Annotated in this window: 87 protein-coding genes, 1 tRNA gene and 2 pseudogenes (2 of these 90 only partly in view); 50 read left to right on the forward strand and 40 right to left on the reverse strand. The window is 59.9% G+C overall.

Annotated elements, in window-relative coordinates; translation table 11 throughout:
• A pseudogene (locus tag AC07VV_RS04180) lies at positions 1-36 on the forward strand (PQQ-dependent sugar dehydrogenase); it begins 1,110 nt to the left of the window's first position.
• A 5-nt stretch (positions 37-41) separates the two neighbouring features.
• Here AC07VV_RS04180 and rimI read toward each other — a convergent pair.
• Complete coding sequence (rimI, locus tag AC07VV_RS04185; protein WP_495035403.1) at positions 42-1,145, reverse strand: ribosomal protein S18-alanine N-acetyltransferase; 1,104 nt, start codon at positions 1,143-1,145, stop codon at positions 42-44.
• 92 nt (positions 1,146-1,237) lie between these two features.
• Here rimI and AC07VV_RS04190 point away from each other — a divergent pair, with 92 nt between their 5' ends.
• Together AC07VV_RS04190 and AC07VV_RS04195 are read left to right on the forward strand one after the other, a co-directional pair.
• Positions 1,238-2,812 (forward strand): RimK family ATP-grasp domain-containing protein, encoded by a 1,575-nt coding sequence (locus tag AC07VV_RS04190; RefSeq protein ID WP_096820340.1) that lies wholly within the window; start codon positions 1,238-1,240, stop codon positions 2,810-2,812.
• Positions 2,813-2,819: 7 nt separating this feature from the next.
• Positions 2,820-3,743 (forward strand): magnesium transporter CorA family protein, encoded by a 924-nt coding sequence (locus AC07VV_RS04195; RefSeq protein ID WP_495035404.1) that lies wholly within the window; start codon positions 2,820-2,822, stop codon positions 3,741-3,743.
• Here the strand turns inward: AC07VV_RS04195 and AC07VV_RS04200 are convergent.
• Entirely contained in the window at positions 3,724-4,062 is a 339-nt protein-coding gene (locus AC07VV_RS04200) for a DUF2834 domain-containing protein (RefSeq protein ID WP_495035405.1), read from the reverse strand. The genes AC07VV_RS04195 and AC07VV_RS04200 overlap by 20 nt on opposite strands.
• A gap of 251 nt (positions 4,063-4,313) precedes the next feature.
• Here AC07VV_RS04200 and ilvA point away from each other — a divergent pair.
• Positions 4,314-5,303: pseudogene (ilvA, locus tag AC07VV_RS04205) on the forward strand (threonine ammonia-lyase, biosynthetic); the annotation flags it as partial.
• A 30-nt stretch (positions 5,304-5,333) separates the two neighbouring features.
• On the opposite strand, the gene AC07VV_RS04210 reads toward ilvA, so the two are convergent.
• Both AC07VV_RS04210 and eco read right to left on the reverse strand, forming a co-directional pair.
• Positions 5,334-5,639 (reverse strand): NIPSNAP family protein, encoded by a 306-nt coding sequence (locus tag AC07VV_RS04210; protein WP_495035406.1) that lies wholly within the window; start codon positions 5,637-5,639, stop codon positions 5,334-5,336.
• Positions 5,640-5,659: 20 nt separating this feature from the next.
• Entirely contained in the window at positions 5,660-6,145 is a 486-nt protein-coding gene (gene eco / locus AC07VV_RS04215; protein WP_493064797.1) for a serine protease inhibitor ecotin, read from the reverse strand.
• 370 nt (positions 6,146-6,515) lie between these two features.
• Here eco and AC07VV_RS04220 point away from each other — a divergent pair, with 370 nt between their 5' ends.
• Positions 6,516-6,785: a DUF1652 domain-containing protein gene (locus tag AC07VV_RS04220; RefSeq protein WP_273538158.1), complete on the forward strand. Its 270-nt coding sequence runs from the start codon at positions 6,516-6,518 to the stop codon at positions 6,783-6,785.
• On the opposite strand, the gene AC07VV_RS04225 is transcribed toward AC07VV_RS04220, so the two are convergent.
• The 4 genes from AC07VV_RS04225 to AC07VV_RS04240 form a co-directional block, all read right to left on the reverse strand.
• Positions 6,782-7,180, reverse strand: a complete 399-nt coding sequence (locus tag AC07VV_RS04225; RefSeq protein WP_495035407.1) for a hypothetical protein — start codon at positions 7,178-7,180, stop codon at positions 6,782-6,784. The genes AC07VV_RS04220 and AC07VV_RS04225 overlap by 4 nt on opposite strands.
• Positions 7,181-7,270: 90 nt before the next feature.
• Positions 7,271-7,540 (reverse strand): DUF2790 domain-containing protein, encoded by a 270-nt coding sequence (locus AC07VV_RS04230; RefSeq protein WP_102619816.1) that lies wholly within the window; start codon positions 7,538-7,540, stop codon positions 7,271-7,273.
• Positions 7,541-7,811: 271 nt separating this feature from the next.
• Positions 7,812-8,366, reverse strand: a complete 555-nt coding sequence (locus tag AC07VV_RS04235) for a hypothetical protein (RefSeq protein WP_495035408.1) — start codon at positions 8,364-8,366, stop codon at positions 7,812-7,814.
• The gene (locus tag AC07VV_RS04240; protein ID WP_495035409.1) at positions 8,366-10,351 is read right to left on the reverse strand and encodes a type VI secretion system Vgr family protein; all 1,986 of its coding nucleotides are present in this window, start codon (positions 10,349-10,351) and stop codon (positions 8,366-8,368) included. The genes AC07VV_RS04235 and AC07VV_RS04240 overlap by 1 nt, the downstream gene beginning before the upstream one ends.
• A gap of 362 nt (positions 10,352-10,713) precedes the next feature.
• Between AC07VV_RS04240 and AC07VV_RS04245 the strand changes: the two genes are divergently transcribed.
• Positions 10,714-12,015, forward strand: coding sequence for an OprD family porin (locus AC07VV_RS04245; RefSeq protein WP_495035410.1), 1,302 nt, complete (start codon positions 10,714-10,716; stop codon positions 12,013-12,015).
• Between the two features lie 69 nt (positions 12,016-12,084).
• On the opposite strand, the gene AC07VV_RS04250 is transcribed toward AC07VV_RS04245, so the two are convergent.
• The 12 genes from AC07VV_RS04250 to AC07VV_RS04305 form a co-directional block, all read right to left on the reverse strand.
• Positions 12,085-12,705 (reverse strand): transglycosylase SLT domain-containing protein, encoded by a 621-nt coding sequence (locus tag AC07VV_RS04250; protein WP_495035411.1) that lies wholly within the window; start codon positions 12,703-12,705, stop codon positions 12,085-12,087.
• 44 nt (positions 12,706-12,749) lie between these two features.
• Positions 12,750-13,688, reverse strand: coding sequence for a carbohydrate kinase family protein (locus AC07VV_RS04255; protein ID WP_495035412.1), 939 nt, complete (start codon positions 13,686-13,688; stop codon positions 12,750-12,752).
• Positions 13,689-13,701: 13 nt separating this feature from the next.
• Positions 13,702-15,198 carry a xylulokinase gene (gene xylB, locus AC07VV_RS04260; RefSeq protein WP_495035413.1) on the reverse strand — a complete coding sequence of 499 codons (1,497 nt, stop codon included), beginning with the start codon at positions 15,196-15,198 and terminating at the stop codon, positions 13,702-13,704.
• 146 nt (positions 15,199-15,344) lie between these two features.
• A complete protein-coding gene (locus AC07VV_RS04265; protein WP_495035414.1) occupies positions 15,345-16,817 on the reverse strand; it encodes a mannitol dehydrogenase family protein in 1,473 nt (490 codons plus the stop codon).
• A 16-nt stretch (positions 16,818-16,833) separates the two neighbouring features.
• Positions 16,834-17,937 carry an ABC transporter ATP-binding protein gene (locus tag AC07VV_RS04270; protein WP_495035415.1) on the reverse strand — a complete coding sequence of 368 codons (1,104 nt, stop codon included), beginning with the start codon at positions 17,935-17,937 and terminating at the stop codon, positions 16,834-16,836.
• A gap of 33 nt (positions 17,938-17,970) precedes the next feature.
• Positions 17,971-18,801, reverse strand: coding sequence for a carbohydrate ABC transporter permease (locus AC07VV_RS04275; RefSeq protein WP_096820359.1), 831 nt, complete (start codon positions 18,799-18,801; stop codon positions 17,971-17,973).
• Between the two features lie 8 nt (positions 18,802-18,809).
• Entirely contained in the window at positions 18,810-19,736 is a 927-nt protein-coding gene (locus AC07VV_RS04280; protein WP_495035416.1) for a carbohydrate ABC transporter permease, read from the reverse strand.
• 80 nt (positions 19,737-19,816) lie between these two features.
• Positions 19,817-21,127 (reverse strand): ABC transporter substrate-binding protein, encoded by a 1,311-nt coding sequence (locus AC07VV_RS04285; protein ID WP_102619823.1) that lies wholly within the window; start codon positions 21,125-21,127, stop codon positions 19,817-19,819.
• A gap of 219 nt (positions 21,128-21,346) precedes the next feature.
• Positions 21,347-22,252 (reverse strand): helix-turn-helix domain-containing protein, encoded by a 906-nt coding sequence (locus AC07VV_RS04290; protein WP_495035417.1) that lies wholly within the window; start codon positions 22,250-22,252, stop codon positions 21,347-21,349.
• Between the two features lie 75 nt (positions 22,253-22,327).
• Positions 22,328-23,173: a phosphatidylinositol-specific phospholipase C domain-containing protein gene (locus AC07VV_RS04295; RefSeq protein WP_495035418.1), complete on the reverse strand. Its 846-nt coding sequence runs from the start codon at positions 23,171-23,173 to the stop codon at positions 22,328-22,330.
• Positions 23,174-23,323: 150 nt separating this feature from the next.
• A complete protein-coding gene (locus AC07VV_RS04300; protein ID WP_495035419.1) occupies positions 23,324-24,613 on the reverse strand; it encodes a glycosyltransferase in 1,290 nt (429 codons plus the stop codon).
• A 165-nt stretch (positions 24,614-24,778) separates the two neighbouring features.
• Positions 24,779-25,144: a response regulator gene (locus AC07VV_RS04305; protein ID WP_495035420.1), complete on the reverse strand. Its 366-nt coding sequence runs from the start codon at positions 25,142-25,144 to the stop codon at positions 24,779-24,781.
• Positions 25,145-25,407: 263 nt separating this feature from the next.
• On the opposite strand from AC07VV_RS04305, the gene AC07VV_RS04310 reads away from it, so the two are divergent.
• From AC07VV_RS04310 to AC07VV_RS04330, 5 genes are read left to right on the forward strand one after another with little or no spacing between them, the layout of a single operon-like run.
• Positions 25,408-28,899, forward strand: a complete 3,492-nt coding sequence (locus AC07VV_RS04310) for a response regulator (protein ID WP_495035421.1) — start codon at positions 25,408-25,410, stop codon at positions 28,897-28,899.
• On the forward strand, positions 28,899-29,732 hold the full coding sequence (locus tag AC07VV_RS04315; protein WP_096820368.1) for a CheR family methyltransferase: 834 nt from the start codon (positions 28,899-28,901) through the stop codon (positions 29,730-29,732). Before AC07VV_RS04310 ends, AC07VV_RS04315 begins: the two co-directional genes overlap by 1 nt.
• Positions 29,729-30,322: a chemotaxis protein CheB gene (locus AC07VV_RS04320; RefSeq protein WP_495035422.1), complete on the forward strand. Its 594-nt coding sequence runs from the start codon at positions 29,729-29,731 to the stop codon at positions 30,320-30,322. The genes AC07VV_RS04315 and AC07VV_RS04320 overlap by 4 nt, the downstream gene beginning before the upstream one ends.
• Complete coding sequence (locus tag AC07VV_RS04325) at positions 30,316-31,530, forward strand: hybrid sensor histidine kinase/response regulator (RefSeq protein WP_495035423.1); 1,215 nt, start codon at positions 30,316-30,318, stop codon at positions 31,528-31,530. The genes AC07VV_RS04320 and AC07VV_RS04325 overlap by 7 nt, the downstream gene beginning before the upstream one ends.
• A 44-nt stretch (positions 31,531-31,574) precedes the next feature.
• Entirely contained in the window at positions 31,575-31,952 is a 378-nt protein-coding gene (locus tag AC07VV_RS04330; RefSeq protein WP_007954537.1) for a response regulator, read from the forward strand.
• Between the two features lie 13 nt (positions 31,953-31,965).
• Here the strand turns inward: AC07VV_RS04330 and AC07VV_RS04335 are convergent, their stop codons facing one another.
• From AC07VV_RS04335 to AC07VV_RS04345, 3 genes are all read right to left on the reverse strand, one after another.
• Positions 31,966-33,636, reverse strand: coding sequence for an ATP-binding protein (locus AC07VV_RS04335; RefSeq protein WP_495035424.1), 1,671 nt, complete (start codon positions 33,634-33,636; stop codon positions 31,966-31,968).
• Positions 33,633-35,135, reverse strand: coding sequence for an ATPase domain-containing protein (locus AC07VV_RS04340; protein WP_495035425.1), 1,503 nt, complete (start codon positions 35,133-35,135; stop codon positions 33,633-33,635). The genes AC07VV_RS04335 and AC07VV_RS04340 overlap by 4 nt, the downstream gene beginning before the upstream one ends.
• Positions 35,136-35,274: 139 nt before the next feature.
• The gene (locus AC07VV_RS04345) at positions 35,275-36,330 is read right to left on the reverse strand and encodes a HEAT repeat domain-containing protein (RefSeq protein WP_495035426.1); all 1,056 of its coding nucleotides are present in this window, start codon (positions 36,328-36,330) and stop codon (positions 35,275-35,277) included.
• A gap of 192 nt (positions 36,331-36,522) precedes the next feature.
• On the opposite strand from AC07VV_RS04345, the gene AC07VV_RS04350 reads away from it, so the two are divergent.
• Genes AC07VV_RS04350 through AC07VV_RS04360 form a run of 3 tightly spaced genes read left to right on the forward strand, consistent with a single transcriptional unit; the run spans position 36,523 to position 39,833 of the window.
• Positions 36,523-38,658, forward strand: coding sequence for an FUSC family protein (locus AC07VV_RS04350; protein WP_495035427.1), 2,136 nt, complete (start codon positions 36,523-36,525; stop codon positions 38,656-38,658).
• Positions 38,648-38,848 (forward strand): DUF1656 domain-containing protein, encoded by a 201-nt coding sequence (locus AC07VV_RS04355; protein ID WP_085709788.1) that lies wholly within the window; start codon positions 38,648-38,650, stop codon positions 38,846-38,848. Before AC07VV_RS04350 ends, AC07VV_RS04355 begins: the two co-directional genes overlap by 11 nt.
• A gap of 4 nt (positions 38,849-38,852) precedes the next feature.
• Positions 38,853-39,833: an HlyD family secretion protein gene (locus AC07VV_RS04360; protein WP_495035428.1), complete on the forward strand. Its 981-nt coding sequence runs from the start codon at positions 38,853-38,855 to the stop codon at positions 39,831-39,833.
• Positions 39,834-39,892: 59 nt separating this feature from the next.
• Here the strand turns inward: AC07VV_RS04360 and AC07VV_RS04365 are convergent, their stop codons facing one another.
• The 6 genes from AC07VV_RS04365 to AC07VV_RS04390 form a co-directional block, all read right to left on the reverse strand.
• Positions 39,893-41,314, reverse strand: a complete 1,422-nt coding sequence (locus AC07VV_RS04365) for an efflux transporter outer membrane subunit (RefSeq protein ID WP_096820377.1) — start codon at positions 41,312-41,314, stop codon at positions 39,893-39,895.
• The gene (locus tag AC07VV_RS04370; protein ID WP_192560865.1) at positions 41,311-44,502 is read right to left on the reverse strand and encodes an efflux RND transporter permease subunit; all 3,192 of its coding nucleotides are present in this window, start codon (positions 44,500-44,502) and stop codon (positions 41,311-41,313) included. Before AC07VV_RS04370 ends, AC07VV_RS04365 begins: the two co-directional genes overlap by 4 nt.
• 15 nt (positions 44,503-44,517) lie before the next feature.
• Complete coding sequence (gene mexE, locus AC07VV_RS04375) at positions 44,518-45,771, reverse strand: multidrug efflux RND transporter periplasmic adaptor subunit MexE (protein ID WP_096820379.1); 1,254 nt, start codon at positions 45,769-45,771, stop codon at positions 44,518-44,520.
• A gap of 276 nt (positions 45,772-46,047) precedes the next feature.
• Positions 46,048-46,500, reverse strand: a complete 453-nt coding sequence (locus AC07VV_RS04380; RefSeq protein WP_495035429.1) for a DUF805 domain-containing protein — start codon at positions 46,498-46,500, stop codon at positions 46,048-46,050.
• Between the two features lie 15 nt (positions 46,501-46,515).
• The gene (locus AC07VV_RS04385) at positions 46,516-46,863 is read right to left on the reverse strand and encodes a DUF4190 domain-containing protein (RefSeq protein ID WP_096820381.1); all 348 of its coding nucleotides are present in this window, start codon (positions 46,861-46,863) and stop codon (positions 46,516-46,518) included.
• 101 nt (positions 46,864-46,964) lie between these two features.
• Positions 46,965-47,624 (reverse strand): hypothetical protein, encoded by a 660-nt coding sequence (locus AC07VV_RS04390; protein ID WP_495035430.1) that lies wholly within the window; start codon positions 47,622-47,624, stop codon positions 46,965-46,967.
• Positions 47,625-47,958: 334 nt separating this feature from the next.
• Between AC07VV_RS04390 and AC07VV_RS04395 the strand changes: the two genes are divergently transcribed.
• From AC07VV_RS04395 to AC07VV_RS04405, 3 genes are all read left to right on the forward strand, one after another.
• On the forward strand, positions 47,959-49,143 hold the full coding sequence (locus tag AC07VV_RS04395; RefSeq protein ID WP_495035431.1) for a sugar transporter: 1,185 nt from the start codon (positions 47,959-47,961) through the stop codon (positions 49,141-49,143).
• Positions 49,144-49,749: 606 nt separating this feature from the next.
• Complete coding sequence (locus AC07VV_RS04400) at positions 49,750-49,926, forward strand: DUF3606 domain-containing protein (RefSeq protein WP_495035432.1); 177 nt, start codon at positions 49,750-49,752, stop codon at positions 49,924-49,926.
• A gap of 212 nt (positions 49,927-50,138) precedes the next feature.
• Entirely contained in the window at positions 50,139-51,131 is a 993-nt protein-coding gene (locus AC07VV_RS04405) for a DUF2971 domain-containing protein (protein WP_495035433.1), read from the forward strand.
• Between the two features lie 505 nt (positions 51,132-51,636).
• Here the strand turns inward: AC07VV_RS04405 and AC07VV_RS04410 are convergent.
• Complete coding sequence (locus AC07VV_RS04410; RefSeq protein WP_495035434.1) at positions 51,637-53,235, reverse strand: hypothetical protein; 1,599 nt, start codon at positions 53,233-53,235, stop codon at positions 51,637-51,639.
• Positions 53,236-53,705: 470 nt separating this feature from the next.
• Positions 53,706-54,620 (reverse strand): LysR family transcriptional regulator, encoded by a 915-nt coding sequence (locus AC07VV_RS04415; RefSeq protein WP_119426357.1) that lies wholly within the window; start codon positions 54,618-54,620, stop codon positions 53,706-53,708.
• A 270-nt stretch (positions 54,621-54,890) separates the two neighbouring features.
• Between AC07VV_RS04415 and AC07VV_RS04420 the strand changes: the two genes are divergently transcribed.
• The 4 genes from AC07VV_RS04420 to pgm all read left to right on the forward strand — a co-directional run bounded on the left by AC07VV_RS04420 (position 54,891) and on the right by pgm (position 61,120).
• Positions 54,891-55,913, forward strand: coding sequence for a zinc-dependent alcohol dehydrogenase family protein (locus tag AC07VV_RS04420; protein WP_085731020.1), 1,023 nt, complete (start codon positions 54,891-54,893; stop codon positions 55,911-55,913).
• A gap of 546 nt (positions 55,914-56,459) precedes the next feature.
• The gene (locus AC07VV_RS04425; RefSeq protein WP_495035435.1) at positions 56,460-57,914 is read left to right on the forward strand and encodes a hypothetical protein; all 1,455 of its coding nucleotides are present in this window, start codon (positions 56,460-56,462) and stop codon (positions 57,912-57,914) included.
• 49 nt (positions 57,915-57,963) lie between these two features.
• Positions 57,964-59,364 carry an aminotransferase-like domain-containing protein gene (locus AC07VV_RS04430; protein ID WP_495035436.1) on the forward strand — a complete coding sequence of 467 codons (1,401 nt, stop codon included), beginning with the start codon at positions 57,964-57,966 and terminating at the stop codon, positions 59,362-59,364.
• A gap of 109 nt (positions 59,365-59,473) precedes the next feature.
• Positions 59,474-61,120: a phosphoglucomutase (alpha-D-glucose-1,6-bisphosphate-dependent) gene (gene pgm, locus AC07VV_RS04435; RefSeq protein WP_495035437.1), complete on the forward strand. Its 1,647-nt coding sequence runs from the start codon at positions 59,474-59,476 to the stop codon at positions 61,118-61,120.
• A gap of 63 nt (positions 61,121-61,183) precedes the next feature.
• Here the strand turns inward: pgm and AC07VV_RS04440 are convergent, their stop codons facing one another.
• On the reverse strand, positions 61,184-61,879 hold the full coding sequence (locus AC07VV_RS04440) for a pirin family protein (RefSeq protein ID WP_085731268.1): 696 nt from the start codon (positions 61,877-61,879) through the stop codon (positions 61,184-61,186).
• A 279-nt stretch (positions 61,880-62,158) separates the two neighbouring features.
• Here AC07VV_RS04440 and AC07VV_RS04445 point away from each other — a divergent pair, with 279 nt between their 5' ends.
• Positions 62,159-64,633 (forward strand): UvrD-helicase domain-containing protein, encoded by a 2,475-nt coding sequence (locus AC07VV_RS04445; protein ID WP_495035438.1) that lies wholly within the window; start codon positions 62,159-62,161, stop codon positions 64,631-64,633.
• A 57-nt stretch (positions 64,634-64,690) separates the two neighbouring features.
• Here AC07VV_RS04445 and AC07VV_RS04450 read toward each other — a convergent pair whose 3' ends face one another.
• Positions 64,691-64,963, reverse strand: a complete 273-nt coding sequence (locus AC07VV_RS04450) for a DUF1652 domain-containing protein (protein WP_096820481.1) — start codon at positions 64,961-64,963, stop codon at positions 64,691-64,693.
• A 263-nt stretch (positions 64,964-65,226) separates the two neighbouring features.
• Here AC07VV_RS04450 and AC07VV_RS04455 point away from each other — a divergent pair, with 263 nt between their 5' ends.
• From AC07VV_RS04455 to AC07VV_RS04520, 14 genes are all read left to right on the forward strand, one after another.
• Complete coding sequence (locus tag AC07VV_RS04455; RefSeq protein ID WP_493090708.1) at positions 65,227-66,042, forward strand: helix-turn-helix domain-containing protein; 816 nt, start codon at positions 65,227-65,229, stop codon at positions 66,040-66,042.
• A gap of 51 nt (positions 66,043-66,093) precedes the next feature.
• The gene (locus AC07VV_RS04460; protein WP_495035439.1) at positions 66,094-67,500 is read left to right on the forward strand and encodes an NAD(P)/FAD-dependent oxidoreductase; all 1,407 of its coding nucleotides are present in this window, start codon (positions 66,094-66,096) and stop codon (positions 67,498-67,500) included.
• A gap of 42 nt (positions 67,501-67,542) precedes the next feature.
• Entirely contained in the window at positions 67,543-67,887 is a 345-nt protein-coding gene (locus tag AC07VV_RS04465; RefSeq protein ID WP_102619845.1) for a cupin domain-containing protein, read from the forward strand.
• A gap of 56 nt (positions 67,888-67,943) precedes the next feature.
• The gene (locus AC07VV_RS04470) at positions 67,944-69,029 is read left to right on the forward strand and encodes a polyamine ABC transporter substrate-binding protein (RefSeq protein ID WP_096820396.1); all 1,086 of its coding nucleotides are present in this window, start codon (positions 67,944-67,946) and stop codon (positions 69,027-69,029) included.
• Positions 69,030-69,432: 403 nt separating this feature from the next.
• Positions 69,433-70,890, forward strand: a complete 1,458-nt coding sequence (locus AC07VV_RS04475) for a serralysin family metalloprotease (RefSeq protein ID WP_495035440.1) — start codon at positions 69,433-69,435, stop codon at positions 70,888-70,890.
• Between the two features lie 93 nt (positions 70,891-70,983).
• Entirely contained in the window at positions 70,984-71,412 is a 429-nt protein-coding gene (locus AC07VV_RS04480; RefSeq protein ID WP_158243853.1) for an AprI/Inh family metalloprotease inhibitor, read from the forward strand.
• A gap of 204 nt (positions 71,413-71,616) precedes the next feature.
• The gene (locus tag AC07VV_RS04485; RefSeq protein ID WP_495035441.1) at positions 71,617-73,401 is read left to right on the forward strand and encodes a type I secretion system permease/ATPase; all 1,785 of its coding nucleotides are present in this window, start codon (positions 71,617-71,619) and stop codon (positions 73,399-73,401) included.
• A complete protein-coding gene (locus AC07VV_RS04490) occupies positions 73,398-74,747 on the forward strand; it encodes an HlyD family type I secretion periplasmic adaptor subunit (RefSeq protein WP_096820399.1) in 1,350 nt (449 codons plus the stop codon). Before AC07VV_RS04485 ends, AC07VV_RS04490 begins: the two co-directional genes overlap by 4 nt.
• 2 nt (positions 74,748-74,749) lie before the next feature.
• Complete coding sequence (locus tag AC07VV_RS04495; protein WP_495035442.1) at positions 74,750-76,114, forward strand: TolC family outer membrane protein; 1,365 nt, start codon at positions 74,750-74,752, stop codon at positions 76,112-76,114.
• A gap of 42 nt (positions 76,115-76,156) precedes the next feature.
• The gene (gene eprS, locus AC07VV_RS04500; protein ID WP_495035443.1) at positions 76,157-79,108 is read left to right on the forward strand and encodes an autotransporter serine peptidase EprS; all 2,952 of its coding nucleotides are present in this window, start codon (positions 76,157-76,159) and stop codon (positions 79,106-79,108) included.
• 121 nt (positions 79,109-79,229) lie between these two features.
• Positions 79,230-82,316: an autotransporter domain-containing protein gene (locus AC07VV_RS04505; protein ID WP_495035444.1), complete on the forward strand. Its 3,087-nt coding sequence runs from the start codon at positions 79,230-79,232 to the stop codon at positions 82,314-82,316.
• Between the two features lie 57 nt (positions 82,317-82,373).
• A complete protein-coding gene (locus AC07VV_RS04510) occupies positions 82,374-84,062 on the forward strand; it encodes a polyurethane esterase (RefSeq protein WP_495035445.1) in 1,689 nt (562 codons plus the stop codon).
• A gap of 151 nt (positions 84,063-84,213) precedes the next feature.
• Positions 84,214-86,067: a polyurethane esterase gene (locus AC07VV_RS04515; RefSeq protein WP_495035446.1), complete on the forward strand. Its 1,854-nt coding sequence runs from the start codon at positions 84,214-84,216 to the stop codon at positions 86,065-86,067.
• Positions 86,068-86,230: 163 nt separating this feature from the next.
• Positions 86,231-86,605 carry a hypothetical protein gene (locus tag AC07VV_RS04520; protein ID WP_096820405.1) on the forward strand — a complete coding sequence of 125 codons (375 nt, stop codon included), beginning with the start codon at positions 86,231-86,233 and terminating at the stop codon, positions 86,603-86,605.
• Between the two features lie 58 nt (positions 86,606-86,663).
• On the opposite strand, the gene AC07VV_RS04525 is transcribed toward AC07VV_RS04520, so the two are convergent.
• Entirely contained in the window at positions 86,664-86,888 is a 225-nt protein-coding gene (locus AC07VV_RS04525) for a YgdI/YgdR family lipoprotein (protein WP_495035447.1), read from the reverse strand.
• A 197-nt stretch (positions 86,889-87,085) separates the two neighbouring features.
• Here AC07VV_RS04525 and AC07VV_RS04530 point away from each other — a divergent pair, with 197 nt between their 5' ends.
• Genes AC07VV_RS04530 through AC07VV_RS04540 form a run of 3 tightly spaced genes read left to right on the forward strand, consistent with a single transcriptional unit; the run spans position 87,086 to position 92,983 of the window.
• Positions 87,086-88,738 (forward strand): VRR-NUC domain-containing protein, encoded by a 1,653-nt coding sequence (locus AC07VV_RS04530; protein ID WP_495035448.1) that lies wholly within the window; start codon positions 87,086-87,088, stop codon positions 88,736-88,738.
• Positions 88,735-91,053 (forward strand): ATP-dependent DNA helicase, encoded by a 2,319-nt coding sequence (locus AC07VV_RS04535; protein WP_495035449.1) that lies wholly within the window; start codon positions 88,735-88,737, stop codon positions 91,051-91,053. Before AC07VV_RS04530 ends, AC07VV_RS04535 begins: the two co-directional genes overlap by 4 nt.
• A 10-nt stretch (positions 91,054-91,063) precedes the next feature.
• Positions 91,064-92,983, forward strand: coding sequence for a hybrid sensor histidine kinase/response regulator (locus AC07VV_RS04540; RefSeq protein WP_495035450.1), 1,920 nt, complete (start codon positions 91,064-91,066; stop codon positions 92,981-92,983).
• A gap of 47 nt (positions 92,984-93,030) precedes the next feature.
• Here AC07VV_RS04540 and AC07VV_RS04545 read toward each other — a convergent pair whose 3' ends face one another.
• Positions 93,031-94,185: a MalY/PatB family protein gene (locus tag AC07VV_RS04545; RefSeq protein WP_495035451.1), complete on the reverse strand. Its 1,155-nt coding sequence runs from the start codon at positions 94,183-94,185 to the stop codon at positions 93,031-93,033.
• Positions 94,186-94,403: 218 nt separating this feature from the next.
• Here AC07VV_RS04545 and fdnG point away from each other — a divergent pair, with 218 nt between their 5' ends.
• The 7 genes from fdnG to AC07VV_RS04580 all read left to right on the forward strand — a co-directional run bounded on the left by fdnG (position 94,404) and on the right by AC07VV_RS04580 (position 103,458).
• Complete coding sequence (gene fdnG, locus AC07VV_RS04550; protein WP_495035452.1) at positions 94,404-97,469, forward strand: formate dehydrogenase-N subunit alpha; 3,066 nt, start codon at positions 94,404-94,406, stop codon at positions 97,467-97,469.
• Positions 97,470-98,405 (forward strand): formate dehydrogenase subunit beta, encoded by a 936-nt coding sequence (fdxH, locus tag AC07VV_RS04555; protein WP_096820413.1) that lies wholly within the window; start codon positions 97,470-97,472, stop codon positions 98,403-98,405.
• A complete protein-coding gene (locus AC07VV_RS04560) occupies positions 98,402-99,055 on the forward strand; it encodes a formate dehydrogenase subunit gamma (RefSeq protein ID WP_096820414.1) in 654 nt (217 codons plus the stop codon). Before fdxH ends, AC07VV_RS04560 begins: the two co-directional genes overlap by 4 nt.
• A gap of 3 nt (positions 99,056-99,058) precedes the next feature.
• Positions 99,059-99,985, forward strand: coding sequence for a formate dehydrogenase accessory protein FdhE (gene fdhE / locus AC07VV_RS04565; protein ID WP_495035453.1), 927 nt, complete (start codon positions 99,059-99,061; stop codon positions 99,983-99,985).
• A 48-nt stretch (positions 99,986-100,033) separates the two neighbouring features.
• On the forward strand, positions 100,034-101,440 hold the full coding sequence (gene selA / locus AC07VV_RS04570; RefSeq protein ID WP_495035454.1) for an L-seryl-tRNA(Sec) selenium transferase: 1,407 nt from the start codon (positions 100,034-100,036) through the stop codon (positions 101,438-101,440).
• Positions 101,437-103,356 (forward strand): selenocysteine-specific translation elongation factor, encoded by a 1,920-nt coding sequence (gene selB / locus AC07VV_RS04575; RefSeq protein ID WP_495035932.1) that lies wholly within the window; start codon positions 101,437-101,439, stop codon positions 103,354-103,356. Before selA ends, selB begins: the two co-directional genes overlap by 4 nt.
• Before the next feature lie 6 nt (positions 103,357-103,362).
• Positions 103,363-103,458, forward strand: a tRNA-Sec gene (locus tag AC07VV_RS04580).
• 11 nt (positions 103,459-103,469) lie between these two features.
• Here the strand turns inward: AC07VV_RS04580 and AC07VV_RS04585 are convergent.
• The gene (locus AC07VV_RS04585) at positions 103,470-104,765 is read right to left on the reverse strand and encodes an OprD family porin (RefSeq protein WP_495035455.1); all 1,296 of its coding nucleotides are present in this window, start codon (positions 104,763-104,765) and stop codon (positions 103,470-103,472) included.
• A gap of 163 nt (positions 104,766-104,928) precedes the next feature.
• Between AC07VV_RS04585 and AC07VV_RS04590 the strand changes: the two genes are divergently transcribed.
• Positions 104,929-106,539 carry a mechanosensitive ion channel family protein gene (locus AC07VV_RS04590; protein ID WP_102619863.1) on the forward strand — a complete coding sequence of 537 codons (1,611 nt, stop codon included), beginning with the start codon at positions 104,929-104,931 and terminating at the stop codon, positions 106,537-106,539.
• A 5-nt stretch (positions 106,540-106,544) separates the two neighbouring features.
• On the opposite strand, the gene AC07VV_RS04595 is transcribed toward AC07VV_RS04590, so the two are convergent.
• The gene (locus AC07VV_RS04595; RefSeq protein WP_495035456.1) at positions 106,545-107,879 is read right to left on the reverse strand and encodes an ATP-binding protein; all 1,335 of its coding nucleotides are present in this window, start codon (positions 107,877-107,879) and stop codon (positions 106,545-106,547) included.
• Entirely contained in the window at positions 107,876-108,601 is a 726-nt protein-coding gene (locus tag AC07VV_RS04600; protein WP_495035457.1) for a response regulator, read from the reverse strand. Before AC07VV_RS04600 ends, AC07VV_RS04595 begins: the two co-directional genes overlap by 4 nt.
• Before the next feature lie 146 nt (positions 108,602-108,747).
• On the opposite strand from AC07VV_RS04600, the gene AC07VV_RS04605 reads away from it, so the two are divergent.
• Entirely contained in the window at positions 108,748-109,074 is a 327-nt protein-coding gene (locus AC07VV_RS04605) for a hypothetical protein (protein WP_495035458.1), read from the forward strand.
• Complete coding sequence (locus AC07VV_RS04610; protein ID WP_495035459.1) at positions 109,074-109,754, forward strand: DUF3313 domain-containing protein; 681 nt, start codon at positions 109,074-109,076, stop codon at positions 109,752-109,754. The genes AC07VV_RS04605 and AC07VV_RS04610 overlap by 1 nt, the downstream gene beginning before the upstream one ends.
• An 11-nt stretch (positions 109,755-109,765) precedes the next feature.
• Here AC07VV_RS04610 and AC07VV_RS04615 read toward each other — a convergent pair whose 3' ends face one another.
• On the reverse strand, positions 109,766-111,064 hold the full coding sequence (locus AC07VV_RS04615; protein WP_495035460.1) for a carbohydrate porin: 1,299 nt from the start codon (positions 111,062-111,064) through the stop codon (positions 109,766-109,768).
• 84 nt (positions 111,065-111,148) lie between these two features.
• Entirely contained in the window at positions 111,149-113,554 is a 2,406-nt protein-coding gene (locus tag AC07VV_RS04620; RefSeq protein ID WP_495035461.1) for a glucose/quinate/shikimate family membrane-bound PQQ-dependent dehydrogenase, read from the reverse strand.
• 399 nt (positions 113,555-113,953) lie between these two features.
• On the opposite strand from AC07VV_RS04620, the gene AC07VV_RS04625 reads away from it, so the two are divergent.
• Positions 113,954-115,343, forward strand: the beginning of a protein-coding gene (locus tag AC07VV_RS04625; RefSeq protein ID WP_495035462.1) for a RecQ family ATP-dependent DNA helicase. It continues 3,773 nt past the right edge of the window; only the first 1,390 of its 5,163 coding nucleotides appear in the window; it begins with the start codon at positions 113,954-113,956; its stop codon lies off the right edge, out of view.

Here is a 115,343-nt window from a genome sequence, read left to right on the forward strand (position 1 = left end):
TCCGACGGCTCGCTGTACAAGGTCGGACTCAAATGAACGCTTCATGCGGGTGAGCGGGCGTAGAGCACTATGGCCGCCCGCAGCTTGCCTCGCCCGAACCGACACATTTTTTCGAACTCCCCATGGCTGACCGGCACATGCTGGCAGTCCATGGGCTGGCGATGCTGGCTGTGGTCGACATCGGGGTCGTGCAGGTAGACGAAATCTTCGTCGCAATCGGTGACGATCACCCAGTGCGGTGATTTGGAGCGGGTCAGACGATAGCTGCTGATCAACACCAAAGGTTGCCCGCCGGCGCTGAGCAGTCGGGGTAAATCCAGCGTCGTGCCGATGATTTGATCAACGTCGGTGTCGTTCAGTTGTGCCATGAACTCGTCATGTACCAGGCGCATGACGTCTTTTTTATGCGTGTCGCGCACGCCGTCGAGAAACAGCGGCCCGGTCATGCTCAGTTGCAAGCGCACGCGAAACCCTCGGCGCCATGCAGCCAATGCCAGCCCTTGGGGGCTGCAACCGCCATGGCCGGCGGTCATGAACACGGTGGTCGCTTCACGCCAGAGCTGCAATTCCTCGCGGCGCTCCAGCAAGCGATCAGCTTGCAATGCGCCCATGGCCATCAGCAAACAGGCCGGACCACAGGTGAAATCGGTGGTTTGCCGGTAATAGGGCACCTTTAGGCTGCGTGAGTCGTGGTGTTGAAGGATACGTTTTTCCAGGCGCAGGGCATCAGCGTGGTCTTCGTAGTAGTCGTGGATCAGCGCAAAACGTCGATAGCCACTGCGCTCGTACAGCGCGATGGCAGCAGGGTTGTCGGTGCGCACCTCCAGCCGCAGGTAAGCGCAGTCGTGCTCAAGGGCACAGGCCTCGATGCGTTGCAGCAATTGCTTGCCCAGGCCACCGCCCCGGGCTTCGGGGGAAATGGCGATGGAATACAACCGCGCAAGCGACGTGCCGCGATGGAACAGCACCAGCGCATAACCCAGCAACTGACCTTCGCGTTCGGCCACCAGCAACTGGCCGTGGGCTCGGGTAATCATCCACTGAAAGCTGCGGCGGGTGAGCCGATCCGTGGTGAAACAGTGCATTTCCAGTGCCAGCAGCGCCGGTAAATCATCAACTGTCGCCAAGCGAAAAACAGTGTTCATATGACCGCCGTAAAAGTTGCGTAACGAAACGGGACTTTCGAAAAAGTTCGTGCTTAATAGAAAAGGTCTTGTTCTCCAACGGATCAATTTCTATGTCAGCGGTACAGGGTCATTGGCGCGAAGTATCCAAGCAAAGTTTGCCGGCGGCAACTTTTTTAAAACCGCAAATCAGAACTTCCAGTCAAGTGTTGATCATCGTCGAACGCAAGGAGGACTGGGCCTCCTACTTTCCCAGCGAAGACATCCTGACGGCGCAGGAGTACCTCGAACAACCCCCCGACAGCGAGCCGGGAAAACGGGTGCAGGTGATCAACCTGTGCCGCAGCTACAAGTATCTGGGCCACGGTTACTACTGCTCGTTGCTGGCCGAGGCCCGGGGCCACAAGGTGATTCCGTCGGTGCGCACCATCAGCGAACTGACCCGTAAATCTCTCTATGGCCTGGCGCTGGATGACCTGGATAAAACCCTGGAAAAAGCCCTCAGCCATCACCTCTACAGTGATACTGAAGGTTTTACACTGACACTTTACTTCGGCAGAACACACATCGAGCCTTTGCAGGATCTGGCCCGTCAATTGTTTGAAGTATTCCCGTGTCCGATTCTGTTAGTTGAATTCCGCAGAACTAACGGTTGGCACATCGAAGGCATCAAGTCCGGCGCCCTGCACAAGTTGCGCGATGATCAGGAAGATCAGTTCGCCAATGCGCTGGACGGTTTCAGCCGCAAAATCTGGCGCGTCCCGCGTTCGCCGCAAGTGGCACGTTATGACCTGGCGATCCTGCACGATCCGCAGGAAGCCTTGCCGCCGTCCAACGCCCGTGCGCTGGAAAACTTCGTGCGGGTCGGCAAAGGCATGGGCATCGATGTCGAACTGATCGAACGCAAGGACTACGCAAGGCTGGCCGAATACGACGGCTTGCTGATCCGCGAGACCACCAGCGTCGACAACCACACCTACCGCTTCGCCAAGAAGGCAGAAAGCGAAGGGCTGGTGGTGATGGACGACCCGACGTCGATCCTGCGCTGCACCAACAAGGTCTATCTCACTGACCTGCTCAACAGCCACCAACTGGGTATGCCGGCCACGGAAATTCTGTACAAGGAGCGACCCGAAGATTTCGAGCGGGTCGGCGAACGCCTCGGTTTTCCTTTGGTACTGAAGATCCCTGACGGCTGTTTCTCCCGTGGCGTGATCAAGGTCGAGAGCCAGCAGGCATTGCTCGAAGCCACCGCCGAACTGTTCGAGCATTCGGTGCTGTTGCTGGCCCAGGAGTTTTTCTACACCGAGTACGACTGGCGCATTGGCGTGCTCAACCGCAAACCGATCTTTGCCTGCCAGTACTTCATGTCCAAGGGCCATTGGCAGATCTACAACCACAAGGCCAAGGGCCAGGACGTCAACGGCGAATGCCGCACGCTGGCGATCCACGAAGCGCCGCGCGCGGTGGTGGAGCTGGCGGTGAAGACCGCCAACCTGATCGGCGACGGACTGTATGGCGTGGACCTGAAACAGGCCGGCGACAAGGTGGTGGTGATCGAGGTCAACGACAACCCGAACCTCGACGCCGGCATCGAAGACGCGTACTTGCAGGACGACTTGTATTCGCTGGTACTGGAGGAGTTCGTGCGCCGTCTCGAGCTCAAACGCCGCGGTCAGGCCTGGTGACCGGTCGATGATCAACAGCTTTGCACTGAGCCACGGCGCCTTGCAGCGGGTCGAGCGGCTGGACGCCGAGGTGATGCTGTTCAGCAACCCCGACGCTGGCGAGCGCGACGTGCTTCACAGTCACTTCAAACTGGACGAACACGCGCTGGCCTCGGCGCTGGACCCGGACGAGGTGTCGCGGATCGAGTTTCATCCGGATCATCTGTTCCTGATCTGGAAACGCCCCGAGAACTATTCCGGCGGCGGCAGCCTGGCGTTCGAGGTGTCGTCCTGCGGTTTGCTGTTTTCGCCGGGCCAACTGTTGGTGATCGCCACCGATGAGACGCCGTTGCACGGTCTCGGCACACGCCGGCCACTCAATACGCCGCTGGATGTGTTGCTGGACCTGCTGTTCAACAACATCCATCACTACCTCGGGCACCTGAAGGTAATCAAACTGGTCGCCCGGGAGTTGCAGCAGAAATTCAACGCTTCGATGCAAAACCAGCATCTGGTGCAGATGTTCAACCTCAGCGAAAGCCTGATCTATTACATCAACGCGCTGCACAGCAACGGCGCGGTGCTCACGCGGTTGCGCAACCACGCGGAAAAACAGCATTTCGGCAGCGAAGCCATCGGTCTGATCGACGACCTGATCATCGAAAACAACCAGTGCTACAAGCAGGCGGAAATCTACTCGACGGTGTTCTCCGGGCTGATCGACGCCCGGGGCAACCTGATGAACAACAGCATAAACAACCTGCTGCGCAAGCTGACGCTGATCAACGTGGTGTTCCTGCCGCTCAACCTGATTGCGAGCATTGGCGGCATGTCGGAGTTAAGCATGATGACCGCCGGGACACCGTGGTGGGTGTCGTACCCGATATTCCTGGCGGCGATGCTGTTGGGGGCGGGCGGGATGCTGTTCGGGCTCAGGCGTCTGGCGAAATGACGGCGGCCGGGCGTTTGCGATTCTGCAGGCCCCGGACCACCAGGTACAACAACGGCCCGACCGAAACAAACACCGCCGTCAGCAACAGGTACGGCACCACCGACCAGCCCGGTTGCCCACGCTTGCGCGCATCCTTGAACATCCAGATGCCGGCGAGAGTCGCCAGCAGATAAAGATCGATCACCACCTGCGCAGTGTCTGGCCGCGACATCAGGCTGATGCCGAAGTCGATCAGCGATTGCTCGGTTTGCAGCATCACGCCAACGGTGTAGCCGCTGAAGGCAATCAACGCGGCGAGGGGCAGGGCGATGGACATCATGTATTCCTTCCTTGGGCAGATGAGCGAAAGGCCAGCCTACAGACCCACCGCAAAAATCGCCATTGACTTGCCAGCAACGCCCGGGCTAATTTCGAGCCCATGACTTCCACCGTACTGCGCTGCCAGCCAAGCATTATTACCGCCATTCCTCATTTGGCGGGCTAGCTCACGACTGCAGCACCCAACCCGCCCTAGAGGCGGGTTTTCATTTTCTGTCTCCTGGGTTCTGAATCAACAGTCAGGAGACGACCATGCGCCACAGCCCCGCCCAGCAAGCCCTGCTTGAGCAGTATGTGAAAAAGATCCTCGCCGCGCCGGTGTATGAACTGGCGGTGCGCACGCCGCTGCAATCGGCACCAGCGCTGTCCGAAGCGTTGGGTAACCGGATCCTGCTCAAGCGCGAAGACCTGCAACCGACGTTCTCCTTCAAGATCCGTGGTGCTTACAACAAACTGGTGCAACTGAGCGACGAGCAAAAGGCGCGCGGGGTGATCACGGCGTCGGCGGGTAATCACGCTCAAGGCGTAGCGCTGGCCGCACGTGAACTGGGCATTGCTGCGACCATTGTCATGCCGGCAACTACCCCGGAATTGAAAGTGCTGGGCGTCAGCAGTCGCGGCGCCGAGGCATTGCTGCATGGCGAAAGCTTTCCGTTTGCCCTGGCCCACGCGCTGCAACTGGCTGAGCAGACCGGGCGAACGTTCGTCTCGCCGTTCGACGACCCCGATGTGATCGCCGGCCAAGGCACCGTCGCAATGGAAATCCTGCGCGAGCATCAGGGCGCGCTGGATGCAATCTTTGTCCCGGTGGGCGGTGGCGGGTTGATCGCCGGCATCGCGGCATACGTCAAATACTTGCGGCCGGAGGTGCGGATCATAGGCGTAGAGTCGAAGCACTCGGCCTGCCTGAAGGCTGCTTTGCAGGCAGATGAACGGGTGGTGCTGCCGAGCGTGGGCACCTTCGCCGATGGCGTAGCGGTGGCGCAGATCGGCGCCTACGGGTTCGAGGTTTGCCGCTTCTGCGTAGATGAAGTCATCACCGTCAGCAACGACGAACTCTGCGCAGCGATCAAGAATATCTACGACGATACCCGCTCGATCACCGAGCCTTCAGGGGCATTGGCGGTCGCGGGCATCAAACAGTACGTGGCGCAAACCGGCGCACGGAATCAGACGCTGATCGCCATCGATTCCGGCGCCAATATCAACTTCGACAGCTTGCGTCACGTCGCCGAGCGAGCGGCGGCGTGTGGTGTTTCAGCGTGAAAGGACTCAGGGCAACAACGGGCGCAGGAAACTGCGCTCGTAGCTGACGATGAACTTCTTTTCGACCAGATCGGCCACCAGTGCCGTGCTTTCCGGGTCGGTCAGTGCGATGTGGCGATAGCTTTCGTAATCTGCCAGCGACGGAAAACTGAACAGGCAATAGGCGATGTTGCTCGCGCCTTCCGAGGGCAGGAAGTAGCCGTGATGCGTTCCGCCCAGCCGTTCGACGATGCCAAGCCAGGTCTTGGCGTAGGCTTCGAATGCTTCCAGCTGGTACGGGTCAATCACGTATCTGACGTGGCAAGTAATCAATGCCGCTGCTCCTTGGCCAGTTACTCGGGAATGGCGACGCCGACCTTGTCCGAAGCCGACCAGATGCGATAGCGCACTTCGACATCCGTCGGTGCGTAAACCACGATTGGCAGCTTGCTGTTGTAGCGCACCGTGAAGCCGTCACCGATCACCGGTACGAAGGCGCGTTTTTTCTGGGTGCCGGGCGGGCAGGCCATCAGCGTGCTCATCGGGCCGCTGACTTTTTCCAGGCGATAGAACGGATAGCCCCAGCCTTCGAGGTTTTTCTCTTCAAGGGTGCCGCCCAGGCGCTGGCGGTTGCAGTCCACCTCAAGGGTCTTGCCGGCGAGGATTTCGACTTTGAAGTTGTCTTCCTGAGCCTGCTGCGGCAAATGGATGACCTGACGAGTGAAGCCCGCTTCGGCTTTGGGGTAGGGCGCCGTGTCTTCGAGTTTGGCGGCGTGGGTGAGGGTAGACAGGCTGGCGAGCATCAGGCCGGCGGTCGCGTAAACAGTGAAATTTCCCATTGAAGCCTCCTGGCGGGTGTACGTTGGTAGACGGGCATTCTCACTGCCATGGGCAATGAATGCAAACCGCCAGCCGCTTGCAAATTGCAGTGCCCGCACGATCGAATCTTGCATTTTGCAACTGGCTACTTGCCTGCGTTTCTGCCAAGTCATTGATTTGGAAGGAGGTAAAAGCGACCCGATGAAAGGCACGGTTTATGCGTTGATTTGGTGCGGCGCACCGAGTTTGTGCGCCTACACTCCAATGGGCATTTCGCAGTACAGCCGCTTGCCACACCCAGGGATTCAGCGGGGATACACCCGTGGGGAGGCGTGGTAACGGTCATGTGAATACTTGATTGGCAGTCTCACAGTAAGGAGAGGGTTCGCCATGTTTCTGTCTGCCTTGGAACTACGCAATATCATTGAAAGCAGCTTTCTGCCGAAACGCTGCCAGTGCACGTTGTCCCCGGATCTGTCGATGACCGTCAAGGTGTATGGCGATCACCAGACCGATCAGGTTGATTTGCTGGTGAGTGGCATCGATGCCAGTCACTTGAACAGCTGTCGCGAAATCAACGGCCTGATCGCCGGGTTGCGCTCGGATCTGGCGCAACACACGGCAACCCATCATTCATTGCCGCGATCCAGAGTCGTTTAACCGACCGTTTCACCCAGTTCGATCGTCACGCGCCGGGCCTGGACAAAACCGAGGCCCAGCGCGAACTCGACCAGCACCGCGAGCAGAATCCCGGGGCCGGCGTGGCCGTTGAGCCATTCTGAGAATCCCACTACTGCCAAACCAAAACAGCCGACGATAAAGCCGTTGCTCAGCGCATTGCGCGCGATCGACACCGGCGCGTTGCGCACCAGATAAAACATCACCCCCAACGCTGCAAACAGCACCGCCATGCGTCGCGCTACAAAACCTGCTGCTTCTGAATATTCAATGCTCCAGATCGAAAGCAACACCTGCGGCACCAGCCCCCAGGCCAGCGCCAGCAGAAAACACAGACAAAAGGTGAGGGTCGACAACGTGCGAAACGACAACTGCATGGCGAATCCTTGCGGCAGTGAGAGGTGATCCGAGGATAACCTTCGAGACCCTTGCTCGCCTACCGCAAAGCCGCAATTCAGAGCTTTCTGTCAGTTCTGGAAGTCGCAGGCGTCAGACATTTTCCGGTAGGTGATTTCTTCGGGTTTGCCGGTGGTGTCGATGTACTTCATATCGGCATCAATCACCTTGCAAGTCTTTGCGGGCTGCTCGGTCATCGAGACCACTTTGGCCACATTCAAGGGCATGCCATAGGTGTAAGGCACGGCTTTGGTTGTTGCGGTGGTGTCATTGGCCTGGGCCAACCCGGCAAACGCGGTGCAGGCGAGGGCGGTGGTAAGCAGGAACGGACGAATGTTCATGGAGGGACTCCCGTGCGACGGAAAGAAAGCCCGGCGTGAAACACGCCAGGCCTGCCGCACTGGGCGTCAGCATCGGGCTGAGAGCGTGCGGTTCAGTAGAGTCTTTGACCGCGGCGTTAAGCGAGGGTTAACCCGGCTGAATGCCGGCTGTCTGGCGGGGGATTGTTTCGTGGGGGAGTCTCGGCGGATTCCTACAAGGGTGGATGCTTTGTCTGCTTTCGGCGGTTCAAGGGGGAGCAATGGTCCCCTGTTGAACAAAGAATCTCAGCGTCTACGGATAAGGTTTCAGCTCGATTAGCGCTTCACCTTCAACGGTTGCGGGAGCCGGCAACTCATCCGTTTCCAGATAGGCGTCCGCCGGACCATAAATCAGGTACTTGCGGGCGCTTTCATGTCCGACGTTCTCGAATATCACTTGAGGACCTTTCGAGTCGCTCAATATCCAACGAGGGCGGTTCCTTTCGGCAAATTCCACACGGTGTACCCGCCTGTCAGTTGTATCCCGAAAGAACAGGATGCCTTGTTGGTAGTTGGAGCTGAACTCGCCAGTGATCAGAAAGACATTCACGCCTTTGCCGGTGGGCACGCATTGCCAATCAACACGACTGCCGAAAGACGTATCGGCATCTGCATACAAGAATCTGGTTTCTTGCTCCTGACGGATCTTGTAAACGTGAGCGTCGGAGAGGGGGTGGCCCCGCAGCAAGGATAGTCTGCTGTCGGAGCCGGCCAGATCACACTCTGCCACCGTCGTGAACGGCGGCTGAGCGGCAAAGGTGTGAAAGCTTGATGCGATGAGTCCAGCCGCGAAGATTGCGTTGCGCATTAAGCAGACTTCACAACCTGCTTCGGCGACACGACGGTGCCAGGCTTGTCGTTGGCGGCCGGGGCCGGAATGACCGGCGGCAGAATCGCGATTCCGGTACCCGCGCCCGGCGCTCCGCCGGTGTTGGCTTTCACCTCGGCACCGCTGATGGTCACGCCACCGGCATCGACCTTGACGAAGCTGCCGCCAGCCTTGGCCGTCAGCTCCATCCCGCCCTCGATCACAACTTTGTCGCCAGCGTGGTAGTGAATCTCCGTGCCTGCTTCCACGAACTGCCCGGTGCCGACCTTCACATGCTGGGTCACGCCCACCGTCAGGTGATCGTTGGCGCGCATTTCGCTCTTGCGATCCAGATGAGTGATGCGGTGTTCCTCGACCTTGAATTCGCTCAGGGTATTGGCTTCGACGGTGTCGTGCCGTTCGTTGCCAACCCGAATCTTCTGGTCGTGCTCGATGTTTTCGTCCCAGTCGCGCTGGGCGTGGATGTAGATCTGCTCCACGCCTTTCTTGTCTTCGATGCGGAACTCGTTGTAGCCCTTGCCGCCCGGTGAGCTCAGGGTCTTGAAGGTGCTGCGGGTCTTGTTCGCCGGCAGGTCGTAAGGGACGACGTTTTCCTTGTGGTACAGGCAACCGGTCACCAGCGGCTGGTCGGGGTCACCTTCAAGGAAGGTCACCAGCACTTCCATGCCGATGCGCGGGATGGCGATGCCGCCGTAGGCCGCGCCGGCCCAGCCGCTGGCGACGCGCAGCCAGCAGGTGGTCTTGTCGTCGGCCTGGCCGTCGCGGTCCCAGTGGAATTGCACCTTCACCCGGCCGTACTGATCGCAGTGGATTTCTTCGCCGCCCGGGCCGGTGACGATAGCGGTCTGGCTGCCGAGGACCTTCGGTTTCGGGTGTTCGAGGGCAGGGCGGTAGTGTGCGTCCCACGGGGTGGCGACGAAGCTGTTGCGGTAGCCCTGGTGGAAATCGCTCTTGTTGTCGGTGACGTCGCTGGTGACGTTTTCGCCCAGCACTTGCGGTTGCTTGCCTTCGTGGAAGATTTCCAGCAGCAGCCACATGTCGTTCCACTCGGCGCGCGGGTGTTCGGCCAGGGACATGAAATGGCCGGTCGTCAGTGTCGGCTCGTCACCCTTGCCTTCGGCGAGTTTGTAGTCGCTGCGATGGCGCTCCAGCGCTCGGGTCGAGAGGAACTTGCCGCGCTCACGGGTGGTGAAACGGCCGGGATAGTCGTAGTCCTCAAGGTCCGGCATGAACGCGGATTTGGCCGCGCCTTCAGGCAGGATCTTCGGTTTCTCGAAATCGTAATCGCGACGGCTGACACGGCTGGTGCGGGTTTCCAGGCGCAGGTTGAAACGTTTGATCACCGGTTTGTCGGCGGTCATGCCGGAGTCTTGCTGATAGTTGACCGGTTTCAGCTTGCGGAAAACGGTCTGGTCATCGCCGAACACCAGTTTGTGGCCGCTGCTGCTGTGCTGGAAGTGGAAGTGGATGCCTTCCTCTTCGCACAGGCGCTGGATGAAATGCAGGTCGGACTCGTCGTACTGCACGCAATAGTCACGTTCCGGGTACTCGGCGCTGAGCTGGAAGCTGTAGGCGTCGGCCAGAATGCCGCGATCTTCCAGGACCTGAGCGATGATCTTCGGCACCGTCAGTTGCTGGAAAATCTGCTGGTCATGGTTGTGCCGCAGGTAGGCCAGTTGCGGCACCAGACTGATGCTGTAACGGGTCAGGGTCTTGCCGGAGTCACCTTGCTCGATGCGATACACCAGGCCATGAATCTTGCCCTCGCCGGTGGCACCGAACGTCAGGCAGCCGGGCTTGTGCAGGAGTTCTTCGAGCTTGAGGTCGGGACGGGCGCTGACCAGTTCGAGGTCGAAACGGAACGGTTCGTTGAGGGCTTCGCGACCGGTGAAGCTGAGGACTTGCAGATCGGCGGAAGCGCCCTCGAGCGTGAGGGTAATGTGGGTAGCGTTGGCGTCCAGCATGCCTTGATTTCCGTCCTTTGGATTAGCGTGGGCGGATGGTGCAGGATTAAACGGCCTCGTTCAAGGCGCAAATGCCGTAGAAGCACCGACCCGAAGGCATAGGGAAAACCCTTAGACCGGTTGTTTCGCCTTGTGAGACCGGTACTTGCGGGCGACTGATCCAGCGCAATCGCCAACGACGGCCTTCAAGAACAATCAGTCAGTTTCAGACTAAAGTCGCCTGTAGCACGTCAAAGCCATCTGCCAACATGGGCGCTCACCCCCGCGTGTTCACTTCCTTCCGGTTCTTCACTGTTCCGGGACGGGAGCTATTTCTGGTTTGTTTGCGCCCCCGCGCAATCGTTGTTCTGTTGGAGTTTTCAATGCGTCCCCCATTTCCCCTCATCACCCCGCGCCAGTCGCTTGGCTTCGGAGCCTTTGTGCTGTGCGCCGGTTTTACCGCGCAGGTTCAGGCCAGCGGTTTTTTCGAAGACACCACGGCGAAGATCGAATCGCGCACGGTGTACTTCAACCGTGATTTCCGTGATGGGCACACCTCCAATGATCAGGGCGCGTCCAAGCGCGAAGAGTCGGCGCAGGGCTTCATTCTCAATCTGCAATCGGGTTACACCGAAGGCACCGTGGGTTTCGGCATTGATGCGCTGGGCATGGCGGGCTTCCAGCTCGATTCCAGCCCTGATCGCAGCAACAGCGGACTGCTGCCATCCAGTGGCGACAACCCGCGCGGATCGAAAGGTCAGTACGCGAAGATGGGCCTGACCGCCAAGGTGAAAGTCTCGGACACGGTGCTGAAATACGGCACGCTGCTGCCGGATCTGCCGCTGCTCAAGTACAACGACGGCCGTCTGCTGCCGACCATGTTCAACGGCGCGATGCTGACTTCAAAGGAAGTGAAGGACCTGACTTTCATGGCCGCGCGCCTGGACAAGTACACCGCCCGGGATTCGACCGACTCCCAGGACATTCGCGTGCACTGCAAGAACAAGCGCTACGCCTGCAACGTCACCGCCGATCATTTCGACATGTACGGCTTCGACTACAAGATCAACGATCGCCTGACCGCGCAGTATCACTACGCTGAGCTGGAAGACATCTATCGTCAGCACTTCGTCGGTCTGCTGGGCAATCAGCCGCTGGGTGACGGCGTGTTGAAAGCCGATCTGCGACTACTGAAAAGCGCCGACAGCGGCGATGCGAAAGCCGGTTCCATCGACAACCGTGCCTTGAGCGGCATGCTGTCCTACGGCATCAGCGGTCACACCTTCAGCGCCGGCTGGCAGCGCATGAACGGCGACAATTCGATGCCGTATCTGGATGGCAGCAACCCGTACCTGGTGAACTACGTGCAGGTCAACGACTTCGCCGCCGCACAGGAACGTTCCTGGCAGCTGCGTTATGACTATGACTTCAAGGCGATCGGCATCAACGGCTTGAGCTTCCTGACCCGTTACGTGAACGGCGATCACATCAAGGTGCCGGGCAGCGATCAGGAAGGCAAAGAGTGGGAACGCGACAGCGAGCTGAAGTATGTGATCCAGAGCGGCACGTTCAAGGACGTCAGCCTGCGTTTGCGTAATGCGACGTATCGCACCAACTACGAGAAGTTCGCCCGTGACGTGGATGAGACCCGGTTGATCGTGAGTTACAACTTCTCGGTGTTGTAAATCCGTTCAGTTCAATGGCCGAAAAAAACCATCGCGAGTTCGCTCGCGATGGTTTTTTTTGACCTGCGATCAGAGCCAGTGCCAGAACCGGCTCCAGAACCCGCGATTCAGATCATCCTTGCACGCCGCATATTGCTGGCCGTACATGTCCGAACGGTTCTGCACCTTGCGCGCCACCGGCGGCAGCCACGCCTTGCTGGCATAAGTCTTCTGGCGAAACCCGCCCCAGCCTTCGTGGTAGTTGAGGTACTGGTTGTAGGCGTCGTACTTGTACACGCCGTTGACCGAGGCGGTCTTGTCCATGTACCAGCCGACAAAGTCGATGGCGTCGTCGAAGTCTTCGCGGTCGGCGCCGTGTCGGCCGGTGCTTTTCTGGTAGTCGGACCAGACTTCATCCTTGGCCTGCGCATAACCTGATGCCGTCGTGACGCGGCCCCACGGGATCACCCACAACAGGTATTTGCGCGGGGTCTTGGCGTCGTAGCGGTAGCCGGACTCCTGATACATGATCGCGAACGGCACCTGGATCGGTACGCCCCAGCGCTTTTGCGTGACTTGCGCGGCGTCGTACCAATCACTTTTCTCGCGGAAAATATCGCAGAGGTTTTCCGGTGAACGCGGCGGCGATGTTCCGCAGCCGCTCAACAGTGTCGCCAGTACCAACAGTCCAGCCGTGCGCCCCGAATTCAAAAGCCGTCATCCCGTCGTGCAAAAAAGGGCGCCAGTCTACGCGGTCAGGTCAACTGATGGCGATAAGGCAAATCCGGACCTGTCTTGCTGCACGTCAGGGCGGCCGCCTGTACGGCAAACCTGAGCATGGCGTCGATCTGATCGCGTTGCAGATGCTGCACACCCTCCACCGAATCCAGCTCATGCTCGGTCAGCCAGGTGATCAACGCAGCCTGGAAGGTATCGCCCGCGCCGACGGTATCGGCGATCTGCACCGAACTCGCCGGCACCGACCATGAACCGTGAGCACGGCTGAACACGGTCGCGCCTTCACCGCCACGGGTCAGGAACACCACCTGACAGCGATGCTGCAGCCAGCCTTCGATGACGTGCTGCGGATCCTGCTCGGGGTACAGCAGGCTCAAGTCTTCGTCGCTGACCTTGATCAGATCCGCCAGTTGCACCAGCGTGGCGATCCGCTCGCGCCACAGCTCGATGTTCGGCTCGGGATTGAGGCGCACGTTCGGGTCGAGGCTGATCAGGCGTTTGGCGCTTTCACGCTGTATCAGCGCGAGCAATGTGTCGGCCACCGGTTGCACCACCAGCGAAAACGAACCGAAGTGCAGACCACGCACTTCCGGGCCCAGCGTTGGCAGATGCGCCAAGCTTAACTGGCGGTCAGCGCAACCTTCGCCACGGAAGCTGTAGTGTGGCGAGCCATTGGCGCCCACCGCGACCATCGCCAGCGTGGTCGGCGCCGCGAAGTCCACCAGATAATCCGGGCGGACGCCTTCGTCCTGCAGCACCTGCTGCAAGCGTCGGCCGAGGTAGTCGGTGGACAACCCGGCGAACAGCGCCGAGTCCACGCCCAGTCGGCGCAAACCCACGGCCACGTTGAACGGCGAGCCACCGGCAATCGCCTTGAAATTGACTTTCGATGCCTGCCCGCCGGCATCGTCTTCGCTGAAGAAATCGAACAGCGCTTCGCCACACACCAGGTACATAGTTGTTTGCTCTTTATAAGGTTGCGACATGCAGTCGATAGCGTTCATAGGCCTGCTGGAAGGCCGCGACATTCGCGGCAACCGGCAGGGTTTCACTGTTCAGGTCGAGCTTCACGCAGCGTTCGCACAGGTCGGCCAGAGTGTCTTCGTGGCCGTTCGACCACGACTTGCACCACGCCGCCTGAATCGCCGCGCCCAGGGCGGCAGCTTCGCTTTGCTCGGTGCAGATCACCGGGGTGTTCATGATGTCGGCGACAATCTGCCGCCACACCGCACTTTTCGAACCGCCGCCGATCAGGCAAATGCTGCGGCTTTGTAAACCATTCTGGCGCAGCAGATCCAGTCCGAATCGCAAGCCGAAGGTAGTGCCTTCGACAGCTGCGCGGCAAAGATTGGCTTGCGTCAGGTTATCGATCGTCAGGCCGTGCAGGCTGCCAGTGGCGTGGGGCAGGGGAGGCACGCGCTCGCCGTTGAGGAATGGCAGCATGCTCACGCCTTCAGCGCCGATCGGCGCCTGGGCCACCAAGGCGTTGAAAGCGTCGAGGTCGAGGTCGAACAACTCGCGGATCGCGCCCGTGGCGTTGGTCAGGTTCATGGTGCAGATCAACGGCAGCCAGCCGCCGCTGGAAGAGCAGAAGGTCGCGACCGAAGCATCCGGGCTGACCTTGGGCGCTTCAGCGTAGGCGTACACCGTACCGGAGGAGCCGAGACTCATGGTGATCGCACCCGGCTGAATATTGCCGGTGCCGATGGCGCCCATCATGTTGTCGCCGCCACCGCTGGACACCCGCGCATTGGGGTTGATGCCCAAATGTTCGGCGATCGCCGGCAGGATCGTGCCCACCACTTGATGAGCATCGATCAGTTCCGGCAGCGCCGCTTGCAGGCGGCCGCTGGCGTCGATGTCGCGCAGCAACTGCAAATCCCATTGGCGGGTGCGCACGTTGAAATAACCGGTGCCGGATGCGTCGCCGTATTCGCTGCAACTACGGCCGGTGAGCCAGAAATTCAGGTAGTCGTGGGGCAGCAGAATTTTCGCGATCCGAGAGAAAACGGCGGGATGTTGTTCCTTGGTCCACAGCAGCTTGGACACGGTGTAACCCGGAGCGATGACCACGCCGAGGCGTTCCAGCGAGCCTTTTTCGCCGCCCAGGTAAGTCAACAGCCGATCGTTTTCTGCCGTGGTTTCGGTGTCGCACCAGAGCTTGGCCGGGCGCAGGACCTGGCCTTGGTCATCGAGCAGCACCAGACCGTGTTGCTGGCCGGAAACACCGATGCCGAGGATCGCCTGACCGTCGACATTTGCCGCTAATAAGGCGCGGCGGGTGGCGAGGGGGAAGGCTTCCAGCCATTGGTGCGTGTCTTGCTCGCGACGGCCGTTGGCACCGCTGATCATCGTGTGGGCGGCGGCACCCTGGCCCAACACCTGACCGCTGGTGGCGTCGAGGATGATGGCTTTGGTGCCTTGGGTGCCGCAGTCGATGCCGAGGAAGAGTTGTTGGGTTGTCATGTGCGCTCCACAAAGATCGACAGATCGTTCCCACGCTCTGCGTGGGAATGCCTCAATGGACGCTCTGCGTCCGCTGTTGAGTGGGACGCGGAGCGTCCCGGGCTGCATTCCCACGCGGACGGTTCGACGCCTCGACGTGGGAACGATCAGGTCAACAGGTGTTCCAGCGTCCGTGTCACGCCTTCTTCGCGCAAACTGTTCAGGCACCACTCAAACGCCGTCACGAACTCCTTCGAACGCGGTATCGCCACCCCGAAAATCTCCTCAACCCCCAGCAACCGCTCAGTGATCAAGGCATCCTCCGCCACCAACGCCTGACAAAACGCCGCCCGAGGATCCGGAATCGAATAAGTGTCGCCATTCTCATCCACGCCTTTCAGATACAACGCCCAAGCTGCAACGACCAACGCCGCCCGCTTGGTCTCGCGCCCATCGGCAATCAACCGATTGATCGTCGGAATGGTGAACTTGGGAAACTTCGACGAACCATCGGAGCAAACCCGCTCCAGTTGATCGGCAATCGCCTGATTGGAAAACCGCGCCACCAGCGTGTTCTTGTACTCGGTCAGGTCGATCCCCGGCACCGGCGCCAGTTGCGGGGTCACGTCCAGGTCCATGTAGGCGCGCATGTAGCGCACGAACAGTGGGTCGTTCATTGTGTCGTGGACGAAGCGGTAACCCTTTAGAAAGCCCAGATAAGTCAGGGCCAGATGGCTGCCGTTGAGCAGTTTGATCTTCATCTCTTCGTAGGGCGAAACATCGTCGGTGAACTGCACGCCGACCTTTTCCCAGGCCGGGCGGCCGTTGACGAACTTGTCTTCCAGCACCCATTGCACAAACGGTTCGCACACCACTGGCCAGGCGTCGTCGACGGCGTGTTTGTCCGCCAGTTGCAGGCGATGCGCGGTGCTGGTCATCGGGGTGATGCGGTCGACCATGGCGTTGGGAAAGCTGACGTTGGCGTCGATCCAGTCGCGCAGGTCCGGATCAAGCAGCGCGGTGAAGGCCAGCAGTGCCTTGCGGGTGACGGCGCCGTTGTGTGGCAGGTTATCGCAGGACATCACGGTAAACGCCGGAATGCCCGCCGCACGTCGCCTGGCCAGCGCCGCGCAGAGGAAACCGAACACGGTTTGCGGCTGTTGCGGGTAAGTCAGGTCGTGCTGAATCTGTGGCAGGTGTGTCATGAACTCGCCGTTGCTGTCATCGATGCAATAGCCACCCTCGGTGATGGTCAGCGAGACGATGCGGATCTGCGGGTCGGTCAGTTTGTCGATCAGCACCTGGGCACTGTCGCTGGCCAGCAGCATGTCGCGGATCGAACCGATGACGCGGACTTCGGTGTCGTCGCTGTCGCCCAGTTCGAACAGGGTGAACAGGTAGTCCTGTTCCTTGAGGTCGTCACGGGCGCGGCGGTCTTCGGCGCGCAGTCCTACGCCGCAAATGGCCCAGTCCAGCGCTTCGCCGGTGTTCATCAGCGCATCGGTGTAATACGCCTGATGTGCGCGATGGAAGCCGCCGACGCCAATGTGGGCGATGCCCTGGCGTGCGTCACTGAGGCTGTAGGCCGGCAGCTGCACTTCGGCGGCGAGGCGATTGAGGTTCTGTTGATTCAGTTTCATCGGGTCAGTCTCGAAATCAGGCGGCGGCGCGCAACGGGCGGGTCAACGCCACGCCGTCGGCATCGAACAGATGGCAGTGGGACGCGTCCAGGTGCAGGTTCAGTTGTTCGCCGTAACGGCTCGCCAGATCACCGCGAACGCGCATGGTCAGGGCTTCGCCGGCGTTGGTCTTGACGTGGCAGAAGGTGTCGCTGCCCAGGCGTTCGCTGACGTCGGCGGTGACTTGCAAGGTGCAGTCGCCCGGTTGTGCCAGTTCCAGATGTTCCGGGCGAATGCCCAGAGTCACAGCGCTGCCGACGCTCAGGTTTGCCGCGTTGAACGGCAGGGTGATGCGCGTGCCGGCGTCCAGCGAGACTTCGCAGCTCTGGCTGTCGACCCGGGCGATCTTGCCCTTGAGGAAACCCATTTTCGGCGTACCGAGGAACCCGGCGACGAACAGGTTGGCGGGGTTGTGATACAGGTCCAGCGGCGAGCCGACCTGTTCGATCTTGCCGCCATTGAGTACCACGACTTTGTCGGCCATGGTCATGGCTTCGACCTGATCGTGGGTCACGTAGATCATCGTCGCCTTGAGGTCCTTGTGCAGACGCAGCAGTTCCAGGCGCATCTGCACCCGCAGCGCGGCGTCGAGGTTGGACAGCGGTTCGTCGAACAGGAAGATTTTCGGGTTGCGCACGATCGCCCGGCCGATGGCCACGCGCTGACGCTGGCCGCCGGACAGTTGCTTCGGCTTGCGTTCCAGCATCGGCCCCAGTTCGAGGATGCGCGCCGCTTCGCCGACTTTTTTCTCGACCTCAGCCTTCGGCACACCGGCCAGATCGAGGGCGAACGACATGTTCTTCTTCACGGTCATGTGCGGATACAGCGCGTAGGTCTGGAATACCATCGCCAGATCACGCTTGGCCGGGCTGACTTCGGTGATGTCGCGCCCGTCCAGTTCGATGGTGCCGCCGCTTACTTCTTCCAGGCCCGCGATCAGTCGCAGCAGGGTGGATTTGCCGCAGCCCGACGGGCCGACGAATACCACGAATTCCTTGTCGTTCACTTCAAGGTCGATGCCCTTGATGATGGAAAAACCTTCGAAGCCTTTTTGCAGATTCTTGATTTTCAGGTTGGCCATGATGGCGCTCCTTTTATATTTGTTCTTTAAGGGCTATTTCACGGCGCCGAACGACAGGCCGCGCACCAGTTGTTTCTGGCTGATCCAGCCGAAGATCAGGATCGGCGCGCAGGCAAGCGTCGAGACGGCCGACAACTTGGCCCAGAACAATCCTTCGGGGCTTGAGTAGGAGGCGATCAGCGCGGTCAGTGGCGCGGCTTTGGACGAGGTCAGGTTCAGCGACCAGAACGCTTCGTTCCAGCACAGGATCAGCGACAGCAGCACCGTCGAGGCCAGCCCGCCCTTGGCGATTGGCAGCAGCACCCGGAGCATTTCCTGCATCAGCGTGGCGCCGTCGAGGCGGGCGGCTTCGAGGATGTCCTTGGGGATGTCCTTGAAGTAGGTGTAAATCATCCAGACCACGATCGGCAGGTTGATCAGCGTGTAGATCACGATCAGCGCAATACGCGTATCGAGCAGGCCGAAACTCTTGGCCAGCAGGTAGATCGGCATCAGCACACCTACCGGCGGCAGCATCTTGGTGGAGAGCATCCACAACAGCGTGCCCTTGGTGCGTTGGGTTTCGTAGAACGCCATCGAATAGGCCGCCGGCACCGCGATCAGCAGGCAAAGAGCCGTGGCGCTGAAGGAAATCACCACCGAGTTCCAGGCAAAGCTGAAGTAATCACTGCGCTCGTTGATGTGCAGGTAGTTCTCCAGCGTCGGCGTGAAGATGAACTGCGGCGGCGTGGCGAAGGCGTCGATTTCGGTCTTGAAACTGGTCAGCACCATCCAGAAGATCGGGAAGAAAATGATGATCGCGATGGCCCAGGCCAGCGTGCCGAGCAGCAGGCTTTGCAGCCGGCGGGATTGTTGAAGAGTCATGGCAGGCCTCAGGCTTTGTCAGTCAGGTTTTTGCCGATCATCCGCACCAGAATGATCGCGGCGATGTTGGCGATGACCACGGCGATCAGGCCGCCGGCCGAAGCCATGCCGACGTCGAACTGCACCAGCGCCTGGTTGTAGATCAGGTAGGCGAGGTTGGTCGACGCGTAGCCGGGGCCGCCATTGGTGGTGGTGAAGATTTCGGCGAACACCGACAGCAGGAAGATGGTTTCAATCATTACCACCACGGCAATCGGCCGCGCCAGATGCGGCAGGGTCAGGTGCCAGAAGATCTCGACGGGGCCGGCGCCGTCGAGGCGGGCGGCTTCTTTCTGTTCCTGGTCGAGGGACTGCATGGCGGTCATCAGGATCAGGATCGCGAAGGGCAGCCATTGCCACGACACAATGATGATGATCGACAGCAACGGGTAGTGCGCCAGCCAGTCCACCGGTTGCGCGCCGAACAGCTTCCAGAGGTAGGCGAGGATCCCGGAGACCGGGTGGAAGATCAGGTTCTTCCAGATCAGCGCACCGACCGTGGGCATGATGAAGAACGGTGAAATCAGCATCACCCGCACGATGCCGCGGCCGAAGAACTCGCTGGCTTCCAGTAGCGCACTGATCAATACGCCGAACACCACGCTGATCAGCAGCACACTGCCCACCAGCAGCAAGGTGTTGGTGGCGCCGGGCAGGAACCCGGAGTCGGTCAGAAAGTAGGTGAAGTTATCCAGCCCGACGAATTCATTGATGCCCGGGTCGAGCAGGTTGTAGCGGATCATCGAGAAATAGACGGTCATGCCCAGCGGCACGATCATCCACAGCAGCAACAGGGCCACCGAAGGGCTGACCAGAAACCAGCCGGGATTGGCCACGCGGTTTTTGCGCTGGGGTTGCGACAGGTCGATGTGGGCTTTGGCAGTTGAAGTATTCATGGCGATCACATACTCGAGATACAGCGAGTTCTTTGAGGGGAGGGAGCAAGCTCCCTTCCTTCATTTGAAGAGGGCAGTGGTTACTTGGGGTAACCCGCGCGCTTCATCTCGCGTTCGGTGGTTTGCTGTGCAGCGGTCAGCGCCTGGTCGACCGTGGTCTGGCCGATCAGTGCCGCCGAGAACAGCTTGCCGACCTGGGTGCCCACGCCCTGGAATTCAGGAATGGTCACCAGCTGGATGCCGATATAAGGCACCGGTTTGAGGGTTGGTTTGCTCGGGTCGGCCGCTTTCAGCGATTCCAGCGTGACCTTGGCAAACGGTGCGGCGCTCATGTACGCGTCGCTGTAGGTCGAGGCACGAGTGCCCGGTGGTACGTTGGCGATACCGTCGGTCTTGGCGACCAGTTCGCCGTACTCTTTTGAGGTGGCCCAGGCGCTGAACTCCTTGGCGGCGTCCTTGGCTTTGGAGCTGGTCGGAATCGCCAGCGCCCACGAGTACAACCACGCGGAGCCTTTATCGGTGACCTGATGCGGCGCAAAGGTGAAGCCGACATGATCGGCGACTTTGCTCTGGGTCTTGTCGGTGACGAACGAGCCGGCGACGCTGGCATCGACCCAGATAGCGCACTTGCCGCTGTTGAACAGGGCGAGGTTTTCGTTGAAACCGTTGCTGGAGGCGCCTGGTGGGCCGGACTTTTTCATGGTGTCGACGTAGAAGTTCAGCGCGTTTTTCCACTCCGGGCCGCTGAATTCGGGTTTCCACTGCTCATCGAACCAGCGCGCGCCGTAGGCATTGGCCACGGTGGTGATCAGCGCCATGTTCTCGCCCCAGCCGGCCTTGCCGCGCAGGCAGATGCCGTACTGCTCCTTGTCCTTGTTGGTTAGTTTTTCGGCGAAACCGGCGATCTGCTCCCAGGTCGGACGCTCCGGCATGGTCAGGCCGGCGTCCTTGAACAGGTCGGTGCGGTAATAGGTGATGGAGCTTTCGGCGTAGAACGGCAGGGCGTACAGCGAACCCTTGACCGACAGGCCTTCACGCACCGACGGGAACACATCGTCGAGGGCGTAGCTGGCCGGCAGATCCTTCATCGGTTCCAGCCAACCTTTTGCACCCCAGAGTGCGGCTTCGTACATGCCGATGGTCAACACGTCGAACTGGCCACCCTGGGTGGCAATGTCGGTGGTCAGGCGCTGACGCAGGACGTTTTCTTCCAGCACGACCCAGTTCAACTTGATGTCCGGGTGCTCGGTCTCGAAGGTTTTCGAGAGCTTTTGCATGCGGATCATGTCGCTGTTGTTGACGGTGGCGATGGTCAGGGTCTGGGCGCCAAGACTGACGCTGCTGAGGGTCATGCAGGTGAGGGCAAGCAGAGCTTTTGCAGTGGGTTGCATCGTGCACTCCTTTTCTGCACCCGGAGGGGGACAGAAGGACAGTTATTGTTTTTGTGTCTTCCGGCTGCAGGAAGAATGTGCACTGATTACAGCCTTCAATCGCAGGGCTGACAAATCATCCCTAGCACTTGTATCGATACTTTTTTGCACTCGTGATTGGAGCGATTACCGTAGGTAAGGGGTTTTCAGCAGGGTAGCGTTGATGAAACCGTACAGGTTTCAGCCGTGGTTTTGCTCGGTCAGGCGCTGCACCACCAGCCGCCGATAATGCGAGGGCGTCATGCCTTTGAGCTGCTGAAAGCGCCGATTGAAATTGGAGATATTGTTGAAGCCCGACTCGAAACACACCTCGGTCACCGGTTTGTCACCGTCCGCCAGCAATTCGCAGGATTTGCTGATACGCAGGCGATTGACGAACTCGATGAAATTGCGCCCCGTGGCCTGCTTGAACACGCGACTGAAATAGGTCGGTTTCATGCCCAGATGCTCGGCGACTTCCTCCAGCGGCAGTTCACGGGCGTAGTGGGCGAAGATGTAATCCACCGCACGGTTGGTGCGGTCGATGTTGTGTTCGTCGGCCAGTTGCGGCGTGGTTGCGCCGGACAGCAGTTGGTAATCGTCGGAGGCCGCCAGCAATTCCATCAGGATGAAAAAGTGCCCGAGGCGGGTGATGCCGCTTGAATCGGCGATGCGCTGCATCAGGGTCATGGCCTGGCGAATCGTCTGCGGTGAGCGGAATTCGATGCCGTACTGCGCACGCTCCAGCAGCGGCGCCAGGATCTTGAGTTCGGCGAACACCTGATGGCCGCTTTCAAACAGTTCATCGGTGAAGTTGACCAGCATGTCACGCTTCTCGACCACTTCGTCTTCGGCCACCTGGCTGATCCAGTTGTGCGGCAGGTTGGGGCCGGTCAGGAACAGCGTCTGCGGGTAGAAGTTGCCGATGTAGTCGCCGATGAATACCTTGCCCGAACTGGCGACGATCAGGTGCAGTTCGTATTCCTTGTGAAAATGCCAGCGCACCAGCGGGCAGGGGAAACCGTGCTGGCGATAGATGATGGACAACCCGTTGTGGTCATCCATCAATTCATAAGAGGGGTCGGTGACGCGGGCGGTTCGGGTCATGGTCGGGCGCTTTTTTTGTTATCGCCTGGCGATCATGCCTCTTTGCGCGCGGGATGCGCCAGTTTCCATTGCGGCTCAAAGCGTGCGTTGTCGGGCCTTCATCAAGCTGGCAATCCGGCAGAACTCCACCAGATCCGACTCTTCCATGAAGTCGACATTGATAATGTTGCACTTCAAAGCCCAGTCACTTTTATCCAGGTCGAACCATTCGTTCAGTTCGTCGTGTATGTCGACGGGACCGCCAAGGGCCGTGTAACTGGTGGCGGATAAGGACCAGGGCTTCCATGTACCAGGCGGGTTATGCAGGACGCTGCCAATAAATTGCCTCAACTCATCCGGGCTGGTAATGCCGTTTCCGGACCATCGATGGCTGATGAGGTCGTGGAACAGTTTCTGATCCAGTTGCCAATGTGACCTGGCTGCAGCGAACACACGTTGTTGCGTGCTGGCACGCTTGAGCTCACGAAGGCTCAAAGGCAAGTTCTGGCGGGGAACAAGTCGGTGGCCCAAAAAGTGGGTCATCACTTTATTGAAGTGATCGTAGTCGAAGTCGTTTCCGTCAATGCTGTGAAAGTCCAGGATTATGAATTCATCCGGATTGCTGTTCAGGAACTTATTGACGTCGGTGATCAGATTTTCCAGGGTTCGAGAATTTCGATGGCCATTATGGTGAATGACAAATTTTTTCGAGCCTTCTCCCTTTTGATCGTAGGTCAGGCGAATATCAAGCGCCCTGGAACCATGATTCAACTGGGCATGAAAGGAATCATGCTGGCATGCGAGCCAGTGGCGCGGCGGGCCGAAAAGCGGATAGGAAGCGCGCCAGTCACTGCCGGCGTTATGAGTGCCTGGAAGTGTCAGTTCAGATATCGACAGTGAGTCAATGGCGGGTGTCGAGCCCATCCAGTTGTTAGTGCTCATAAGTGCATCCTGCATAAGTTTTAAAAGATGCCGCTCTGTCAGGTGTTCAGAGCGGCACTTGCAGAATGTTTATAGTGTTTTATGTTCTGGCTGACTATGCGGAGATCAATTCAAGTTATTGGCTTTTGTTTTTGAAAGTGTCCAGTCGAATTACTTGTTCTGGTTCTTTGCTTCAATCCACTGCGCCATGTATTGCGTGCTCTTGTGCGAGTGATGTCGCAACATGCTGCCGGTGAAGTTGTTGCGTCTTAGTTGGACAATGTTTTCGCGACAATCCAGCAGTTTGTTGATCAGCGCCGGCCCATGTATGGCCTGCTGATAAACCTCCTGGAGTAGCGCGTGCCCCTGGGACTGCGCGGTGTGCCAACGGACCTCGTCGCGATAAAGCTCAACAGCGGCATTGGCCAGATCCTGCGCCTTACGGCAGACAGCGCCCGGCCAGGGTTGGTCAGTGTGCATGCCTTCAGCACCAATCGGCGTGGTGACACTCGGCGTGCCGCAGAGCATGGCATCGATCAGTTTGCCCTTGATGCCGGCGCCGAAACGCAAGGGTGCCAGGCAGATGCGCGCATCGGACATGACCTGCAACGCATCCTCGGCCCAGTTCATGATGTGAAAGCCCTGCGCGGCGTTGTGCAAGGCTGCAGCCTTGGGCGGCGTGTAGGCACCGTAGATATGCAATTGTGCTTTCGGGAGTTGTTCGCGGATCAGCGGCCAGACAGTGGATTTCATCCACAAAACCGCGTCCCAGTTCGGCGCGTGGCGGAAGTTGCCGATACTGAGGAAGTGCGCGCGCTCTTCAAAGGGTTTCGCTGGTGTGCTCGGGGAGGCGACCATCAACGGGCACCAGTGCAACAACTCGGGTGGCAGCTTGAACTGCTTTACCAGCAACTCGATTTCCACCTGCGAAATCATCAGGCTCAGATCGCAGCGGTAGAGCGCGGCGATCTCGCGTTTGGCCAGGTCAGTGTCAGCCATCAACTCGAACTCTTCGGCCAGCGCCGGGGCAAACAGCTGATCGAAATCGTTGGCGTCATCGCTGAGCTTGAGGCGATCCTTCAAGCGCTGGTGCCGGGCATGTCGCAGGCTTTGCAGATCCGAAGTTTCCAGAACACGCAAGGCGTCGGGGCAGTGCTTCTCGACGCGCCAGCCGAACTGTTCTTCGATCATGAACTGGTCGAACAGCACGATATCCGGGGCGAGTTCGCTGATGAAGGTGTCGAAACTGCTGTTGTTCAGTTCGATCGGGACTTCGCGGATGCCCAATGCGGTCAGGTCGGCGCGATGTTCACCGGTGCCGGCGGGGCTGGCAAAGGTGATTTGCCAGCCTTGTTGCAGGAAGGTCTCGAGAATCTGCATCACGTGCCCGCTTGCCGCGGAGGAACGGGGTTCCGGCCAGACGTAACCAATGACGAGGACTTTGGTTGCGGGCTGACTCATGAGAAACGATTCCTGGGACGAAGAGACGAAAAAAAGGCGCGGGAATTAGACCACAACCCGGGTGTCGCGGGATCCGTTTTTCTTGGGTGTACATCGGGCAAGACCGAGCGCAAAGACTACTGGCAGGGCGAGTGACAGTTTTTCCAGCAATTGAAGTCGGGTGGCTCAGGAGTGACCGAGAACCCCTTTTACCTTGTCACGCAGCTGATCAATGGAAAACGGCTTGCCGATGACATGCATGTCTGCCGGTACTTCAATGGTCTCGGCATAACCGCTGGCAAACAGAATGGGTAGAGCAGGACGCAAGTTGCGTGCCTCGGTGGCCAATTGGCGGCCGTCCATGATCGGCAGGCCGACGTCGGTCATCATCAGGTCGATGTGCTGATTCACATCCTTGATGATGTCCAGGGCCTGTTCGCTGCCATCCGCTTCCAGAACCTTGAACTCCAACTCCTCCAGCACGTCGACGATCAACATGCGCACGATGGCATCGTCTTCTACTACAAGGATGGTGGACGCAGTGCTGGACATAGTGGCGGCTCTCAAGAATGGGGAGGGTGGCGCCGGTCGATCAAAATTGCCGGGCTCTTGCATGAGTAAGTGGCGCATAGCCACAAGTTCCCGAATGGGTACAAAAAAGAATAGGCGTATACGGGTGGGCAAGGATAACTGCTGGCCCGCGATTCGGCGCAGGCAAATGTGGGAAAACAGTGCTAACACTGTGAGAAAAATGGATCCATGCCGCCGTTTTGGGGCAAACTCCCTGGTTTTCAACAGTTCGACAAGGCTGCCACATGTCCTCTCCGTCTTCGGTTGATGAGCAACGGTTTCGTAAACTATTGAGTCGCAACGTCAGCCTGCCTTTGGGTGTGGGCGCGATCAGCGCCGTGTTCTTCGTTTGCCTGATCACCTACCTGTTGTCGGTGATCCAGTGGGTGGAACACACCGACCGGGTAATCAATAACGCCAATGAGGCAGTAAAACTCACTGTCGACCTGGAAACCGGCATGCGCGGTTTCCTGCTCAGTGGCGACGAGCACTTCCTCGATCCGTACGAAACGGCGAAGCCGCGTATCACCGTAGCGCTCAATACCTTGCTCGAACTGACCGCCGACAACCCGGTACAGACCGACCGCCTGCGTCGCCTGCAAGCCTTGCAAACCGAGTGGGCGACCTACGCGCAATCGATGATCGACCTGCAGCGCGCCAGCGGTGACTACAAGGCTGCAGTGAAGGCCGGGCGCGGCAAGCGCCTGACCGACGAGATCCGCAAGCAGTTCGAAGACGTGATCGATACCGAGCAGACATTGCGCACCACGCGTAACGAAGACGTGCGTCGGACCACGATCTGGAGCATCAGCCTGTACCTGCTGTTCATCGCCGGCATCAGCGGTTTGCTGGCCTACGTCGGCCGGCGCGATCTGGTCAGTCTTTCGGACAGCTACAGCGCAAACCTTGCCGCACAACAGGCCAGTGCCGATCGTCTGGAGCAGCAAGCGTGGTTGCGCAACGGTCAGACGCAATTGGCCGAGCAGGTACTGGGACAACTGACGCTCAACCTGCTGGGCCGCAACATTCTGCAATTCTGTGCCCAATATCTGGGTACCGCCGTGGCCGCGCTGTATGTGCGCGAAGAACATGGCGGCCTCAAACGTGTTGCAAGCTATGGCTTCTCCCGCGAGCAGGAAGAACAGGAACAATCGATCTACAGCGGTGAAGGCATTGTCGGCCAGGTCTCGCAGCAGGCGCGGCTGATTCGTCTCGATTCGGTACCGGCCGACTACTTCAAGGTCAGCTCCGGTCTGGGCGAAGGCCTGCCGCACAGTGTGCTGGTGGTGCCGACCAGCGACGACGACCGGGTCAATGGCGTAATCGAGCTCGGCTTCCTGCGCCCGCTCACCGACCGCGATGTGGCGCTTCTGGAGCTGATTGCCGGCAACATCGGCACGTCCATCGAAGCGGCGCGTTACCGCCAGCGTCTACAGGAAGTGCTGGCCGAAACCCAGCAGCTCAACGAAGAGTTGCAGGTGCAGCAGGAAGAGCTGAAAACCGCCAACGAAGAGCTGGAAGAACAGTCGCGGATTCTCAAGGAGTCCCAGGCGCATCTGGAAACCCAGCAAGTCGAGCTGGAGCAGACCAACGAGCAACTGGCCGAACAGGCCCAGACCCTGGCCGAGCAACGCGACGCCATGGACCAGAAGAACACCGAGCTCAATCAGGCCCAGGTGCAACTCGAAGAGCGCGCCGAAGAGTTGCAGCGTTCGAGCAAGTACAAATCCGAATTCCTCGCCAACATGTCCCACGAACTGCGCACGCCGCTGAACAGTTCGCTGATCCTGGCCAAGCTGCTGGCGGAAAACCCGCAGGACAACCTCAGCGTCGAGCAGGTGAAGTTTGCCGAGTCGATCTATTCCGCCGGCAACGATCTGCTCAACCTGATCAACGACATTCTCGACATTTCCAAGGTTGAAGCCGGCAAACTCGAAGTGGTCCCGGAAAACACCAGCGTAGCGCGCCTGGCCGAAGGCTTGCGCGGTGTATTCGAACCACTGGCGGCGGACAAGAAGCTGGCGTTCAGCGTCGAGTTGCAGCCAGACGCTCCGATCACGCTGTTCACCGACCGCCAGCGTCTGGAGCAGGTCATCAAGAACCTGCTGTCCAACGCCGTGAAATTCACCGAACACGGCACGGTCAGCCTGACCATCGCCGGGCAACCGGACGATCGCATTGCCTTTATCGTGCGCGACTCGGGGATCGGGATCGCGCAGGACCAGCAGGAAAGCATTTTTGAAGCCTTCCGCCAGGCCGACGGCACCACCAACCGCAAATACGGCGGCACCGGGTTGGGCCTGTCGATCTCCCGGGATCTGGCGACGTTGCTGGGTGGCTCGATCAGCGTCAGCAGCGCACCGGGGCAGGGCAGTGCCTTTACGCTGGTGTTACCGCAGCAATACCGCGAGCCGGGTGATACGCCGGTTGCACCGCTGACCTTCAGTCCGCCGGCCTCCGCATCGGTCATTACACCTGCCGTCGCGGTTTCGCCGCTGGCGTCCGTCGACATCCCGCGTTTCAACGACGACCGCAACAAGGCACCGTTCGATACCCGCTGCATTCTGGTGGTGGAAGACGAGCCGAACTTTGCCCACATCCTCTACGACCTGGCCCACGAACTGGGTTATCAGTGCCTGGTAGCCCACGGTGCGGATGAAGGTTATGACCTGGCTAAAGAGTTCGTGCCGGACGCGATCCTGCTGGACATGCGTCTGCCGGATCACTCGGGCCTGACCGTTCTGCAACGCCTGAAAGAGCACGCCGAAACCCGACACATCCCGGTGCACGTGATTTCCGTGGAAGACCGCGTCGAAGCGGCCATGCACATGGGCGCTATCGGTTACGCGGTCAAACCGACCACCCGCGAAGAACTCAAGGACGTGTTCGCGCGCCTTGAAGCCAAGCTGACCCAGAAGGTCAAACGCGTGCTGCTGGTCGAGGACGACGATCTGCAACGCGAAAGCATCGCCCGCCTGATCGGTGACGACGACATCGAAATCACCGCCGTCGGCCTCGCGCAAGACGCGCTGGAGCTGCTGCGCACGACGATCTTCGATTGCATGGTCATCGACCTGAAGCTGCCGGACATGCTCGGCAACGATCTGCTCAAGCGCATGTCCACCGAGGATATCTGCTCGTTCCCGCCGGTCATCGTCTACACCGGACGCAACCTGACCCGCGATGAAGAGGCCGATCTGCGCAAGTATTCGCGTTCGATCATCATCAAGGGCGCGCGCTCGCCGGAGCGCCTGCTGGACGAGGTCACACTCTTTCTGCACAAAGTCGAATCGCAGTTGTCCCATGAACGGCAGAAGATGCTCAAGACCGCGCGCAGCCGCGACAAGGTCTTCGAGGGTCGCAAAGTGCTGCTGGTGGACGACGATGTACGTAACATCTTCGCCCTGACCAGCGCGCTGGAAACCAAGGGTGCAGTCGTGGTGATCGGCCGTAACGGTCGCGAAGCGATTGAAAAACTGAATGAAGTCGAGGACATCGACCTGGTGCTGATGGACGTGATGATGCCGGAAATGGATGGTTTTGAAGCCACCATGGAAATCCGCAAGGATCCACGCTGGCGCAAGCTGCCGATCATCGCGGTGACGGCCAAGGCCATGAAGGACGATCAGGAGCGCTGCCTGCAGGCGGGCGCCAATGATTACCTGGCCAAGCCCATCGACCTGGATCGCCTGTTCTCGCTGATTCGCGTGTGGTTGCCGAAGATGGAACGCATTTAGTGGAACGCAGTTACTCAGCCGAACGAAACAGCGAAATCGAATTGCGCTTGCTGATCGAGGCGATCTACCTCAAGTACAGCTATGACTTTCGTGACTACTCCGGCGCGTCGATCAAGCGCCGGGTGCAACATGCGTTGAGCCAGTTCGAATGCGCGACGATTTCGGCGTTGCAGGAGAAGGTCCTGCACGACCCGACGGCGTTCATGCAATTGCTGCAATTGCTGACGATTCCGGTCAGCGAGATGTTCCGCGATCCGTCGCACTTCCTGGCGATCCGTCAGGAGGTGGTGCCGCTGCTCAAGACGTATCCGTCGATCAAGATCTGGATCGCCGGGTGCAGCACCGGTGAGGAGGTCTATTCGATGGCGATCCTGCTGCGCGAAGAAGGTCTGCTCGACCGCACGATCATCTACGCCACCGACATCAACCCACGCTCGCTGGACAAGGCCAAGCAGGGGATCTTTTCGATGGAAAACGTGCGCGCCTACACCGCCAACTATCAGCAGGCCGGCGGTCAGCGCTCGTTCGCCGACTACTACACTGCTGCGTATGGCTACGCGATTTTCGACAAGAGCCTGTGCGAGAACGTGACCTTCGCCGATCACAGCCTGGCGACGGACAGCGTATTCTCTGAAACTCAATTAATTTCATGTCGTAACGTGTTGATATATTTCAATAAAAAACTTCAGGATCGAGCATTCGGATTGTTCCATGAGTCGTTGTGCCACCGAGGCTTCCTGGTGTTGGGCAGCAAGGAAACGCTGGATTTTTCCGGCTATTCCAACCAGTTCGAGCCCTTGGTGAAACAAGAACGGATCTACCGCAAATCATGAACAGTGCAGCGGATTTGCCTCGGGTAGAGGCGATTGTGGTCGGGGCTTCCGCCGGTGGCGTCGAGGCCTTGCTGACCCTGCTCGGTTCGCTGCGGTCAGGATTCGGGCTGCCGATCATCATCGTCCTGCATCTGCCGGAAGAACGGCGCAGCCAGCTCGCTGATGTGTTTGCCCGGCGCGTGGCGTTACCGGTCGCCGAAGCCATCGATAAACAGGACATTCATCCCGGCACCGTGTATTTCGCCACACCGGGCTATCACCTGTCGGTGGAACAGGACCGCAGCCTGTCGTTGAGCCTGGAAGACCGCTTGCATCATTCGCGGCCTTCGATCGATTTTCTGTTCGAGTCCGCCGCCGACGTCTATGGCCCCGCACTGGCCGCCGTGCTGCTGACCGGGGCCAACCACGATGGCGCGCGGGGCCTGGCGCAGGTCAAACGCCATGGCGGGCTGACCATCGTTCAGGATCCGGACGAGGCTCTGGTGGCAACCATGCCCGAGGCCGCCCTGAAGATTCATCAACCGGATCACATACTTCCCATACGCGGCATCGGCCGTCTGCTTGTCGAGCTGGAACGAATCGCATGCTGAGTAATATTCAGGCAAAACTGCTGATCGTCGACGATCTGCCCGAGAACCTGCTGGCTCTCGAAGCGCTGATCAAACGCGAAGACCGCACCGTCTACAAAGCGCTGTCGGCGGACGAAGCGCTGTCGCTGCTGCTGCAACACGAATTCGCCATGGCCATCCTCGACGTGCAGATGCCCGGCATGAATGGCTTCGAGCTGGCCGAGCTGATGCGCGGCACCGAGAAGACCAAGAACATCCCGATCATCTTTGTCAGCGCTGCCGGCCGTGAACTGAATTACGCGTTCAAGGGCTATGAAAGCGGTGCGGTGGACTTCCTGCACAAACCGCTGGATATCCATGCGGTGAAGAGCAAGGTCAACGTCTTTGTCGACTTGTACCGCCAGAGCAAGGCGATGAAACAACAGGTCGAAGCCCTTGAGCAGAGCCGTCGCGAGCAGGAAGCGCTGTTGCAGCAACTGCAAAGCACCCAAGGCGAACTGGAGCAGGCCGTGCGCATGCGTGACGATTTCATGTCGATCGTCGCCCACGAAGTGCGCACGCCGCTCAACGGCCTTATCCTCGAAACCCAGTTGCGCAAGATGCACCTGGCCCGGGACAACGCCGCCGCGTTCACCCTCGACAAGATGCACGCGATGGTCGACCGCGATGAGCGCCAGATCAAAAGCCTGATCCGCCTGATCGAAGACATGCTCGACGTGTCGCGGATCCGCACCGGCAAGCTGTCGATCCGACCGAGCCGGTTCGACCTGGCGCAACTGGTCGGCAACCTGCTGCAAAACTTCGCCCAGCAGATCGAAGCGGCCGAGACCGAAGTCAGCTTCACCGCTGGCGAACCGGTGGAAGGGCATTGGGACGAGTTCCGCATTGAGCAAGTGGTGTCGAACCTGCTGACCAACGCCTTGCGTTACGGCGGCAAGAGCCCGGTGCAGGTGCGGGTGTATCGCGAGGGCAATGAGGCGCGGGTCGAAGTCGCGGACCAGGGCATCGGTATCAGCGAGGAGAACCAGAAACGTATTTTTCAACAGTTCGAACGGGTTTCCGCCAAGACGGTGGTGGCCGGCCTCGGACTGGGTCTGTTTATTTCCGAGCAGATCGTCGCCGCCCATGGCGGTTCCATCGTCGTCGAGAGCAGGATCAACGAAGGCGCCCTGTTTCGCGTTTGTCTGCCGCTCCAGGAAAACGGCGAAACAAACGCAACCTCTGAGTGACCACACGGTCGTATCAGCAGCTATTGACCGAACAAAGGCTTCCCATGAGCGTAGATGCACAAGATGTAGTACTCGTCGTCGAGGACGAACCGGTGATCCTGATGGTGTTGACAGACTATCTGTCGGGCCAGGGCTATCGCGTATTGCAGGCCGAAAACGGCGAGCAGGCGTTCGAGATTCTGGCGAGCAAGCCGCATCTGGACATGTTGATTACCGATTTCCGCTTGCCGGGCGGGATTTCAGGCGTGCAGATCGCCGAACCCGCCGTCAAGTTGCGCCCTGATCTGAAGGTGATCTTCATCAGCGGCTATCCGCAGGAAATCCGCGAGACCGGCAGCCCGATCACGCGTAGAGCGCCGATTCTGGAGAAACCGTTCGACCTGGACGTGCTGCAGGAGAAAATTCAGGAATTGCTGGCCTGAGGCGTTAACCGCCTCAGCTCTTGATCATCTCCCGCACCTTCGCCGTCAACAGATCGAAGGTGAACGGCTTGGTGATCATCTGCATGCCCGGGTCGAGAAACCCGCCGCGCACCGCCGCGTGTTCGGCGTAACCAGTGATGAACAACACTTTCAGATCTGGCCGGTATTGTCGGCCGATTTCCGCCAGTTGCCGGCCATTCATGCCCGGCAGGCCGACATCGCTGATCAGCAGATCAATGCGCTGCGCTGAATCCAGGATCGGCACCGCGCCGTCGGCATCACTGGCTTCGACAAACCCATAACCCAACTCACTCAATACCGCGCTGACCAGCACGCGCACGGCCGGATCGTCTTCGACGATCAACACGGTTTCGCCTTCCACGGCATCCGGTGCCTGCTCCGTATCCACGGGGGCGTGGGGCAGGGACTCGCCCTGGAAGCGTGGCAGATAGAGTTTTACCGTGGTGCCTTGATCGATTTCGCTGTCGATCGAGACATGTCCACCGGATTGCTTGCTGAAGCCATAAATCATCGACAGACCCAGACCTGTGCCCTGGCCGATGGGTTTGGTGGTGAAGAATGGATCGAACGCGCGATTGATCACGCTCTGCGGCATGCCGCAGCCATTGTCGGTCACGCTCAACACGACGTAATCGCCCGGCGACAGATTGCTGTAAGTCGCGGTGAAGTCGCGATCCAGCACCTGATTACCGGTTTCGACTACAAGATTGCCGCCGTCTGGCATCGCATCGCGTGCGTTGATCACCAGGTTGAGCAGGGCACTTTCCAGTTGATTGGGATCGGCCTCGGCCACCCACAATTGTTCATGCAGGCGCATGTCCAGCTGGATGCTTTCGTTGAGGCTGCGTTGCAGCAGTTCGCCCATCGATTGCACCAGATCGTTCATCTGCACCGCTTTGGAGTCCAGCGACTGCCGGCGGGAAAACGCCAGCAGACGGTGAGTGAGGCCGGCCGCGCGGTTGGCTGACGTCACGCCCAGATCGATCAGGCTGTCGAGATCATCCGTTCGGCCGCGGGCAAGACGCCGGCGCAGCAATTCGAGACTGCCGATGATCCCGGTCAGCATATTGTTGAAGTCGTGAGCGATACCGCCGGTGAGCTGGCCGACCGCTTCCATCTTCTGCGACTGGCGCAGCGCTTCTTCGTTGTGCCGCAGTTGCGCCGTGCGTTCCTCGACTTGTTGCTCAAGGGTTTCGAGGGTTGATTGCAGGCGTCGCTCGCTTTCGCTCAGATCGATCAGACGGTCGCGGGCCTCGTACTGTCGTCGTCGCCCGCGCAGGGCAGTCGTGACCAGACTGATCAAGGTCGCCGGATGGAAAGGGCGTTCAAGGAATGTCACGTTGCCCAGCAACTCACTGAGTCGCGAGGAGGGGCCTTGTTCGGACCCACCGTGATGGGTGAGCAGGACGATCGGCAGGTCCGACCATGCCGGTTGTTGCTCCAGGTACAGCAGCAGGCCTTCGAGTTCCGGGCCATTCAGGGCTTCGGCAGCGATCAGCAGCAAACCGGCGCCGGGTTCCAGTTCGGCGCACAGATTCCCCAGGCCTGAGGTAATGAGGCCGCCGTAACCGGCCTCGTTGAGGATCATCAGCGCGATCTGGCTGTCGCGACCCAGGGGCGCGAGGATCAGCGCCCGTTCGGACAGCGGGACGGTGACGGTCACAAGTTGTCTTCCTTGAGCAGCGGATTGCTCGCACCGAGGTAGGTCGGCACGCCGCGCAGTACACCCTGGAAAGCTTCCAGCGGCTCGCCGATGGTCATGCCCTGGGCGGAAATCCGGTATTCACGGATGGTCGATTCGTGGCTGCCGGTACGTTTCTTGATGATCGAAATCGCCCGACGCACCTTGCCGAGGGCTTCGAAGTAGCGCAACAGGATGACGGTGTCGGCCAGATACGTGATGTCCACCGGCGCCTGCATGTCGCCGACCAGACCGTGCTGGGCGACGGTCATGAAGGTCGCGGCGCCCTTGCGGTTCAGGTACAGCAGAAGCTCGTGCATGTGCAGGACCAGCGCGTTTTCTTCCGGCATCGCCGCCTGATAGCCGTTGATGCTGTCGATCACCACGGTCTTGATATTGGCTTCATCGACGCAGCGGCGCACCCGGTGGGAAAACTCGCCTGGAGACAGTTCGGCAGCGTCTACCTGCTCGATCAGCAGATTACCGGTGGCTTGCAGGGCCTTGAGGTCGATGCCGATGTTTTTCATGCGTTCGAACAGCAGACCGAGTTCTTCATCAAAAATGAACAGCGCTGCCTTCTCGCCACGCGTGACCGCAGCGGCAGCGAAGATCATCGAAATCAGCGATTTGCCGGTACCGGCCGGGCCGAGAATCAACGTGCTGGAGCCGGTTTCGATCCCGCCGCCCAGCAGCGCGTCCATTTCGTAGATGCCACTGGTCAATTGCAGACGCGGGTAATCGCCCCGATGTTCGGCCGCCACCAGACGCGGAAAGACATGCACGCCATCACCCATGATGGTGAAGTCGTGAAAACCGCCGCGATATTTCTGGCCGCGGTACTTGATCACCCGCACACGTCGGCGTTCGGCGCCGTAATTGGGGGTCAACTCTTCGAGCCGGATGACACCGTGGGCCACGCTGTGCACGGTTTTGTCGAGGGACTCTGTCGTCAGATCGTCCAGCAACAATACCGTCGCGTCATACCGCACGAAGTAGTGCTTGATCGCCAGGATCTGGCGGCGATAACGCAGGGAGCTTTGCGCCAGCAGGCGGATCTCCGACAGGCTGTCGAGCACCACGCGGGTCGGTTTGAAGCGCTCGACCACTTCGAAAATCTGTTTGGTGGCTTCGCCCAGCTCAAGATCAGAGGAATACAGCAGGCTCTGCTGATGCTCGGCGTTGAGCAGGCTTTCCGGCGGTGTCAGCTCGAAAATCTCGATGTTTTCGTTCAGGTCCCAGCCGTGGGAGAGCGCACCCTGACGCAGTTCGCGCTCGGTTTCGGACAGCGTGATGTACAGCGAGCGCTCACCGGCACGGGCGCCGGCCAGAAGAAAATGCAACGCCACCGTGGTTTTACCGGTACCGGGCTCGCCCTCCAGCAGGAACACATGACCGCGAGACAAACCACCGGCCAGAATGTCGTCCAGCCCTTCGATGCCTGTGGCGGCTTTTGCGCTGATCAACTCGTTCGATGTAGACAAAAAATGCCCTCTCATGACTAGGGGAAACGAGACAGCGGGCGGGTTACGCCTTTGCGGGCTGCCTGTTTACTTGACCCTTTGCCGAGAGGGCGGTTCCGAATTTCTTGCGAACGGTGTCGAGGATGCTGTCAGAAGTCGCTCAGAGACCTTGCTGCAGAGACGGATCGTCCGGATTCATCTGTTCGAGTTGGGCCAGCAGAACCTGCACGTTCTGTAACTGACCACTTTCTTTCCAGTAATTGATCAGCAGCACGCGGGCCTTACGGTCGGCGGGGTGACGCTGGACGATTTCCTGCAACTGTTTCTGCGCCGCTTCGAGTTCCTCAGCGTCGTGCAGCGTGGTGGCGAGGTCGTAGCGATAGTCCTTGTTGTCGGGCTCCAGCTCCACGGCTTTGGACAGGCCGAGCAGGGCGAATTCGTGTTGATCGTGATGCAGCAGCCACAAGCCCAACGCATGTTGCAGATAGGCAGAGTCGGGTTGGGCCTTCAATTGTCGCGCCAGCAATTGCCGGGCGGCGTCACTCTGGCCCTGACGGTCAAGCACTTCGATCTGCATCACCAGCGCCGGCAGGTTGGCGGGATCCAGGCGCAGGGTTTGCTCAAGGGCATCCTGTGCCTGCTTGAGCTCGGCATTGTGCAGATACAGACGTGCCAGTTGCGCGTAGTTGGCGGCGCTTTCCGCCTGGCTCTTGAGTGCCTGCTCCCAGACGTCGATGCCTTGCTGCAACGGCGCGAAATACAGGCCCAACTGATCGGGGGACAAGCCGAGCAGGGCGTTGATCGCAGCAAATCGAACGTCCTGATCCTCATCGTCGAGCAACGGGCCGAGCAACAGACTACGCTGGCCGCCCGGCACCAGGCCGGTCACGCTCCTGATCGCCGCCATTCGCACTTCCGGGGATTCGTTCTGCAAATCGGCATCTGCCAGTTTCAACGCTTGCGGGCTCGGGTAGTTCGGCAGTTCGGCATGTAGCCAGACGCGCCGCTTGACCGACAGGTCCGGACGCCCCAGCTGTTGGTACAAAACCCGCGCCGCGCCCGGTTGACCGGCTCGGGCGGCAGCCAGCGCCTCACTGAAACCATGCTTGATGGCCTCCGGCACCACCGGAGCGGTGCTGCGCAGGGACAGCCATCCAACCAGGAGGACAAGCACGAGGCCAAGACTGATGAACAAGTAGCGGCGGGACTGAGGCATGCAGGTATCCGAAGCTTTCATATTGACGCAGAGGGGGCAAGCTTCGGTCAGCTGAAGCCGTGAGTCAAACACTGTGCCCAATATGACTGACCACCATTGATGAATAGCCCTACAACATCTGTCGGCCCCGGAAGCCGGCCAGCTCTCGATGCAGTGACTACGCTTGGTGAAGTTCCTTTGGCGAGTGCGCTCATGCAAGCCCTGTTCAATTATTTCAAGGCCGTGATCCACCCCGGTCAGGCAGTGCTGCTGTTTGGCCTGCGCACCATTGCGGCCGGGCTACTGACGTTGTACCTGGCGTTCCTGTTCGATCTGGATCAACCCAAGTGGTCGATCATGGCCGTGGTCATCATCAGTCAGCCACTGGCGGGGATGGCGTTGGCCCGCAGTTTCGGTCAGGTCATTGGCACTACCCTTGGCGCTGCTGTGGCGGTGCTGATCATGGCGATTTTTCCTCAGGCGCCTTTACCGTTCATCACAACCCTGGCGCTGTGGCTGGCCCTGTGCACGGCTGGCGGCACGTTGCTGCGCTACACCAGTTCCCAGGCGTTCGTGCTCAGTGGCTACACCGCCGTGGTGGTGGCGCTGCTGGCAATCCCGGATCAGGACGGCACCTTTCTGCTGGCGGTCACCCGGGTCACTGAAACCTTGCTGGCGGTGGCCTGCGTCTGTGTTGTCAGCCTGCTCACGGCCCGCCCCGAGGCGGTTTCGCGCAACTACTTCGCCAAAGTTGATCAGGTCATCAAACTGGTTGCGACCCATGCCGCCGCAGTGATTCGTACCGAAGAAAGCGAGGCCGAATTCCAGCGCCGGCAAATGCAGCTGCTCGGAGAAATCAGTGCGCTGGAAGGCTTGCGTCGCCATCTGTATTTCGATGCCCCGCGCCTGCGCAGTGCCAACAACCTGGTGTTGATGCTGGGCAATCAACTGATGCTGCTGACGTCGCGCCTGACAGCCCTGCGTCATCAGCGCCAGTTGCTGACCGCGCGCTGGGACGGCGATCTGCCGCTCGAAGTCCAGCGCTTGCGTGCCGATGAGCTGGCGTTTCTTGATCAATTGGCACAGTACGGGCGCTCACTGCCGGAAGACATGAGGCACCAACTGGTTGTCCTGCAGCAACAATTCGAAGCGCTGGCCTACAGGGCTGAACAGTTGACCGAAGACATGAGCGCGACCTTGCGTTCGCTGGCATGGGCGCTGCGTTGGGAGCAGGCGCGGCTGCTGCAACAACTGGAGCAGATCCTCGAACTGAGCGAAGCGATACAGGAAGGGCGGGAGGCCAGTTGCATGTTTCGCGGCCAGTCCAGTCCGCTGCACCTGGATTTCACCCTGGCAGCCATGAACGCCATCAGGGCCTTCAGTGCATTGTTGGTGGCCGGGCTGATCTGGATCGAAACGGCGTGGGACGGTGCGCGTGGCGGGATGATTCTGGTGGGGATCCTGTGTTCGCTGATGGCAACGTTTCCGCGCCCCTTGATTGCCGCACAAAGTTACGCCCGGGGGCTGGGCCTGGCACTGGTGGTTTCGGCGCTGTATCAGTTCATGCTGGTGCCGGCGGTCAACGACTTCGAATGGCTGGCGCTGTTGCTGGCGCCTCTGCTCTATGTGATTGCGGTCGGACTGGCCAGCCCGGCCACGGCGGGCATCGGCATGGGGCTGGGATTGTCGAGTTTCCTGATGCTCGGTCCGCAGAACGTCGGCACCGGGCAGAACACCGCCATCCAATGGTTCGAGTTTGCCGGTGCCTACGTCAGTGCGGCGATGCTGGCCCTGATCGTCTATGCCTGGATCTTTCCGTTCCGCCCGGTGTTGCGAATCCGCCGGTTCTACAACGAAGCGCGGGAGCAGGTGTATCAACTGACGAAAGTGCCCGCTACAGACGAACGGCAATTCACGTTCGAAAGCCGCATGGTCGATCGCCTGACAACCATGCTGGGGCTGTTGCCGGCAGCCAATGATCCGGATATGCAACGACGATATGAAATCAGTCTTGCCTGTGTGGCACTCGGCGTCGCCATCCACCAGCTCAGGCAACAGGTGCAGGGTAACGCCTTGCTCACGGACGCTTTCGGCCAGCAACTGATGGCCGCCTTGCGCCAGACCGGCCGCTTTGTCGCTGGCCGTCCGGATGTGCACCTGCCAGCCTTGCTGACGACGCTGCATGCTCTCGGTGACCAACTGGATGACTTGCATGCCGCCACGCACGAGCATCTGTGGTCAGTGTTTCGCATGCGTGTGGCGCTGTTGATCGTCGTCTCTTTCCTTGAGCGTCACGGCGAGTACCTGCAACACAACGTCCCTGAAGGAGTACCGGCCCTTGCCCATTGACTTCGAGATCGGTGGCGTCTACCTGCCGCCCATTGCTCAGGCCCTGATTCTGGCCATACCGGTCTTTCTATTGCTGGACTGGGTATTGCGCCGCCTCGGCGTGCTGCGTCTGGTCTGGCATGAAGCGCTGTTCGAAGGCGCGTTGTACGCCTGTGTTTGCGCCACATTGATTTTGTTGATGGGAGCCTGAAGCCTTGAAGACGTTGCTCACTCGATTGACGACATTGGCAGTGGTGCTGCTGGCAATCGTGCTCGGCTGGTTCGCCTGGGAGCATTACACCCGAGCCCCATGGACACGGGATGCGCGGGTGAGGGCGGATGTCGTGACCCTGTCGGCGGATGTCTCGGGGCGTATCGTGAGTCTGGCGGTGCAGGACAACCAGCATGTCGACAAGGGCCAATTGCTGCTGGAGATCGATCCGGCTCGCTACAGCCTGGCGGTTGAACATGCCAGGCGTTCGGTCGAAGTGGCCAGGGCCACCCTCGGCCAATCCCGGGCCGCCATCGTTGCCAGCGAGGCGTTGCTCAAGCAACGCGAGAGCGAAGAACGGCGCAGGCGCACGCTCAAACAGGGCTTTGCGATTTCGGGGGAAGAGTGGGAGAAGTCCAGCACCGAAGTGGCCGTGGCCCAGGCCGATCTGCTGCGCAACCAGGCTAATCTGGGCCTGGCCGAGGCCAACGTGCAATTGGCGATTGCAGCGCTGACCCAGGCCGAGCTGGACTTGCAGCGCACCCGTGTCGAATCGCCGGTCAGCGGCTATGTCACCAACCTGTTGACTCGTCAGGGGGATTACGCGGTGGCCGGCGGTGCGTTGCTGGCACTGGTCGACAGCGATTCGTTCTATGTCAGTGGCTATTTCGAGGAAACCAAACTGCCAAGGATCGAGGAGGGTGACCGCGTGCGGATTGAATTGATGAGCGGAGAAAAGTTTGGCGGCACGGTGCAAAGCATCGCCTTCGCCATTGCCGACCGGGAAAACGCGCCCGGCAGTCGATTGCTGGCCAACATCAACCCCAGTTACACCTGGGTGAAGCTTGCGCAGCGAGTACCGGTGCGAATCGGGATCGACCCGGATTACGCGGGTAAGGGGCGTTTGAGGGCAGGCACCACGGCGACCGTCACGGTGTTGGAAAACCATGAAAGACAGGCACAAAAAAGCCCCGCGACCGAATGATACGCGGGGCAAAGAATTTGGTTGGTTGCGGCCAACCAAAGGAGCTCTTTAAAAAACTGTTACTTGCTGGCGACCGTTTCTGGCTGCCAGCCGCCTCCGAGGGCCTTGTAGATCGCGACGATGCCGCGATACAGATCGACTTCGGCCTGTGCCTGACTGTCTTCGGCGTTCAAACGTTCACGCTGGGCGTCGAGCAGCACGAGGAAATCCGTAGTGCCTTCGCGGTAGCGGATTTCAGCCAGATCGGCAGCCTTGCGGCTTGATTCGCTTTGGCGGATCAGCGAGATCAACCGTTGCTGACGTTTGCCGTAATCGCTGAAGGCATTTTCCGATTCCTCCAGAGCCAGCAGCACTTGTTGCTCGTAGGTCGCCAGCGCGCCTTCGGCATCGGCGTCGGCGCCACGCAAACGGGCCCGTACGCTGCCAAGGTCGAACGCCGCCCAGGTGATGCTCGGGCCCAGTGCCCAGGCGTTGGCCGCCGAGGAACCGATCTGCGAACCGCGCCCGGCCGTCCAGCCGAGGAAACCGCTGAGGCTGACCCGTGGGAACAGGTCGGCCTTGGCCACACCGATACGCGCCGTGGCGGAAGCCAGTTTGCGTTCGGCACTGAGGATATCCGGACGACGTTGCAGCAGTTCGCCCGGGTTACCGATCGGCAATGCCTTGGCGATGGCTGGCAGGTCTTTCGGGCTCAGGTCGACGGTCAGCTTGTCCGGACGCTCGCCCAACAGGGTAGCGATGCGGTTTTTCTGGCGAACCTGTTCGGCCTGCAATTGCGGCACGCTGGCTTCGACCGATGCCAGACGCGCATCGGCACGTTCGACATCGAGCTGGTCGCCAACGCCGGCGTCACGCAGGCTGATGGTGATCTTGCGCGACTCCTGCTGGTTTTCCAGGTTGGCCACGGCGATCTTTTCCCGCAGTTGTGCACCGCGCAGTTGACCGTAAGCGTCCACCAGTTCGGCAATCATGGTGACTTGCAGTTGGTACAGATCCGCTTCGGCAGCCTGCTGGTCAGCGTCGCTGGCTTCCAGGTTGCGCTGGATGCGACCAAAAAGGTCGATTTCCCAGGCCATGTCCAGACCCAGGTCATAGCGTTCGCTGTTGACCCGTTTGGTGGTCTGGCCGGGAATCTGTCCCTTGGCCAGATCGCTGCTGGCGCGGCTGGTGATGGTCGGCATGGCGTCATTGCTGACGTCGTCGCGGATCGCCCGTGCAGCTTTCCAGCGAGCGAACGCCACGCGCAGTTGACGGTTGCCTTGCAGCGATTGAGTCACCAACTGATTGAGGGTCGGATCGTCGAACTGCTGCCACCAGATGCCTTCGAACTTCGAACGGTCAAAGTTCTTCTGGCCGGCGGCGCCGTCGGTGGCGGCCGTAATGTTGGCCGCCTCCGTGGCTGGGGTCTTGTAGTCGGGACCAACTGCACAGGCGCTCAGGGCCAGTACCAGCAGGCTCGGCAGGAAGACTTTCAGACTCATTGGTGCGCCTCCAGTGGCTTTTGAAGATTGTGCGCCTTGGCCGCTTTGCGGGCTTCGCCGCGTTCCACGAAGTTGCGGATCAGCACATAGAACACTGGCGTCAGCAGCAGACCGAAGAAGGTCACGCCGAGCATCCCGGAGAACACCGCCACACCCATGGCATGACGCATTTCGGCACCGGCACCGCTGGAGAACACCAGTGGCACTACACCCATGATGAACGCGAACGAAGTCATCAGGATCGGCCGCAGACGCAGACGGCAGGCTTCCAGTACAGCGGCCAGCGGGTCGAGACCTTCTTGCTGTTTGTCCTTGGCGAACTCGACGATCAGAATCGCGTTCTTACAGGCAAGCCCCACCAGTACGATCAGGCCGATCTGGGTGAAGATGTTGTTGTCGCCGCCGGAGATGATCACACCGGTAATGGCCGACAGCAGGGTCATCGGTACGATCAGGATCACCGCCAGTGGCAGGCTCCAGCTTTCGTATTGAGCGGCGAGCACCAGGAACGCCAGCAGTACGCAGAGCGGGAACACGAACAGCGCGGTGTTGCCGGACAGAATCTGCTGGTAGGTCAGGTCGGTCCACTCGTAGGTCATGCCGTTCGGAAGTTCATCCTTGAGCAGTTTCTCGATGGCTTTTTCGGCCTGGCCGGAGCTGTAGCCCGGGGCTGCTGCACCGTTGATTTCAGCGGTGATGAAGCCGTTGTAGTGCATCACGCGATCCGGACCCGAGGTGTCGCTGACCTTGATGAAGGTCGCCAGCGGGATCATTTCGCCCTTGTTGTTGCGTACTTTCAGCTGGCCGATCTGGTCGGATTCGAGGCGGAACTGCTGCTCGGCCTGAACGTTGACCTGATAGGTGCGCCCGAAGCGGTTGAAGTCGTTGGCATACAGCGAACCCAGGTAGATCTGCAGGGTGTCGAAGATGTCGCTGACGGCCACGCCGTGGGTCTTGGCTTTTTCGCGGTCGATGGCAGCATCGACCTGTGGCACGTTCACGGTGTAGCTGGTGAACAGCCCGGCCAGTTCAGGCACGCTGTGGCTCTTGGTGATGATGTTCATGGTTTCCTTGTACAGCTCGTCGTAGCCCAGGTTGCCCCGGTCTTCGATTTGCAGGCGGAAACCACCGATGGTGCCCAGACCTTGTACCGGCGGCGGCGGGAAGATCGCCATGTAGGCTTCCTGGATCCCGGCGTACTTGCCGTTCAGGGCACCGGCAATCGCACCGGCGGACATGCTCGGGTCTTTACGCTCGTCGAACGGTTTCAGGGTCACGAACACGATGCCGGCGTTCGGGCTGTTGGTGAAGCCGTTGATCGACAGGCCCGGGAACGCTACGGCACTTTCCACGCCAGGCTGTTTCAGGGCCAGGTCGGACATGCGCTTGATCACGTCTTCGGTGCGGTCCAGGCTCGCGGCGTCCGGCAGTTGCGCGAAGGCCACCAGGTATTGCTTGTCCTGGCCGGGTACGAAGCCGGTCGGGGTGCTGGAGAAACCGAAGAAGGTCAGCACCATCAGGCCTGCGTACAGGAAGAGGGCGATGCCGCTGCCACGGATAACCCGGCGCACGGTGCCGACGTAGCCATGGCTGGCGCGGTCGAAGAAGCGGTTGAACGGACGGAACAGCCAGCCACCGAAGATCTTGTCCAGCACTTTGGAGAAGCGGTCTTTCGGTGCGTCGTGACCTTTGAGCAACACAGCGGCCAGCGCTGGCGACAGGGTCAGCGAGTTGAAGGCCGAGATCACTGTCGAGATCGCGATGGTCAAGGCGAACTGCTTGTAGAACTGACCGGTGAGGCCCGAGATGAATGCAGCGGGTACGAACACCGCACACAGCACCAGCGCCGTGGCAATGATCGGACCGGTCACTTCACCCATGGCCTTTTTGGTCGCATCGAAGGGGTTGAGTCCCAGTTCAATGTTCCGCTCGACGTTCTCCACCACCACGATGGCGTCGTCCACCACGATACCGATAGCCAGTACCAGGCCGAACAGTGACAGCGCGTTGAGCGAGAAGCCGAACAGGTGCATCACCGCAAACGTACCGATCAACGATACCGGCACCGCCACCAGTGGAATGATCGAGGCGCGCCAGGTCTGCAGGAACAGGATCACCACCAGAACCACGAGGATCAGCGCTTCGAAGAGGGTGTGAACCACCGCCTCGATGGAGCCGCGCACGAAGATTGTCGGGTCATAGACGATGCTGTAGTCCATGCCTTGCGGGAAGCTTTTCTTCAGTTCTTCCATCTTGCCGCGAACTTCGTTCGAGATTTCGATGGCGTTGGAGCCCGGGCGCTGGAAGATCGGGATCGCTACGGCAGGCTGGTTGTTCAGCAACGAACGCAAGGCGTATTGGCTGGAACCCAACTCAACGCGGGCGATGTCTTTCAGACGCGTGATTTCACCGTTGTCGCCTGCGCGAATGATGATGTTCTCGAACTCTTCCTCGGAGACCAGACGGCCCTGAGTGTTGACCGACAACTGGAAGCTCTGGGCATTCGGGGCAGGGGGGGCGCCCAGTTGGCCGGCGGCTACCTGACGGTTCTGCTCACGAATCGCGGTGACCACATCAGTCGCGGTCAGATTGCGCGAAGCAGTCTTGTTCGGATCGAGCCATACACGCAGCGAGTAGTCGCCCATACCGAACAGCTGCACATCACCGACACCACCGAGGCGAGCGAGCTCATCCTTGATGTTGAGGATCGCGTAGTTGGACAGGTACAGCATGTCGTAGCGTTTGTCCGGCGAGGTCAAGTGCACAACCATGGTCAGGTCGGGCGAAGCCTTGTCGACGGTGATACCGATGCGCGTCACTTCTTCCGGAAGCTTCGGCTCGGTCCGGGTCACGCGGTTCTGCACCTGCACCTGGGCGTTGTCCAGGTCAGTGCCCAGAGCGAAGGTGATGGTCAGAGTGATCTTGCCGTCAGCGGTCGACTGCGAGGACATGTACAACATGTTCTCGACGCCGGTGATGGCCTGCTCCAGCGGAGCCGCCACGGTTTCACCGATGACTTTAGGGTTGGCACCCGGGAAGTTGGCACGCACCACCACGGTTGGCGGCACGACTTCCGGGTATTCGCTGATCGGTAGTTGGAACAGCGAGATCGCACCGGCGATCAGGATCAGCAGCGAAAGCACCGCTGCGAAGATCGGCCGTGAAATGAAGAATTGGGAAAAATTCATCGGAGTTGTCGTCCCTTAACCGCGTGGGGTCGCAGCAGCCAGTTTCACAACCGATCCCGACGCGCCTTTGGCAGGTGCGACTTTGGGCAGGTTGCTGGCTTCCAGCGCTTGTCGTTGTTGAGCCAGGGCAGCAATGGTCTGCTCGCTGGCCATCGGGATCACTTCAGGCGTGACCGGAGAGCCAGGACGAACCCGTTGCAGACCCTTGACGATGATCGTGTCGTCCTTGTTCAGGCCGCTGCGCACGATGCGCAGGCCTTCGATCTTCGGACCGAGTTCAACGGCGCGGTAGGCAGTCTTGTTGTCGCCATCCATCACCAGCACGAACTTCTTGCCGAGGTCGGTACCGACCGCTTCGTCGTTGATCAACATGGCGTTGTAGGTACCGCTGCCGACCAGTTTCAAACGTGCATACAGACCCGGGGTGTAGGTACCGTCGCTGTTGTCGAACACGGCGCGACCACGGATGGTGCCGGTCTTCGGGTTGACCTGGTTATCGACGAAGTTCATCTGACCCTGGTGCGGGTTGCCGTCTTCATTGGACAGACCCATGTACACCGGAGTGGTGGCACCGCGCTGACCCTGACGGGCGAGCTGGGTGTATTTGAGGAACACACGCTCATCGGCGTCGAAGTAGGCGTAGACCTTGTCGGTGGACACCACGCTGGTCAGCGGAGTGGTGTCGGCAGTCACCAGGTTGCCGGCGGTGATCTCGGCACGGCTGACGCGACCGCTGATTGGGGAGGTTACGCGGGTGAAGCTCAGGTTCAGCTTGGCCAGATCCAGCTGCGCTTGCAGGGCGCCGACAGCGGCACGTGCTTCTTGTGCAGCGCTGGTGCGCGAGTCAGCCAGTTCGGCGGAGATGGCGTTGCTGGCACGCAGGCGTTCGCCACGGCCGGCTTCGTTTTCACTGCGGGTGGCGTTGGCGCGGGATTGGGCGACCAGCGCTTCGAGGCGGCGAACCTCAGCCTGGAACGGGCGCGGATCGATCTGGAACAGCAGGTCGCCTTTCTTGACCAGTGCACCTTCAGTGAAGGCGACTTCGTCGATCTGGCCGGAGACCCGCGGACGGATTTCAACGGTTTCCGGCGCCTCGAGGCGCCCGGTGAATTCGTCCCACTCGTTGACCGGTTGTTCCAGCACCTTGGCCACACTGACCTTGGCAGCAGGCATGGCGGCGGCGGTCTCTGGAGCTTTGCCGCAGGCGCTCATCACCATCACGGCCAACAGAGCCAACGGGAAGCGCAAATGTTTGAGTGATTGTTCCATGGATGCATCCGCCAATGTATTGAAGATGGGCGGATGATGCTCGGCGGGTTGATAGCAAACGAATCGAATGACACGAAGGTAACTATCATTCGGAATGATATAAGACCGAGCGAAGCCCTCTAGCATGCACCTTTCGTTAGGGGGCTATCAAATGAAATGATGACAAATCTGTATTGCGTGGCAAGTAAAAAAGCAGCAACACCTTTTCAAAGGTGAATTGCAGAAACAAAGAGACGGCCACGTGGGCCGTCTCGATCAGCTATGTGGCGACGTGCTTCAGTTGACGCCCTTGCGGTTTGGACCAAAACGATTCGGGCCCGGCTGGCTGTCTTGTGCCAGGAACACGATGTTGACGATTGGCAGCAACAACCACCAGCCGCTGCGGTCGGTGTCGTGCATGCGGCGTACGCCTACTGCGAGCGCCGGCAGGAACACTGCCAGACTATAAAGGTTGTACAGGATGCCTTTGGTGTTCAGCATGGCATCGAGAACGCCGATGACAATGGAAACCCCAAGGTTGATCAGAATGAACATCCAGTATTCACGGCGAGTGGCGCGGCCCTGAAACACTACGTAGTTCTTTAATGCTTCGAGGTATGGGTTACCCGTCGTGATGGCGGGGCCACTTGCATAGACTTGTTGTGTTACTTGAGGCGCCCCGCACTGCGGGCAAGCCACGGCCAGACTGCTAATTTCCTTGGCGCAACCGCGGCAGAAAACCATGCTCATATTTTTTCCCTAAAATTATTCAATCGATAAACAGGACAACACAAACGCGGCAATACCTGACAAAACAATGCCGGCAATCGCGAGGTTTCTTCCTGAGTGTTTTTGGTTGATACAGACGATGCCGCAAATGAGGCCCGCGAGGCTGAGAGTTCCCACGCCGACAATCGCGTCCCTGTCCCATTCGGAGTCATCAAACAGGGTGAGTGCGCTGATAATTCCGAGGATCAACGAAACGATGGCCAGCCAAGGCATTTCGGCTTGCGTTTGCGGCACTGAGGCCTGTTGGGCGGCCCCGCATTGGGGGCAGGTGAGCGCCGTTTCGTGTAGCTCCTTGGCGCATGCACGACAATAGACCATTGCCATCGTTTTCCTTAACTGAGTGCGAGTGCCCGACCTTCCATCGGTCGGGGCGGCGGTAAGTTAAACTTTATTACCGGATTTGTCATTAAGCACTTTGCCATTACTCATGAGCCAGCGTTTCTGGGTTCATCGTCCACACTGACCTTCAAACGCAACGTCAGACCTTGAAGCTGTCTGTTTTTCAACATGCCCAGTTCCGGCCCCTTGCGTTCGTTGCCATTGGCGTCCAAACCCCGGCACTGGAGACTGGACTTGAGGGAACGATCAGACGATGGATCTTGCCAATGGCAACGCACGGCGAGTATTTGCTCATCGATTCGTGTCGCCGGTTTTTCATTCTCCCCAAGGAATGTTTCAACCTTGAGGTCGACCGAGGACGTGTCGATCGTTTTTTCGTCTGTCGCAGAGTGACCGCCGATATTGAAATCAATGCCACTGAGCACCAAGAAACAATCTCCGACCTTGCGACTCACCGCTATCTCGAACTCGGAAGTGAAAGGCGTGGCGTGGGCATCTGCATAGAACTCTTTTCTATCAGGCTGCGGATCGCCCGCGTAATCGTCGGGCAATATGCATATCCCTCCGAACAGCTCGCTGTAATGCGCGGTGGTGTAGACATTGAATCGTGCAGGCATTTCAGTCTTGAGCGTGAAGGTGTTCGAGAGCATCGCGCAGCCGCTGCCCAGCAGCATGGAACTGGCGACAAGCAGGGTACGAACGGAGCGAAAAGTGCGGTTGGTAAAGTAGTTTTGTTGCGGGGGCATCAGTACTTCCTTGTAACGTCTTGGGGGGCATTTCTGGCTTTCAATGGTTTGCCGGAAGATTCACATGGCTGAATGTCAGGTCAATTGCAACACTGCTCGCGAGTAAGAAATGCGGGAGCTTGATATCCGTATGGCACTTGATTGCGCTACGCAGGCCAATGAAGCGCGCTGCGGTTCAGGGCAGCGGGGTGTACTCGAAAGTGTGCGCCGAGAGTTTTCCACCCGACGGACAAGTCGCCGTTTCTTTATAGTAAAGTTGCCATCGAACCACCTGTCGTCTGAGGCTTTTCGGCAATTGGTGTACGCAAAAACGACAGATGGGCACGACTTATAAATGAACAATTCCACGACTACAACCAGCGGCAATTGGTATGCGGTCATTGCGCTGGCACTGGCTGCGTTTGTCTTCAACACCACCGAGTTCGTCCCTGTCGGCCTGTTAAGCTCGATCGGCAGCAGCTTCGACATGACGTCGGCTCAGGTCGGTTTGATGTTGACCATCTATGCGTGGGTGGTGTCGCTGACGTCACTGCCGATCATGCTGCTGACGCGCAACGTCGAGCGGCGCAAGCTGTTGATCGTGCTGTTTGCGATGTTCATCGTCAGTCATATCCTGTCGAGTCTGGCGACCAGCTTCGCTGTCCTGCTGGTGAGCCGGATCGGCGTGGCGTTGTCGCATGCGCTGTTCTGGTCGATCACGGCTTCTCTGGCCGTGCGTCTGGCGCCGCCGGGCAAGCAGGTCCAGGCCTTGGGCTTGCTGGCAACCGGCACTTCCCTGGCGATGGTGCTGGGCATTCCCCTCGGCCGGATATTGGGCGAAGCGATGGGCTGGCGAACCACCTTTATCGCGATCGCGGTGCTGGCGGCTACGTTGGTGTTCTGGCTGGCCAGGGTCTTGCCGTTGCTGCCCAGCCAGAACTCGGGGTCGCTCAAAAGTTTGCCTTTATTGTTGAAGCGACCTGCACTCGTAGCGATCTATATCCTGACCGCAATGGTCGTGACGGCTCATTTCACCGCTTACAGCTACGTGGAACCTTTCGTTCAGGTCGTGGCGGGCATGAGTGGCGAGACGGTCACGCTCATCCTGCTGTTATTCGGCGGTGCGGGGATTTTCGGGTCTCTGCTGTTCAGCTGGCTACACCGGTACAGCCCGCAGCGCTTTCTGATCGTCGCCGTGTCGTTGCTCGCGTTGTGCCTGGCGTTGTTGTTGCCCTTGAGCGGCAAGGTTTCGTACCTGTGTACGCTGAGCCTGTTCTGGGGAATGGCGATCATGGGGTTTGGTCTGGCGTTGCAGTCCAAGGTCCTGGTGCTGGCGCCTGATGCGACCGATGTGGCGATGGCGCTGTTTTCGGGGATCTACAACATCGGCATTGGTGGCGGGGCGCTGATGGGGAGCTGGGTGGGCAGCCAGTTCGGCTTCGCTTATATCGGGGTCGTTGGCGGGATGTTGGCGGCGTTGGCGTTGTTGCTTTATTGCCTGTCGGTCTATCGACTGGCTCGGCCCGGGGCTTCTGTTTGAGTTTTTTTTCCGCTTTGCTACCGATCGCAAAGCGGTTTTGGAAAGACTCCTCAGAGGCTATCCGGATCCCCAAAAAACATTTTGACTTTGCTCTAGAGCGGCATTTTTAGCCTGAAAAAATCTTGAAATGCCGCAGTTTTGCCCCCAATCACATGCAGTACACGAGTGATCACGAATGGCGATTCCTGACGAAATCCGGTATGGCTCAGGGTGGCTTTGAGCATACCTCCATCTAAGATTGTACTGTTTCCCTAAGAGGCCATGGCTATCAGTGATCTCAGTCAGGACGTAGCCGAAGCGGCAAGCTGCGAGTGACACCAGTCGGGCTATAGACGCCATAGCGTCCTCTCGGTCGTTCTGTTTCTGATTAAATGAAGATGCTTGCGAGCTCAGAAGTTCAATACCTAATTTCTCGCACTGTACCTGCACAGCACACGTCACTTCCTGGATTACCTGGCATCCACCTATCCTGCGCCCTCAGGCTTCATCGCAGGATATCGAGCAAAGAATGAACCTAAAGTCGCTCAGGCCAGCCTTGAAAATCTATCGCCGAGACCCGATCATAAGTAAATGGCAATTCGCCATCAATGATCAAGGATAGTCATCATGCCGGATAACAAGCACATCACCCACCCTGCGGACTCCAAGCGGATCGACGTCAATGATCCTAACGAGGTCAGAAACTGGTGTGCTTCGTTCAAATGCACAGAAACGCAGCTCAAGAACGCTGTTGCGGCGGTCGGCACCTGGTCGCACCACGTACGTGACTATTTGAACAAGTAAAAGAACGGGTGGGCCCGAGCAAGGCTCGCCATCTTTTCGTCGCACAACGAGTGCATATCAGGCCAACGGTTGCCCCACAGCGGAAAACCTTTTCCTCGCTTTCCTTTGCATGGACATCACTGCATCAACGCCCATGCGCTTGAAGACCGATTAGGTCGCTGAAAAGTCACCGTAGCGTAAATTCAGAATTTTTCTATAGATGGTGCCCCTCCGTGGTTTCAGAAAATAAACCTACCCGCCCAACAACACTCTATCGATATCGCCCACTGGGTTCAGACCTAGTCAAAAGAGAGCTGGACGCTATCTTCAGCAGCTATTTGTATGCTCCCCGCTTTGATCAAATGAATGATCCAATGGAGGCGATGATCGAGTACCCAACAGAAGATCGATTCGCCTTCTTGATGCCAAAAGATATTTTAGAGTTTTCTAAGAAAGCTCTCAGCGGCGCCGCGGCGACCGCAAAAAAGTCAGGCTTGATATCCATGTCAACCACCCATTTGGACTACCCTCTGTGGGCGTACTATGCCAGCAATTTTGAAGGCATTTGCCTGGAGTTTGACACACAGGAATTAGCCCTCGGCGACCTGCAACGAACCCCACTGCTGCCTGTCGTGTATGACTCAATCGCCCCTCCTCAGTTGACATTCGAACTTCTTGCCATTTCTGAAACAATGGAATTAATCACCAATCGATTAATGCAAAAGCGACAAGAGTGGCAGCATGAAAAAGAGTGGCGGTATCTTGCTGGAAAAGAGGGCCGAAAGCTTTATACCGATCCTGCACTAAAACGAATTTATCTAGGGCCACGCATAACACAAAAAACGAAGGCTCGAATTCTTCACAAGATGAAGAGTCGTCCAGTGGAAATTTACGAAGGCTCTGTGCAGGGCTTCGAGGTTGAGTTCAAGTGCCTCCAGGAAAGCGCTCCCTGGAGTGAGTGCGAAAGAACCGGAGCAGGTATTTTTGACCCACAATTAATCTGCTCATCCGAAGATGAACTGCGTGCTGTTCTTGGCGATAAATTCGATTCTCTTGAGCAAAAGTGCCGAGAACTCAGTGATCATCCAAACCTAGAGCGCATAGATAAAATTCGCGTGACCAATGAACAAACCATCGTATGCGTAACCGGAACATATCGCTTAAGAGGCGGGCATGATGTCTCTGCCAACCACTGGTTTGATGCTGATATGAATCGACTTCCCTAATCGGAGATAAGTACGGAACCTGCGCCTCAAGGGAACTCATTTACTGAGGCGCGGTGAGTCAGGTATCGAAACTTATTGATGAGCGACACAGAATTGCTTTGGGTTTACCTCAACAGCTTCGGTTTGTGCCGAAGGAGCTGGTGGCTTATATGAAATATCATGAAGAGACGGTCTTTCAGGACAATAAATGCTGGCGTAGTTGATAGTTCTGATTGGGGGCGATCTGTGTTGGTGCTTGCCACCTGCGGCGGACAGGCTGTAGTGAACCGAGCCAGGCGTTCCACCTGGCTCGGCCCTGCGGGCTTCCATCCCTCACGCTTTCGGCCGTGCCGGCTTGCGCGCGATGCTTGCTGACGGTTTCGTCGGAGTCACGGGCCGAGTCCTTTCCATGGAGGGTGCGGCTGAAGAATCAGATGTCGGTGAACAGCACCAAGCTGTCCGCGATCATCATGTCTTGGTCGCTGAGCTTCCATGCCGGAAAGGGCGGGCTGATTACGGTTGACCCTTATGATCGGTTCTCACCCGCGGAAAACCGAACTATCAGGACTCTAGCCAACGCGTCGGTTTCACCAATTATCAACTTCGACTTCAGTGGCAGGGTGCATTCGGGTAACAACGTCTGAGGATCTCGTACGAAATGTGGGGTGTAACCTACCAATCCTGCGTAAAGCGCGGCGTTGTTACCCAAGCTTTCGTAGAAACGCTCAAATAGCTCCTCCTCTTTTCGTTCTGAAAGCAGGCGATACTGCGTTTTGCTGAACGCACACAGCTGAATGTAAAAAGGGATGAACAACGATCCCGCCCTGTGTTTAGCCTGTTCGAGCGCGACGCTGAAATGCATAAGCGCCCGTGTGCCGTTACCGGCATACATGGCATCCCGGGCGAGTTTCCATTCGTTAATCCAGTTCGGTACTTTCCCTAGCGCGATGTGCCAGGCGCCTTCCGCAAACAGTCTATGTTCGTTCCTATATGCGAGATCCAGGCAGTTTGGAATCTCTGCAGCGCTGTTCAGTGAGCCCGGTAAACTCCTGATACCGTCAAGCTGTGCCTGGTAACGCATGGACGTCTGCTGGGCAAACGCTTCATCGTCGATGGGGTACTCATTGAACAACAAATCGAGCAAGTCGCTGCTAGGTATTGCATGACGTAGGTCAACCGGCCCTGTTTTCGACCGGCTCTTTGCCACACGTTCAAACGGCCCGCAATCTGCCACATGGATATTGAGGTTGTGCGCGATCATGGCCGCAAAGGCGTGCACTGCGAATGATTTCTCATCGATCGCCTCCGGCAGGTGGTAGGTCAGCGGTTGAAGGGTTGGATAAAATATTTCCCACTTCACACGGTTAGGCTTACGTAGTCGATCTATCACCTGTTTCGATTGAGTGTTCACCAGCTGGGAGGTGAAATCACAATTACAAGCTTGCTCACCGAGCGGCGCGTCTTTCTGAAACTCGTGATATTGATGAAGTTTGTGTAGCGAAATACCGGTAATGCTGGAAGCCGTGTCGGCGAAGCCCCTTAACGGCCACTGTTCGTCCTGATTCTCTTCTGGCCAAGCATCGCCTTGTGACGTTGCGCCGGCGAGCGCCATAGTCAATTCACTCAGATTTTGGCTGAGAAACCACTGGTAGCTGGATGTTTGGCTGTGTGTGTTGCAAGCATATTCCCTGACAAACTCTCGGTAGTGGGCAACCGCCGACATATAAAAGTCGATCGCGAATTCGGATACACTCCAGTGCGCGTAACGCTCAGTGATTAAAGTCTGGATGTATTGGCTCAACTCTAGGTATTCATCGAACGATTCAAAGTCTGATTTGGACAGGTAATTCACATAGGCCTGGATAGTTCTGCTCTTCTTGACCTTCTGCGCATCCTTTGGGGCTACCTGTACAGTGACGACTACAAGATCATCGAGAGAACCAAAGGTGCCGTTGTCTTTTTCAACTGCTTTAAAGGCCTGCCGTAACGCGGCGCGACGTTCTTTCTCGGTAGCGGATACGTGGAAGGTGAGGTCTTCGTTGTCGCTGTTCCACAGGCCTAAGCAGTCGCATACGGCTTTGTGCAGGAAGCCTAACGTTGGCAGTTGATCAATGGTGGGTAGCATGGTCATTTCCTTGGAGAGAGCTCGTCGCCATCCTAGGAAAATGAGAGCTTCTCACTAAGTATCAAAACAGCGATACGTGCCAGAAGATGAAGTCTTGACTCACTAATCAGCTCAGCTTCTTGGCGTCCGTTGTCACGGGACAGGCCCATGGTTACTCCTACTATTTCTTTCCAACAACCACTGTGGTTGGCGTTCCTGGACGGGATTGTCAGGATTTCAGAGGCGCCAGAAGAACGCTTCAATTCTACAAACTAAGATGATCGGATAGCGCTCGAAGGCGGTTTGGAAGCAGCCGCGTATGACTTTTCAAGAAGGGGGATGTTGGACCTCAGGCTGGGGGCATCCTTTTCAAACCATCCAAAGCATGCCCTCAGATATGCCCCCAATGTAGTAATCCACTGGAGGTGGATGGATCTCCATGGTCTATGAAAAGGCAGAAATGATCAGATAAACAGCCCGCCAGACGGCCCCTATAGACTCTCAGGGTCGCCAAAAAACATCTGAATCCGCGACCGCAACCAACGCTCCCCCGGATCGTTATCCTGCGACCCACGCCAGGCCATGTGCAGTTCAAACGTACGTGTCGGCAACGGCGGATCTTCCGCGCGCACACCGCCCGCAGACGTCAGCGCATCAGCCGTGTAGTCCGGTACCGTCGCGACAATGTCGGTCCCGGCCAGCAACGTGCTCAAACCGTTGAACTGCGGCACGGCCAGCACCACGTGGCGTTTGCGGCCGAGCTTTTCCAGTTCTTCATCGATAAAGCCACTGAGGTCGCCGGCGAACGACACCAGCGCATGCGGACGGGCGCAGTAGTCGTCCAGGCTCAGCGGCCCCGGCACGGTATCGGCGCGCAACAGTTTTGGCTGGCTGCGGCGCAAGACTTTGCGCTTGGCGTTGGCCGGCAGGTCGGTGGTGTAGCTGACGCCGATCGAGATTTCACCGGAGGCGAGCAGGCCCGGCATCAGGATGTAGTTGACGCGACGGACCACCAACACGATCCCGGGCGCCTCGGCACGCAGGCGCTTGAGCAGCATGGGCAGCAACGCGAATTCGACGTCGTCCGACAAGCCGATCCGGAAAACCGAGGTGCTGGTGGCCGGGTCGAATTCGGCCGCGCGGCTGACCGCTGTCGAAATCGAGTCCAGGGCAGGCGAGAGCAGGGCGAAGATTTCCACCGCACGAGCAGACGGTTCCATGCTGCGCCCGGTGCGTACAAATAGCGGATCGTCGAACAGTCCGCGCAGGCGCGAAAGCGCCGCGCTGATCGCTGGCTGGCCGAGAAACAGCTTCTCCGCAGCGCGGGTCACGCTGCGTTCGTGCATCAGCGTTTCGAATACGATCAACAGGTTCAGGTCGACACGACGCAGGTCATTACGATTCATCTGGAGTCCTGGCAGAGTCATCAAGCTTGACGAGAGCGACCATATGAGAACAATGGCCGGCATGAATCTTACGGGGAAAGGCTGGTAGTCTGCACCGGGTAATTCAGCTTTACTGAGAAGGCGGCAGCAGTTTTTTCATGGATTTGCTCAATGCTGGCCATACTGCGGAATCAATGACAGGCATGTCGACTATTAATAGCCACTGATAGTCTTGGCTGGAAAGCCCAGATAGAGTTCAGGGCATTAGAGGTTACTTTGACGAGGTTTGCGATGTCCCGCACGATCCGTTTTCACAAGTTTGGTCCGGCCGAGGTGCTCAAATGCGAAGAGCATGCGGCCGCTCAGCCAGGTCCTGGCGAAGTGCAGGTGCGTGTCGAGGCGATCGGCATCAGCTGGTACGACACGCTCTGGCGTCAGAACCTGGCGTCGTCACAGGCTCGCCTGCCTTCAGGCCTGGGTCATGAAATGGCCGGTGTGGTCACGGCCATTGGCGACGGCGTCGAAGACCTGATCGTCGGTGACAAGGTGGCCAGCTTCCCGGCCGAGAGCCCCAATGACTATCCGGTCTATGGCGAACTGATCGTTCTGCCGCGTACGGCGTTGACCCGCTATCCGGACGTGCTGAACCCGATCGAAGCCAGTGTGCATTATACGCCGCTGTTGATCGCCTATTTCGGTTACGTCGATCTGGCACGCGTCAAACCCGGGCAGTTTGCCCTGGTCACTGACGCCAGTCATTGCGCCGGTCCGTCCTTTGTCCAGTTGGGCAAGGCGCTGGGTGTACGAGTGATTGCCGCCACGAAAACCGCGGAAGAGCGCGAATACCTGCTTTCCCTCGGTGCCGAGAAAGTGATCGTCACCGAAGAAGAAGACCTGTTGATGCGGATCAACAAGATCACCGACAACCGTGGCGTCAATGTCGTGTTCGACGGTCTCGGCGGCCCACAGATGTCGCTGCTTGGAGATGTGCTGGCACCTCGCGGCAGCCTGGTTTTGTATGGCCTGCAGGGTGGCAACCAGACGCCATTCCCGGCCTGCGCAGCGTTCCAGAAGAACATCCAGTTCTTCGTGCACTGCATCGGCAACTTCACCGGGAAGCCGGAACTGGGCATCGTCCAGGATCACGTCGCCTTGCAACGTGCCCTGCGTGACATCAACCAGTTGACGGCCGACCGCGTGCTGCTTCCGCTCAAGACCCGGGTCTTCCCGTTCAACGAGTTTGTCGAAGCACACCGCTACATGGACGAATGCCCTTGCCGTGAGCGGGTCGCCCTGCAAGTCGAACCTGCCTGACCGTTGTGATCAGAGTCCGTGGCCCCACGGACTCTTGTGCGTTTTATCCTTCAGACCATGAGAAACCCTGGGCGCAACGCCTGGGGACGTTCAGCAACTGAACTGGTTTTTACTCTTGATCTGTATCTTCTAATCGCCCTCCAGACCCTGATAATTGAATGACTACTTTCATCTCAAGGAATGAGCTATGGCTGTGCATTCTCTTTTTCCTGCGCAATACAAAATGATTGTCGAGGGTCGATATCTTGATTCTTGTTTAATTGCTGTAGGGCGGTCGCGTAATCCCTTCTTTTTTTCTTGTGCTCATCATGCGCAGGCCATTGTAAGAAATTTCCCAGGAAAACTTCCTTCTCGAGAAAACCCTGTAACGGCGGGGGCTTGCGGCGTGCGAGTCATAAATATGAATTATTGCGAGCCCAACTGTTTCAAATAACTACAAAACCTTAAGTGTTAGCATTTCAGCGTCTATTAATTAATGAAGAATGATTGCGCGTCCGGCGTTCGTGGTTGCGCAATATAAAACCTTTGATATCGGGTGAAGTACTGATGAGCACGATCCATGACCAGGCAATGAACTATGTCTACCAGCAAGTATTGCAACGATTGCTGAGTTTCTTTTCCCGAGCAGAACGCACGGCATTGCAGCTGTTGATTCAGCGATTGGCGGTGGCTGCCGGGGGCATGGATCGAATCGGCGAATTCAAGGTGCTGGTGACGCAATCGGGTACTCGTGATTGCTGTTACAGCCTGGCCCTGATGCGCGCGGCGCAACTGAGCATCGCCGGACGGGCTCCGGGCACTTTTCAGTTGCGGGTGGCAACCCTGCGCGGTTGCGCCACACCGGCTTCGGCACTGCACAACATGCACCGCAGTTTCAGCGCACTGTTTCTGTATGACGACCCAAGGGTCGAACTGCTGATGATCGACAATCGGGAGGTCTTGCCTTTCAACCATCAGGCGCCGCTCACCGACGATGGTCGGGAGGCGAATCGCATCAATCTGCTGATGGTTGGCCACCGCCGGTGCTGGGGAGAGAGCCTGGAGCTTTGGGACGACGCGTACCTGGCCACCGCCGAGTTCTACGGGCAGGTCGCACGCTGGAACAACGGCGTCGATGCCTTGGTCAGCAGCGACTCCGCAAGCAGCCAGGAGCATTTTCTCCAGGGGCTGGATCGCGCCGCCCAGAAGGCTGGCATCGGCGCACTGCCGAAGCGCGGTGCCGGATTCGAAGAGCTGTTCAATCTGCTCGACGGCATGGGGGGCGACTGCTATCGCGAGCTCCACGCAGAGTCCGATCTGCTGCCGTGGCGTCCTCTCGGTCAGTTCGAAGCCTGTCGGCGCACCCATTACATCGGCATCGATGACATGGTGGTGGGCAAGATGGAGGAGCGGTGGCCCTTGCTCAGCGACTTTCTCGGGTTTCAGACAGATGATTTGTTGTTCGAGCCAGGCACCGGCGAGTCGCCAGATCCCTTGGTCGCGGCCTACCTGAGCGGCCTGCAAGCCAACTACATCGGCGGTCACGATTATGAAGTCGGGGTCTCGGAATACCTGCAGCGTTGCCTGGCAGTGATGCGTCGCAAAAACCTGCCGGAGCAGATTTGCGAACGGTTTGTGGCGACGTTCGGCAACCTGTCCGATCTCAGCGAGCATCGATCATTGGCGTCCTCATCCTTGCAAAAGAGTTTCGGGCTCAATGAAGCGCAACTGGTCTGTCTCTTGTTTGCGCCTTTCATCGAGGGCGGAGCCGGGCTCGAACGTTTTCTGCGCACCTGCCATCCGGGCATGCTGGTGGCCATGCCGGATCTGCATCGTGCGATGCAGGGATTGCACGCGCCGGAGCAGGTTCTGCAATGGATGACCGATGTCAGTGGCTTGCCCGTGCGGCTGATCAGTCGGCTGTATGCCATGGACGCCATTCAAATGGCTGATCAGGCAACGCACGCCCCTGATCCGGCCGACCGTGAGGTTGCCGCAGGCGACCGTACGGCGGAAGGTTGAGTGTGAGCGTAGCGCCCGGTCACCAGAGAATGCCCGCGGACGCCCGATCATGAATGCCTCGCGTGAAAACGATTTCGCCTATCAGGCGGTCTATCGCTATCTCACCCAACTGATCGAAGGGCCAGGCGGCGAGGGGGCGGTTCGACTGCCCTCGTTAAGGCAACTGGCCGAACGGCTGAACGTGTCGATATCGACCATTCAGTACGCCTATGCACTGCTTGAAAGAGAAGGCCGGGTCTACTCCGTGGCCAAGTCCGGGTATTTCGCACAGCCGGCATCCACCGTCATGCCGCCCGGGCGAGGCAATGACCTGCTGGAAACCGTCTACGTCAACGCCAGATGTCTCGGCATGCGCGTATTGAGTGCCGACGATCCGGCTTCGATTCAACCCCTGGACAGTCCGTTGCTGATGCTTGAACGTGAGCTCATGCGCCAATATCCCCGGCAGTCGCAGGCACCGGCCCAGCCTTGTGGCGAGCTGGAGTTGCGCACGCTGCTGGCCGCTCGCTATACCTCATCACCCACTCATTGCTGGCATGCCGAGGATGTCTATATCGGCGCCGATGTAAGAGGGGTGCTGGAAATCCTGATCGCGGTCCTTGAGCTGCGTAACACGACCGTGGTGGTCGAGTCTCCCTGCGACTGGGTGATATTGCGCTTGCTTCAGTCTGCCGACGTGCGGGTCATCGAACTGCCGGTACAGCCCCGCGGAGAGTTCGATCCACAGCATCTGGCCTCGTTACTGGAAACCGAACCGGTACGACTGATCCTGATGTCGTCGCAATTGAACATGCCCCATGGCAGCCTGGCGCCCGCCGATAATCGCGAAGCCATCGCGCGCCTGCTCAGGCTCCACGGTACCTGGGTGCTGGAGAACGACAGTTACAGCGAGTTGGGCGATGACTGCGCAAGCCGACCTCTGCGGGACTTGCTGGACCCTGATCGCCTATTGGTGTTTTCCACGTTCGAAAAGGTCATCGGTGTCGAAGCGCCCTATGGCTATGTGCTCGCTCGCCAATGGCGCAACGACCTGCAACGGCACTTTCTGCTGCGTTCGTTTCGCTTGTCGCCGATTCGCCAGAAAGCCATTGCCCGACTGTATGCCAGCGGTCGTGTCGATCAACATCTACCGGTGCTCAAACGTCTGCTCAAGGAGCGTCGTACACAGTTGATCGAGCTGCTGCGCGAAGGACTGGGCGATGCCCTGCACATCGCCGAGCCGCAGGGCGGTGCGACGGTCTGGGTGCGTTCATCGCGTCGGGTGGCGATGGGCACGGTGTTTCAACGGCTGCTCAAACAACATGTGCTGATCGCGCCGGGAGAGCTGTTCAGTACCCAAGGCATGCATGGGCAACACATGCGTCTGAGCGCGATAGGCAGCAGCGGGCAGGACCTGGCAGGCGTCGTCGGTTTGCTTGGCGATGCCTTGCGACTGGCCCCCGATGACTGAGCTGTTAAAAAACATCGGGGATGCACTGGATAGATCCCATCGCACTACGGTCAAACTGCCAGTAAACTCCGCTGTAATTTCCTGAACCACTCTATTTCAGAGGTTTTGCATGACACTCAGTCCTTTTGCGGGCAAACCGGCACCGGCAGAGTTGTTGGTCGACATCCCGCGACTGGTAACGGCGTATTACACCGGTCAACCCGACGCCTCGATTTCCACCCAGCGTGTGGCGTTTGGTACTTCCGGGCATCGTGGCAGCTCCTTCGACTTGAGTTTCAACGAGTGGCACGTTCTGGCCATCAGCCAGGCGATCTGCCTGTACCGCGAAGCCCAGGGCATCACCGGTCCGCTGTTTGTCGGCATCGATACCCACGCGCTGTCGACGCCGGCCGGGGCCAGCGCCCTGGAAGTGCTGGCAGCCAACGGCGTGACCGTGATGATCGCCGAAGGCGATGAGTACACCCCGACGCCGGCAGTGTCCCACGCCATTCTCTGCTACAACCGCGGCCGCACCACCGGCCTCGCTGACGGCATCGTCATCACGCCGTCGCACAACCCGCCACAAAGCGGTGGCTACAAATACAACCCAACCAACGGTGGCCCGGCCGACACCCACATCACCAAGTGGATCGAAGCCAAGGCCAACGAACTGCTGGCCAACAAACTGGCAGGCGTTAAACGCATCGGTTACGAGCAGGCGTTGAAAGCCGCCACTACGCATCGTCACGATTACGTGAACACCTACGTTGCCGACCTGATCAACGTCATCGATTTCGATGCCATCCGCGGTGCCAAACTGCGTCTGGGTGTCGATCCGCTGGGTGGAGCAGGGGTGCGTTACTGGTCGGCCATTGCCGAGCACTATCGTCTGGACCTCGACGTAGTGAACAAGGAAGTCGATTCGACGTTCCGTTTCATGACCGTCGACTGGGATGGCCAGATCCGCATGGACCCATCGTCCAGCCACGCCATGCAGGGCCTGATCGGCCTCAAGGAGCGCTTCGACGTGGCGTTCGCCTGCGATCCGGATCACGACCGTCACGGCATCGTTACCCCGTCCGGCGGCCTGCTGGCACCGAACAACTATCTGGCCGTGTCGATCGACTACCTGTTCCAGAACCGTCCGCAGTGGCGCCCCGACGCGGCCGTGGGTAAAACCGTGGTCAGCAGTGGCCTGATCGATCGCGTGGCCAAACGTCTGGGTCGTCGCCTCTACGAAGTACCGGTCGGCTTCAAGTGGTTTGCCGACGGTCTGTTCGATGGCTCGCTGGGTTTCGGCGGTGAAGAAAGTGCCGGTGCGTCGTTCCTGCGCAAGGACGGCGGCGTCTGGTGCACCGACAAGGACGGTATGATCCCGGCCCTGTTGGCCGCTGAAATGACTGCCCGTACCGGCCGCGACCCAAGCCAGGCCTACCGTGCACTGACCGATGAACTGGGCGAGCCGTTCTCGGTGCGTGTCGACGCCAAGGCCAACCCTGAGCAGAAAGCCCTGCTGAGCAAGCTGTCGCCGGAGCAAGTCACCTCGACCGAACTGGCGGGCGAGAAGATCCAGAGCATTCTCAGCAAGGCACCGGGTAACGATCAGGCCATCGGCGGCCTGAAAGTGATGACCGAGAACGGCTGGTTCGCCGCGCGTCCTTCGGGCACTGAAGACATCTACAAGATCTACGCCGAAAGCTTCATCGGTGACGACCACCTCAAGCAACTGGTGGCCGAAGCGCAAACCCTGGTGGACGGTGCAATTTCCACGAAGTAATCCGCGCTGAATAAAAAAGGGCGACCTCAGAGGTCGCCCTTTTTTTGCCCGCCATTCAGCCGATCAGGCCAGATCCACCAACACGATTTCACTGTCTTCAATGGCTGTGACGGTCAGCACCGGCTCATGACTCACCGCGACACCGTCTCGAGCTTGCGCACGCAAGCCGTTGACTTCAATCACACCGGTGGCCGGTACAAGGTAGGCGCGACGTCCGGCATCGAGTCGATACTCGGCGGTTTCCCCGGCCTTGATCGTGGCTGCCACCAACCGTGCATCGGCGCGAATGCGCAGACTTTCATCGTCACCGACCTTGCCGCTGGCGAGGGTTACAAAGCCTTCGCGTTCGCCTTTGGGAAACGGTTTGGCACCCCACGAAGGCGGTGCACCGGTTTCGGTCGGCATGATCCAGATCTGAAAGATCTTGGTAGCGGTCGCTTCCAGGTTGTATTCGCTGTGGGCGATCCCGGTGCCGGCGCTCATCACCTGAACGTCGCCGGCTTCAGTGCGGCCCTTGTTGCCCAGGTTGTCCTGGTGGGTGATCGCACCTTCACGCACGTAAGTGATGATTTCCATGTCCCGGTGCGGGTGAGTGGGGAAACCGGTTCCCGGGGCGATGATGTCGTCGTTCCACACCCGCAGATTGCCCCAGCTCATGCGCTGTGGATCGTAGTACTCGGCGAACGAAAAATGGTGATGGGCATCCAACCAGCCGTGATGGGCGCCGCCCAGCGAGCTGAAGGGTCTGAGTTCAAGCATGATCTTCTCCTCAAAAGGTTCGTCATGGGGCGTTTCGGCCGCAGCCACGAAGCGAGACCGGTGATTGATGGCGAGCATCATCTATCAGTCAATAATCGAGAAAAAGCGTAAAAAGTGCTGCATTCCCATCGAATTGATTGATGTTATAAAACTCGAAACGCTCTCACGCAGCCTTCAGTTCATCGCCTAACTCAATGACCTGTAAGCATTTCGCTAGAACTCAAGGGCAAATGCAGACACCATAGCCCCCAACAGCCTCACCTCCTGGAGTCCGTCAGCGTGGCGCAACACACCCCCGATCTTCCTCCCGAACTTCGTCCCCTGGCCGAGATGCCGTGGTTCAAACGACTGGCGGCGCGTTTCCTAGGGCACGGCCTGACGCAACTGCGCGCCCAGCATCGGGCTTCGTGGCTGCACGGCCAGGCCGATGGCTTTCGCAGCGGCCACACCGCCGGAGTCGATTACGGTTACAAGGAAGGCAAGGCTGACGGCCTGGAAGAGGGCCGTCAGGTGTTGTTGATCCGCGACAGCCGCAGCACCGAGCATCGCGCGCCGAGCATCGACAACCACCTGTTCGATGACTGGCGCCTGCCACTGACGGCCGAGCTGAAGAAGCGCATGAAGGCTGACGTCGCCCGCTTGCTGCCGGCCCACGCCCAGCCAAGCGTTGCGCAATGGAAGATGATTTTCAGTGATACGCCGTCAACGTCGGTGATCGCGGGAGCGGGTGCCGGCAAATCGACCACGCTGGTGCTGCGCATTCTGCTGCTGACGCATTATCTGGGCTTTGAGCTGGATTCGATGACCGTCGTGACCTTCACCCGGGAGTCGCGCAAGGATTTCATCAACAAACTGATCGAGCTGTTTGCCCTCTGGGGGCAGACGCTGAGCCACAAAACCGCCCGGGAGCTGGTGCGCACCTTTCACTCGCGCATTCTGCCGATGGTTCGCAGCCTGCCGGGGTTCGAGCGTTTGCAGGCTTTTGAAAACCTCAGCCACCGACCGCAGGGTGGGGACGATGACGTCGACAGCAACCCGTTTGATCTGCGGATCAACGACGCCCAGCGACAGCAGCTCAACGCCTGTTATCACCGTCTCTACACCGAGGACGACCGTTTCCGGCAATTGATCCAGCCACTGTCCCGGCATGCCTTGCAGCTCAAGGAGCTGGAGCGCGATCACCCGGACGTGCAAAAACGCATGGCGGTGACCGAACTGGCCGCCAAGCGCGACGAAGAGCTGTGCGACGTTATCGAAGACTTGTGGTTCCGCGCCGGTGCCTGGCCGATCAAAGGTGTCGAGCCGAACCGCCAGACCTTCGAAATCAACGGTGCGAATTTCCACTGTCATGGCTACATTCCCAGCCTCGATGCCTGGGTCATTTTGGGTTTCGATCCGCGCGAAAATCCGCAAGTCTGCCGTCCCAACGCCAAGCTGACAGTCCGTGCAGAGTGGGCAGTCAAGCGCACCCTGTTTCAAGCTTTCTGCCGTAAGCCATTGATTTGGATAGATAGTTACGAATCGTCAAAGCGCATCCTGGCCACATTGGCAGGTGATGCCAGTGCCGGCCCGGGCTTCGACTACAAGGTCAAAGGCGAGCTCGCATCCGCGCCGTTGCTGGACTGTTTTGTCGCCGCCGCCGGCTTTATCGAAAACCTGGGTCTGGATGTACCGGACGCCGTGGGCCGCATGAGTTTCGCCAAGGATGATCCGGACCGGTTTTTCTTCGAGGCGCTAAGCCTGTTCTGGCGCGCACTGGAAGATCACTTGCTCGATCAGAAGCCGCCGGTCATGACCTACAACCGGATGTTCGCGCTGTTCAGCGAGCACTCGCCGGAAAACCTCAAACTGCTCAGCGATGAACTATTGCGTCCCATGTCGCACCTGATGATCGATGAATTCCAGGATGTATCGCCACAGATCGTGTCGTGGATTCGCGCCAGCCTTGCGGAGATCCGCAGCCGTGGCCCGGCCATGCACGTCGGGCGCGGGGCGCAGCGTTCTTCCTTGCTGTGCGTGGGCGATGACTGGCAGTCGATCTACGGCTGGCGCGGCAGTTCGCCGAGTTACTTCATGGAGTTCAACAAGGAGTTTTCATCGCCAAGCACCACGCGGGTGATGCTCAGCGACAACTATCGCAGCCACCAACACATCATTGATGCGGCAGAGCACATTGTCCGTGCGGCGCCGGCGATTCCCGGCAAGAAAGCCAAGGCCAGCGGCGAGGAGAAGCCGCTGCAACCGGTCAACGTACTGGAACGCGACGATCAGGCACTCGGCCAGCGCCTGGCGGAACACTACAGAAACGGCGATTCAATTCTGATGCTTTATCGAAAAAGCAGCGATAAATTATTGATAGAGCAACATATTCAGTCAGTAGTTAATGTTGATTCGAGCTTGCCGTACGAGTCTCGACGCTTGAAACAGCTGACCTATCACAGCGCCAAAGGCTTGCAGGCCGATGCGGTGTTCTTGCTCGGCGACTGCCAACACCTGACCAGTTCGCCGTATAAAAATCAGGTCTACCGCATGGCCGGACTGGGCAAGGCTGGCGACAACGAGCCTTACGATACCGCGCAGAAGGACGAAATCCTGCGCCTGGCTTATGTCGGCATCACCCGGGCGGTGAGTCATTGTTACTGGTACGTCGAGCCGCAGGACGCGCAGGCCGTGAACATGCCACGTGCGTCCGATCGGGTCGCCAAGGGCAAGCCGTTCTTCGTCGATCACCGGCCGGAAAAGAAAACCGCCTGAAGCGAACGCCCACAAAAAAGCCCGCAAACAGCGGGCTTTTTAATTCAGATCAATAACTTAGGCGTAACTCCTGAGAGATTCCGGAGGAACAAACGCTTCCAGCTCATCCTCCACGGCTTCGATTATTCGTTCGACATCCGCCGCATTCATGACCGTGGCACAGGGAATGCCGGCAATGGCGATCAGGGTTTCGCCGCTGGCCCGATCGAACAGGCGGGCGATCATGCTGCCCGGCGCGTCCATCGTGGCCTCGAAACCCATGGGATGAAAATGCCAGCGCATCAGCTGGCAGGCATTGGGGAACGTAACCTTGCTTGACCCTTTATTCATGTGTTGCCCGCCTTCTTCATCGAGCGCTTCCGTTTGCTCATGGTAGGTGGGAAGAGCCTTCATTGGCTCAACCGGTGACTGCCCTTAAAAGTAGCATCTGGATGTGAAAAACCTGTGAGAATTTTCAGGTCATTTGGCGATTGCAGGGATTTTTTTGATGTAAGTCATGGTCGACGAAAACCTTGCCAAAGTGCCATCACCACCGGCTGGTTGATGCCGCGCCCGAAGTTGGGCAAGCTCGGTTCTTTTTCCAAGAGTCCCCTATGCACGCCGATGATGACGGCCCGCAACAGACCCAGGCCACGGCCGAAACGGTCATGCGCTATCACCTGAGCTGGAAACACCGGGACCTGGATGGCGTCATGGCGCTTTACCATCCGGACATCCAGTACAACGACTTCTTCCAGAACCGCGTGCTCGGCCTCGACGAACTGCGCGAGTACGTTCGCGTCAGCATGCCCCGTGAATCCGACGAAGCGCTGGAGCATTGCGACCGGATCCGCATTGACGGCAACACCGCGTTCATTCAATACGAAGTGACACTGCGCGGCGGCAATGGCCTGGTGTCGTTCCGTTCCAGCGAAGCGATTACCGTCAAGGACGCGAAAATCTGGCGAGTCAATGAATACGCATCACTGGTGCGCGAGCAGGGCTCCAGCACTGCGACACCGAGTCAGCGTCCAGCGGCGAGCCGACTGGGCCTGTCGCCACGCCAGTTAAGTTTCATGGCCGAAGACCTGCAGCAGTATTTCCAGCGTCAGCAGCCGTACCTCGACCCCGAACTGGATCTGCAGCGGGTCGCAAAGGAGTGCGGTTACAGCCGCAACCAGATTTCCTATCTGCTGAACCAGGTGCTGGGACAGAGCTTCTATCGCTACGTCAATCAGGCGCGGCTCCAGCATTTGCTGCAATCGCTGGACAACGCCACGCCGCCACTGCGCATCGATGAGCTGGCGTTTGCCGCCGGGTTCAACTCGCTGTCGGCTTTCTATAGCTGTTTTCGCCAGCACACCGGCCAGTCGCCCAAGGCCTACGCCAAACAAATTTCTTTGCGGACACGCGCGCAAGACAGTCACTGAGATCAGCCACTAGGATCGACGCCATCGAAACCTGGATTGGCGGAGTCTTGCATGCCGGCGTGGCGCACTATCAGTTTGTGGATGGATCAACTCGACGAGCCGCTCACCGCGCGCCCGGCGCTGGAACAAGACCTGGACGTCGACGTGGCGATCATCGGCGCCGGTTACACCGGGCTATGGACGGCGTACTACCTGAAGAAACACGCGCCGGGCCTTGATATCGCCATTGTCGAGGCGCAAACCGCCGGTTTTGGCGCATCCGGCCGCAATGGCGGCTGGTTGATGGGCAATCTTCTGGGCGAAGATCGCCTGCTGGCAGGCCTGTCGCCACAACAACGCCGTGCTTCATTCGATCTGCTGCACAGCATTCCCGATGAAGTGGAAGTCGTGCTCGAGCGCGAAGGCATCGACTGCGACTACCGCAAGGGCGGGGTGCTTTACTGCGCCGCGCGCTATCCGGAACAGGAAGTCAGCCTGCGCGACTATCTGAAGAAACTGCATGCCCAGGGCCTGACCGACGACGATTATCGCTGGCTCAACCCTGAACAACTGGCGCAGCAGATTCGCGTCGCCAAGCCTTACGGCGGGATCTTCGCCCCGCACGTGGCGACCATTCAGCCAGCAAAACTGGTGCGCGGCCTGGCCCGAACCGTTCAGGGCATGGGCGTGAAGATCTATGAAAACAGTCCCGTAACCCATTGGCAGGCTGGCAGTCTGCGCACCGACAAGGCCAGCGTGCGCAGTCGTTGGGTCGTTCCCGCCATCGAAGGCTATTCGGTGACATTGCCGCCACTGGGTCGTTATCAATTACCGGTGCAGAGTCTGATTGTCGCCACCGAACCGTTATCTGCCGCGACCTGGGACGAAATCGGCCTCAATCGTGGCCAGGCTTTCAGTGAATTCAGTCGTCAGGTCACTTACGGCCAGCGCAGTGCCGACAATCGGCTGATTTTCGGTGCCCGTGGCGGCTATCAGTTCGCCGGCCAGTTACGGCACAACTTCGATCTGACCCGCGACGAGGTAGAGCTGCGGCGCTATCTGTTCGGCGAGCTGTTCCCACAATTGAAAAACACCGCGATCACCCACGCCTGGGGCGGCAACCTCGGCATGTCCCGGCATTTCAAACCGCACATGCTCTGCGACCGGGCCAACGGCATTGCGTTGTCCGGCGGATATGGCGGGGAGGGCGTGGGGGCTTCCAACCTGGGCGGTCGCACCCTGGCTGACCTGATTCTCGAGCGCGATACCGAACTGGTTCACCAGCCCTGGGTGCTGCCGGACGGCGGAATCCATGCACTACGAGCCTGGGAGCCGGAACCGTGCCGCTGGCTCGGCTACAACGCGATCATCAAAAGCTTCGTCCACGAAGACCAGACCCTGGCCAACCCGGCGACCGCGCCCTGGCGGCGCAAGCTTGCCAGTCGGGTGGCCGGGTTCATGGAAGGTTTCATGCACTGAAAATCGCCTTACTCCAAGAAAGCCGTTAAGACAGGAAACGCCATGAGCATCACTCAATTCAAGAACACCGCCACGCTGCCACTGGACGAATCCAATCCGGTGGCCGTGCCGCTCGGCACACCAGTGGCCATTGCGTCGACCACCAGTGTGGAGCGCGACGACGGCGTTGAAACCGGCGTCTGGGAATGCACGCCCGGCCGCTGGCGGCGGCAGATTACTGCCCAGGAGTTCTGCCACTTCATTTCCGGGCGTTGCACGTTCACCCCGGACGACGGCAGCGAAACCCTGCACATACAAGGTGGCGACGCACTGATGTTGCCGGCCAACACACTCGGCATCTGGGATATCCAGGAGACCGTGCGCAAGACCTACGTCCTGATTTTCTGACGCTTTGATCCTTTTGATTGCCTGCCAACAACAATAGCCAATACAGGAATCGATCCATGATCCGAAAGACCCTCGCTCTCGCCCCCTTGATGCTCGCTGCTTCCATTGCTCAGGCAGCGGAAACGGTCAAGGTCTACAACTGGTCCGACTACATCGCGCCGGACACCGCGAAAAACTTCGAAAAGGCCACCGGTCTCGGCATCACCTACGACGTCTACGACAGCAACGAAACCCTCGACGGCAAGTTGATGACCGGCAAATCCGGTTACGACGTGGTGTTTCCGTCCAACCATTTCATGGCCCGGCAGATTCAGGGCGGCGCGCTGATGAAGCTCGACAAGAGCCAGTTGCCGAACTGGAAGAACCTCAACCCGGTATTGCTCAAGGCCTTGCAGACCAATGACCCGGGCAACGAACACGGCTTCCCGTACCTGTGGGGCAGCACCGGCATCGGCTACAACATCGCCAAGGTCAAGGCGGTGCTGGGCGATAACGCGCCGGTGGATTCCTGGGACCTGATCTTCAAGCCCGAAAACATGGAAAAACTGCAGAAGTGCGGCGTGGCGATCCTCGACAACGGCCCGGAATTGCTGCCAGCGGCGCTCAACTACCTGGGTCTGCCGCATCACAGCAAGAATCCCGAAGACTATAAAAAGGCCGAAGCCCTGCTGATGAAAGTGCGGCCGTACGTCAGCTACTTCCACTCTTCGAAGTACACCAGCGACCTGGCCAATGGCGATATCTGCGTGGCCGTCGGCTTCTCCGGCGACATCCTGCAAGCGGAGAACCGCGCCAAGGAAGCCAAGAACGGCGTCGATATCGGTTATGCGATTCCCAAGGAAGGTGCCGCCATCTGGTTCGACATGGTCGCCATGCCCGCCGATGCGCCAGACGCCAAGGCCGGTTACGCCTTCATGAACTACTTGCTGCAACCTGACGTCATGGCCGGCATCAGCAACTACGTGCACTACGCCAACGGCAATGAACAGGCCGACAGCCTGATCGACCCGGCCATCAAGAACGACACCAAGGTGTATCCGAGCCCGGAAATGATGGGCAAATTGTTCGCGCTGGAAGCCATGCCGCTGAACATCGACCGGATCCGCACTCGCGTCTGGAACAAGATCCGTACCGGCAGCTGAAAAATCTGCCGGAGCGGGTTTTCCTCCGCTCCGGCAGCGGTATATGACGCCTGCAACTTGTGTTTATTTGTTTGATATCACTTCGCTGGCACCGCACTAATAAAGTGCAGGAAAGTGAGACGCGCCTAACAAAAAGTAACTTACCGATATTTAATATTTAAATAAGAAATCGTCAGACAATTAGGCAAACTCACCACACTTACAACATTCTTCCCGCCGCACGCGCTTTGTTTACGGGACTTTCCCGGAATAGTTCAATTTGATCTCAAAAAAACGCTAGACGTTAGATTTCAAATTGTGTCAGGTTTCTAACGCCTTCATTGGGCGAGTGATAGGACAATCTCGCCAGAGGTTGTCGCTATCGGACAAAAACTGTTCCATTGCTAAACAAGGAAGTGTGTTTATGTCGAAAGTAAAAGCTAATGCTATTGATACCGCCGAACAGGCTTTCCAGCTGAACGCGGCACCACTGGCCGCGCCAAGCTCGGCGTTCAACCAGATCAATAGCTTCAGCCATCAGTACGATCGTGGCGGCAACCTCACGGTCAATGGCAAACCCTCCTTCTCGGTGGATCAAGCCGCTACCCAACTGTTGCGAGACGGTGCCTCCTGGCACGACCTCGACGGCAGCGGCAAGATCGAACTGACCTATACCTTTCTGACGTCCAAAACCGCCAACTTCAGCGGCCTGGGAGTCACCGGTTTCAGTCAGTTCAGCGCCCTGCAGAAAACCCAGGCCGTGCTCGCCATGCAATCCTGGGCCGATGTCGCCAACGTGACATTTACCGAAGCAGCCAAGGGTGGCGACGGCCACATGACCTTCGGTAACTACAGCGGCGGCCAGGAAGGCGCGGCGGCGTTTGCATTCCTGCCAGGCACCGAGCCAGGCTATGACGGTCAGTCCTGGTACCTGACCGGCAGCGGATACGACGTCAACAAAACCCCGGGCCTGAACAACTACGGACGTCAGACCCTGACCCACGAAATTGGCCACACCCTGGGCTTGTCTCACCCTGGCGACTACAACGCCGGGACCGGCAACCCGACCTACAATGACGCGTCCTACGGGCAAGACACCCGCGGCTACAGCCTCATGAGTTACTGGAGTGAAAGCAACACCAGCCAGAACTTCAGCAAGGGCGGTGTGGAAGCCTATGCCTCCGGCCCGCTGATGGACGACATTGCCGCGATCCAGAAGCTCTACGGCGCCAACCTGACCACCCGTACCGGTGACACCACCTACGGCTTCAACTCCAACGCCGGTCGCGATTTCCTCAGCGCGTCCTCTTCGTCGGACAAGCTGGTGTTCTCGGTGTGGGATGCGGGCGGCAAGGACACCTTCGACTTCTCGGGTTTCACCCAGAACCAGAAGATCAACCTCAATGAAGCCTCGTTCTCCGACGTTGGCGGCCTGGTGGGCAACGTGTCCATCGCCAAGGGCGTCACCATCGAGAACGCCATCGGTGGCTCGGGCAACGACCTGATCATCGGTAACAGCGCAGCCAACGAACTCAAGGGCGGTGCCGGCAACGACATCATCTGGGGCGGCGGTGGCGCCGACAAGCTGTGGGGCGGCTCGGGTTCGGACACTTTCGTGTTCGCAGCCAGCTCCGACTCCAAGCCGGGTGCGATCGATCAGATCCTCGACTTTGTCAGCGGTCTCGACAAAATCGACCTGACCGGTATCACCAAAGGCGCAGGCCTGCACTTCGTCAGCGCCTTCACCGGTGCGGCGGGCGATGCAGTCCTGACTTCCTCGGGCGGCAACAGCCTGCTCTCGGTGGACTTCTCCGGGCACGGCGTGGCTGATTTCCAGGTCAGCACCGTTGGCCAGGCAGCGCTCAGCGACATCGTGGCGTGATGTGAACCGGGAAAGCGGCGCGTGATGCGCCGCTTTCTTCACTTGCATCGACTTGGCTGGTAAGCAAGGCTACGCGCCGGAGTGAAATTTCCTATGATCCAATTCGCTTTTACCCGCAAAGCGGCGGCGTACCTGTTGCCGGTGCTGATGATGATTTCTGGAGAAACAACTATGGCAAGCAGCCTGAGACTCGAAGACCCATCGGTATTTGCCGGACAGTGGCAAGCGACCCTGAGCGACCGCAACGACGCTCCCGAAGCCCAGGCTTTGCAAGACAAGCCGTCGAACACCTGCCTGATCGACCTTGAAGCCAACCAGACACTGGGCAAGGGCGCCGACTGCCTGAGCGCGTGGCTGCAGGACAGCGCCATCGGCTGGTTTCCCGATCCGGACGGTCTTTCGATCACCGGCAAGGAAGGCTCAAGAATCCAGTTTTTCAGCCGACAACGTGATGGGCTTTATCTGAGCACTTTGAAGTCAGGCCTGGTGATTACACTTGAGCGAGCTGCCAAACAGCCCTGATCACCGGAACCGACTCACAGTTCAAATATAAGGCACCCCGTTACAGTTATAAGCCTCTCTGCAATAACACGGACGCCGGTTTTAATCGCGAAAGTTGTTATCGAAGTGTAAGCGGACACTGTCGGTGTATGTCCCGCCCCGTGTGCGGGCTATTAATTGAAGTCTCGCCAAGCACGGCGGGGAATATCATTTCAGGAATAATCAATGAAGATGGCGAAGGCCCCAGCCACCGCTCCCTTATTCAAGGCATTGGGTGACTATAAAAGCATTCTGATCAGCGTCGGATGCTTTACCGCACTGATTAACGTGCTGATGCTGGTGCCCTCTATTTATATGCTTCAGGTCTATGACCGGGTGCTGTCTTCGCAAAACGAAACCACGCTGGCGATGCTCTCGCTGATGGTCGTGGGATTCTTCGCGTTCATCGGCCTGCTGGAAGTGGTGCGCAGCTTCATCGTGATCCGCATCGGCAGCCAGCTGGAGCGCCGCTTCAACCTGCGGGTCTATCAGGCCGCGTTCGAGCGCAACCTGTTCAAAGGCGAGGGCAATGCCGGCCAGTCCCTGGGCGACCTGACCCACATTCGCCAGTTCGTCACCGGGCCTGCGCTGTTCGCGTTCTTCGATGCGCCGTGGTTCCCGGTCTATCTGTTTGTGATTTATCTGTTCAACGTCTGGCTCGGCGTCCTCGCCACCGCCGGTGCGCTGCTGCTGATCGCCCTGGCGTGCCTCAACGAATACATGACCAAGAAGCCGCTGGGCGAAGCCGCCGGTTACTCGCAAAAATCCAGCCAGCTGGCCACCAGCCACCTGCACAACGCCGAAACCATTCAGGCCATGGGCATGCTCGGTTCTTTGCGTAAACGCTGGTTCCAGGTGCATTCGCGCTTCCTCGGCCTGCAAAACCAGGCCAGCGACACTGGCGCGGTAATCAGCTCGCTGAGCAAGACCTTGCGCCTGTGCCTGCAATCGCTGGTGCTGGGCCTGGGTGCCTTGCTGGTGATCAAGGGCGACATGACCGCCGGGATGATGATTGCCGGTTCCATCCTGATGGGCCGCGTGCTCAGCCCGATCGACCAGTTGATTGCCGTATGGAAACAGTGGAGCGGGGCGAAGCTGGCTTACCGCCGACTCGACTCCCTGCTGCAGGCTTATCCGCCGAGCGACGACGCCATGGCGCTGCCGCCGCCAAAAGGCCAGATCACTTTCGAACAAGTCAGCGCCGGCCCACCCGGGCAACGTACCGCGACCTTGCACATGGTCAATTTCAATCTGGCGGCCGGTGAAGTACTGGGCGTACTGGGTGCATCCGGTTCCGGCAAGTCGACACTGGCGCGGGTGCTGGTCGGCGTGTGGCCAACCCTCGGCGGCACGGTCCGCCTGGACGGCGCCGACATTCATCGCTGGAATCGCGATGATCTCGGCCCGTACATCGGCTACCTGCCGCAGGACATCGAATTGTTCAGCGGCACCATCGCCGAGAACATCGCCCGTTTCAGCGAGGCCGACCCGCAGAAGGTGGTGGCCGCCGCGCAACAGGCCGGCGTACACGAAATGATCCTGCGTATGCCGCAGGGCTACGACACGCAACTGGGCGAGGATGGCAGCGGCCTGTCCGGCGGCCAGAAGCAACGTGTAGCCCTGGCGCGTGCGCTGTACGGCACACCGAGTCTGGTGGTGCTGGATGAACCGAACTCCAACCTCGACACCGTCGGCGAAGCCGCATTGTCCAGCGCCATTGTGCAACTCAAGGCGCAGGGCACCACGGTGGTGCTGGTGACGCACCGTTCTTCGGTACTGGCCCAGGCCGACAAATTGCTGGTACTCGCCGATGGCCGTCTGCAAGCCTTCGGCCCGAGCCAGGATGTGCTCAAGGCGCTGTCCGGCAACCAGGCGCAACAGCCACAACAAACTGAAAAAACCGCGCAGGCACCGGGCGGGCTCAGCATGAGCCGGCAGTACCAGCCCACGACAAGGAATTCGGGTGTATGAGCAGCGCGAGCATGAACACTGAAAACGAAGCAACGATGGAACACGCGTACATCACTGAACGCCCTGAACGCGACGCGAAGTTCTTCGCCCGCATGGGCTGGATTCTGGCACTGGCCGGCGCCGGCAGTTTCTTTGCCTGGGCCGCACTGGCGCCGCTGGATCAAGGGATTCCTGTGCAAGGCACGGTGGTGGTCTCCGGTAAACGCAAAGCCGTGCAGTCGATGAGCAGCGGTGTGGTCAGCCGGATTCTGGTGCGCGAAGGCGAGATCGTGAAACAGGGTCAGCCGTTGTTCCGCCTCGACCAGACCCAGGTCGCCGCCGATGTGCAATCGCTGCAGGCGCAGTACCGCATGGCCTGGGCCAGCCTGGCACGCTGGCAGGCCGAGCGCGACAACCTCAAGCAGGTGACGTTTCCAGCAGAACTGAGCGACAACGCGGACCCGCGCCTGGCCCTGGTGCTGGAAGGTCAGCGCCAACTGTTCAGCAGCCGCCGCGAAGCGTATTCCCGCGAGCAGGCCGCACTGCGCGCCAGTATCGAAGGCGCCACTTCGCAACTGGCCGGCATGCGCCGCGCCCGTACCGATCTCAACGCCCAGGCCGACTCCCTGCAACAGCAGTTGAGCAATCTGCAACCGCTAGCGGACAACGGCTACATCCCGCGCAACCGTTTGATGGAGTACCAGCGTCAACTGTCGCAAGTGCAGCAGCAACTGGCTGAGAACACCGGCGAAAGCGGTCGTGTGGAGCAGGGCATTCTTGAGTCACGTCTGAAACTGCAACAGCACGGCGAGGAATACCAGAAGGAAGTCCGCACCCAACTGGCCGACGCGCAACTGAAAAGTGTCACCCTGTCCGAGCAACTGACCTCCGCCGGTTTCGATCTGCAACACAGCGAGATCGTGGCGACGTCGGACGGCGTTGCCGTCAACCTCGGTGTGCACACCGAAGGCGCCGTGGTCCGTCAGGGCGAAACCCTGCTGGAAATCGTTCCGCAAGGCACGCGCCTGGAAGTGGAAGGGCACCTGCCGATCAATTTGATCGACAAGGTCGGCACGCACCTGCCGGTAGACATCCTCTTTACCGCATTCAACCAGAGCAAGACACCGCGCGTTCCCGGCGAAGTCAGCCTGATTTCCGCCGACCAGATGGTCGATGAGAAAACCGGCGTGCCGTATTACGTGTTGCGCAGCAGCGTCAGCGATCAGGCCATGGAGAAACTCAACGGCCTGGTGATCAAGCCCGGCATGCCGGCGGAAATGTTCGTGCGCACTGGCGAACGTTCACTCCTCAACTACCTGTTCAAACCGCTGCTCGACCGGGCCGGCTCCGCGTTGACTGAAGAATAAGGATGTTCGGCTGTATGAATAAGCTTTCCATGCTGGCGGCAGCGTTCGCGCTGCTCGCGGGCAACAGTGCAGTGGCGGCCATGGGGCCGTTCGAGATCTACGAACAGGCGTTGCGCAATGACCCGGTGTTCCTCGGTGCGATCAAGGAACGTGATGCAGGCCTTGAAAACCGGGCCATTGGCCGCGCCGGGTTGTTGCCGAAAGTCGGTTACAACTACAACAAGGGCCACAACACCTCGAAGGTTACGCAGCTCACCGATCGCGGCAACTTTACTGAAAACCGCAACTACAACAGTTACGGTTCCAACCTGACCCTGCAACAACCGTTGCTCGACTACGAGGCCTACGCCGCGTATCGCAAAGGTGTGGCGCAGTCGCTGTTTGCCGACGAGAACTTCCGGGGCAAGAGCCAGGAACTGTTGGTGCGGGTGCTCGACAACTACACCAAGGCCTTGTTCGCCCAGGATCAGATCGACATCGCCCAGGCCAAGAAGAAGGCGTACGAGCAGCAGTTCCAGCAGAACGAACACATGTTCAAGCAGGGCGAAGGCACGCGGACCGACATTCTTGAAGCCGAATCGCGCTATGAACTGGCGACCGCCGAGGAAATCGAGGCCCGCAACGAACAGGATGCCGCGCTGCGTGAACTGGGTGCGCTGGTCGGTGTACCGACAGTTGACATCTCTGACCTGGCGCCCCTGGATCAGAACTTCCAGACCTTCGCGTTGATGCCGGCCAACTACGACACCTGGCACGAACTGGCGATCAGCAACAACCCGAACCTGGCGTCACAGCGCCAGGCCGTGGAAGTGGCCCGTTATGAAGTGGAGCGCAACCGCGCCGGGCACCTGCCGAAAGTCAGTGCCTACGCCTCGATGCGCCAGAACGAATCGGAAAGCGGCAACACCTATAACCAGCGCTACGACACCAACACCATCGGCATCGAAGTCAACGTGCCGTTGTATGCCGGTGGCGGGGTGTCGGCATCGACCCGTCAGGCCAGTCGCACCATGGAACAGGCCGAATACGAACTGGACGGCAAGACCCGCGAAACGCTGATCGAACTGCGTCGCCAGTTCAGTGCCTGCCTGTCCGGCGTCAACAAACTGCGCGCCTACCAGAAAGCCCTGACGTCGGCCGAAGCGCTGGTGGTCTCGACCAAGCAAAGCATTCTTGGCGGTGAGCGGACCAACCTGGACGCGCTGAACGCCGAACAACAACTATTTACCACCCGCCGCGATCTGGCCCAGGCACGCTATGACTACCTCATGGCCTGGACCAAATTGCATTACTACGCGGGCACCTTGAGCGAGCAGGATCTGGCTCGGGTGGACGAAGCATTCGGGCAAGGCCCACGGACGCAATAGCACCGTAGTTTTTACACAAAACAACAAAAACGAGTGGTGAACATGGACGTACGCTTCAAGCCGGCTTCGGTCGGCACCCTGTTGCTTGTGATTTTTATCAACCCGGCCCAGGCGCAATACGTGGACTCGGGCAAACCCGGCGATCCGGCCAGTTGGCGCTCCGCCGAATTCCTGCGGGACTGGGGGCTGGGCCGGATGCAGGCCGATCAGGCCTACGCCGCCGGTATCACCGGCAAGGGCGTGAAGATCGGCGCGCTGGACTCCGGTTTCGACGCGGCCCATCCCGAGTTCGCCAGCGACCGGTATCACCCGGTATCAGCCAGCGGCAGCTATATCGATGGCTCGCTGTTCACGGTCAACGGCACGCTTAACCCGAACAACGATTCTCACGGCACACACGTGGTCGGCACCATGGGCGCTTCCCGTGATGGCAGCGGGATGCACGGCGTGGCGTTCAATGCGCAGATTTACGTCGGCAACACCAACAAGAACGATAGTTTCCTGTTCGGCCCCAATCCTGACCCGCGTTACTTCAAAGCGGTGTACGACGCCCTGGCCGATGCCGGCGTGCGGGCGATCAACAACAGTTGGGGCAGTCAGCCACCGGATGTCAGCTATCGAACCCTGGCTGATCTGCACGCCGCTTACGCCCAGCACTGGAACAAAGGCACCTGGCTCGATGCCGCCGCCGATGTTTCGCGTCGCGGTGTGATCAACGTGTTCAGCGCCGGTAACAGCGGTTACCCCAACGCCAGCGTGCGTTCGGCGCTGCCGTATTTTCAGCCGGACCTGGAAGGCCATTGGCTGGCCGTGTCAGGGCTGGATCAAAGCAATCAGCAGAAGTACAACCAGTGCGGCATCGCCAAGTACTGGTGCATCACCACGCCGGGGGCAAAGATCGACAGCACCATTCCCGACGGCGGTTACGCGATCAAGTCCGGCACCTCGATGGCCGCGCCCCATGCTACCGGCGCCCTGGCGCTGGTGATGGAGCGTTACCCGTACATGAACAACCAGCAGGCGCTGGAAGTGTTGCTGACCACCGCCACTCAACTCGACGGCAGCGTGACGAGCGCACCGACCGACCGGGTCGGCTGGGGCGTCGCCAACCTGAAGCGGGCGATGGGCGGACCGGGGCAATTGCTCGGCGCGTTCGACGCAAATCTGGCCACCGGGCAACGCGATGTGTGGAGCAACGATATCTCCGACAAGGCACTGATCCAGCGCCAGAGCGAAGACCTCGCCGAGCACAGCGCCTGGCAGCAAACCCTGCAAGACAAAGGTTGGCAGAACGGCGTTTCGGCAGGCGCGAGCCAACAGGACCATACCGACTATGCGGTCGGTATGGCGCGTGATGCGGCCGCCGCCAATCGGGTGTATCAGGGCAGCCTGATCAAGTCCGGCGCCGGGCACTTGGTCCTGACCGGCGACAGCACCTATCGCGGCCCGACCACAATCAATGGCGGTCTGCTGAGCGTCAACGGTTCGCTGACGTCCGCCGTTACGGTCAATGACAACAGCACCCTCGGTGGTTCCGGGCGGATCGGCGCGTTGATCGCCAACAGCGGCGCACGGGTGGCGCCGGGCAATTCCATCGGCACCTTGAGTGTGGCCGGTGACGTGACCTTCGCGCCGGGCTCGACCTACGCGGTGGAGCTCTCACCGACTGCCAGTGACCGCATCGTCGCCGGCGGCACGGCTTCCATCAGCGGCGCCACCGTCAGCCTGTCGCTGGAAAACAGCCCGACCTTGCTCAGCACCTCAGAAGCGAAAAGCCTGCTCGGTCATCAGTACGACATTCTGCAAGCGGCCGGTGGCATCCAGGGTCAGTTCGGCGCCGTGGTGCCGGACTACCTGTTCATCGGTGGCAGTCTCGCGTACAGCGGCAACGGCATCACGCTGAATGTCGAGCGCAACGCAACGTCCTTTGCCAGCGTCGGCCAGACCCCGAATCAGCGGGCCGTGGCCAGCGCCGTCGAAGGCATGGGTGCCGGTAACTCCGTGTACGAAAGCCTGTTGCTGTCGGCCACCGCCAGCGATGCGCAGCAAGCCTTCAAGCAACTGAGCGGGGAAATCTACCCGGCCCTCGGTTCGGTGCTGATCAACGACAGCCGCCAACTGCGCGACGCCATCGGCGAACGCCTGCACGATGCAAACGCCGCGCAAAGCAACGGCTGGATCAAGGCCCTCGGCGCCTGGGGCACCACCGATTCACAACACGACACCGCCGGCTACAGCACATCCATCGGCGGCCTGCTGGCAGGCGTCGACGGTGCATTGGATGAGCAGACGCGCATCGGTCTGGTCACCGGTTACAGCGACAGCTCGTTGAGCATGGGCTCTGGCACGCATTCTTCGGCCAAGGTCGACAGCTATCACCTCGGCGCTTACGCCGGGCACAACATCGGCAACTGGCGCCTGAGCACCGGCGCGGCCTACAGCTGGCATCGCGCCGACGTCAAACGTGATCTGCAATACGGCGACGTCAGCGCCAAACAGAAAGCCAAGGTCGATGCCGCCACCACTCAGGTGTTCGGCGAAGCGGCCTATCGACTGAACCTGCAACCGCTGGCCCTGGAGCCGTTCGCCAATCTGGCCTACGTGCATCTGGACAGCGACGGTTTCACCGAGAAGGGCGACGCTGCGGCATTGAAAAGCAGTGGCGACCAGCGTGATGCGGTGCTCAGCACCCTCGGCGCCAGAGCGATCAAGACGATCAGCCTGTCGGGCACGCAAAAACTCGATGTCAGCGGCCATCTCGGCTGGCAGCACAGCCTCACCGACATCGAGGCCGAGCAGCATTTGCGTTTCGCCAGCGGCAGCGCGCCGTACAGCGTCGAAAGTTCGCCGCTGGTACGCGACGCGGCGCTGGTCGGCGTGCAGGCCAGCCTCGCGCTGAGCCGCGACGTGCGGGTGAACCTTGATTACAACGGACAACTGGCCAACCGCGAGAAGACTCACGGCGTTGGCCTGAGCCTCAACTGGCAGTTCTGACTGATCGTTCCCACGCTCTGCGTGGGAACGCCTCACGGGCTGCATTCCCACGCGGGAGCGTAGGAACGATCAGGTTCTGAACAAACGGATTTTGTGCAACATCACTAAGGAAGGTCGCTGGATGAAAAATAACAACACCCCCGCGCAATCGGGTGGATGCTTTCGCCTGAAAACTCTCAATCGCGCCTTGCTTTGCGCCTTGGCCACCTGGGGTAGCGCACACGCTGCGCCCTATGTGGAAAGCGGCCGGGCAGGGGATGCCGCCAGTTGGCGCAGCACCGAGTTCCAGGCGGATTGGGGCCTGGGCGCAATCGGCGCGGATTACGCCTACGCCGCCGGTTACACCGGCAAAGGCGTGAAGCTGGGGATCTTTGACCAGCCGGTGTACGCCGCGCACCCGGAGTTTTCCGGGCCGAACAAAGTGGTGACCCTGGTCACCAGCGGCATTCGTGAATACACCGACCCGTACATTCCGGTCAAAGCCGGGGACGCGTTCCGTTATGACGGTTCGCCCTCGGTCGGTTCCGACGGCAAGCTTGGCGCCCACGGCACCCACGTTGGCGGCATCGCCGCCGGCAGCCGTGACGGTGGGCCGATGCACGGCGTGGCGTTCGGTGCGCAGATCATCAGCGCCGACAACGGCGACCCGGGTCCGGAAGATGGCATCGTGCGCGGCAACGACGGCGCGGTGTACAAGGCCGGCTGGGATGCGCTGATCGCCAGTGGCGCGCGGATTATCAACAACAGCTGGGGGATCGGCATCACCGACCGTTTCGACCTCGGCGGCCGTGACCCGGCGCACCCGCACTTCACCGTCAACGACGCGCAATTGCAATTCAACGAAATCCGCACACTGCTGGGGACCAAACCGGGCGGCGCCTACGACGGTGCAATCGCCGCCGCGCGCAGCGGTATCGTGACGATTTTCGCGGCGGGCAACGACTACAACCTGAACAACCCGGACGCCATCGCCGGCCTCGGTTACTTCGTGCCGGACATCGCGCCGAACTGGATCACCGTCGCCGCACTGCAAAAGAACCCGGATCTGGCCAGTGCCAATCCCTACATCATGAGTACATTCTCTTCGCGCTGCGGCTACACCGCGAGTTTCTGCGTCTCGGCACCGGGTACGAAAATCTACAGCTCGATCATTGAAGGCACCAACGCCGACAACCTGACCACCGGCTACAAAAACTACAACGGCACCTCGATGGCCGCGCCGCACGTGGCCGGTTCCATGGCGGTGTTGATGGAGCGTTTCCCGTATATGTCCGGTGATCAGGTTGCCAGCGTGTTGCGCACCACGGCCACTGACCTTGGCGCACCGGGCATCGACGCCCTGTACGGCTGGGGCATGATCAACCTGCGCAAGGCCATCGACGGCCCGTCGATGTTCGTCACTGAGCAGGACATCCCGACGGAGTTCCGCATCCAGGGCGCCTATGGCTCCGGCCAGTTCGTGGCCGACCTGCCAGGCATCGGCGCGATCATCGACGCCGGCAAACCCACCGAGCGCGTGTGCACCGACATCACTTGCGGTCTCGACACCTGGCGCAATGACATTTCCGGTCACGGCGGTTTGACCAAGCAAGGCATCGGCACCCTGGTCATGACCGGCGCCAACACCTACACCGGTCCGACCCTGGTCAATCAGGGGCGACTGGCAATCAATGGCTCGCTGCAATCGGCGGTCACGGTCAACGATGGTGGCATCCTCGGCGGTAACGGGCACATCGCGGCACTGACCGCGAAGAGCGGCGGTATCGTCGCGCCGGGCAACTCAATCGGCACCTTGAACGTGGCCGGTGACGTGACCTTCGAACCGGGTTCGACCTATTCCGTCGAAGTCTCGCCGACCAGCAGCGACCGCGTTGTCGCTGGCGGCACGGCAACCATTGAAGGCGCAACGGTCGCCCTGACCCTGGAAAACAGCCCGACACTGCTGACCACCGGCGAGGTGAAATCCCTGCTCGGCAGCCAGTTCAACATTCTGCAGGCGGCGGGCGGCATTCAAGGTCGCTTCGGTCAGGTCTTGCCGAGCTATGCGTTTCTCGGCGGCACCCTCGATTACTCCTCGGGCGGTGTTCAACTGGACGTCGGGCGTAACGGCGCGTCGTTCGCCAGTGTCGGCCTGACCCCGAACCAGCGTGCCGTCGGTGCAGCCGCCGAACGTCTGGGCGCGGGCAATGCGTTGTTCGAAACCCTGTTGCTGTCGCCGACAGCCGCTGTCGCGCAGGACGCTTTCCAGCAACTGTCCGGCGAGATCCATCCGGCCATCGGCACCATGCTGATCAACGACAGCCATTACCTGCGCGATGCCGTGGGCGAACGTCTGCGCGAGCGGGATCTGTTCGACGCCGGTGCACCGACCGATGACCGCAGCAACGCCTGGCTCAAAGTGCTGGGCGCCTGGGGCAAGAGCGATGGCGGCTATAAAAATGCCGACTCCAACAGCTCCATCGGCGGCTTGCTGGCCGGCGTCGACGGTTTGATCGCTGAAGATACACGTCTGGGTTTCGTTACCGGTTATAGCGACAGCTCTTTGAACATGGGCAAAGGTACACATTCGTCTGCATCGGCCGATAGCTATCACTTGGGTGCGTACCTGGGGCATCAGATCGATGCGCTGCGCCTGACTGCCGGCGCGGCTTACAGCTGGCATCGCATCGACGTCAAACGTGATCTGCAATTCGCGGGTGTCAGCGGCAAGCAGAAAACCAAACGCGATGCGACCACCGCGCAACTGTTCACAGAAGCAGCCTACGATCTCGGTCTGCAACCGATGAATCTGGAGCCGTTCGCCAACCTGGCTTACGTGCACCTGAACAGCGACAGCTTCACCGAGAAGGGTGATGCCGCCGCACTGAAGGGCGGTGAAGATAACCGCGACGCCGTGCTGTCGACCCTCGGCGTTCGCGCCAAGCGCACGTTTGCCCTGTCGGACAAACATCAGCTTGAACTGGGCGCGACACTGGGCTGGCAGCACAACCTGAGCAGCGTGGATTCCGACAGCCACTTGGCCTTCGTCAATGGCAACAGTGCGTTCACCGTGCAAAGTGTGTCGATGGATCGAGATGCAGCGGTGGTCGGCGTACGCGCCGGGCTGGCGCTGAATCGCGATGTCCGGGTCAACCTGGACTACAACGGACTGATCGGTTCGAACGAGAAGGACCACGGTGTGGGCCTGACGCTGGACTGGCAGTTCTAAGGTGTAGCGGCAGTTCGGCAAAGAACTGCCGTTTTTGAAAGGAAGAGAGAGCACGACATGGGACTGTTTGACTACAAAAATGCCGACGGCAAAGCGTTGTACAGCGATGCCATCGCACTGACGCTGTATTCCTACACGCCAACCGGGCAGGCTTTGCCCGGCACCGGTTGGGCGCCACTGGGCGCCACGGCACTGGGTTATCAAGGAAAGACCGACGCGAAAGGAACGTTCTTCGGCGAGAAGGACGGCTTCACCAGCGCCGAGGCGGAGGTGCTCGGCAAATATGACGCGGCGGGCAAGCTGATCGGTATCGGCGTGGCCTTTCGCGGCACGGGCGGGCTGGATTACAGCGACACCTTTGGCGACATGAAAAACAACCTGCTGGCAGCGATCGGGCCGGTGGATTACGCCACCAACTACGCGAAAAACGCCTTCGACAACCTGCTGAAGGCTGTGGCCGCGTTTGCCACGGCCCATGGCATCGCCGCCAAGGACGTGCTGATCAGCGGCCACAGCCTCGGTGGTCTCGGGGTCAACAGCGTGGCTGATTTGAGCGCGAGCAACTGGGGCGGGTTCTTCAAGGACGCCAACTACATTTCGTTTGCCTCGCCGACCCAGAGCAACACCGGCACCAACGTGCTGAACATCGGCTACGAGAACGATCCGGTGTTCCGTGTGCTCGACGGCACCACGTTCAGCACGGCGTCGATGGGCAAACACGACAAGCCGCACGACTCGACCACCGACAACATCGTCAACTTCAACGATAACTACGCGTCCACCGCGCAGAACCTGGTGCCGTTCAGCATCGTCAATCCGCTGAACTGGTCGGCCCATAGCTCGCTGGGGTATGCCGATGGCCTGAACCGGGTGATCGACTCAAAGTTCTATAACCTCACCAGTCAGGACTCGACCATTATCGTGTCCAACCTGGAAGCGTCCTCCCGGGGCAAGACCTGGGTCGAAGATCTGGGCCGCAGCGGCGAGACGCACACCGGCAGCACCTTCATCATCGGCACCGACAGCAACGACTGGCTCAAGGGCGGGGCGGGCAACGACTTCCTCGAAGGACGCGCCGGTGATGATCTGTTCCGCGATGACGGTGGCTTCAACATCCTGCTCGGCGGCCAGGGCCATAACACCTTCGACCTGCAGAAACCGTTGCAGAACTTCAGTTTCGCCAACGACGGTGACGGCACCCTGTACGTGCGCGACGCCTACGGCGGCATCAGCATGACTCGCGACATCGGCGCGCTGGTGAGCAAGGAGTCGGGGTCGTGGTGGAGCAGCAAGGAAATCACCTGGACCGTCACCGGCAAAGGCCTGGCCAACGGCGCCGAGCTGACCCAGTACAACCATTCGCTCAATGGCGGCGCACTCGGCGACACGCTGAAAGCCACCGCTGACGGCGACTGGCTGTTCGGCCTGGGCGGCGACGATCACTTGTTCAGCGACAAGGCCCACGTGACCTTCGTCGGCGGCGCCGGCAACGACGTGATGAATGCGGTAGGTGGCAACAACACTTTCCTGTTCAGCGGCGCCTTCGGCTTCGATGCGATCAATGGCTACCAGGGCAGCGACAAACTGGTGTTCATGGGCGTTCAGGGCGCAGGGCAGGGCTACGACTACAAGCAACACGCTTCGCAGTCCGGCGCCGATACCGTGCTGAAGATTGGCGACTATGCCGTGACCCTGATCGGGGTGGGTGTGGCTAACCTGTCCGACTCGAGTTTCGTGTTCGCCTGATTCCGTATGGGAACCACCGTGGCTTGCGGCGGTTCCCATTGGGGTTGCATGACACAAATGTTGTAACTGAAATGCTCCGGAACGCCTCGGGAGGGGCGCTTTGGTTGTGAGCTATCTCTGAATAATTCCAACAAAGAGAGAGGCAACAGCAATGGGTGTGTACGACTACAAGAACTTCAGCTCAGCGGATTCCAAGGCGTTGTTCACTGATGCCATGGCCATCACGCTGTACTCCTATCACAACCTCGACAACGGTTTCGCTGTCGGGTATCAACACAACGGCTTCGGCCTCGGCCTGCCGGCCACGCTGGTTTCGGCGCTGATCGGCGGCACGGATTCGCAAGGCGTGATTCCCGGACTCCCGTGGAACCCCGACTCGGAAAAACTCGCTCTGGACGCCGTGAAAAAGGCTGGCTGGACGCCCATCACCGCCTCGCAACTGGGTTATGAAGGCAAGACCGATGCTCGCGGAACCTTCTTCGGCGAAAAGGCCGGCTACACCAGCGCGCAAGTGGAAATCCTCGGCAAGTACGACGCCCAGGGCCATCTCACGGAAATCGGCATCGCGTTTCGCGGCACCAGCGGCCCGCGGGAAATCCTGATCGGCGACTCCATCGCCGACGCCATCAATGACCTGCTCGCAGCGTTCGGTCCCAAGGATTACGCCAAGAACTACGTTGGTGAAGCCTTCGGCAACCTGCTGAACGATGTGGTGGCCTTCGCCAAGGCCAACGGTCTCACCGGCAAGGACGTGCTGGTCAGTGGTCACAGCCTCGGCGGCCTGGCGGTCAACAGCATGGCGGACTTGAGCGGCGGCAAATGGGGCGGGTTCTTCCAGGACTCCAACTACATCGCCTACGCCTCGCCGACCCAGAGCAGCACCGACAAAGTGCTCAACGTCGGCTACGAGAACGACCCGGTGTTCCGCGCGCTCGACGGCTCGACCTTCACCGGTGCATCGCTCGGCGTACACGACGCGTCGAAAGTGTCGGCGACCGACAACATCGTCAGCTTCAACGACCACTACGCTTCGAACGTGTGGAACGTGCTGCCATTCTCGATCGTCAACGTCCCGACCTGGATCTCGCACCTGCCGACTGCCTACGGCGACGGCATGAACCGGGTGATCGAGTCGAAGTTCTACGACCTCACCAGCCGTGACTCGACGATCATCGTCGCCAACCTGTCGGACCCGGCGCGGGCCAACACCTGGGTGCAGGACCTCAACCGCAACGCCGAAACCCACAAGGGCAGCACCTTCATCATCGGCAGCGACGGCAACGACCTGATCCAGGGCGGTAGCGGCAATGACTACCTCGAGGGCCGCGCCGGAAACGACACGTTCCGTGACAGCGGCGGCTACAACGTCATTCTTGGCGGCGCCGGCAACAACACCCTCGACTTGCAGCAGTCGGTGAACAAGTTCGACTTCGCCAACGACGGCGCCGGCAACCTGTATGTCCGCGATGCCAACGGCGGGATCAGCATCACCCGCGACATCGGCAGCATCGTCACCAAGGAGCCGGGGTTCCTCTGGGGCCTGTTCAAGGACGACGTGACCCACAGCGTCACGGCGGATGGCCTGAAGGTCGGCAACAACGTCACCCAGTACGAGTCGAGCGTGAAGGGCACCAGTGGCGTCGACACCCTCAAGGCGCACGCCAGCGGTGACTGGCTGTTCGGCCTGGACGGCAACGATCACCTGATCGGTGGCGTGGGCAATGACGTGTTTGTCGGCGGCACCGGCAATGACCTGATGGAGTCGGGTGGCGGGGCGGATACGTTCCTGTTCAACGGCGCGTTCGGCCAGGACCGGGTGGTGGGTTACACCGCCAACGACAAACTGGTGTTTCTCGGCGTGCAGGGCGTGTTGCCGGGCGATGACTTCCGTGCCCATGCCACCTCGGTGGGGCAGGATACGGTGCTGAAGTTTGGCGGTGATTCCGTGACGCTGGTCGGGGTTTCGCTGAGCAGTCTCAGTGCCGATGGCATCGTGATCGCCTGATGGTGGATGTGGAGAGGGAATTTTTCCCCTCTCCACTTCAAAAGTGACTCACTGGCCACTACCTGACTCAAACCCCTGCACAAACAGGAAATGCGGACTAAAGCCAATGACGCTGTAACCGTCATCTATAGGCAAGCCGCCATTGAGTACAGGAGATTCAAACGTGAAAGGTTTCAAGGGGTATATCGGTATCGTCGGGTTGGCGCTGCTTTCGGCCAACGCCTGGGCCGACTTGCCTCACAGCTCGATTCTGAGCCGCTACGGCGTCAGTACCGATGAATTGCCAAAGCCGGTCGAAAGCGATGAAGTCAAACCCGTTGAAGAGAAAAGCCGCTTTCATATTCAGCCCGAACAACCGTTCGTGACCGTTCGTATCGGCGAAAACAATGAGCCCGAAATGACCGGCAACCTGAGCATCGACCGCATGGCGCAACAGGAGCGTCAACGTTGCCAGCGCTTGCAGGAAGAAATGGTCCGGCGCGGTGAACGCGCGTTGAACTGCGACGGCACGCTTCCGGGCATGGCATTACCCCGCTGAAGAATGCAAAAAAGGCTGCGCTCCAACAGGATTGCAGCCTTTTTTGATGGGGTAACCGTCAATCTTCCTTGCGCACCGTGGCCACTTCGTCGGACTTCACGCGGATCTTCGCGCCGGAAATGTCCCGGAACTCATAAAAACCATCTTCCGACTTGGTCTTCGGCATGTCCTGGGTCAAATACTGCGTGCCGTTCTGCAACGTCACCACCGTCGGGGTCGAGCAACCGGCCAACGTTATCAGCGCTGCTGCCGCCAACGGCATACACAATGTCTTGAAATTCATACCCAGCGTTCCTCATTCAATTCGACCGATGCCGGTCTTCTAACGCGGTTGGTGCCGAATAGCCCGCAAAAGTTCGATGGACTGGCGAAAAAACCCGGATCGCGGATGCCACTGATCCTTTTCCGTTTGCACCCGGCGGGGCGGAACTGGTATCTGTACGCATAACCAGTACTCGTTCGCCATGGCCCTTTATCACCGTGACTTCCAGCCCCCTCGACGATCCGTTCTATTACCTCAACAACTTCCGGCAAGTGCTTGACTGGCTTGAGCTTCGTTATGCCGATGTGATGAGCGAAACGGAACATGCTTTCATCCGCGACTTCAAGGCACTGCCTCGCGGGTCCCAGGGTTTGCTGGTGCGGATGGTGATGCGCAAGGGCGTGCATTTTCGGGCGGGCAAGCTCAGTTATGCGGAAATTGGCGACATCGCGTTGGCCGCGCAGCCGTTGCTCGATCATGGCTGGCTGGATGAGCAGGCGCTGCTGTCGATGCCGGAGCTGTTCGATCTGTGTTTGAAGGCCGAAGTCCTGCAAGCCTTCGGCCCGGCCATCAACGAACCGAAGGGACGGAAAGTTGACTGGCTGCCGGTCCTGCATGAGCAGTTTCCCGAATCACGCCGCTGGCACGACTGGTGCCCGCAAATCGCGGATCGGCTGTTCAGCCTGACGCTGATGGATTTGTGCGACCGGTTTCGCCTGATGTTCTTCGGCAATCTCTACCAGGACTGGTCGGAGTTCGTCCTCGCCGATCTCGGGATTTTCACCTACGAAAAAGTCGAGTTCAGCGCTGACTCCCGAGGCCTGCGCAGCCGGGCCGACGTCGATGCCTGCCTGTTCCTGCACGACTGTCAGCAACGTTTCGAAGCGGGCGAGGCGCTGGAGCCGATTGCCGAAGAGCTGAGCGTTTTGCAGTTCGACAACCCGTGGCTGCAACGTCGGCTCGGCAAGCTGCTGTTCCAGATCGGCCAGCACTGCGAACGCATCGCGGAATTTGCCTTGGCCCTGAGCCTTTATCGCGACTGCGCCTATCCCGGCGCGCGGTTGCGGATGATTCGGGTGCTGGAGCGCTGTGGCGAATATGCCCTGGCGCTGGAACTGGGCACGCTGGCCGAACAGGCGCCGGAAAGCGCCGCCGAACAGCAGGGTCTGCAACGGGCGTTGCCACGTCTGCGGCGCAAACTCGGCGGGCCGGCGCTCAAACGTGTTGCGCCAAGACCGGTGGAACGGCTGGATCTGCACTTGGAACGGCTCGATCCGGCGCTGTCGGTGGAATATCACGTGCAGGCGCATCTGCATGAAGACGCAGGCCCGGTGCATTACGTGGAAAACAGCCTGATCAACTCACTGTTCGGCCTGCTGTGCTGGCCGGCGGTATTTGCGCCGCTGCCGGGCGCGTTTTTCAATCCGTTCCAGCGTGGGCCGGCGGACTTGCTCCATGAAGATTTCCAGGGGCGTCGGGCCGAACTGTTCGAGGCCTGCCTGGCGGAACTCGACGACGGCCGTTATGCCGACACCATCCGCAGCCGATTTGCCACCAAGTGGAGCATCCAGTCGCCCTTCGTGTTCTGGGGGGCGCTCAATGAAGAACTGCTGGAACAAGCGCTGACCTGCCTGCCGGCCGAACACCTCAAGCACTGGTTCAATCGCCTGTTGCTGGACATCAAGGCCAACCGCGCCGGCATGCCGGACTTGATCCAGTTCTGGCCGCAACACAAGACCTACCGGATGATCGAAGTCAAAGGCCCCGGTGACCGCCTGCAGGACAACCAGTTGCGTTGGCTGGAGTTCTGCCATACGCATCAGATGCCAGTGGCCGTGTGTTACGTGCAATGGGCGGAGCAGGGCGCTTGAGCTACAGCATTGCGGTGCGGGCGCTGTGCGAATTCACTGCCAAGAGCGGCGACCTCGACTTGCGCTTCACACCGTCACCCACGGCGCTGGAAGGTATTGCCGGCCACCGCACCGTCGCCTCGCGGCGCAATGACGCCTATCAGAGCGAAGTCGCGCTGGAAGGTGAATACCGCACGCTCAGGGTCAAGGGCAGGGCAGACGGCTATGACCCGACGCAGAACTGCCTGGAGGAAGTCAAAACCTATCGCGGTGACCTGAGCAAACAACCGGCCAATCACCGCGCGCTGCACTGGGCTCAAGCGAAGATCTACGGTTGGCTGATGTGCTGCCGGTTGCAGCTTGAACAGATCAATCTGGCGCTGGTGTACTTCGATATCGTCAGCGAAAAGGAAACCTGTCTGGTCGAGGCCTTTAGCGCCGAAACCTTGCGCGAATTCTTCGAACAACAATGCGGCTTGTTCCTGGCATGGGCCGAACAGGAAATGGCCCAGCGTGGGGCCCGCAATCACGCGGCACAGCAACTGAGCTTTCCCCATGCCGATTTCCGCCCCGGCCAGCGTCATCTCGCCGAGTCGGTGTTCAAAGCCGTCAGCACCGGCCGCTGCCTGATGGCCCAGGCCCCCACCGGTATCGGCAAGACCCTTGGCACGCTGTTCCCGATGCTCAAGGCGCTCGCGCCGCAGCAACTGGACAAGGTGTATTTCCTGACCGCCAAGACCCCGGGACGCAAACTGGCACTGGATGCGGCGCAGGTGCTGTTCGATCGCAGCGAAACCCTGCCACTGCGGGTGCTGGAAATGGTCGCCCGGGACAAGGCGTGCGAGCATCCCGACAAGGCCTGTCACGGTGAGTCCTGCCCGTTGGCCCAGGGCTTTTACGACCGACTGCCGGCCGCACGTGAAGCCGCCAGCCGATTGCAGTTGATGGATCAGGCAGCGCTCCGCGATGTTGCCGCGCAACACTCGGTGTGCCCGTATTACCTGAGCCAGGAAATGGCGCGCTGGGCCGATGTGGTGGTCGCGGACTACAACTATTACTTCGATTTCAGCGCGCTGCTGTTCGGCCTGGCCCAGCTCAATCAATGGAAGGTCGCGGTGCTGGTAGACGAGGCGCACAACCTGGTCGAGCGCGGGCGGCAGATGTACAGCGCCACCCTCGATCAGGCGATCTTCAATGGCGTACGCAACACCGCGCCCGAGGCCTTGAAAAAGCCCTTGCAGCGGGTCAACCGTGAATGGAATGCCCTGCACAACGCGCAACTGGCGCCGTATCAGGCTTACGACAAGGCGCCGGAAAAACTGCTGCAAGCGATCACGTCGTGCAGCGCGAGCATCGGCGATTACCTCAACGACCACCCGCAAGGACTCGACAGTGGCTTGCAGAATGCCTACTTCGAAATGCTGCAATTCGGTCGCGTAGCGGAGTTGTTCGACGCGCACTACCTGTTCGACATCAGCAAGCGCGACCTCGACCGCAAACGCCCGTTGTCGCAACTGTGCCTGCGCAACGTGGTACCGGCCGCGCTGCTCGGCCCGCGCCTGAAAGCGGCACGCAGCACCGTGCTGTTCTCCGCGACCCTCAGCCCGCGCCACTATTATGCAGACTTGCTCGGCACCCCGGCCGACACGGTGTGGATCGACGTTGAATCGCCGTTCAGCGCCGAGCAGTTGCAGGTGCGGATCATCAGCCAGATCTCCACCCGGTTCACCCATCGTCAGGCGTCGCTGGAGCCGATTGTCGAACTGATCGCCCGCCAGTTTGGCGAGCGCCCGGGCAACTACCTGGCGTTCTTCAGCAGCTTCGATTACCTGCAACAGGTCGCGCAATTGCTCGCCGAACGGCATCCGCAGATCACGCTATGGCTGCAATCGCGAGGCATGGCCGAAGGACAGCGGCAGGCGTTTCTCGATCAGTTCACGGCGCACAGCCAGGGCATCGGTTTTGCGGTGCTCGGCGGCGCGTTCGGCGAAGGCATCGACTTGCCCGGCGCCCGGCTGATCGGTGCCTTTGTCGCCACGCTGGGGCTGGCGCAGCTCAACCCGGTCAACGAACAGATGAAACGGCGCATGGCGGCGATCTTCGGTGCCGGTTATGACTACACCTACCTGTTCCCCGGCGTGCAGAAAGTGGTGCAGGCCGCCGGGCGGGTGATCCGCACTCAGCAGGATCGAGGCGTGGTCATGCTGATCGACGACCGTTTCGCCGAGAGCCGGATCAAGCAGTTGTTGCCGCGCTGGTGGCAGCTCGATCATGCAGATGCGCCTTTCCAATCCGCCGGTTTGACGCATACTCCTGTTATTGAAAATCTGCTTTGAGCCAAGCCTGATGAGCGAGAACAAGAAGTCCGCTGCGATCGAAGAAATGCGCTTTCGCCTGCTGATCGATGCGGTGGTCGATTATGCGATCTACATGATCGACCCCAGCGGCATCATCACCAGCTGGAACTCCGGGGCCAAACGCTTCAAGGGTTATGAGGAAGCCGAGATTCTCGGCGAACATTTTTCGCGGTTCTACACCGATGAAGATCGCGCCGTCGGCATGCCGCAGCGCGCACTGGATACGGCGATCCGCGAAGGGCGGTTCGAAGGTGAAGGCTGGCGGGTGCGCAAGGACGGCACGCACTTCTGGTGCCACGTGGTGATCGACCCGATTTTCAGCCCGAGCGGGCAATTGCTCGGGTTTGCCAAGATCACCCGCGACCTGACCGACCGCAAGATGGCCGAGGAAACCCTCAAGCAAAGCGAACAGCAGTTCCGGCTGCTGGTGCAGGGCGTCACCGACTACGCGATCTACATGCTCAGCCCTGAAGGCCGCGTGACCAACTGGAACCCCGGCGCGCAGCGGATCAAGGGCTATGCGCCGGACGAAGTCATCGGCAAGCATTTCTCGATGTTCTACACCCCGGAAGACCGTGAGATGGGGGAGCCGCAACGCGCGCTGGAAACCGCTGTGCGCGAAGGACGCTTCGAGAACAAGAGCTGGCGCCTGCGCAAGGACGGCACGCGGTTTCTGGCGCATGTGGTGGTCGATGCGATTCGTGGCGAAACCGGCACGCTGCTCGGTTTTGCCAAGATCACCCGGGACGTCACTGAAACCCATCAGGCGCAACAAGCGCTGGAGCAAACCCGCGAGGCGCTGTTCCAGGCGCAGAAGATGCAGGCCATCGGCCAACTCAGCGGCGGTATCGCCCATGACTTCAACAATCTGCTGACAGTGATCCTCGGTAACCTGGAGATCGTGCGCAAACGTGTCGGCGACGACCCGAAGGTCAGCCGCCTGCTGGAAAACGCCACCCAGGGCGCATTGCGTGGCGTCTCGCTGACCCAGCGCATGCTGGCCTTCGCCCGGCGCCAGGAACTCAAGACCGAAGCCGTGGATATTCCGAAACTGGTGCAAGGCATCACCGGCCTGCTGCGCAGTTCACTGGGGCCGGGGATTCGCATCGAAACGCAGTTTCCGGAAAATCTTGAAACGGTGCTGGCCGATACCAACCAGCTCGAACTGGCGGTGCTTAACCTGGCCACCAACGCGCGGGATGCGATGCCCGAGGGCGGCAGCGTGGTCATCGGCGCGCAGCCGCAAGTGGTTCTGGAGCAGAGCCAGTCGAGCCTGGCAGCGGGGCGTTATGTCTGCCTGAGCGTGACCGACACCGGCGAAGGCATGGACGACGAGACACTGGCCTCGGCGACCGATCCGTTCTTCACCACCAAAGGCCTGGGCAAGGGCACGGGGCTTGGGCTATCGATGGTGCACGGCTTCATCGAACAGCTGGGCGGGCGTTTCATTCTCAAAAGCGTGAAGGGGAAGGGGACTTGCGCAGAACTCTGGTTGCCGGTCGCCGCCGACGGGGTGACGACCAAGCCTCTGAGCCCGAGACCGTCCACCGCGTCGGTGCCACGGCTCAGTGTTCTGGTGGTGGATGACGACAGTCTGGTACTGACCAGCACCAGCCTCCTGCTGGAGGATCTGGGTCACCGGGTTATCAGCGCGACATCCGGTGCCCAGGCATTGGTGCTGTTCGACCAAGGGGAAGTCATCGACCTGATGATCACCGACATGGCCATGCCACAGATGAGCGGCGCCCAACTGGCGCACGCGGTGCGACTGCTCAAGCCGGACCTGCCGATCATCCTCGCCACCGGCTACGCCGAGCGCATCGAGGGTTTTGCAGCAGGACTGCCGCGACTGTCCAAACCGTTCAATCAGATGAATCTGGTGGAAATCATCGCCCAGTCGATGAAATGACAAAAAGAAGCCCGGCCATGAAGGTCGGGCTTTTTTTTGCCTCGTTGTCAGGCCTTGCGTTGGGCCAGACTGCGTTCCATCCGCGCAATGCCTTCTTCCAGCAGCGAGCGCGGGCAACCGAAGTTCAGGCGTACGAATTGCTGGCTGTGATCACCGAAATCCAGTCCCGGGCTGAGTCCGACGCGGGCCTGTTCGAGGAAGAACTGCTGCGGATTGTCCAGCCCAAGCGCCGAGCAATCGAGCCACGCCAGATAAGTGCCCTGCGGCACGTTGATCGTCACGCCCGGCAGACGGCTGCGGACCGCCTCAACCAGATAATCGCGGTTGGCTTGCAGGTATTGTTTGAGTTCCTTCAGCCACGGGCCGGCCTCGCTGTAGGCCACGCGGGTGGCTTCCATGCCCAGCGGGTTGACGCTGTCGACCATGCCGCAGCGGGCGTGGTTGACCCGTTCGCGCAGGGCGCTGTCCTGAATGATCATGAACGAGGTCTTGAGGCCGGCAATGTTGTAGGCCTTGCTCGCGGACATCAGGGTGATGGTGCGACGGGCGATGTCCGGGCTCAGGGACGCGGTCGGAATGTGCACGCGACCGTCGTAGCACAACTCGGCATGGATTTCGTCTGAGATGATCCAGGCGTCCTGCGCCACGCAGATGTCCGCGACCGCTTGCAGTTCTTCACGGCCAAAGACCTTGCCGATCGGGTTGTGCGGGTTGCTCAGCAGCAGGGCGCCACCACCGGTCAGGGATTCACGCAAGGCGTCCAGTGGCGTGGCGTAGGTGCCGTCGGCCTGGGCGTTGAATTCCAGCTCGACCCGATTCAGGCCCCAATGGCCCGGCGCGTGGCGCAGCGGCGGGTAGTTCGGGGTTTGCACCACGACGTTCTGCTGCGGCTGTACCAACGCCTTGAGCGCCATGTTGAAACCCGATTCGACGCCCGGCAGGAAGATCAACTCCTGCGGTTTGACCCGCCAGGCGAATTTGTCCCACAGGTCGGCGACGATGGCCTCGCGCAGGTTGTCCTGGGCCACGCTGTAACCCACCAACGGGTGCAGCAGACGCTGTTGCAGCGCCTCGATGACCACCGGCGGTGCCGCGAAATCCATGTCAGCGACCCACATCGGCAACACGTCGGCCGTGTAGCGGCTCCACTTGGTGCTGCCGGTGTCGTGGCGGTCGAATACCTGATCAAAATCGAAAGTCATGCGCGGTCTCTGAAGGCGGAGATGGGTCGTGCCCGGGATGATAAACCCCCACCCCCTGTGGGCGCGAACTTGTGACCGATGAATGGCCGACGGTCGGTTTTCACACAGGCAGCGAGGGCGTTGTCTACAGTGAAAAGGTCGGCACTCGTCTGCCGCAACCGTGATTGTCCAGAAAAACCCGGCTCAAGTACCGGGTTCCACCTGATCAGGAGTGCACGATGGATCTCAGCCGTCGTCAGTTCTTCAAGGTCGCCGGTATCGGCCTTGCAGGCTCTAGCCTGGGCGCGTTGGGCATGGCCCCGACGCTGGCCTTCGCCGAGCAGGTGCGCCACTTCAAGCTTGCCCACACCCATGAAACCCGCAACACCTGCCCGTATTGCTCGGTCGGTTGCGGCTTGATCATGTACAGCCAGGGCGATGCCGCGAAGAACGTTGCGCAAAACATTATCCATATCGAGGGCGACGCCGACCACCCGGTCAACCGCGGCACCCTCTGCCCGAAAGGCGCCGGCCTTCTGGACTTCATTCACAGCCCCGGCCGCTTGCAGTACCCGCAGGTGCGCAAGCCCGGCAGCAGCGAATGGACCCGTATCACCTGGGACGAAGCGCTCGACCGCGTCGCCGACCTGATGAAGGCCGACCGCGACGCCAATTTCGTCGAGAAGAACGCCCAGGGGCAAACGGTGAACCGCTGGCTGACAACCGGGTTCCTCGCAGCGTCGGCGGCGTCCAACGAAGCGGGCTACATCACCCACAAGGTGGTGCGCAGTCTCGGCATGCTGGGGTTCGATAACCAGGCGCGTGTCTGACACGGCCCGACGGTGGCAAGTCTTGCCCCGACGTACGGCCGTGGAGCCATGACCAACACCTGGACCGATATCGCCAACGCGAATCTGATCCTGGTGATGGGCGGCAACTCCGCTGAAGCGCATCCTTGCGGCTTCAAATGGGTAACCGAAGCCAAGGCGCACAACGCGGCGCGGCTGATTGTGGTCGACCCCAGGTTTACCCGAACCGCCTCCGTGGCCGATTACTACGCGCCGATTCGCACCGGCAGCGACATCGCGTTCATGGGCGGGCTGATCAATTACCTGCTGACCGAGGACAAGATCCAGCACGAATACGTGCGCAATTACACCGATGTGTCGTTCATCGTCAAAGCCGGATTCGGCTTCGAGGACGGACTGTTCACCGGTTACGACGCGGCCAAGCGCACCTATACGGACAAATCCAGCTGGGGTTACGAACTGGGCGAGGACGGCTTTGCCAAAGTCGACCCGACGCTGCAGGACCCGCGTTGCGTCTATCAATTGATGAAGCAGCATTACAGCCGCTACAACATCGATCTGGCGAGCCAGATCTGCGGCATGCCCGTCGATGCGATGCAGAAAATCTGGGAGGAAATCGCCACTTGCTCGACGCCGGGCAAGACCATGACCATTCTCTACGCGCTGGGCTGGACCCAGCACTCGATCGGCTCGCAGATCATCCGCAGCGCGGCGATGGTGCAACTGTTGCTGGGCAACGTTGGCATGCCGGGTGGCGGGGTCAACGCCTTGCGCGGGCACTCGAACATTCAGGGCCTGACCGATCTCGGTCTGCTGTCGAACTCGTTGCCGGGTTACCTGACGTTGCCGATGGATGCCGAACAGGACTACAACGGCTACATCAAGAAACGCACGCAATTGCCGTTGCGGCCGGGGCAGTTGTCCTACTGGCAGAACTACAGCAAGTTCCACGTCAGCCTGATGAAAGCCTGGTACGGCGCCAATGCCACTGCCGAAAACCGGTGGGCCTACGACTACCTGCCGAAACTCGACATCCCCAACTACGACATCCTCAAGGTGTTCGACCTGATGGGGCAGGGCAAGGTCAACGGCTACATGTGCCAGGGCTTCAACCCGATTGCCGCACTGCCGGACAAGAACCGGGTGATGGCGGCACTGGCCAAACTGAAATGGCTGGTGGTGATGGATCCGCTGGCCACCGAAACCTCACAGTTCTGGGAGAACGTCGGGCCGTACAACGACGTGAAGAGCGCCGACATCCAGACTGAAGTCATTCGTCTGCCCACCACTTGCTTTGCCGAAGAGGACGGCTCGCTGGTCAACAGCAGCCGCTGGCTGCAATGGCACTGGAAAGGCGCCGACGGCCCGGGCGAAGCGCGCACCGACGTGCGGATCATGACCGAACTGTTCATGCGCTTGCGTCAGCGTTATCAGGCCGAGGGCGGGGCCTATCCGGATCCGATCCTCAAACTGTCCTGGCCGTACAAGGTTCCGGAAGAACCGTCGCCGGAAGAAATCGCCAAGGAGGTCAACGGCTACGCCACGACGGATTTCACTGACGCCACGGGCGCGACGATCAAAGGCAATTCGCAACTGGCCGCGTTCGCCCAGCTCAAGGATGACGGCAGCACCGCGTCCGGCTGCTGGATCTTCTGCGGCAGTTGGACCGAGGCCGGTAACCAGATGGCGCGGCGCGACAATTCCGACCCTTACGGCATGCATCAGCATCAAGGCTGGGCGTGGGCCTGGCCGGCGAACCGGCGGATTCTCTACAACCGCGCCTCGGCGGATGTGTCGGGCAAACCGTGGGACCCGAAAAAACGTCTCGTGTGGTGGAACGGCAAGGCCTGGGGCGGCACCGACGTGCCGGACTACAAGGCCGACGTGCCGCCGGAAGCCGGGATGAACCCGTTCATCATGAACCCCGAAGGCGTGGCGCGGTTCTTCGCCGTCGACAAGATGAACGAAGGACCATTCCCCGAGCATTACGAGCCGTTCGAAACACCGATCGGCATCAACCCGCTGCACCCGGACAACAAGAAAGCCACCAGCAACCCGGCGGCGCGGATCTTCGATTCGGTGTGGGACAGCCTCGGCGTGGCCAAGGATTACCCGTACGCCGCTACCAGTTATCGACTGACCGAGCACTTCCACTTCTGGAGCAAACATTGCCGGTTGAACGCGATTGCCCAACCGGAGCAGTTCGTGGAAATCGGCGAAGTGTTGGCCAAAGAGAAGGGCATCGCTGCCGGTGACCGAGTGCGGGTCAGCTGCAAGCGCGGGTTCATTGAAGCGGTGGCGGTGGTGACCAAAAGGATCCGGCCGTTGCAGGTCAACAACCAGGTGGTGCACCAGATCGGCATTCCGCTGCACTGGGGCTTCACCGGCCTGACGCGTCACGGTTACCTGACCAACACCCTGGTGCCGTTCCTCGGCGATGGCAATACACAGACCCCGGAATCCAAGTCATTCCTGGTCAACGTGGAGAAACTATAAATGGCCAGCCAAGACATCATTGCCCGCTCGGCCACCACCACTCCCGCGCCCTCGGTGCGCAATCAGGAGGAAGTCGCCAAGCTGATCGACACCACCAAATGCATCGGCTGCAAGGCCTGCCAGGTCGCGTGCTCGGAATGGAACGAGCTGCGCGATGAGGTCGGCCACAACCACGGCACCTACGACAACCCGCAGGACCTGAGCGCCGAGTCCTGGACGCTGATGCGCTTCACCGAGCATGAAACCGACGCCGGCAACCTCGAATGGCTGATCCGCAAGGACGGCTGCATGCACTGCGCCGAGCCTGGTTGTCTGGCAGCGTGCCCGAGCCCGGGGGCGATCATCAAGCACGCCAACGGCATCGTCGACTTCGATCAGGATCACTGCATCGGTTGCGGTTATTGCATCACCGGGTGCCCGTTCAACATTCCACGCATTTCGCAGAAGGATCACAAGGCCTACAAATGCACCCTGTGTTCTGACCGCGTGGCCGTTGGGCTGGAGCCGGCCTGCGTGAAAACCTGCCCGACCGGGGCGATTGTCTTCGGCTCCAAAGAGGACATGAAGACCCACGCCGCCGAACGCATCGTCGACCTGAAGAGCCGTGGTTTCGACAATGCGGGCCTGTATGACCCGGCAGGCGTCGGCGGCACGCATGTCATGTACGTGCTGCATCATGCCGACACGCCGAAGATCTACGCCGGGCTGCCGGAGAATCCGGCGATCAGTCCTTTGGTAGGGTTGTGGAAAGGCATCAGCAAACCCCTGGGCCTGCTGGCCATGGGTGCGGCGGTGCTGGCCGGGTTCTTCCATTACGTGCGGATCGGCCCGAACCGCACCGAAGAGGATGATCACCCGGAACCGCCCGACACCTCGGTACACGTGGTCGACCCGGCGGTGCACACCTTCGATCCACGCGGGGAGGACCGGCCATGAGCAACAAGACGATCCTGCGCTACACCGCCAACCAGCGCACCAACCACTGGCTGGTGGCGATTCTGTTCTTCATGGCGGGGCTTTCGGGGCTGGCGTTGTTTCATCCGTCGATGTTCTGGCTGACCAACCTGTTCGGCGGCGGACCGTGGACGCGGATTCTGCACCCGTTCATGGGCGTGCTGATGTTCGTGCTGTTCCTTGGCCTGGTGTTTCGTTTCTGGCGTTCCAACTTCTTCATCGACAACGACTGGAAGTGGCTGCGGCGCATCGACCGGGTGCTGGTCAATGACGAAGAGACTGTGCCGCCGGTGGGCAAATACAACGCCGGGCAGAAGATGCTGTTCTGGACTTTACTGCTGTGCATGCTCGGGCTGTTGTTCACGGGGCTGGTGATCTGGCGCGCGTACTTCAGTCATTACTTCGGCATCACCACGATTCGCTGGGCGATGTTGCTGCATGCACTGGCGGGGTTTGTGCTGATCCTGAGCATCATCGTGCACATCTATGCCGGCATCTGGATCAAGGGCTCGGTGGACGCGATGCTGCATGGTTGGGTCAGTCGCGCCTGGGCCAAGAAACATCACGCACTCTGGTATCGCGACGTGGTTTCCAAGGAAACACCGGAGCGACCGGTCACCAAAAAGGGCTGACATTTGCCAACCATTCTTGAACCCGGGGAAATCGAAGCGGCGGCCAGTGCGCCGCCGTTTCTGTATTTACCGCCGCACAATCTTTTCCTGCTGCGCGCCGAACGTCTGGAACGCTTGGCGGACGCCCATCCGCTGGCCGACTACCTGCGCCTGATCGCCGGGCTGTGTCGAGTGCAGCAGCAGATCCTCGACGATCCACCCTCGACCGGGTCGATCGATGAGCAACGGATTGAGGTCTGCCGGCAACACGGCATGCCACCGTTCGCCGCCGACACCTTGATCCGCGAGGACGCGTGGCAGGCGTACCTCGATGCCTTGCTGAAACGTTACGGTTTACCGGAACAACCCGCCGTTGCCGATGCGGTGACGACTTTGCGGGTTGCCAGCCCCGGCCAGTTGCGGGCTTGGGCCGTGGCGCTGGTCAGCGGTCAGTATTCGCTGGTGCCGGCGGCGTTGGTGCCATTCCTTGGCGCCGCGTTGCAGACGGCCTGGAGTCATTGGCTGCTGAGTGCGCCGAACCTGCAACTGGCGCCCGGCAACAGCCTCAGCCAATGCCCAGCCTGTGGTTCGCCGGCGATGGCCGGGGTGATCCGCCATCGTGGCAAACACAACGGCTTGCGCTATCTGGTGTGTTCGCTGTGTGCCTGTGAATGGCATGTGGTGCGGGTCAAGTGCGTGTACTGCGAACAGAGCAAAGGGCTTGAGTACCTGAGCCTTGAGGATGATCGTCACGCTGCCAATCAGGCGCCGTTGCGGGCGGAGGTCTGCCCGAGTTGCAACAGCTACCTGAAATTGCTGTACCTGGAAAACGATGCGGACGCTGAAGCGCTGTCGGCGGATTTGAGCAGTCTGCTGCTGGACATGCGTCTGGCCCAGGACGGTTATCAGCGACTGGCACCGAATCTGTTACTGGCTCCGGGAGACGAATGAACCGAGCGTCTACACTCTGGCGCAACGGCTTTTTATCCGGAGCGCCTGATGCCTGCCAGTGTTGCCCAGCGTTTGCCATCCATCGACAGTCTGTTGCGTCATATCGCCTTGCAGCCATTGGCCGAACGCCACGGGCGTGAGGCGCTGCTGGCAGCGTTGCGCCAGTTGTTGGACGATTTGCGCGAAACAGTGGTGGCGGGGCAGTTGTCCGCCGTTGAAATCAGCCCCGAAGCGCTGGCCGGCAGGGTCGCTGAACGCCTGTCGATACAGCAGCGCAGTCAGGTGCGGCGGGTGTTCAACCTGACCGGTACGGTTTTGCACACCAACCTTGGTCGTGCGCTGTTGCCGGAAGAGGCCATCGAAGCCGTGCAACTGGCGGCGCGTTATCCGTTGAACCTCGAATTCGATCTGGCCAGCGGCAAGCGTGGCGACCGCGACGATCTGATCGAAGGCCTGATCCGCGAATTGACCGGTGCTGAAGCCGTCACCGTGGTCAACAACAATGCTGCGGCGGTGCTGCTGACGCTCAACAGCCTCGGCGCACGCAAGGAAGGCATCATCTCTCGCGGTGAGCTGATCGAAATCGGCGGCGCCTTTCGTATCCCCGACATCATGGCCCGCGCCGGTGTGCGCCTGCATGAGGTCGGCACCACCAATCGCACCCACGCCCGGGATTACGAAGCGGCGATCAGCCCGCGCAGCGGCTTGATCATGCGCGTGCATGCGAGCAATTACAGCATCGAGGGTTTTACCGCCCGGGTGCCGACATCCGAACTGGCCGAGCTGGCCCATCGTCATGGCTTGCCGCTGCTCGAGGACCTCGGCAGCGGCAGCCTGCTGGACCTGACCCGCTGGGGTTTGCCGACGGAACCTACGGTGCGTCAGGCACTGCTCGATGGCGCTGACATTGTCACCTTCAGCGGCGACAAACTGCTCGGCGGGCCGCAGGCGGGCGTGATAGTGGGGCGCAAGGATCTGATCGCGAAGATCAAGAAAAACCCGCTGAAACGCGCCTTGCGTGTCGACAAGATGACGCTGGCTGCGCTGGAAGCGGTGCTCGGGCTCTATCGTGATCCGGATCGCCTGGCCGAGCGGTTGCCGACCTTGCGCCTGCTGACCCGCCCGCAAGATGACATTCTGACTCAGGCCGAACGCCTGCAACCGGTGTTGACCGGTGTTCTTGGTGAAGGCTGGACCGTCACTGCCGTGGCGACACTGGGCATGATCGGCAGCGGCAGCCAACCGGTGGCGCGTTTGCCGAGCGCCGCGTTGTGCGTGCGTCCGCAGGTTTCGAAACGCCTGCGCGGGCGCTCGCTGTTGAATCTGCAGACCGCGTTGCGCGAGTTGCCGATTCCGGTGCTCGGTCGTATCGACGATGACGCGCTGTGGCTGGATCTGCGGCAACTCGACGACGAACCGGCGTGGCTGGCGCAACTCGGGCAGTTGCAGACATGATCGTCGGCACGGCCGGGCACATCGACCACGGCAAGACCTCGCTGCTTCAGGCGCTGACCGGTCAGTCCGGCGACCGCCGCCCGCAGGAGCGCGAGCGAGGCATGACCATCGACCTCGGTTATCTCTACGCCGAGCTGGCGCCCGGGGCAGGGCTGACCGGTTTCATCGACGTGCCGGGCCACGAGAAATTCACCCACAACATGCTCGCCGGTGCCCAAGGCATCGATCTGGTGTTGCTGGTGGTGGCGGCGGATGACGGCGTGATGCCGCAGACTCGCGAGCATCTGGCGATCGTCGAGTTGCTGGGGATTCCACGGGCGCTGGTAGCGATCACCAAATGCGATCGGGTCGAGGCGGGCAGGGTGGTGGAAGTTCGCCAACAGATCGAACACCTGTTGGCGCCCGGTCCGTTTGCCGGGGCGTCGATGCTCGGGGTTTCAAGTGTGACGGGAGAGGGCGTTGATGAACTGCGCCAGGCTTTGCTGCAGGCGCAAAGTGAAGTGTTGAAGCGAGGCCGCGAGGGCGGTTTTCGTCTGGCCATCGACCGGGCATTCAGCGTGGCCGGTGCCGGGATTGTCGTGACGGGCACGGCGCTGTCGGGAATGGTCGCCGTGGGCGACAAACTGATCCTCGGGCCGCAGGGCAAAACGGTGCGGGTGAGGGGGCTGCATGCCCAGAATCAACCTGCAGAACTGGCGTTTGCCGGGCAACGTGTGGCCCTGAACATCAGCGGTGATCGCCTGGAACTCGGGCACATCCATCGCGGGCAATGGCTGCTCGCCGAAACATTGTTCGCACCGACCCAACGCCTGGACATCGACTTCCAGTTGCTGCCCGATGAGACACGCACTTTCGAACACTTTCAGCCCGTGCATCTGCACCTCGGCACGCAAGACGTGATTGCCCGCGTGGCGCTATTGGAAGGCCCGCGACTGAGTCCGGGCGAGCGCATGCTCGCGCAACTGCTGACCAACACCTCGGTGCACGGCGTGAAGGGCGATCGACTGATCCTGCGCGACCCAAGCGCCCAGCGCACGCTCGGAGGCGGTCAGTTGCTCGACCCGTTCGCCCCGGCCCGGCAACGGCGCAGCCCCGGGCGCCTGGCGCAATTGCGGGCGCTGACAATCAGCAGTGATCTTGAACAAGCGTTGCCGACGTTGCTGGAATACTGCGAAAGCGGCATTGATCCGCAGCGTCTGGAGCGTCAGTTCAACCGTCCGCGTGAAGGCTGGGCGCTGCCGGACAACGTCCGTCTGATCGAAACCCGTCAGGGGCAGAGGCTGTTCAATGCCCAGCGCTGGGGCATTTTGAAGTTCACGCTGCTGGAGCAACTGGCACGTTTCCATGAGCTGGAGCCCGACCAGATGGGCCCGGATCGTGATCGATTGCGGCGTTTCAGCGGACTGAACATCGAGCATTCGACCTTCATCAGCCTGCTGGAAGAACTGCGCAGCGCCGGCTCGCTCACCGCCAGCGGCCCGTGGCTGCATTTGCCGGATCATCAGGTGCGCCTGAATGCCGACGACGAAACCCTGTGGCAGGCCTTACAGCCGCTGTTCGAACAGGCCGGCTTCGACCCGCCATGGATACGCGACGTGGCCAAAGCCGTGGGCCAGGACGACGCCACCGTTCGGCTGTTACTGCGCAAACTGGCGCGGCTGGGTGTGATGCATCAAGTGGTGCGGGATCTGTTCTTCACCGACATCACGCTGCGGCAAATGGCGGCCGTGCTGTTGCGCCTGGGTGAAGAAAATCCGCCGATTCAAGTCACGGCGTTCCGCGATGCGCTAGGCTTGGGACGCAAACGCAGTATCCAGATCCTCGAATACTTCGACCGCCTCGGCCTGACTCGACGTCTCGGCGAGGGCCGGCAAATCCGTTTCGACAACGCGCTGGCCAACCCCGGCGCCGACTGAGTTCAAGGAAGGCAATCGCGCCCGGTGGCGCGGCCGGGCTTCAAACCCGGTTGGGGACGGCATCCGTTCCCGGGCAGGTTCGACTCCGGCTGCCTTCCGCCACTTTTCTGTCTTCAGAACCCCAACGGGTACTGAATCACCACGTAGATCCGGTCAATGTCATCCCCCGCCTGAGCGCTGTTGGCCCGGTGCGAGACGTGGGACAACTGCACGGAAAGATCCTTCGCGGCGCCGGACTGGACGATGTAGCGCAGATCGATGTCGCGCTCCCAATGCTTGCCGCCGTCGCCTTGTTGCGGCTGGAACTGGCCGCTGTCTGCGTCGAACGGGTTGTAGGCACCGCCCTTGGGCGCGTGAGTACCGTCGATGTGGCTGCCGGAGACGTAGCGGGTCATGAAGTTCAGGCCGGGAATGCCGAACGCACCGAGATCGAGGTCGTAGCGGGCTTGCCATGAGCGCTCGTGGGCGCCGTTGAAGTCGGCGTATTTGATCGAGTTGGCAAGGTAGATCGAGTCGCCGCCGACGAAATCAAACGGCGTATCACCGTTGATGCGTTGCCAGCCGAGCATCACCGCGTGAGGGCCGAAGGCGTATTTGCCCGAGAGGCTGAACGCGGTGTTATCGATTTCGCCGGCCAGTGCCTGCCCGGTATCGCGAGTGTGGTAGACGTTGGCGTCGATCAATACGCCGGACTGTTTGAAATGCAGGTTGGCGTAGTACTGGTGCCAGGTTTCACTAAGGTCTGACACATACAGCGCGCCACCGAGCGGGCTTTCACTGAACAGGTCTGCGCCGATGAAGCTGATCCCGCCGGCCTTCGTACTGGCGCCATAACCCTGGAAATCGCCTTGGCCCGATGAACTGTCCTGATTCTTGAACGCCGTGAAATGCCCGGCCACCAGATTCACATTGTCGATTTCGCGGCTGTTGAGTAGAAAACCGGTGGCGTATTCCGGTTGCAGACGTTTGTCCGAGGTGTCGAACACGGGCGTCTCTACCGTCATTTCGCCGAAGGCGAGGGTGGTTTTCGAGGCCTTGAGTTTCAGCGCACCGCCCGCGCTGGAATAGTCGCTTTCGCTACGCCCGTCGCTGTCCACGGGTAACAGCCCGGTGCCGGAATGTCCCCGGCCGCCATCCAGTTTCAGCCCATAAAAGGCATGCGCATCGAGCCCGAAACCGATCGTCCCGTCGGTGAAACCGGATGCGAAAGTGCCGATAAACCCCTGAGCCCATTCCTGTTTGTAGTTCTTCCCGGAGGGAGAGGGCGAACGGTAGTCGTTGCTCAGGAAGAAGTTGCGGCTGAGCACTTCACCTTTGGCGTCATCCAGAAAACCACTGGCGCAGGCTGAGTTGGCCAGACCGCCAAGCAGCAGGGCCAGCGTGATACGCGGTGGCGAGAAACCTTTCATGTGTCTGTGACCGGCGTTGATGAAATGTCGCCGGATTGTCGTGCGGTCTGCTTCCGGAGGATTGAGCGGGTGTGCTGAGTTGCCTATCTGACAACCCTTGATCGCTGAACTACGCTGCGTTCTGTATTCCCGCACTCATAACTGTGGCGTAAGGAACTGACACATGCGGAGCCGGTTGCCTGCGTTGTTGATGGTTGTTTTCAGCGTGTTCTGCTCGACACTTCTGTGGGCTGAAGACAGCGCAAAACCTGCCGACGAGCCCGTCGAGTTGAAGGTAGCCAACCGCAGCATCATGGTGTTTCGCGCCACGCTGCTTGGGGAGGCGCCGGCATCTCGGGTCAAACGGGCCAAAGCGGTCATCGCCGAAGCCCTGGATGAGTCGGATGACCGTACCGTCACTGTTGACCCGATGCAGGACAACTACCTGGTGCTGCTGGGCAACAAACGGGCCTTTATCGTCTCGCCCAAGGATGTCGACAGCCTCGACTATCCCTCAGTGCAGATGGCGGCGCAGGGCGCGGCGGAAAAGTTGCGTCAGGTCGTGGCGGAAACGCAGGAAGCCAGGAGCCTGCATCGGATGCTACGTGCGCTCGGCGCTGCGGCGCTCGCCACGGGCATTTATTTCGTGCTGCTGTGGGGCATCGCCTGGTTGCAGCGTCGATGGCTGAAGAGATTGCCCGAGCTGATGCGTCGGCATACCCAGGCGCTGAAGGTCGGACGAATTCCGGTAGTGGATGCCAATTACCTGTATCCACTGGTCATTCGCGTGTTCTGGCTGCTGCGCTGGTTCGTCATTCTGCTGTTGACGTATGAATGGCTGGGTTTTGTCCTGTCGCGGTTTCCGTACACTCGCCCTTGGGGTGAGAGCCTCAACAACTACCTCATCGAGGTTGCCAGCTATCTCTTGCAGGCCATCGTGGGCGCCATCCCCGGGCTGGGCGTGGCGCTGGCGATTTTCTTCATTGCCCGAGGCGCCACGGCGTTCAGCCGTCGGGTGCTGCGGCGCATGGCAACCCCGGGAACGTTCAACTGGCTGAACGAGGAAACCCTGCAACCCACCCAGCGCCTGACGTCTCTGGCGATCTGGCTGTTTGCGCTGGCGATGGCCTATCCGTATTTGCCCGGCGCCGGCACTGACGCCTTCAAAGGGTTGTCGGTGCTGATCGGCCTGATGATTTCTCTGGGTGCGACCAGTGTGGTCGGGCAGGCGGCCGCCGGGCTGATCCTGACGTACACCCGAACCTTGCGCCCAGGTGAATTCGTGAAGATCGGTGAACATGAAGGCACGGTGACTGAACTCGGCATGTTCACCACCAGCATCCGCACCGGGTTGGGAGAGGTGCTGACGCTGCCCAATTCGATGATCACCGGCACGGTCACCAAGAACTACTCACGTACGGTGCAAGGCCCCGGCTATGTGGTCGACACGGTGGTGACCATCGGCTACGACACACCGTGGCGCCAGGTGGAAGCGATGTTGCTGGAGGCGGCCCGACGAACGCCCGGCGTGCTGGAGATTCCGCCAGCGCAAGTGTTCCAGACTGCGTTGTCCGATTTCTATCCCGAGTACCGTCTGGTGGCGCAGGCCATTCCCAGTCAGCCTCGTCCGCGTGCCGTGTTGCTGAGCATGCTGCACGCCAATATTCAGGATGTGTTCAACGAATACGGCGTGCAGATCATGTCTCCGCACTATCTGGGTGACCCCGAAGAAGAAAAACGCGTGCCGAAGGAAAAATGGTTTCCGGCCCCGGCACAAGCGCCAACGGATACGTGACAGCCTCAATCGACAACAGGCAATTCAACCCTCGCCACCAGTCCCGAGCCTCGGCGATTGCTCAACGTCAGTTCTCCGCCCTGTTCACGAACAATCGCCCGGGCCGCCGAGAGGCCGAGCCCGACACCGCCGGTTTCACGGTTGCGCGAGGTTTCGAGGCGAAAGAATGGATCGAACACCCGTTGCAGCGACTCTTCGGGAATCCCCGGCCCTTCGTCGCAGACTTCGATGCAGATCGAGCGAGCATTGCGACTCAGTGCAATACGCGGACGCTCGCCGTATTTCACGGCGTTTTCCAGCAGGTTGACGATCACCCGTTTGATCCCCAGTGGCCGACCGTCATAGACCATGTGGGCCGGACCGCTGAAGTCGATGAGCAGGTTCTGGTCGCGGTAATCGTCAAGGACGGTTTGCAGCAGCTCCGACAGATCGAACGCAGTAGGTTGTTCCAGCTGTGTGCCTTCGCGGAAAAACGCCAGGGCGGCGTTGATCATCGATTGCATCTCTTCAATGTCACGAATCAGTTTCTGCTGGTGATCGAGGTCTTCCATGAACTCGCTGCGCAGGCGCATGCGGGTCAACGGCGCGCGCAAGTCATGGGAGATGGAGGCGAGCATGTGCGTGCGTTCGCCAATGAAATGCTGGATCTGCGCCTGCATCGTGTTGAAGGCGATAATGGCCTGGCGGATTTCGTGGGGGCCTTCGATCTCAATGGGTGGTGCGTTCAAATCACTGCCAAAACGCCTCGCGGCGCCGGCAAAACGTTGCAACGGATTGGCCAGTTGGCGGGTGGCAATCCAGGCCACCAGCAACGTCGCGACGAGTCCCAGGGCGATGATCACCGCGATCCGGGCATCCAGGCTCAGTCCCCAGCTTCGTTCCGGTGGCGTGAATGTCAGCCAGCTGCCATCGGCCAGAGGCACGAGGGCGACGTAATGCGCCTGCGCACTGCCTGGCGGCCAGTCGTCGGGGTTGAAGACTTCGATTTCCCGGTCATCGCCGAGCAATTGCCGCAACGCAGGAACCTTGCCGGTCTCGACCGGTTCGCCGTCCCCGGGCAGATTGAACTGGCTGCGTTGCGCATTCCATAACACTTCAAGCGTCGAACTGCTGGCCGCGCTCGCCAGTTGCGGGCGCAATTGGGCGGGTGCCGCCTCGATCACGCGGGTGCTCGCGGCAATCCGCTCCAGCAATCCGGTTCGTTCGATGGGTGGACGAGCCCAGATGCCCGCGACCTGCACGAACAGGGCATTGAGAATCAGCGAGGCGATCATCGCCGCAACGATGGTCAGGGCAATCCGGCGACTGAGCGTGTCGCGCCGCAAGAGTCGGCCGATCATGAACGGCTGACCTTGGCCGTGAACATATAGCCGCCATTGCGCACGGTGCGGATCAGGTCCGGGCGTTTGCTGTCCGGTTCGATCTTGCGCCGCAGCCGGCTGACCTGCACATCGATGCTGCGATCAAAGGCTTCATGGCCCTGGCCGTGGGTCAGGTCGATCAGTTGCTCGCGGGTCAGGATGCGCTGGGGATGCTCGAGAAAGACCAGCAGCAGATCAAACTCACCGCCGGACATCGGGATCATCACATCCTCGGGTGAGCGCAGTTCACGGCAGGTGATGTCCAGGTGCCAACCGGCGAAGGTCATGACCGGTCGCGCCGGTTCGCGGGTGCGCTGGCCTTGCTCGCCGGCGCGCCGTTGCAATGCGCGCACCCGGGCCAGCAACTCCTGGGGGGCGAAGGGTTTGGTCAAGTAGTCATCGGCGCCCAGCTCCAGGCCGACGATCCGGTCGCTCAGCTCGGCCATGGCCGTGAGCATGATGATCGGGATCCCCATCTGCGCCCGTATCTTCTGGCACAGGCTCAAACCGCCTTCACCCGGCAGCATCAGGTCGAGAATGATCGTGTCCGGCCGCGCCTGTTCGATGGCGGCCCACATGGCCTGGCCATCGGGTGCCACGTCGACGTCGTAGGCGTGCTGAACGAAGAACTTCTTCAGCAGGGACAGAATTTCCACGTCGTCATCGACGATCAGCAGTCTGCTCACGTTTGCAGGATCCATGAATCAAAAGAGGGCATCTAAAACCATTTCGATCGCGGGGTCATTTATTTCAATCGAGCAACATTCCTTCGGTACGGACATCAGCCAGACATCGTCGGGCAAAAAACCTCGGGCACTCTGCCGGCATTCCATCCAAGGGGGTTCATATGAAGGATATGAAAAGCGCTTATTCCACTCAGGGCCATGCCGCGGTGCGTCCACTGATCCTGACCCAGCGCACCAATACCGGCGCTCTCAATGCGCCGATCTTTTTCCAGGAAACCTGTCTGGGGATCGCTCAGGACCAGAGCCAACTCGTCATGCGCCGCTACTTCGAGCGCTTCAGCCCGGCCGACAGCCATTGGGTGGAATACATCCACTCCATTCCCACCGCCGAATTCATTCACTGGATCATGACCCACGGCCAGTTGCGCATCGAGTGTTCTGAAAATACCCCGTTCGGCCAGATTCAGACCGCAGGGGAAGCGCATTGATGAGAAACCGTCACTCACTGGCGCTGTTGCTCGCAGCCAGCCTGAGCCTCTCGGCATGCAGCAATAAAAAGGTCGCGCCTGACATGTATTCCGGGTTTCTCAACGACTACAGCACGCTGAAGGAGCAGCAGACGCCCTCGGGACAGACGATATTGAGTTGGGCCAGTCCGGCGTTGGTGAGTGGTCGCTACACACGGGTCTATCTGGCGCCAAGCCAGTTTTATCCGAAGTTTGAGCCGACTGGACGGATCCCGCAAAGCACCCTGTCGGGTGTGACCGGCTACTACGACGCGGCCCTGAGGCAAGCGCTGGGAAAAGTGCTGCCATTAGCTTCGAGGCCCGGCCCGAACACACTGGTTGTGAGGCCAGCCATCACACAAGTCGCCACCAGTACCCAAGGCCTGCGGTACTACGAATGGCTGCCGATCACGCTGGTTGCGGCCGGAGTGAGCACTGCTGCCGGCATTCGTGATCAGGACAGTGAGATCGCCACGGAAGTGTCCCTTGAGGATGGCTCGACCGGTGAGGTCGTGGCGAAGGTGGTCCGCAAGGGCACGGGCGTTCCGCTGGAAAACGACAAGCAGGTGATGACGGCCGATAACGTCAAGGGTGTGCTCGATGGTTGGGCCACGGACTTGAGTCAGTCTTATGTCGTGGCCCGCAAAGCATCGTTACGCTGACAGCGCCGAGGTCAGAGACTTGCTTTCACCTGCAGTCCGAACACCAGTGCATTGTCGATGTCCTGCCCGGAAAACGCGCCCGGCTCGATGATGTACTGCACGTTCGGTCGCAGGGTCAGCCATGGGGTGGCCTGGTAACCGTAACCGAGCTCGATCAACTGTTCAGCGCCGTCCAGATTGGAGAGCGGCGTGCCGTTGGCGAGCGCTGCCTCTTGCTGCACGTCGCGGCTGCGCGGGTTCTGTACGGCGCGGCCGTAACCCAGGGCGACGGTGTCGCGCGGGCGGCCTTCGAACGGTTTGTACAGAACCACGCCGGTGCCGTACCACTTGCTGAACGGCGAAGCCGCTTCACTGGCGGCCGAATATTGGCCGAAGGCATGCAGGCTGCGGCCCTCGGATGTCTGCGAACTCCAAACTGCCTGATCGATCAGCAGGTAATGACCGCCGCGACCGGACACTTCCTTATCGCTGCCGATGCGTTTCACATCCGAGCTGTCGTAGTAGTAGCCGAGTTTGTATTCGCCGGGCAGGGTGCCTGCGTGTTTGTAGACCAGTTCGACCGGCACCACGGTGCCGGTGGTGTGTTTCGGCCCCAGGTGCCAGGCACGGCTGGAGTTGCCGTTGCTCTCGGGGTCGACGTTGAACGCGGCGACGCGCAGTTGCCATTCCGGCGACAGGTCGTATTTGACCCGCACACCGAGGTGGGCGTTGGGGTAGTTGGTCCAGCCGCTGCCGCCGGACATGTTCAGCGGGTGCCCGCAAAAACCGGCGTTCATGAAGTTGCAGAGGATGCCGCTGTCGAGGCCGCCGAGGTCGTTGCCCATGGCCATGTAGCCGAGTTTGACGTTCAGTGCCGGGGTGAAAAGGGTGCGCTCGTAACTCAGTTCGGTCAGGCGCGTGTAGAGGCCGCCGTAGTTTTCCTGAATCGGCAGACGGTTGCCGACCAAGTCTTCCGAGGCGCTGTTGCCGCGACGGTCGTTGATGGTCAGCTGGATCTTGCCGGCGTTGTCCACGCCATAGATTTTGCTCAGGTCGAACTGCGCGCCGAGCTTGATGTTCTGCGAGTAACGGGCGGAACGGTGCAGGCCGCCGTCGGCGTTGTAGGCGGTTTCGCCAGTGTAATCACCGGTGAACTTGATGCCGTCTTCATCGAGCTGGTGGCGCAGGCCGCCCCAGTCGCCGGTCAGGGTGTTGCGCGTGAACACGTTCGAATCGGTATCGGCGAAAGCGGGCAGGGCAGTGCTGCAAGTGAGACCGAGCAGCATGCCGGTGAATACGCTGGAGTGAGAAAAGCGAACAGCCAATGACATTGCTGAAATCCAAAGCTGAGGACATGAAACGACGCGACACCCGAAGGTGTCGCGCACAAGTAAAGTGAAGGAGGGCGCGGCGGTTTACGGCAGGGCGTAAGCCATCACGTAGTCACCGCGATCGGTCGACTGACGGGCACCACCAGCGGTGATGACCACGTATTGCTTGCCGGTTTTCGGCGACACATACGTCATCGGGCCGCCCTGACTGCCGACCGGCAGACGTGCTTTCCAGATTTCTTCACCGTTGCCGCTGTTGAAGGCGCGCAGGTAGAAGTCCTGGGTGCCGGCGATGAAGATCAGGCCACCTTGGGTCGACAGGGTGCCGCCCAGGGTTGGCAGACCGATCTTGATCGGCATATGCATGCGGATGCCCAGGGGACCGGTGTCTTCAACGGTGCCGACCGGAACCTGCCAGGCGACTTTCTGGGTTTTCATGTCGATGGCGGTCAACGTGCCGAACGGCGGCGCCTGGCACGGAATACCAGCCACCGACAGGAAGCGGTTCTTGTTGACCGCGTACGGCGTGCCTTTCAGCGGAACAGCACCCATGCCGGTGTTCAGCGCTTCGCCACCGGAGGTTGCCTTGCCTGTGTTCTGCGAAGGGATCATCTGAATCCACAGACCCAGGCGCATGTCGTTGACGAAGATGAAACCGTGCACCGGGTCAGTTGAGATGCTGCCCCAGTTCATGCCGCCCAGCGAGCCCGGGAAGCTCAAGGACTTGTCGGTACCCGGCGCGGTGTACAGGCCGTCGTAACGCATCGACTTGAAGTCGATCCGGCACAGCAACTGGTCGTATGGCGTGGCGCCCCACATGTCCGATTCGGTCAGGTGCTGGGCACCGATCTGCGGCATGCCCACCGATTTTGGCTGGGTTGGCGAGTAGGGCTCGTTCGGAATGTTCGACGCCTTGACCGGTACTTCTTTTACTTCGGTCAGTGGTTTGCCGGTGGCGCGGTCGAGCACGTAAATCTGCCCGGCCTTGGTGCCGATGACCAGCGCCGGCACGGTTTTGCCGTCCTTGGTGAAGTCGATCAGGCTTGGCTGCATCGGCAGGTCGAAGTCCCACAGGTCGTTGTGCACGGTCTGGTAGACCCACTTTTCTTCGCCACTGTTGGCGTCCAGCGCCAGGATCGAAGCACCGTAGGTGTGGTCGAGTTTGTTGCGTTCAACACCGTAGATGTCGGTGGACGAACTGCCCATTGGCAGGAATACGGTGTTGGTTGCCGGGTCGTAGGACATTGGCGCCCAGCTGTTCGGCGTGCTGCGCACATAGGTTTTGCCATCGGCCGGTGCTTTTTTATCCTGCGGGTTGCCCGGATCGAAAGCCCAGCGCATCGCACCGGTCATCACGTCGAAACCACGGATCACGCCGCCCGGCATGTCGGTCTGCACGTTGTCCGCCACTCGGCCGCCAACAACCACGGTCGTGCCGGCCATCAGCGGTGCGGAGGACAGTTGATAGTAGCTGTCCGGGACATCACCCAGACCGGCCTTCAGATCGACTTGACCGTTGGTGCCGAAACCCTGGCAGAACTCGCCGGTGTCGGCATCGACCGCGATCAGGCGGGCGTCGATGGTGTTGGTCAGCAGACGGCGTGTGCAGTTGGCGGCAGGGGCGGCCAGCGTCTCGGTCACTGGCGAGCTGGCCGGTTTGGCGACGGCTGCGCTGGCGTCGAAGTAGGCCATGCCACGGCAACGCTGCCAGACTTTCGACTGGGCATTGATGGCGTTTTTCCAGAGTTCTTTACCGGTGTCGGCATCCAGCGCAATCAGGTTGTTGTGCGGGGTGCAGATGAACACCTTGTTGCCGATCTGCAGCGGGGTGAGCTGGTCTTCAGCGCCATTGCCGTCGCTCTCGGCGATGTCGCCGGTGTGGTAGGTCCACGCGACTTTCAACTTGTCGACGTTAGTGCGGTTTATCTGGTCCAGCGCAGCGAATCGGCTACCGCCTTCAGTATTGCCGTAGTGCGCCCAGTCTTTCTGCGCCTTTTCCGGCTCGACCGGGGTGAGGCCCGGGCCGGTGCCGGTTGGGACGACAGTCGGGTGCGCAACGAACATGTTGCCGGCAGCCACGGCCAGGCCAACCGCCAGAACAGCGGCAACGCCGTAAGCGCCACGACCTGGAACGCCGCCATTGGCACGCTTGAGCATCGGGTAGACCAGCGCGACCGCCAGGCCCACGGCGCTGAACATGAACAGGCGCGAGAACACCGGCCAGAACACCAGACCGGAATCGCTCACGGCCCAGATCGCCGTCCCCAGCAGAAACGCGGCGAACAGCCACGCACCGGCAGGCTTGCGACGAGCGATCAGCAGACCGGAAATGGCCATGACCAGACCACCCACCAGGAAGTACCAGGAGCCTCCCAGGCTGACCAATTTCACACCACCAGCCGCCAGTGCCAGGCCGAGCAGGGCGATGATCACGCCAAGCCCGACCAGAATGAATGTTGATATGCCCGAGAGGCGTTGACTCTGCTTCACGTTGAATGTCCCGTTGAAATGAGGCGGGCATTATATAGTTAGGTAACTACCTAGTTAAATCACTAATTCAGAATGAAACACGGTTTAGTGCCCAATGACACGCCAGATCACAGACGAGGCTTCCTGTCGGGATTTACAGGGACGGTTCAAACATTAGCGAGAGTGGATCTTTTGTCAGTGGAAACGGGATTTATGACAGGTATAGATCACAGCGTGGGTGGACGGACTGAAAAGCTTGGCTCGGTTGCAAATTTCCGACGTCTTGGCGACGTGAGCAGGTCGCCTGAGAATTTCGCCCGGCATCATGGGTGGAGTGGCGGCGGTCAACAGGGTATGACTGATGGCAATTTGCCTGTAACCTGCGAGTTATGTAGGTTATAAGCAAGGATCGCGTAAGACATGTTCCCACTGCGTCAGGATAAAAATCTCGTCATTGACCTTGAGGTCTATCCCGCCAAGCCGGAAAAGCCAGAGGAAATCTTCAAGGTCGGAGCGCTGCGAAAGGATCTGGGTACAGAGCTCGAACTCGATGTGAACAAAGATCTGTCCCAAGTACTGTCGCAGGTCGACGACCTGACCAATGGCGCGGATTACCTGTTAGGGCATAACTTGATCAGCCATGACTTGCGCATCTTGCGTCAGCAGGCGTCCGATATGCTGCTGCACGAGCTGCCGACCCTCGACACTTTGCTCCTGTCTCCACTGGCATTTCCGCGCAACCCGTATCACCGGCTCGTGAAGGACTACAAGCTGGTGCGCAGTACGCTCAACTCTCCGCTGGCTGACTGCCGTCTCACGCTCACGTTGTTCAATGACCAGCGTGAGGCCTTTGCCGAGCTGCAGCAGGTCGAGCCGGCCGAGATGCTTTGCTACCAGGCGCTGCTGGCCCCCACACCTGCGCTGGATGCGGGGGGCATGTTCGCGACGCTGACCGGGCGGCAAACGGTAGCGATTCAGGAAATCGGGCCACTCATCAAGCAACTGCTGTCGGAGAAGGATGCGTATACCAACCGCGACTTGAAGGTGTGCCGGACGCGGCTGCAGAAGCTGATCGCCGAAGACTTGCACGACCCCGACGCGCACCTGCCTCTGGCCTACATGCTCGCCTGGTTGCGGGTGTCAGGGGGCAACTCGGTACTGGCACCCTGGGTGCGCTACCAGTTTCCCAAAGTCAGCGCACTGATCCGAGAGCTGCGCGATGTGCCCTGTGGCCGTGGCGATTGTCAGTACTGCCTCACGATCCATAACCCGCGCCACGAACTCAAACGCTATTTCAACTACCCGGATTTTCGACTGGAACCGTCCGGCAAACCTTTGCAGCATGACATCACTCTTGCCGGCATGCGTGGGCAGCATGTACTGGCAGTGCTGGCTACCGGTGGTGGCAAGTCGATCACCTATCAATTGCCGGCGCTGAACCGCTATCACCGTAACGGCAGCCTCACGGTGATCATCTCCCCGCTGCAATCACTGATGAAGGATCAGGTCGATGGCCTGCTGAAAAAGGGTATTCAGTGTGCTGCAGCGTTCAATGGCCTGTTGAACATGCCAGAGCGGACGGACGTGCTGGAAAAGATTCGCCTGGGCGATATTGGCATCCTGCTAGTGTCGCCAGAGCAGTTTCGCAACCGGGCCTTCTGCAGTGCCATCGAGCAGCGAGAAGTGGGTGGCTGGGTATTCGACGAAGCCCACTGTCTATCGAAATGGGGCAATGATTTTCGTCCCGACTACCACTATGTCTCACGCTACATCGCCAAGTATCACGGTGGTGGCAACCCGGCGCCGATCG

This window comes from Pseudomonas sp. GW821-FHT02C04 (genome assembly GCF_059421845.1).

Bases quoted from the DNA above. Each gene is read 5' to 3' on its own strand.
- rimI (WP_495035403.1), bottom strand. From the start codon at position 1,145: ATGAACACTGTTTTTCGCTTGGCGACAGTTGATGATTTACCGGCGCTG.
- AC07VV_RS04190 (WP_096820340.1), top strand. From the start codon at position 1,238: ATGTCAGCGGTACAGGGTCATTGGCGCGAAGTATCCAAGCAAAGTTTG.
- AC07VV_RS04195 (WP_495035404.1), top strand. From the start codon at position 2,820: ATGATCAACAGCTTTGCACTGAGCCACGGCGCCTTGCAGCGGGTCGAG.
- AC07VV_RS04200 (WP_495035405.1), bottom strand. From the start codon at position 4,062: ATGATGTCCATCGCCCTGCCCCTCGCCGCGTTGATTGCCTTCAGCGGC.
- eco (WP_493064797.1), bottom strand. From the start codon at position 6,145: ATGGGAAATTTCACTGTTTACGCGACCGCCGGCCTGATGCTCGCCAGC.
- AC07VV_RS04220 (WP_273538158.1), top strand. From the start codon at position 6,516: ATGTTTCTGTCTGCCTTGGAACTACGCAATATCATTGAAAGCAGCTTT.
- AC07VV_RS04225 (WP_495035407.1), bottom strand. From the start codon at position 7,180: ATGCAGTTGTCGTTTCGCACGTTGTCGACCCTCACCTTTTGTCTGTGT.
- AC07VV_RS04230 (WP_102619816.1), bottom strand. From the start codon at position 7,540: ATGAACATTCGTCCGTTCCTGCTTACCACCGCCCTCGCCTGCACCGCG.
- AC07VV_RS04235 (WP_495035408.1), bottom strand. From the start codon at position 8,366: ATGCGCAACGCAATCTTCGCGGCTGGACTCATCGCATCAAGCTTTCAC.
- AC07VV_RS04240 (WP_495035409.1), bottom strand. From the start codon at position 10,351: ATGCTGGACGCCAACGCTACCCACATTACCCTCACGCTCGAGGGCGCT.
- AC07VV_RS04245 (WP_495035410.1), top strand. From the start codon at position 10,714: ATGCGTCCCCCATTTCCCCTCATCACCCCGCGCCAGTCGCTTGGCTTC.
- AC07VV_RS04255 (WP_495035412.1), bottom strand. From the start codon at position 13,688: ATGTACCTGGTGTGTGGCGAAGCGCTGTTCGATTTCTTCAGCGAAGAC.
- xylB (WP_495035413.1), bottom strand. From the start codon at position 15,198: ATGACAACCCAACAACTCTTCCTCGGCATCGACTGCGGCACCCAAGGC.
- AC07VV_RS04265 (WP_495035414.1), bottom strand. From the start codon at position 16,817: ATGAAACTGAATCAACAGAACCTCAATCGCCTCGCCGCCGAAGTGCAG.
- AC07VV_RS04270 (WP_495035415.1), bottom strand. From the start codon at position 17,937: ATGGCCAACCTGAAAATCAAGAATCTGCAAAAAGGCTTCGAAGGTTTT.
- AC07VV_RS04275 (WP_096820359.1), bottom strand. From the start codon at position 18,801: ATGACTCTTCAACAATCCCGCCGGCTGCAAAGCCTGCTGCTCGGCACG.
- AC07VV_RS04280 (WP_495035416.1), bottom strand. From the start codon at position 19,736: ATGAATACTTCAACTGCCAAAGCCCACATCGACCTGTCGCAACCCCAG.
- AC07VV_RS04285 (WP_102619823.1), bottom strand. From the start codon at position 21,127: ATGCAACCCACTGCAAAAGCTCTGCTTGCCCTCACCTGCATGACCCTC.
- AC07VV_RS04290 (WP_495035417.1), bottom strand. From the start codon at position 22,252: ATGACCCGAACCGCCCGCGTCACCGACCCCTCTTATGAATTGATGGAT.
- AC07VV_RS04295 (WP_495035418.1), bottom strand. From the start codon at position 23,173: ATGAGCACTAACAACTGGATGGGCTCGACACCCGCCATTGACTCACTG.
- AC07VV_RS04300 (WP_495035419.1), bottom strand. From the start codon at position 24,613: ATGAGTCAGCCCGCAACCAAAGTCCTCGTCATTGGTTACGTCTGGCCG.
- AC07VV_RS04305 (WP_495035420.1), bottom strand. From the start codon at position 25,144: ATGTCCAGCACTGCGTCCACCATCCTTGTAGTAGAAGACGATGCCATC.
- AC07VV_RS04310 (WP_495035421.1), top strand. From the start codon at position 25,408: ATGTCCTCTCCGTCTTCGGTTGATGAGCAACGGTTTCGTAAACTATTG.
- AC07VV_RS04320 (WP_495035422.1), top strand. From the start codon at position 29,729: ATGAACAGTGCAGCGGATTTGCCTCGGGTAGAGGCGATTGTGGTCGGG.
- AC07VV_RS04325 (WP_495035423.1), top strand. From the start codon at position 30,316: ATGCTGAGTAATATTCAGGCAAAACTGCTGATCGTCGACGATCTGCCC.
- AC07VV_RS04330 (WP_007954537.1), top strand. From the start codon at position 31,575: ATGAGCGTAGATGCACAAGATGTAGTACTCGTCGTCGAGGACGAACCG.
- AC07VV_RS04345 (WP_495035426.1), bottom strand. From the start codon at position 36,330: ATGCCTCAGTCCCGCCGCTACTTGTTCATCAGTCTTGGCCTCGTGCTT.
- AC07VV_RS04350 (WP_495035427.1), top strand. From the start codon at position 36,523: ATGCAAGCCCTGTTCAATTATTTCAAGGCCGTGATCCACCCCGGTCAG.
- AC07VV_RS04365 (WP_096820377.1), bottom strand. From the start codon at position 41,314: ATGAGTCTGAAAGTCTTCCTGCCGAGCCTGCTGGTACTGGCCCTGAGC.
- AC07VV_RS04370 (WP_192560865.1), bottom strand. From the start codon at position 44,502: ATGAATTTTTCCCAATTCTTCATTTCACGGCCGATCTTCGCAGCGGTG.
- mexE (WP_096820379.1), bottom strand. From the start codon at position 45,771: ATGGAACAATCACTCAAACATTTGCGCTTCCCGTTGGCTCTGTTGGCC.
- AC07VV_RS04380 (WP_495035429.1), bottom strand. From the start codon at position 46,500: ATGAGCATGGTTTTCTGCCGCGGTTGCGCCAAGGAAATTAGCAGTCTG.
- AC07VV_RS04385 (WP_096820381.1), bottom strand. From the start codon at position 46,863: ATGGCAATGGTCTATTGTCGTGCATGCGCCAAGGAGCTACACGAAACG.
- AC07VV_RS04390 (WP_495035430.1), bottom strand. From the start codon at position 47,624: ATGCCCCCGCAACAAAACTACTTTACCAACCGCACTTTTCGCTCCGTT.
- AC07VV_RS04395 (WP_495035431.1), top strand. From the start codon at position 47,959: ATGAACAATTCCACGACTACAACCAGCGGCAATTGGTATGCGGTCATT.
- AC07VV_RS04400 (WP_495035432.1), top strand. From the start codon at position 49,750: ATGCCGGATAACAAGCACATCACCCACCCTGCGGACTCCAAGCGGATC.
- AC07VV_RS04410 (WP_495035434.1), bottom strand. From the start codon at position 53,235: ATGCTACCCACCATTGATCAACTGCCAACGTTAGGCTTCCTGCACAAA.
- AC07VV_RS04415 (WP_119426357.1), bottom strand. From the start codon at position 54,620: ATGAATCGTAATGACCTGCGTCGTGTCGACCTGAACCTGTTGATCGTA.
- AC07VV_RS04420 (WP_085731020.1), top strand. From the start codon at position 54,891: ATGTCCCGCACGATCCGTTTTCACAAGTTTGGTCCGGCCGAGGTGCTC.
- AC07VV_RS04425 (WP_495035435.1), top strand. From the start codon at position 56,460: ATGAGCACGATCCATGACCAGGCAATGAACTATGTCTACCAGCAAGTA.
- AC07VV_RS04430 (WP_495035436.1), top strand. From the start codon at position 57,964: ATGAATGCCTCGCGTGAAAACGATTTCGCCTATCAGGCGGTCTATCGC.
- pgm (WP_495035437.1), top strand. From the start codon at position 59,474: ATGACACTCAGTCCTTTTGCGGGCAAACCGGCACCGGCAGAGTTGTTG.
- AC07VV_RS04440 (WP_085731268.1), bottom strand. From the start codon at position 61,879: ATGCTTGAACTCAGACCCTTCAGCTCGCTGGGCGGCGCCCATCACGGC.
- AC07VV_RS04450 (WP_096820481.1), bottom strand. From the start codon at position 64,963: ATGAATAAAGGGTCAAGCAAGGTTACGTTCCCCAATGCCTGCCAGCTG.
- AC07VV_RS04455 (WP_493090708.1), top strand. From the start codon at position 65,227: ATGCACGCCGATGATGACGGCCCGCAACAGACCCAGGCCACGGCCGAA.
- AC07VV_RS04460 (WP_495035439.1), top strand. From the start codon at position 66,094: ATGCCGGCGTGGCGCACTATCAGTTTGTGGATGGATCAACTCGACGAG.
- AC07VV_RS04465 (WP_102619845.1), top strand. From the start codon at position 67,543: ATGAGCATCACTCAATTCAAGAACACCGCCACGCTGCCACTGGACGAA.
- AC07VV_RS04470 (WP_096820396.1), top strand. From the start codon at position 67,944: ATGATCCGAAAGACCCTCGCTCTCGCCCCCTTGATGCTCGCTGCTTCC.
- AC07VV_RS04475 (WP_495035440.1), top strand. From the start codon at position 69,433: ATGTCGAAAGTAAAAGCTAATGCTATTGATACCGCCGAACAGGCTTTC.
- AC07VV_RS04480 (WP_158243853.1), top strand. From the start codon at position 70,984: ATGATCCAATTCGCTTTTACCCGCAAAGCGGCGGCGTACCTGTTGCCG.
- AC07VV_RS04485 (WP_495035441.1), top strand. From the start codon at position 71,617: ATGAAGATGGCGAAGGCCCCAGCCACCGCTCCCTTATTCAAGGCATTG.
- AC07VV_RS04490 (WP_096820399.1), top strand. From the start codon at position 73,398: ATGAGCAGCGCGAGCATGAACACTGAAAACGAAGCAACGATGGAACAC.
- AC07VV_RS04495 (WP_495035442.1), top strand. From the start codon at position 74,750: ATGTTCGGCTGTATGAATAAGCTTTCCATGCTGGCGGCAGCGTTCGCG.
- eprS (WP_495035443.1), top strand. From the start codon at position 76,157: ATGGACGTACGCTTCAAGCCGGCTTCGGTCGGCACCCTGTTGCTTGTG.
- AC07VV_RS04505 (WP_495035444.1), top strand. From the start codon at position 79,230: ATGAAAAATAACAACACCCCCGCGCAATCGGGTGGATGCTTTCGCCTG.
- AC07VV_RS04510 (WP_495035445.1), top strand. From the start codon at position 82,374: ATGGGACTGTTTGACTACAAAAATGCCGACGGCAAAGCGTTGTACAGC.
- AC07VV_RS04515 (WP_495035446.1), top strand. From the start codon at position 84,214: ATGGGTGTGTACGACTACAAGAACTTCAGCTCAGCGGATTCCAAGGCG.
- AC07VV_RS04525 (WP_495035447.1), bottom strand. From the start codon at position 86,888: ATGAATTTCAAGACATTGTGTATGCCGTTGGCGGCAGCAGCGCTGATA.
- AC07VV_RS04540 (WP_495035450.1), top strand. From the start codon at position 91,064: ATGAGCGAGAACAAGAAGTCCGCTGCGATCGAAGAAATGCGCTTTCGC.
- AC07VV_RS04545 (WP_495035451.1), bottom strand. From the start codon at position 94,185: ATGACTTTCGATTTTGATCAGGTATTCGACCGCCACGACACCGGCAGC.
- fdxH (WP_096820413.1), top strand. From the start codon at position 97,470: ATGGCCAGCCAAGACATCATTGCCCGCTCGGCCACCACCACTCCCGCG.
- AC07VV_RS04560 (WP_096820414.1), top strand. From the start codon at position 98,402: ATGAGCAACAAGACGATCCTGCGCTACACCGCCAACCAGCGCACCAAC.
- selA (WP_495035454.1), top strand. From the start codon at position 100,034: ATGCCTGCCAGTGTTGCCCAGCGTTTGCCATCCATCGACAGTCTGTTG.
- selB (WP_495035932.1), top strand. From the start codon at position 101,437: ATGATCGTCGGCACGGCCGGGCACATCGACCACGGCAAGACCTCGCTG.
- AC07VV_RS04585 (WP_495035455.1), bottom strand. From the start codon at position 104,765: ATGAAAGGTTTCTCGCCACCGCGTATCACGCTGGCCCTGCTGCTTGGC.
- AC07VV_RS04590 (WP_102619863.1), top strand. From the start codon at position 104,929: ATGCGGAGCCGGTTGCCTGCGTTGTTGATGGTTGTTTTCAGCGTGTTC.
- AC07VV_RS04595 (WP_495035456.1), bottom strand. From the start codon at position 107,879: ATGATCGGCCGACTCTTGCGGCGCGACACGCTCAGTCGCCGGATTGCC.
- AC07VV_RS04600 (WP_495035457.1), bottom strand. From the start codon at position 108,601: ATGGATCCTGCAAACGTGAGCAGACTGCTGATCGTCGATGACGACGTG.
- AC07VV_RS04605 (WP_495035458.1), top strand. From the start codon at position 108,748: ATGAAGGATATGAAAAGCGCTTATTCCACTCAGGGCCATGCCGCGGTG.
- AC07VV_RS04610 (WP_495035459.1), top strand. From the start codon at position 109,074: ATGAGAAACCGTCACTCACTGGCGCTGTTGCTCGCAGCCAGCCTGAGC.
- AC07VV_RS04615 (WP_495035460.1), bottom strand. From the start codon at position 111,064: ATGTCATTGGCTGTTCGCTTTTCTCACTCCAGCGTATTCACCGGCATG.